The organism is Enterococcus sp. BWB1-3 (assembly GCF_016745275.1).
Classification (GTDB): domain Bacteria; phylum Bacillota; class Bacilli; order Lactobacillales; family Enterococcaceae; genus Enterococcus_L.
The window spans coordinates 11,012-106,062 of the sequence record NZ_JADOEP010000015.1; the positions used below are offsets into that span (position 1 = coordinate 11,012).

Below are 95,051 nucleotides of genomic sequence, written 5' to 3' on the forward strand. Positions count from 1 at the left end.
GAGATCGAAACGAAGTCCTTCAATTCTTAATGGCTCTGCCATTTAGAAATTGATGAGATCGAAACGAAGTCCTTCAATTCTTAATGGCTCTGCCATTTAGAAATTGATGAGATCGAAACGAAGTCCTTCAATTCTTAATGGCTCTGCCATTTAGAAATTGATGAGATCGAAACGAAGTGTAGTGTAGCGCAATGTAGTGAGACTCGTAGATACAAGGATATCCTACTATTGCAGGAACAGCAGGCAGAATGGTATGCGAAGCTCTGATGGGGATAAATTTGTTAAAATTTATTCCATGTATAAAGAGATAGCTGTATGCGTAGGCTAATAGCAAGAATTCATAAAAATTCTTACCTTTGAAGATACGATCATCTTCGGAAACGATTAAAACTATTTTTACTGAAAGGTTATTGATTGGAACCGGGGATATGCAAGGCATACTGGAATCGTAAGTCCCCACATATAATGGTTTCCAGTAATCTTTGCTTGTTGAAATCGGTCATCTATCGAAAGCTGGTGTGAAGAATTCGGTCCAAAAGTTATATTAATCCCCCTGTCTATGTTTCTTAGTTTATTATCTATGGAAGGAAGGAGACGACCCTTACTTGTGGGTGATGAATTATTGATAGGATTGTTTTTATTCCAGGGGAATTAAATTCTAAGTATTGTAAATGCTGTTTATTATTTGTTAGAGCAAATTCTGCTGTAAATATCTAACAAGATATGGATATAAGCTAATATTTTATTAGAGAGAAACAATCTGTACTTGAACCTTGGAATAGATACAACTGCTGTTTGATTTTTGTTTAAGTAATCTATAGAATACAATAGAGGTAGAGGGGATGGGAATGTATAGTGAAGAAAATAACGATAAGAGATGTTGCTAAACTAGCTGGAGTTTCAGTAAGTAGTGTCTCACATGTTTTTAATGATTATGAGGATATTAGCGAAGATACAAAGAAAAGGGTTCAAGAGGCTGCCAAACAGCTTGGCTATATCCCAAACTCTGCTGCACGCAGTTTGTCAAGCAAACAAATGAAAACAGTTGCACTTATTCTAAATGATATTAATGCTATTGCTCGAGGAGTGGCAATGCCCTTAGAAATCATTTCTGGTGTTAGTGAATATTTAGATGATACAAAGTATGAGTTTGTATTCTATTCTACGAATTTAAAGAAGCAAAATGAAAAAACACTTAAACAGTTTTGTAGCGAGCATAATATTTCAGGGGTAATTATTCAAGGTCTGCGCACAACTGATCCGTATTATGAAGAGCTGAAACAGTTTGATTTACCTGTAGTCGCTATTGATTTGTATATAGATAATACAGAAATTGGAATGGTTAGTATTGATAATGAAAAAGCAAGCTTTGAAATGACAAAGGCTCTCCTTAATAAGGGATTTCAGAATATCCTATTTATGAATGGGGATCCTAGGGCAACGGTATCTCTTGAACGTGAAGCAGGATATAAAGAGGCTGTAAAAAAGCCCCACGTAGTATTTGCTGACTATAGTGAGCAACGAGCATTTGAAATGATTTTGAAGCTATTCAAAATAAATGAGCTAGAGAAATATGATGCTATTTTTGCTGCTAGTGACCTTATGGCAATTGGTTGTTTGAAGGCATTGAAAGAGCTGGAACTAATAGATCAGATTGCTTTAGTAGGATTCGACGATATTACGTTAGCATCCTATACAACGCCAACATTAACTACTGTTCGACAAGATATTTTTAAAATTGCAAAGGTAGCTGCTGAAAACTTAATTGAACATATAGAAACAGGGCAAGCTAAACATTCTTTTGTTGATTTTGAATTGATAGAAAGACAGAGTGCAAAAATTTTTTGAAAAAAGATTGACATTGAAAGCGTTTCAAAATATAATCTGAATATAGCTAAAACGTTTTAGGAAGAGGTAGTATGAAAAATTTATTTTTTGTTCAAAGAGTTTTAGCAGCAATAATTGATTGGATTGTCATCTATTTGCCGCTGTATTTTTTAGTTAATGCAGTGTCAAGTGGTTATTTTACGCCAGAAATAGTAACTGCGGCTCTTTTTATTATTTACCATGTTGTGGCGGTTCACTCCTTTTGCGGAAAAACAATTGGAAAATCGTTCGCAAAAATCAAAGTAAAAGATACAGGTATAAGTATCATGGATGATAGCGTGCGGGAAGTGGTTAAGATTTTGTATTTTTTACCAATTTTAGGCTGGATAGTTGGATTGATTAGCATTGTTCTCTATTTCAAAACAGAGAAATTCTTGCATGATATCACAGCTAAAAGTGAGGTTGTTCTTTGTGACTGAGATGTCAACGGAGTCTCTTCTTTTAACAGTAGGAGTTACTTTTGCAGTGAGTTATTTCTTAGCTTGGTTCTATCGAAATAATTATGATCCCCAAAAAATACTAGTTGCCTATGCACTATATCTGATCCCCTTTATTATTTTAGGACTGCTGCTTCAGCTTAAATTAATTTTAATAATAGGCATTTACCTATTTGGATTAGTCGTCGTTATTTTTCGAAATAATACTTATTTTAATGAATAATTTTTTTCGCCGATTACTAAAACGTTTTAGGATAAAAATAATAAAGGAGTTCTCTGAAAAAATGTTTAGAGCAGTCTTATTTGATTTAGACGGTGTGATTACGGACACTGCAGAATACCATTACTTAGCTTGGAAAAAGCTGGCTAATGAATTGGATATCTCAATTGACAGAAAATTTAACGAGCAGTTAAAAGGAGTCTCAAGAGAAGAGTCTTTACGTCGTATCATAGCGGCCGGCGATAAGGAAAATAAATTTTCATTGGAAGAGCTTAATGCCCTGGCTGCACGAAAGAATGATAATTATGTTCAAATGATCCAAGCTGTTTCATCAAAAGATATTTATCCTGGAATTTTAGAACTATTGAAAAGCTTAAAAGAAAAGAATATTAAGATTGCTCTTGCATCTGCTTCAAAAAATGGTTCTTTTCTTTTAGAACAAATGGGGCTGACAGACTATTTTGATATGGTTGCTGACCCAGAGAAAGTTAGTGCCAGTAAACCTGCACCAGATATTTTCTTAGCTGCTGCAGAAGGTGTCGGGGTAGATATTAAGGATGCTTTAGGAATTGAAGATGCTCAAGCAGGAATACAAGCAATCAAGGCTGCCGGGGCAGTACCGATAGGAGTTGGCAGTCCAGAGATTCTGGGAACAGATATTGCAGTTGTTAAGGATACAAGTGAATTAACATGGAACAAGCTGGAAACAATTTGGAATAAACAGTAGAAAGTAGGATAAAAGTTGGCAAAAATGAATTATCTCAAAGATAAACTTTGGCAAATTGAAGAACTAGGCTTTGACAGTAAATATTTAGGTAAGACAGAAAGTATCATGGCACTGGGAAATGGCTATCTCGGCACTCGAAGTGCTGCAGAAGAACACTATACTAATGAACGCCGTAATACATTTGTTGCGGGAACATTCAACAAATTTGATGAAAATGAAGTGAGCGAACTACCAAATATTCCTGATTTGTGGTGGATGGATTTTATTATTAATGGTGAAAATTTTACCTTGGAAAAAGGAAAAGTATCTAATTATAGTAAGCGCTTAAATTTGAGAACAGGTGAACTAACACGCGAATTTGAATGGACATTTGAAACAATAAAGTTACAGTTTACCTTTCGCCGTTTTGTATCCAAAGCTCGTCGACATTATTTATCAAGTCTGGTGGAGATAAAAAATTTAGCAGAGCAGTCTGCTCGCATTCAAATTCGTTCTGGTATAGATGGTCAAGTTACAAACTCAGGAAGTCAGCATTTTACTGAAGGGGAAAAAGGCTTAATAGACGGCAGGTTCATGCAAATGATGCCGCGAACGAAAGACAGCAAAATTGATTTTGTTTTCACTGTTGCTCATGATATAAAAGCAGCCAATGTAAGTGAACGCATCGAAATGGGTCGGCGTCAAATCTTTATGAATTACTTTTTTGATCTCCCATCAAAAGAAAGCGCTTTGATAGAAAAAAGAATGAGTGTCTATACCTCTATTGATAATGATCTTTCTAATCATCAGGCAGCTGCCATTCGCCAAACGGCTATTTCTGAAATGAAAGAAATCGAAATGCATTCTTTTGATGATCTGTTAAATGAATCGTCAAGAAAATGGGAAGAGATTTGGAATAAACACCCTATCAAAATTGAATCAGAAAATTTTAAAGATCAACTAGCTATCCATTTTGCAAAATATCATTTACACATAATGACACCTGCTCATGATAATCGAATGAATATTGGTGCCAAAGGTTTGAGTGGGGAAGGCTATAAAGGACACACTTTTTGGGATACAGAAATTTTTATGCTGCCATATTTTAATTTCACACACTCTGATATCGCTAAGAGCTTAGTGACCTATCGATATTTAGGTCTCGATGGTGCTCATAAAAAAGCAAAAGCAAATGGATATGAAGGAGCCCAATATCCATGGGAAGCAGCAAATCCGACTGATGGAGAAGTAACACCAGTTTGGGGTGCTGCAGATATTGTCACAGGACAATCAACCAAAATTTGGTCAGGCTTCATTGAGCAGCATATTACAAGCGATGTAACGTTTGGAGTAAAGCAGTACATTGATGTTACCGGGGATAAAGAATTTGCAGAGGAAAAAGCTTATGAAATTCTATTTGATACTGCTAAGTTTTGGGGAAGCAGGTTGGAGTACAATACTGAAAAGGACTGCTATGAGATTAGAGATGTTATTGGACCAGATGAATATAAGGAGCATGTTAACAATAATGCCTATACAAATTATACAGCACATTGGAATGTCACTTACGCTCTAAATTTAGCTGAAGAACTCAAAGAAAATCAACCTGTCCTTTTTGAAAAGCTGAATCAAAAATTGGAATTGGAGCGTGTACTCAGTGACCTGGAACAAAAGGTCGATAAAATCTTTTTACCACAGCCTACAGAAGAGGGGATTATTCCAGAGGATGATTCATATTTAGAGAAGGAAGTCATTGATTTGTCTAACTATAAGGCAGTAGATGGAGTTGATGGATTGTTTCATGACTATAATTTAGAGCAAGTAAATGAAATGCAAATAACAAAGCAAGCAGATGTATTATTGCTCTTATACTTGTTCGAAGGATTATTCTCTCATGAACTGAAATTAAAAAACTTTGACTACTATGAACCAAAAACAACTCACGATAGTTCACTGAGTCTTTCCACACATGCCATTCTTGCTGCTGATCTTGGGAAACTAGACGAATCCTATGAATTCTTCAAAAAAGCCTGCAACATTGATATGGGTGAATACATGAAATCTTCAGATGATGGTATTCATGCTGGAAGTCTCGGAGGAATCTGGCAAATGATTGTTTTTGGCTATGGCGGTGTTCGTATGATTGAAGGGCAGCTGAGAATTGAACCTCATCTGCCAAATGCCTGGAAAGAATTAACGTATGGATTTGATTATCAAGGACAGTCTATCACTGTTAAAGTAACTAGCGATGGATTTGAATTGACAAAAGAAGCGAATGGAGCTGATATAACGTTTATTTCAAAAGGGAAAAATTACACATTAAAAGATCGATTACAACTATCTTAGGAGGATGATTATGAAAAAATGGAGAAAATTATTTATGGTTGGGATTTTAGCTGTTGCTTCAATTAGTTTGGTTGCATGTGGAAACAACAGCTCTGATAATGGAAAAGATGAGACTGATTTTAATGGTAAGACCTTGAAATTAGGTGTTTGGGGAGGAAATGAGTCAGAAGAAAAATCCTTAAAATCTTTGATAACGGATTTTGAAGAAGAGACAGGCGCAAAAGTAAGTTTAAAAACATATACAGATTATAATACGCAAATTCAAACAGATTTAATCGGTAAAACAGCACCGGATGCATTTTATGTAGATTCCTCATATTTTCCATTTTTAGTAAGTAAAAAAGCTCTTGCACCATTAGATAAAGAAGGATTTTCAGCAGATAAATACTATGAAAATTTGATAAATTCATTTAGTGATGATGGCAATCTTTATGCTATTCCTAAAGATTTTTCAACATTAGCTTTGTATAAAAATACAGGTATTTTTGAAGAGGTTGGTGTTGATCCTGACTCTGTTCCCGGCTCTTATGAAGAGTTAATCGATTGGTTGCCGGGTTTTCAAAAAAAATTAGATGAAAAGTATGGGGAGGGAAAAGTAAAAGCAATGAGCTATACTGCCGAACTTTCGCGCGCCTATCATTTGGCGGCCCGTGATGGAGCGGAGCCGATAATGGAAGATGGTATGCCTAACCTTGAAGATGAAAATGTTGTAAATAATCTGTCTATTCTTAAAGAATTGATTGGTACGGATGCTGTAGTAACCCCTCAAGAGATTGGTGCCGGGTGGAATGGAGAAGCATTTGGTACAGGGAAAATTGCAATGATGGATGAAGGAAACTGGGTGTATCAAACGTTGAAAGATGAATTTAAAGATATCAACTTTTCAGTTTCACCAATGGCGACATACAAAGGAGAAGAAGGCGGCATGATGTTCTCTGTTGGCTGGGGCAAATACGCCGGAACGAACAGCTCGGCTTTGGCAGATGCTTGGATCAAATTTGCTACTGGTAAAGAAGGTATGGCGAAATGGGTAAATGGTACTGGAACATTACCAACACGAGATGATGTAGCAGAAACAGCAGATGTTAGTAAAAATGAAGATTTGAAGATTCATCTCACTGCAGTTGATTATTCTACTGTCTGGCAAAAAGGAACCAGCCTGACTACGATTAATAATGCTTATATGAATTATTGGCCGGATGTTGCTTCTGGGAAAACAACTCTGGAAGATGCAATGAAAAAAGCTGACAAGCAAGCCATTGAAGATATTAAAAAAGCTGAATAAGCTGCGTAGGAGGTCAAGGCAAACACTCATGGGGACAAAAGTTTTCATGAGTGTTTGTCCTGAACTCACTCGGAACATTCTTTAAGCTTGTTAGAATAAAGATGGTTGGTCTTAAGGAGGAAAAAATGGAAAAAAGAGTGAAAAAATCAAAAAGAGAAATCAATAAAATAATGCAAGGTTATGCTTTTATCCTACCTGCACTTCTAGTTTTGTTGGTATTTTTTGTTATTTCAATTGTTTTTGCTATCTATTTATCATTCAATAAAGTTGATTTATTTACTGGTGAGTATACGTGGAATAACTTTGAAAACTATATAAATATATTTAAAGATACAAGGAGCTTAATCGCTTTGAAAAATACGGCAGTTTTTGCTCTGTTCGTTGTTCCTATTCAAACAATCATAGCCCTTGTAATGGCGTATGTTCTAGCAAGCCGTGATGTTAGAGGAAAGAAAGTTTTTCGGATGATATATTTTTTACCTACACTGACGAGCTCCAGCGCTTTGACAATCATCTTTATGTTCTTATTTAATATCAATGGACCCATCAATGATTTTTTAATAAATTTAGGTTTGTATAATACGCCAATCAATTTTTTGCAGGAACCAGAATATGCATTAAAGGTTATTATGGCAATGAATATCTGGTCAACTGTACCTTATTTTATGACTATCTATCTTGCATCCTTAGTGGACTTACCTTATTCTCTATATGAAGCAGCTGAAATTGATGGAGCGAATGCCTTAGAAAAGCTGCGATTTGTTACGATCCCTTATCTGCGACCAATCACAACGTACGTCATAATAACAGGAATTATAGGAACTTTTCAAATGTTTGACCAAGCGTATATCTTTAGTAACGGAAGCGGCGGGCCTAATAATTCTACTCTGACACTCAGTCTTTTAATTTACCAAAATGCATTTGGACAAATGCCAACCATGGGATTTGCCGCAGCCTTAGCTGTTGTTTTATCGATAATAATTTTTATTGTAAGCCGTATCGCTGAAAAATTAAATGGAGGAAAATAATGAAAAAGACAAAAAAACAGCAATTTTTTAAAATTTTATTGTATGTGATCTTGATTTTATATGCTTTGATAACCTTCTATCCATTTATTTGGGCGGTAGCTGCAAGCTTTAAGCCGTTAAAAGAGATTGTTTCCGGTGGAATGAATATTTTTGGCGGCGATTTTACATTGGCGAATTATCAATATATTTTAGGACGAAGTGAAAATTTTCCACGTTGGTTTATGAACTCATTGATTGTATCGATCATAGGTACAGCAGTCAATTTATTTTTGAATACAATGGCCGGATATGCTTTAGCTCGGATTACCTTTCCAGGTCGTGAGCGAATTTATTGGGGAATGCTGGCAATGATGATGGTGCCTGCTCAGGTCTTATTAATTCCCAACTACTTAATTATTTCAAGTCTTGGGATGAAGGACAGCTTTACAGCCTTGATTTTACCCGCTGCAATTAATATCGGAAATATTTTTATGATGCGGCAGTTCTTTTTGAGCTTCCCTCAAGAGGTAGAAGAAGCGGCAACAATTGATGGATTATCTCGAACAGGAACTTTCTTTAGAATTGTAATGCCTTTAGCTAAACCCAGCATTTCGACTCAAGCTGTTTTTGTCTTTATGGGTTTTTGGAACGAGTTCTTAAAACCGATGCTTTACATGACAACACCATCTAAGTATACTTTGACATTAGGACTGCAAACATTTAAATCACAAAATGCTGGTCAACGCTGGGATCAAATTATGCCGGCAAGTATTATCTCCATCATTCCAATTGTTATATTGTATGTTATTTTTAATAAATACTTTCTGCAAGGTGTTCGGATGGATGGTGAGAAATAGATTTTATCTTAGGGGGTATCTGAAAACTCAAGCGGTGAATACTATAGAACTCATTGTCATAGATACTCGCTTATGAACCATATAAGCCGTGTTTTCTTCCTTGATTTCAACTAAAGTCACTGAAAAATTCAAATCTTACTAACTTTTCAGACACGCCCCAGCATTCTTATCTGTAGATTTATTTTCTCTGTTTTTGTTGATAAACCCTTGTTAATAGTCGAATACGGTTAAATAAGAGCTGTTTGGTAAGAGAAAGAAATGATAGGATATGTGTTTGAGTCAGTGAAAAACAAAAAGATCGGACAATCAAGAATTTCCATAGTATTAAAGGAAAATCGGGAATCAGCAGCTGTCTTACAAGGATCGTTACAGCTGATTTAACTTGATTCAGCAATGGAATCGGACAACCAAATTTCGCAGCCGAGTCGCTTGCGGCTCACTGCCCGAATGTTTAACCATGACGATTCTTGCAGTTGTGTTTTACAGAAGAGTAATTTCCGGACAAGACACTAGAACACGTACTAGGCAAACTGCTGTTTAGAGAACTATTTAGGAATAAATAATCTGAGTAAAATGTTTATTTATTCTTAGATTACCTAAAAATATAATTATGAATTAGGAGTAAGAAATAGATGATTAATGATTTTATTTTAACTTTAGATGATTTAGGAAATACCTCTGTTCAAAATATTGAAACTTTATTTGCTCAAGCAAATGGTGCTATAGGTGTTCGTGCTAGTCTGCCTATGCCGATAAAGGAAAGTAATCCATGTACTTTTTTGAATGGATTTTATGAAAGTAATGAGATTAACTATGGAGAAAATGCATATGGATATGCCAAAAATCATCAAACAATGGTTAATTTATTTGACTTAAGAAGTGTGGAACTGGCTATTGACGGAGATGACAATCTTTCTTTGTGTTCTATGAATGTCGAGTTGGATATGAAACGAGGTATTCTAACAGAAATATTTATCTATAAAACAGCTGATGGAAAAAAAATTGAATATGAGCTTGAAAGCTTTACCAGCCATTTCAATCGAACTACTTATGCTCAAAAGATTAGGATTAGAGCAATCAATTTTTCCGGAAAAATACAAATTACTAAAAAGGCAATCCCTATTTCAGTGGAGGAGAGCCTTGAATTTGATCCAAGAATTAAAAAAATCAGCGTTAATTTGCTTCACGAAGGAAATAAATTTACTACACCAAATAGCTGCCTGAGTCTGCATGTCAGGTTTGATACTTTTTCTGAAGAGTTGTTAATTGATGAAGGGGAGATAACGACTTTCACACAGCTCTATCAAATTTCTCGTGAAAATAAATTTGACTCTGTTCACTATGATGAGCTTAAAGAACAACAAATCGAAATTTTCAAAAATTTTTGGGAAAGCTCAGATATTGAAATAGAAGGTGATGCTCAGCTTCAAAAAGGAATTCGTTTCAATTTATACCACCTCTTTAACTCGGCAGGACGTGATGGCTTTAGCAATTTTTGTGCTAAGGGACTAACAGGAGAAGGATACGAAGGACATTATTTTTGGGATACGGAGATTTATCTATTGCCTTTCTTTATTTATACACAACCGGAAATAGCTAAAAGCTTATTAACCTACCGTATAAATATTTTGCCCAAAGCACAAGATAGAGCCAAAGAACTGGGAATGAATGGGGCTCTTTTTGCCTGGCGTACAATCAATGGTGAAGAAACCTCTGCTTATTATCCTGCTGGAACGGCACAAGTTCATATTAATGCAGATATCACCTATGCATTTGAACTATATGAAAAAGTAACAGGGGATGCCGAGTTTATTGAGATAAATAGTGAATTAATTTTTGAAACTGCTAGATTTTGGTCAAGTTACGGCTTTTTTTCAAAGCGAGGCTTTGAAATTCATGGAGTAACTGGACCTGATGAATATACTGCGTTAGTGAATAATAATTATTATACAAATAAAATGGCACAAAATAATCTCTATTATGCAGTTCAGCTTTCAAATCGGCTGAACAAAAATAACGATGAAGCAAAGCATTGGCAGCGGTGTGCTGATCAAATGTATTTTAGCTTTGATGAGACTTTGATGATTACTAATCAGGATGATACATTTTTAAGCAAAGAGATATGGGATTTTGAAAATACGCCTGAGGAAAACTATCCATTGCTCTTACATTACCATCCAATGATTATTTATAAGTATCAAGTTTTGAAACAAGCAGATACTATTTTAGCTCATATGCTTTTCGATGTTCCTGTTGAGCAAGTCGCTCGTGACTTTGATTTTTACGAACCATTAACTACACATGATAGTTCACTTTCCAAAGCAGTGTATGGTGTCGCAGCAAGTAAGCTAGGCAGAAAAGAGCTGGCATATCAATTTTTTAAAGAAGCAGCAATAATGGATTTAGAAGATCATCAAGGAAATGCCAGTCATGGGATTCATGCGGCTAATATGGGAGGTTCTTGGCTAGGCTTAATCTATGGATTTGCTGGACTTACCTTTACTAATGGTGAAATTTCAGTTAAAAATAATTTGCCTAAAGAGATAAAATCATTGAGCTTTACACTGACTATTAAAGGCGAGAAGAAAAAAATTATTATCAAATAAAAAAATGCTTTTGTGTTAAAAAATAGAATACTTTTTCTGGTAGTGTATTGACTAAGTTATGACTCTAATCCAAGAAACGTGCATCCAGCACGGGAATAACGCAGCAGAAAATGTCGCGTTGTTCTCTCCTATTAATTGGCAGCTGCTCCAATTATGGGGTGAATGTTTCACCTTTAAAGATTGTCGTCTGTCTAGCATTCTGCTGGATCAAGGGGATGGACTCTGTTTAAAGATTGAATGCTTACACATTCAAATTTAAATAGAAGGTAGCTAACCGCAGAGACATACAAAGACTTTTAGGAGGGATCGTGATATAAGTACCCCTAAAGCCGAATAAACGGTGTTCCAGTCTTTGTATGAGTCGAGCATTCATAAGAAGTGTAGGATCAAGCTCTTATGAAGAAGCTCTGTCACAACCCTTTTTTTTTACTAGATGAAGGAGGAAACTGTATCAAAAAGTTTATCGAAGGAAGTTAATTCTTTTAGAGAGGATGCTTCCGTATTTTTTGGTTTATCTCTTAATCTGTGATTGAGCCATAAAGAATGCCAACCAGCATTATGCGCACCAACGACATCATTTTCAAAGCTGTCTCCGATATAAAGAGCAGTCTGAGGATCAAGCTGCATCTGTTTCGCAGTTAGATCAAAAATTTCTTTTTGAGGTTTTTGAAAACCGGTACTTTGAGAAATAAAGATATTGTCAGATGGAATCCATGCTTCGATTTTTAACTGTTTAATCTTTTTGTACTGGTGGTCAGTGGGGCCATTTGTAATAATCCCCAAGGGAATCTGTTTTCCCTTTAAATAGTCAAATACTCGAACGATTTCAGGATGCATCTGGATATTCCCTAATTCATCTTCATAGACCTGTTGAAAAGCGCAGCTTTCTTTTTCTGTTAACGAGGACCAGCCAAAATCTTTCAGAGATTCAGCTAATCGATAAAAGCGCATAATTGCCAATGACCATTCACCAGAAGTTGTTTTTTCAAAAACACTGTCGCTATGGTGACGGAAGCGAATATAGAATTTGGGTATCTCTTCATTAGGAAATGTAGGGAAAATCTTTTTTACAGCAGAATAAAAAGGAACCTGCTGGTCATAAACAGTATCATCAACATCAAACACAACGGACTTTAACAACAAAAACAACTCCTTTTGATTAGGGTGTGTCTGAAAACTCAAGCGGTGAATAGTTTGATGATTTTTATAGAATGCATCGTCATAAATACTCGCTTATGAACCACATAAGCTGTGTTTTCTTCCTTGATTTCAACAAAAATCACTGAAAAATTCAAATGCCACTAACTTTTCAGACACACTTTAGTTTCAGAAAAATATTTAACTCTTTCATTGTAATTGATTTATTAAAAAAAACAAAGCTGGTTTTGAATGATAGACTAAATTCAGGCTTAAATAAATATATTTTAAGCTATTTACAATAAGAAAGGGCAGATTTAAACAAATAAAACAGCTCCCCCCCTAAGTTATGAAGACAGAAGCTGTTAGGTTCGATGCATGTATTTTGACAGTACAAAAAATGGACACAGATGAGATCAGGCGACTTTGATGTATTTTCTCGATTTTCAGCAGAATAAAGAAATTTTCAGATGTTTTTACAAAATTTACCAACTTCTTTTGCATCTCAAATTTTCTTTTCGTATAATAGGAGGCGTGCATGTGAAAAGGAGGGGGACGATGACATGTTAAAACGTTTTTTTAGTTATTATAAACCATATAAGGGATTATTTTTATTGGATTTCAGCTGTGCAGTTTTGGCTGGACTTTTAGAGCTGGCTTTTCCAGTGGTTGTTAATCAGGTTTTGGACAAGCTGATGCCGAAAGGAAATTTTCGTTTAATTGCCTTGGCTTGTTTTGGTTTGTTTGTTTTCTATGTTCTCAATACAATTCTCCAATATATTGTTGTGTTCTTTGGACACAAGCTTGGAGTCAATATAGAAACTGATATGCGCAGGGAGCTGTATCAGCATTTGCAAACTCAGCCATTTGAATATTATGACAATCAGAAAACGGGGAAACTGATGAGTCGCTTAACAACAGATTTATTCGAAATTTCTGAGGTTGCCCATCATGGACCGGAGGATATTTTCATTACGATTATGACCTTATTGGGTTCATTCCTGCTGATGCTGAGCTTTCATGTCAAACTGGCGCTTGCTACATTTGTACTAATTCCGTTCATTGCAATTGCCCTGATTTTCTTTAATAAGAAAATGACAAAGGTTAATACCAGAATTTATGATAATCTGGGGGAGTTTAATGCAGGAGTGGAAGCTTCTGTAAGCGGGATTCGAGTGACACAATCCTTTGCCAACGAACCGTTCGAAAGTGAGCGTTTTGAGGGATTAAATCAAACATATAGACAGTCAAAAATCCTATTTTATAAGATTATGGGAATCAGCTCAGCTTACAATTATTTGATGATTCGTCTAATTAACTTATTTACACTGATTTTTGGCGGGTACTATATTATTAAAGGAGAGCTTACTCAGGGAGAGTTTGTTGCTTTTATTCTACTGGCCAATGTTTTCGTTCGTCCAATTGAAAAAGTAAATACGATGATTGAAAGTTATCCAAAGGGAATTGCAGGATTTAAACGCTTTGCCGAAGAAATGGATAAGAAACCGACCATTCTAGATCGTCCCAATGCTGTTGCGGTTACACATTTAACAGGGGATATTGAATATAAAGATGTTTCATTTTCATACGCAGATGCCACAAAGGTTTTAAGTCATATTAATCTTTCGATTCAAAAGGGAGAAACGGTGGCTTTCGTGGGACAGAGCGGTTCCGGTAAAACAACATTGTGTAATTTGCTGCCAAGATTCTATGATGTGACGGGCGGAGAAATTACAATTGACGGTATGGATATTCGGGAGATGACTCTTGCATCTTTAAGAAACCAAATCGGTATTGTTCAACAAGATGTTTTTCTGTTTCCTGGTTCGATTCGCGAGAATATCTCCTATGGAAATCTGGATGCCAAGGAGGAAGAAATTCAACAGGCTGTTAAGCTTGCACATCTGGAAAAAGTCATTGATTTACTTCCTGAAGGCTTGGACACAATCATTGGGGAGCGGGGAGTAAAACTTTCCGGCGGGCAGAAACAACGTGTAGCAATTGCACGGATGTTTCTCAAAAATCCACCTATTCTGATTTTAGATGAGGCAACATCAGCTCTTGATACAGAAACAGAGCAGGTTATTCAGGAATCATTGAATTCACTGGCTGCCGGCAGAACAACGCTGATTATTGCTCATCGACTGGCTACAATTAAGCATGCAACACGTATCATTGTGGTTAGTGATAAAGGAATCCTCGAAGAAGGAACCCATCAGGAGCTGATGGATAAAGGCGGACATTATCGACGTCTTCATGATGCTCAGTTTAAAAGATAAAGTGAGGTCGGGACAAAAGCGATCAGCTCCGAGAATTAAGAAGGACTATCCGAAAGTAGTTTCTCATATTTTCAGGATAGTTCGGCTTAATTCCGAAGGAGTTGCTCCTGCGGTTACTCGTCGCAAAAAGAATTTTTGCTTTTGTCCCGCCGTTTATTCGGGTTTAGATATGAAGAGAGTTTGGAACTTTAATTCTGTTCCAAACTCATTTTTTTGTCTATTTATTTATTATTTTCTTCTGACTTTTCTCCCCAACCCCACTGCGTTTTTCATTTTCTGCAATGTTTTATTTGCGACAAAACGAGCTCGTTCTGCGCCGCGGTCTAATATGTCATCTAATTCATCTGAAGCGAGAATTTCCTGATGTCTTTTCTGAATTGGAGAAAGGAGGGATACAACTGCTTCTGCAACATCTGCTTTGAATTCTCCATAGCCTTTATTTTCATAGGAAGCAACTAGTTCGTCAACAGAACGATTTGTTGCAGCGGAGTAAATACTCAGCAGGTTTGAAATTCCTGGTTTATTTTCTGGATTATATTCAATAATTCCTGTAGAATCTGTCACTGCTGATTTAATTTTTTTGCGAATTACATCTGGAGTATCCAGCATGGAAATGAAGCCTTTAGGATTACTGTCTGATTTGCTCATCTTACTTGCTGGATTTTGTAAACTCATGATTCGGCTGCCATATTTTGCAATTTGTACTTCAGGCATTGTAAGAATCTCCTGATTTGGCTGTGCATAACGTTTGTTAAAACGCTCTACGAAATCACGTGTCAATTCCAAATGCTGCTTCTGGTCCTCTCCAACAGGAACTAAGTTCGCATTGTAAAGGATGATGTCCCCAACCATCAATGGAGGATAAGTCAGAAGACCGGCGCTGACACCTGCTCTTCCATTGTTTTGAGATTTATCTTTGAACTGTGTCATCCGTTCCAGTTCACCAATTGTTGTATTGCATTGAATAATCCAGGCAGCCTCAGCATGAGCTGAAACTTCAGATTGAATAAAGATTGTTGATTTGTCAGGATTGATTCCAACCGCCAGATAAAGTGCAGCAAGACTGCGTGTCTGCTGTCTTAATTTTTGAGGGTCCTGAGGTACAGTAATTGCATGTTCATCGACAATACAAAAGTAACAGTTATATTCATTCTGTAGGTTAATGAACTGCTTTAGTGCACCGATATAGTTGCCGATTGTTGGTACTCCGCTAGGCTGAATACCTGAAAAAATTGTTTCCATAATTAACCACCCTATTTTCTTAATTGCGCTTATAAAACAGTATACAATTAATAAAATGAAAAGAACAGAAATTTTTCCAGGATGTGTCTGGAAACTATGGAGGGAATGAGTTGCCAGTCCCATTGCTGCAGGAACATCTAGTGGGATGGTATGTGTTCGACGATCCGTTGAATTTGCTAAAATTCACCCAAAGAATTGGAGGATATTTTGTCAGTTTCACTTGTGTAGAAACATCTAATGAAATTGCCAGTCTCACTAAGATAAATAAACTAGTGAGATGGTAGGCAATACTCTGATAGAGATAAATGGGTTAAAATTTAGATCCTTATCAGGAGTTTGCTCCCACGCTTTTTCGAATGCTCGTCGTATGTCTTAAGGACATACAAGACATGCTATATGCGCAAGCCTCGATAAATGTTCTTTGAATAAAGACTAGCTCATCTAGGAGCGTTAGCAGGATGACATGCACTGCTCTGCTGGGGATAAATGTGTCAAAAAGAAATAGCTGTATGCAGACGGTAAGCTTTGAATGTGTAAATATTCAATCTTTAAACGAAATCAGCCCCCTTGTTTCAGCAGAATGACAATCAGATGAATTAGCAATAATTCATTTTTGGGTTAAAAGCTTGCTCCTGCGCTTCTTCGACTGTTCGTCTCCTATCCAGCAGTCTCATATATAATACTATTGGATAGTTGTCAGCACATTTCTTGGATTAAAAGCCCAACTTAGCTTTAAATCGATCGGCATACTAGCGTTTTTAGACAGGTACTAAATCCCATATCAATTCTTTCGTCTCTGAAAAGATGATAATAGTACAGTTTTTTCAGCTGTAATAGTTGTGAAAATTATTACAGGAAGATAAGGAATGTTATAACGTTATTACTCAAAGGTATTAATTTGACTTTATTAGTAAAATAAATAGAGAGAAAATTACAAAAAACATTTTTTTTCTTCAAAATCCTCTAGTATTTCCACTTGAAATTCGGTATACTGTATTTGGAAGAGAAATCTAATATAACTTCTTTTCTAAATAAAATAACTAACTCATAAGAGGAGTGATGCGCAATGTTGACACTGTATACTTCCCCAAGTTGTACTTCATGTCGAAAGGCTCGTGCGTGGTTACAAGAACATGAAATTCTTTTTAAAGAAAGAAATATTTTTTCTGAACCGTTAGATATTTCTGAATTGAAAGCAATTTTAAGAATGACAGAAAATGGAACAGAAGAAATTATTTCTACTCGTTCTAAAGTCTTCCAAAAGTTAAACATGGATCTTGATGAACTTCCACTGCAAGATTTATTAGAATTGGTTAAAGACAATCCAGGATTGTTGCGTCGACCAATCATGATCGATGACAAGAGACTGCAGGTTGGCTTTAACGAAGATGAAATCAGACGCTTTTTGTCAAGAGACGTTCGTCAACTTGAGTTACGCCAGGCACAATTGATGGCTGGTTTATAAAACTGTAAGTTAATTATTGTGGTATTGAGAAGTTTGGACAAAGTCCCAAAATAGTTACAAATAAAATAATGCAGGATACTTACTGATTCTGTCCGTTTATTCCTGCAGGTTTTAAAGAGTTCTGTTCACATTTACTTGTTAAATTGTGTAGGACTCTTTTTTTTGTCGGCAAATACTTTTTCCAGAGTTAACAGTAACTTTATTTATTATGAAATTTATAATGTCTGGTGTTTATTTTTCAAATAAATGAACTTTTCTCTTTACTTTTGAGGTGATTGCTATACAATTAACCTAGAAGTAGTTTCCTGACTTGAGCAAAAAGCGAGGTGGAACCAGATGGAAATGGAACATATTAATGAAAATACAATTCGAGTATTGATTGGTAATGAAGACTTGGCAGATCGTGGGATTACTTTCCTGGATTTGTTGGGGAATCATAAGGAAGTAGAAAACTTTTTCTACAGTATTTTGGAAGAAGTGGATATTGAGGATGAGTTTCAGGGAAGTGAAGCTGTTACTTTTCAGGTCCTGCCTAAAAGTGATGGTTTAGAATTGTTCATCAGTAAGAACGCTTCTGTTGATGATGTTCCTAATATTGGCAGCTTCAATGACTTAAGTTCTGATGAAGCAAGTGAGATGATCAGAAAACAACTTGAAGCAAGCTATGTGGATGAGACAAAAGATCTGGTTGATGACAGTGTCCGAACTTTTGTTCTTGAATTGAGCAGTTTTGATGCAATGATTCAATTGGCTAATGAAATATATGCAAAGACAATGCTTGCCAACCTATATAAATATAAAGAAAAATATTTTTTACAGGTTATATTCTTTTTAGATGAAGTTTCTGTCCACGAGATGGAGAATGAATGGTCAAAATTACTAGAATTTGGGCAGGTAGCATCTGTTACTCCTGAAGTTCTTAATGAATACGGAAGTTGTATTATGGAACGTAATGCAATAGAATTAACGAGATACTACTTTCAATAACAAACTTGTCAGACCGAATCAGTTAATAACCGACTGATTCGGTTTTTTTGTTGTATAAAAAAATTGGAAACTGGAGATGGATACTTATTTTTTTGCGTATTATATTCAGAGGTGATTATAATGCTGACTGCAAAAACTGATACAGGAAAATTAGTCACGCTGATACAGACTGACCGGGATAAGATAAATGGCTGGAAGGCAACGGTATTTAGCTGTCCAATTTGTTATCAGCATGTTCGTTTAAAAATAGGAAAAATAAGAATTCCACATTTCGCTCATCTGTCTAATCAGTCGTGTGTATATTCCGGAGAGCAGGAGACCGAAGAACATTTATGGCTGAAACGTACGTTGGCAGAATGGTGTCTTCGATCTAAAATAGACTACCAGCTTGAAGTTTATCTGCCGGACTTAAAGCAGCGTCCTGATATACTGATTGGTCACTTGGCAGTGGAAATTCAGTGTAGTATATTAGCACCTGAAAAAATGTTGAAAAGGACACTTACTTACATAAAGCATGGCTATCAGCCGATATGGATTTGCGGGACCAAGCTGTGGAATCCAGAGAGATTAAAGGACAGTACAAAACAATTTTGCAACTATACAAAAGAACTGGGCTTCCATATATGGTCTGCAGACTGGAAAAAAGAGCAGCTGGCTTTTCACTACCACTTGGAAGAGGATTCGGAAAAACACCTTTATTATGGAAGTAGAAGCTGGTCATTTTTTTATGGAAATTTAGGTGAACTATTGCAAGGGAATTTCGGAGCGCCTTTACTTCATTATAGAAGATATCAGCTTAAACTGGAAATGAGTAAAAATTATCGGACAATTACTAGAAAGCTGATTGCAAAAGACCGGAATATTATGAATGAACAGGCATATTTCTATGAAAGGTACTTACATTTGCTGGAGCTTCATCCCTGGTTTTATTATACGATCAATCAAACATTTATTTTCAAAGCACCTGCATTTATTCTTCGTCATCGAATTTGGGAATATCTGCTGAAGGCAAAACTACAAAAAATTTCAAAACTGGATATCTATAAAGCTGTGTATGAGCTTATCATTAAACAAGATATCCTTTATGATTTTCCGCTGGTTTTTAAAGGTGACTTGATAGAGTGGTATGTTTGCTATTTGATTGAGAGTCTAATGACCTTTGACTTGCTAAAGCAGGAACCTTATTCTGCTGATTTTTTTACTGTAACAGAAAATGTAAATAGTCTGTCAGTTAAATCAAAAACACCCTTTAAAAAGCTCGGTACTGGTCGAGTGATAAAGACTGGTACTCCATTAAAAATATGATACTATAGATAATATGAATGAAGGGAGTAATGTATATGAGCGATGCAAAACAATTACCAAAAAGAGAAGAACTTGCAACTGAATTAACGTGGGACTTAACTGCTATTTTTAAAGATGACGAAGCTTTCGAAAAAGCATATAGTCAGCTCTCAGAGGAAATAACGAAAGCTGAACAAATAAAAGGAACGCTTGGAAATGGCAGCAAAGCGTTTTTGTCTGGTATTGAATATCTGCTGGATGTCTATAGAAAAATTGAAGTGATCTATGTGTACGCGCATTTAAAAAACGATCAGGATACTGCGAATTCAGAACAGCAGGCGTTATATTCAAGGGCTGCAACATTATATTCAAAAGTTGGTGAAGCTGTAGCTTGGTTTGAGCCGGAAGTACTTTCACTTACTGATAAAGAAATATGGGGTTATTTTGAAGAAATGCCTGAATTGAAATCATACAAACACTTCATTGAGAATATTTTAGATAGTCGCGCCCATGTATTGACTGAGGATAAGGAAGCTTTATTGGCTGGAGCAAGTGAAATTTTTGGAGCTTCAAGCAATACATTTTCCATTTTGAATAATGCTGATTTAAAATTCCCTGTGATTGAAAACGAAAAGGGTGAAAAAGTTCAATTAAGTCATGGAGTTTACGGTCAACTAATGGAGAGTACTTCCAGAAAGGTAAGAGAGGCAGCATTTAAAGGACTTTACAGTGTTTATGAACAGTTTAACAATACGTTTGCATCCACTTTGTCTTCGCACGTAAAAACACATAATTTTAAAGCGAAAATCAGAAATTACAGCTCTGCCAGAGAAGCAGCACTAAGCAATAATCATATACCGGAAAGTGTTTATGAAACACTTTTGGAAGTAGTCAATAAAAACCTGCCATTATTGCATCGCTATGTAAGCCTGAGAAAACGGCTGTTGAATCTTGAGGAGCTTCATATGTACGATATGTATACGCCAATATTGGGTGATGCACCTGTAAGATATTCCTATGAAGAAGCAAAAGATAAAGCTGTGACAGCATTGGCTCCATTGGGAGAAGAGTATCTAAATGTTGTAAACGAGGCCTTTGATAATCGCTGGATTGATGTAGTGGAAAATCAGGGAAAGCGCAGCGGAGCATATTCGTCAGGTGCTTATGATACGTACCCATATATCTTGTTAAACTGGCATGACAGCCTTGATCAGCTGTATACACTGGTTCACGAGATGGGACATAGTGTTCACAGCTACTTTACAAGAAATAATCAGCCTTATGTATACGGAGATTATTCGATTTTCCTTGCAGAGATTGCATCAACAACGAATGAAAATATTTTGACTGAATATCTTTTGGAAACAGAGGCAGATCCTCGGGTAAGGGCCTATGTGTTAAATCACTATTTAGATGGTTTCAAAGGAACAATTTTCCGTCAGACTCAGTTTGCTGAATTTGAACAATTTATCCATGTTGAGGATGCGAAGGGAACACCCTTGACCAGTGAATATTTAAATGAAAACTATGCAGAATTGAATCAAAAATATTATGGACCGGAAGTCGCTGAGGACAAAGAGATTGCTTCAGAGTGGTCTAGAATTCCGCATTTCTACTATAACTACTATGTTTATCAATATGCAACAGGATTTTCCGCTGCTTCTGCACTTGCAGACAAGATTATTAAGCAGGAGCCTGAAGCTTTGGAAAAATATTTGAGCTATTTAAAATCCGGAAGTAGTGATTATCCGATTGAGGTGATGAAAAAAGCAGGTGTTGATATGACAAAACCGGCTTATATAGAAGATGCGATGAAAGTATTTGAATCACGCCTGGCAGAACTGGAAGAGTTGATAGAGACATTGGAAAAGAACTAGATTTTATTCAAATGAGTAGAAAAACAGTTGACTGAAGCGAAGATAATTTGTTATTGCTGCTTCTGGATTTAAAATGAGAAGAGGGTCTGCTCGGATAAAGATTATGAACAATAAAAGAAGGAAGCAGCAATTTATTCGGCTGTTTCCTTCTTTTAAAGTAAATGTAAATGTCCTTTTGGAACGGACTGTTCGTTATTGTCTGCCAACTCAAGCGAATCATGAAAATGAAGATAATTTTTTTCGGATGTTTCACACAATCGTTCGATTTGCTGAATGGATATGTCTCCCTCCACTAATACACCATAATCTCTATCACAGGCATAATTATAAATAACTGTAGATGGATGCTGAGTAACTCCCATTTCTCTTGCAATTTGCTGATCTATTTGAAATGACTCTTTAACAAAACTGGATTTACGATCATTTTTAAACATTTCTAAATCTCCGCCTGCATCAACAATCAAGGTTTCGGCTAAATCAGGTGAATAGCCAACTCCGCTTTCAGTAATCATACTTTGAAGATTCAGGAGAATATGACGGCCTTTCTTTTTTCCCTGCAGCTGTGCAGCTTTGAAATCTAATGCAGCAGAATAGGTTGTTTCAAACAGTTGATTTCTTCCTTTAATATCACTAGGGTGTATTCCATGTACTTTAAGCAGAAAGTCAATTGTTTTCATGTTCACCAAAGGGATCAAACGTAATTGAATTTTCCTATTTTCCGCCTGAGCAAATGTAAGTATCTCTCTTTCAATATCTAGACAAATACTCCCTAATGGATTCACGAACAAATAAATTTCAATCATTCATACTTCCTCCAATTCGACACTTTGACAATCTCCGCAACATGAACTAATCCTTGTAATTTAACAAAAAAACAGAATAAAAGAAACTAATCTGCTCAATTATTTTACTACCGGAGGTGCGAAGGAGCGGAAAGCATCATTCTTTGAATTTTGTTAGGACCGCTAATTTTTTCAATAGACAGAGTGTCTAACAATTCATTAAATGCTATTTTTCCAGTAACAGCATCCTCAACCTCTAATTCAAGTTCAAAATCATGGGTATCATTGTACCAACTTTCATCGAGAGCTAACAAACCTTGGGGAAGTTTTTTCTGTGCTCTTTTTGTTTTTAATTCACCAATAACTTGCAATGGACTATCAATGTTTAGTTCTTTCAGTTTTTGAAATACTTCACTTTCTTTAGGAAGTTTAAAAGCATGGATCATTTTATTCGCCTGTTCAAAACTCAGAGAATCTGTAATCTCCAGTAAGCCAACGGTATTAGGAATTTTCAGAGTTACCTCTGCTTTATCAGGCAATGTACGAATTCTTAAACCAATAGCTCTTTCTTTCAGTTGAAAGTCGAACGTATCGAAATAGGTATTCATCTGAATAAAAAAATCTGTTTCCTTAAATTTGAAGTACTCAGCAGTTCGGAAAAAGTTTTCTTTTGAGAGCAATGTTTTGTATTCAATTTCTAAATCTTTACTCATCCGAAACTCACCTTCTTCGTACTAATTTTCACACAACTTCCATAGTTTCGTCAAGAAAAGTGATTGAACTATTTGACTTTTTAGATAATTCTTATAATAGAATAAAAAATCCTATTTTTAATTGGTCTATGGTAAAATAGGCATTGGGTCAAATTCAAGGGAATTGAGGGAGAGATATGGAGAAAGATTGGAAACTTTTTCTTGCGCCATATGAACAAGCTGTTGGAGAGATGAAAGTCAAGTTGCGTGGGATACGCAAACAATTTAATGAGCTTAACAGACATACCCCCATCGAGTTTGTGACAGGTCGAGTAAAACCTGTAGACAGTATTCTCATGAAAGCCTCCTTACGAAAGATTCCGATGGATCGTTTGGAAGAAGAGATGCAGGATATTGCCGGACTGCGGATTATGTGTCAGTTCGTTGAGGATATTTATCAGGTTGTCGAAATTATTAGGAATCGTAAAGATTTGGAAATTGTACAGGAAAGAGATTATATTACGAATAAAAAAGAGAGCGGATATCGTTCATATCATTTGGTTATAGTTTATCCTGTTCAACTTGTGACTGGAGAAAAAAGGATTTTAGCAGAAATTCAGATCCGTACGCTGGCAATGAATTTTTGGGCAACGATTGAGCATTCCTTGAATTATAAGTATCAGGGAGTCTTTCCAGAAGAATTAAATGCCCGACTGCAGCGCGCAGCAGAGGCTGCGTATCAGTTGGATGGAGAAATGTCAGATATTCGGGAAGAAATTCAGGAAGCACAACACCTATTTTCTCATGGCAGAGGAAAAAATAAAAGAAGCTATTACAAAGAAGATCAGCCATAAAAAAGAATTTATAAAAAAATTTTTCAAATACTTCTTAACTATACATAGTAGAGAATTTGAAACTGTATTAATTTAAGGAGGAAGGGGGGCAGATCATGAAAGTGGCGATCGTTCATAATAATGAAGATAAATCAAAAAAGGTTGCTGAGGAGCTTTTGGTACTTTTAAAGAGGGAAAATATTGAAGTAACGAATCAAGAACCTCAACTGGTTATTTCCATCGGAGGGGATGGTACGTTGCTCTCAGCTTTCCACCGTTTCAGTCACCTGTTGAACAGTGTGAGATTTCTTGGTGTCCATACCGGACATTTAGGATTTTATACAGACTGGCGCGATTATGAACTGGAAGAGCTTGTAGAGAGTCTGCTGATGTCTCAGGAAAAAAGTATCAGCTATCCTTTATTGGATGTAAAAATCAGCTTTAGAGATGATCAGCCTGATAAGCATTTTTTAGCACTAAATGAGTCCACCATTAAACGTTCTAATCGAACAATGGTAGCGGATATCTATATTAAGAATGATCTGTTTGAGCGATTTAGAGGCGACGGGTTATCAGTTTCTACACCTACAGGTTCGACTGCCTATAACAAGAGTGTAGGCGGAGCTGTGATTCATCCAAGTATTAATGCCTTTCAGCTGGCAGAAATTGCTTCATTAAATAATCGGGTTTTTCGTACATTGGGCTCCCCTATGGTAATTGCCAGTAAAGAATGGGTGACGATTGTTTTGAAGGAACGCGGTGATTATATGATTACTGTAGATCAGTTAGATATATATCAGGAAGAGGTGGATACCATCCAATATCGCATTGCTGATGAACGGATACATTTTGCTTCCTATAAGCATACGCATTTTTGGAATAGAGTCAAGGATGCATTTATTAGCGAGGACTAGATAATTTATGGAATTTCAATGGGTTTACAAGAAGGAAGAGTCTCGGCAAATTAAGTCTTTTTTGAAAGAGCAGGGTGTTTCAAAAGGTTTGCTGGCGAAAATAAAATTTCAAGGCGGACGAATTACTGTGAATGATCGGGTGGAAAATGTTTTATTTAAGCTTTCGTTCGGTGATCAGCTGAAGATCGTTATTCCAGACGAAGGAGAGCATGAAACAATGCTTCCTTCGGAGGGGAGACTAGATATTCTATTTGAAGATGAACATTTTTTAATAGTAAATAAACCAGCTGGAATAGCATCTATTCCTTCTCAATATCATACAAGTGAAACCATGGCAAATCAGGTGAAGGGTTATTATAAGCGGATGAAGTATTCGGATCAGATCGTTCATATTGTCACCCGTTTGGATCGGGATACTTCGGGAGTCATGTTGTTTGCCAAGCATGGTTTTGCTCATGCGCTCCTTGATCAGCAGCTGCGCAAAAAGCAAGTTATTAAGATTTATTATGCTCTTGTAGGAGGAGCTGTCCATTCTTTAGCTGAACATGAAGAGATTATTGGTCCGATCAGCAGAGATACGTCCTCTTTGTTAAAAAGGATGGTATCAGAGAATGGTAAATACGCTAAAACAGAGTACTGGCTGGCTGAAAAGCTGAAAGATTCAGCTTATGTAAAAATTCAGCTTCATACTGGAAGAACCCATCAAATCCGTGTTCATTTTGAAAGCATCGGCTGTCCGCTGCTGGGTGATGAAATGTACGGCGGTCCCATGGATTTAGGTATAAGAAGGCAGGCGCTTCATTGCAGTCAGTTGAGTTTTATTCATCCATTTACACAGGAAAAAATGAGGATTGATTCTCCAGTTGCGGAGGACATGAAAAGAATTATTGAAATAAGGTAGAACAGGAGGTTGCAGGAATGAATGAAGGACAGGAAATAGAGGAACAATTTGATAATTTGCTTACTTTCTTGGAAGAAGAGCAGATGAATGAATTTAGAGAGTTGTTTTTATCCCTTCATATCTATGAGCAGGGGCAGTTCTACCAATCTCTTGAAGCGAAGCAGCGTAAACAGCTATACAATTATCTGTCTCCAAAAGAACTGGCAGACATGTTTGATGTGATAGAAGAAGATAATGAGGACATGAAAGATTATATTGCTGAGATGCGTCCAGGTTATGCAGCAGAAATGCTTTCAGAGATGTATACGGATAATGCAGTTGACCTGCTGAACATGCTGGATAAAAGTCAGAAAGCAAAATATCTAAGTTTGATGAGTACAGAAGATGCCAGTGAAATAAAGGAACTGCTGCATTATGAAGATGATACTGCCGGCTCAATAATGACCACTGAATATGTATCAATTGTTGCCAATCAAACGGTTCGATCTGCAATGTACGTTCTGAAAACACAGGCAGATGTTGCAGAAACTATTTACTATGTTTATGTAGTGGATCAGGATAACCGTCTGGTCGGAGTAATTTCTCTACGTGATTTAATTATTAATGAAGATGATACTCTAATTAGTGAGATTTTGAATGAACGGGTAATTTCTGTTCATGTAGGAGATGACCAGGAGGATGTTGCCCAAACTATTAGGGACTATGACTTTCTGGCACTACCGGTTATTGATTATGACGATCACTTGCTTGGTATTGTCACAGTTGATGATATTATTGATGTCATTGATGATGAAGCTGCCAGCGATTATTCCGGTTTGGCTGGGGTTGACGTTGAACAAGTCAGTGAAAATCCATTTAAAGCAGCTTCAAAGAGACTGCCTTGGCTGATCACATTGCTTTTTCTTGGGATGTCCACAGCGACATTAATCAGTCATTATGAAGAGCTTGTTAGTGAAGCCAGTATTTTGGCTGTATTCATTTCATTAATCACAGGAACAGCAGGGAATGCAGGGACTCAATCTTTGGCGGTGGCAGTAAGGCGTCTGGCTGTAAATGATGAGAAAGACAGCAGCTTTGGTCGTCTAATTGTGAGTGAAGTGCTGACAGGGCTTGTCACCGGAGCGATTACTGGTTTGACAATATTCATTGTTGTTGGTGTCTGGAAACAAAACTTCCCGCTTGGTTTTGTCATTGGTATGGCGATGCTTTGTGCAATTACTGTTGCAAATCTTGCAGGAAGTCTGATTCCTATGCTGATGGACAAGCTGGGCTTCGATCCTGCTGTAGCAAGCGGACCTTTCATTACGACCTTGAGTGATTTAACCAGTGTACTGATTTATTTCAATATTGCCAGTATTTTTATGTACTATTTTATTTGAAAAGATGAGAAAAGAGGCTGTTACAAAGCTTCTCCATGCGGTGAGTAACGGCAGAGGCAACGTAAACTGAATATCAATCTTAATTCAGGGTACTCCTGTGGTTACTTGTCACAGTTGCTGTATGCATCGAGTAATTGCAGATGCAAGGCAAGACGTTCTTATGCGGCTTCCTACTTGGTGCTCTACAAATTTTCTATGATCAAGTAGATATTGTTCATCACTTATATGACTTAAACTGTGACGAGTGTCTCACGAGGAAACATCTATTTTTTAACAAAATAGTAATTCTCAACACTTTCGGCTTATTATCGAAAGTGTTGTTTTTGGAACACCGTTTATTCGATTTTAAGGGTCCGAGACATACCAATGTCTGAGACCCTTTTTTTGGAGACATGACAGATTTAAAATTCACATCAAACTATCTTTGTTCCATGTGCTTCTTTGATGTTTAGTGCGTCTGTTATCTGTTGGATATTTTGAGTGTTGATTCCGCCACCGGGTAAAATGATGATTCTGTCTCCTGCATAATCAATTAGTTCTTTCAAATGAGGAAGATTTTCTTCAATTGGGGTTCCTGTAGGTCCGCCGTGAGTTAAGATTCTTTGAACCCCATGCTCGGCCAGCCAGTCAATGGCTTTAAATTGATTTTCTTTACTTAGGGAATCAAAAGCCATATGGAAGGTAATTTGCAGCCCTTCTGATGTTTCAATGAGTAATTCAAGTGCTTCTTCATCTAACTGATTTTCAGCTGTCAGACAGCCAAATACAACGCCGTCTGTGCCGATTTTTTTTGCTTCGATTAAATCAGTATGCATAATTTTTAATTCAATGTCATTATAAACAAAATCACCGCCACGTGGTCGAATCATTGTCATGACAGGTATAGAGTGCTCTCCAGCATAATTGAGTACCTCTTCAATAACACCGGTACTTGGAGTAGTACCGCCTACAGCCAGATTGTCGCAGAGTTCTATTCTGCCGGCACCGTTTCTAATTGCTGTTGGAATATCAGTGAAGTTTTCTGCACAAAATTCTTTAATCATTTTTTATATTGCTCCTTTGCTGTTTATATTCTTTTGCTAATCAAGATGAACGAGCCCTTTTCCTAGTAGGAATACTGAGCAGGACTGGATGAGATGAAGTGTAGGAAGACTTCATTTTAATTATTTTTATCCATACGAATTGTAACACAATTTCTGCAGTTGCCAAAGCAGGATTCTCATTGTAAGATAAAGCAGGATAAACGAATGTGAAGATAAAGGAGCTGCTTATGCGGAAAAAAATTGATAAAGCAAAGGCTTTTTTGGCTGAAAACAGACAGCTGTTTCGCTGTCCGATCTGTCACAAGTCATTTGTTCAAGAGAGCTATACGTTAAAATGTGAAGAAAATCATCAGTTTGATCTTTCAAAAAAGGGCACACTCTATTTTTTGAAAAGCCATAATCAAAGTGAGTATAATCATGAAATGTTCAGTCATAGGCAAGTTATGATAAAGAGCGGTATGTACCGGAAGATGCTGGAGAAATTGATTCCTTTTGTACAGGAAAAAGAGAATATCATTGATATCGGCTGTGGAGAAGGCAGCTTTCTGACAGAATTAACCCATTTGGGGATGTCTGGTACGAAGATAGGTTTTGATCTTTCGAAGGATGGTATTTATTTGGCAAGCAATCAGCCGATCGAGGCTTTTTGGTGTGCAGCTGATTTGACCAATCTTCCATTTGCTGACCAATCTGCTGACTGTCTGCTGAATATTTTTTCTCCTTCTCATTATGCCGAGTTTCAACGGGTTTTAAAGCCCAATGGACTCGTAGTGAAAATTGTTCCGGAAACGGGTTATTTGAGAGAATTGAGAGAGGCTTTCTTTCCAAACAATCAAGCTAAGCAGTCCTATTCGAATGAAAAAGTAATTGAGAAGTTTTCACAGTCTTTGGCTGTTGTTGCCGATGAAAGAATCACTTCGGTTTTTGAGATACCTCAAAAAAAACGTCTGGATCTGTTGGAAATGTCTCCGTTGGAATGGCAGGCTGATCCAAAAATTAAAGAAGTTCTTAAACAAAATCCTCTTGAAAAAGTCACAATTGACCTTCGGATGTTAGTTGGCAGAGTTAGATAACGCTTACATTTGATTATTTTATGAAAAACTATTGCAATGCTTCTATATTGGTGTTATATTACATACAAGTTGTTTTTTCATTGGTTTTTATCAGGTTCCTGTTCTGATAAAAGTTAGTGAAAAGATTCTTCACTAACGTAACGACTCGCAGTGATTGACACCGAGCCGATACGTTTTTTTTATTTTTTAAATAACATGAAAGCAGTATTTTTTTAGATAGAAAGGAATTAGGAAATGAAAAACCATATTGTTTTATTTGAACCTCAAATTCCAGCGAATACGGGAAACATTGCCCGGACATGTGCTGCTACTAACAGTCCATTACATCTCATAGAGCCGTTAGGTTTTTCTACAGATGACAAGCACTTGAAAAGGGCTGGTTTAGATTACTGGCATGATGTCGACATCACGTATCATGCCGATCTTGAAATCTTTTTAAGTTATGTGGGAGATCAGCCGCTGCACTTGATTACGAAGTTTGCCAATCAGGTATACAGTGATAAAGATTTTGCAGATGGACAGAACCACTTCTTTATGTTTGGAAAAGAAACAACGGGTCTGCCAGAAGAGTTTATGAGAGAGAATGAGGAAAAGTGTCTGAGAATTCCTATGAATGATAAACATGTTCGCTCCTTGAATCTGTCAAATACTGCTGCATTGGTGGTCTATGAAGCGTTGCGTCAGCAGGCGTTTCCAAATTTAGAATTACAACATCATTATGAGAATGATAAGCTGGATTAAAAGTATTTATTATGAATTTGCTTTAACATCCAGAGGTAGCTGAAATGTGATAATGAGAGTGGGACAGAAATAAAGTTCCAAACGCGCTCTTCGTATCTGCCCTCCGACCTCTTTTAGCAGAAAATTTATGCCGTATCTTGATACAATAGATGCGAGACTGAAAAGGTGAATTTCGGTCTCGCATTTATTTTTTTATTCTTAATTTAGTGCATCTTTCATGCGGTCAATGTAGTCTGATAAGCTGTCACGGTAAGTTTTTAAGAAGCTGACCAGACTATCTTTACCAACTAATGTTTTAGTGCCTAAGTCATCATATTGCTTTTTCTGTTCATCAAGTGTCGCCTGGTATTCTTTTTTCATATCGGCAAAAGCTGATTCATCATATAATACAGTATCTTTAAATACTTTTTCATATTCGGAAAGATAGTTTGTGATAATATTTGAATACATATCCAAATAATCTTTGTACGTTTTTATTCCTTCAATATCACTGTCAGAAATGCCAGAAGCAGAACTGCTTGATGATTTAGCAGGGGTTTTACTTTCTTTAGTTTCAGAACTGGAGTTTTCTTTTGTCTTTTCAGTAGAACTGGAGCTTTTGGTGTCTTTACTACCATCAAAATCATGATCAGAGTACCCAACGATAATTGTACTTCCTTCATCCGCATAGTAACCATAATCATCGCCGACTTCGTCACGACCAAAATAGTCTGCGCCTGAACCATCTTCCAGCTGGTAGCAATCTCCTTTATAGATTTTCGTATTGTTTGTTGTCGCTGCACTATCAAAATTCTTTTTAACAAACTTTACTTTCAGTCCAATGGCATCAAATTCAGCTTCAACCTGTTCTTGAGTTTTGAAGTATGGATCAGGCACTTTAACTTTTCCTGCCAACACATCATCTTCATTAGTCTCAGCCGCTTCATTTGTAAGATCATCAATCCGTTTAGTTAAAGTATCAACATTTTTTTCAAGTTTTGTTAGTTTTTCTTCTAGCTTTGAAGAATTCGAATTCCCGCAACCGGTAAGAATTGTTCCGCAGGCTAAAATAGCTGCCAAAATCATTGTTTTTTTCATGGTAAACTCCATTTCTTTTTTTATTTTTCTGATAAACACTGGGGTTATTCTGGTTTAATATCTTTATTCTCTTTAAAGCTTTTTGAAACAGTTTTTGCAGTAAATAGTTCAGCTGCTTCAGCATTCTCACCGGTCATTTTAAATTCCGGATCAGTACTGACTTTGATATTTATATCCATGCTGTTATCTAATATATAGAAGGAGATGGCTGATTCAACTTTTCCGCCAGGTTTGACTGCAGAAGTACTTTTATTATAGAGCTCCTTGTATTCCTTGTAGCGATATAGTTCATTTGCCCAATCAAGATGTGTTTCTGTATTCTTATCTTCTTCTGTAACATAAAGATAATTTAACGCCTCTATGTTGGTTTCTATATTTTCTGATCCTGTATTTTCCATGGTGTAATAGACTATTACTAAACCATCTTTATCCAAGTGTGAGGATATATTTTGAATAAAATCAACTTTTGTTACTGTGAATTTGATTTTTTCGTTTTTAATGGTGTAGTCTATGATGCTGTTTTTGAGTTCCGAAACCTTTTTTGTTTCATCGCTACTTTGTTCAGTGCTTTCACTGGTAACAGCTGATTTTTTTTCTTTGGTTGAAGAAGTTGCCGTGTTACTGATATCAACGCCATTTTCACTTAATTCGTCGATTCTCTCATGTAAGTTATCAACACTTTTTGATATTTTGTCAACTTTTTCTTCTAGTTTCGAAGTATCCATGCTGCTGCATCCTGCAAGGAGCAATCCGCATAACAGAAAACTCCCTAAACATACCCAATTTTTCTTTTTCATTCTTCCTTTTCTCCTTTACTGCAACTATCTATTTACATAATTGTTAAAAATAACAAACTATATTTTAAGAGTAGCATAGGATGATAACGAAAGTAAATATCAGTTATTTTGGTTTATCAGAAAACAAATGAGAATAATAGCAGAGAGATAAAAATCATTTTGTTCGAAACATTTTTATTCCCTAGTTATAATGAAGGAAGTGATAAGAATGGAGAGAGGATTAGATATGAAGCGAGATTTTGATGTAATTATTGTTGGAAGTGGACCGGGAGGTATGGCTGCTGCATATGATTTGAAAGCAGCAGGAAAATCGGCAGCAGTTGTAGAAGCTGATAAATGGGGCGGTACTTGTCCAAACAGAGGCTGTGATCCAAAAAAGATCTTGTATCATGCAATAGAGGTTCAGGAAAATGTCAAACAACTGGCTGGTCATGGAACTCAGAAGCCTTCACCAATTATTTGGGAGGAGTTAATGGCTTTCAAAGAGGAATTTACATCAGCCGTACCGAGGGAACAAAAGGAAGGGTTAACAAATGCTGGAATCGAAGTGATTGAAGGAAAAGCTGTTTTTGAGGATCAACATACAATTGTTGTTGAGAACAGGAGGTTTACAGCGGATTATTTTATTCTTGCAGCTGGTCAGCATGCAGCAATTCTGGATATTCCCGGAAAGGTGTATCTGGAAACAAGTACAGATTTTCTGGAAATGTTTCATCTGCCTAAAACAATACTTTTTATTGGCGGCGGATATATTTCTTTTGAATTGGCTAATATTGCTCATAAGAGTGGAAGTGATGTACATATTATTCATCATAATGATCGTCCGTTGAAAGGGTTTGATAAGCAGCAGGTTTTTGAATTAACCCAGCGTATGGTGCAGGATGGGATTCATTTTCATTTTAGCGAGTCTGTGACTGAAATAAAAAAAGAAGAAGGATTATTGAGGGTGAAGCTTGAATATGGTAAAGAACTAATTGTTGAAAAAGCTATTTGTGCAACCGGAAGAATCCCAAATGTTGAAAAAATGAATTTGGAGGAGATCGGCGTAGCTTATTCTAAAAGAGGAATTGAAGTGGATGGATTTCTTCGAACAAGTGTATCGAATATTTATGCTCTTGGTGACTGTCTTGCAAAAAAACAACCCAAACTGACTCCTGTTTCAAGCTTTGAAGGGAGCTATCTGGCGTCTTTAATAAGTGGAAATGAAGAGCAGAAAATTAATTATCCCCAAATTCCTACTATTTTGTTTACTTCGCCTAAGCTGGCACAGGTTGGCAAAACTGAAGTGGAAGAGCAGGAGAAGGAAGAGTTTAAGGCTCAAAATTTGGATTTATCCGGCTGGTTTACTTATAAGCAAAGGAACGAACTGTTGGCTGAAGCAAGGATTGTTGTAAACAAAAAAACAGGATTATTGGTTGGAGCTTCACTCCTCAGTAATGAAGCAGATCAGCTGGTCAGCTTAATGACACTGCTCATTAATCAGAAAATTTCGGCAGCAGATATCAGTAAGCAAATGATGCTTTATCCCACAGTCGCCAGTGATATCAACTACTTATATTAATTAATAGTCGGGAAAAAAAGTCGTATTGACACAAGTAGTTCGATCAGTAATCTAACTATTGATAATCAGTACCGCTTTTTCCGGCTGTTTGTTTTAGTGCAGCAAAAGCAAATGAAGCCCTCTAGAGTTATTTCGCCAGATAGTATTTTGTGGTTCCCCTGAACAGTGAATCGGGCAGTTTACCCAAAACATGATAGCTGTGTTTTTCATAGAATGTCTTGGCTTGATAATCCTGAGTATGAATAGTGATAATTTCAGCATTTTGACTTTTTGCGTAGTTTTCGGCTTGAATAAGCAGGTTAGAGCCCAAACCATCCTTTCTATATTCCGTATCGACTGCTAAAAGAGAAATATGTGTAGTATTCATCCAATTATTCGCTGTGATACCACCAATGTATTTTGTACCATCATAGGCTCCTATAGAGAAATGCGTTGGGATTGCTTGCTCAACTCCTGTTGCTTCAGTTTGATGAGCATCCAAAAAAGCGATGATATTCCTTTCATTCTCTTTGAAATCTATTTCTTTAAATTCAACCATGATATTGTCTCCTTTTAATCCAATACAACAGTATAAAGAGTTTAAAATAAATAAGAAAGCCGTGGGAATAACATTTTTATTGCAGCAGTAATTTCTGATTAAAAATTGAGATGAAATAACCCTCCATAGATATTTTTCAGTGAAAATGATAAACTGGAAAAAGATTAAAAAGGGCAAATGATTGAATGTGGAGGAAGACAGGCTATGGATTTGTATTTTACCCGTCATGGGAAAACAGAATGGAATAAGGAATTGAGATTTCAAGGGATGACAGGGGATTCGCCGCTACTTCCATCGAGTTATGAAGAAATTGGCAAATTAGGAAATCATTTAAAGAAAGTAGCTTTTAAAAAAATATATTCAAGTACTTCTTTGAGAGCCCGGAAGACGGCAGAAGGTTTGAATTCCGAGCTCTTAAAACCCGCAGAAATTATTTATACAGATGAGTTGAAGGAATTAGGACTAGGCAAGCTGGAAGGACAGTCAATTCATGAAATGCGCAAGTTATATGCTAATCAAATGGACAATATGCGTTATCATTTGGATCGCTATGAACCGGAAATATTTGGAGGCGAACCGATAGAATCAGCAATTTTACGTATTTCAGGAGTGGTACAGCAGGCGATAGCAGCAGGTGAAGGGCCCTATTTATTTGTCGGTCATGGTGCTTCTCTGACTGCCGGCATTCAACATCTTGCCGGGAAAGACATGAGTGAACTGAGAAATATGGGGGGGTTAAATAACAACAGCCTGACCATTCTAAAAACAACTGAGCCTCATCATCAGGGGCCATTTAAGCTTGCATTATGGAATGATGATTCCTTTTTATAAAAAAACAAGACAGACAGGTGGTGAATCAGATGGAGCTTATTCCAGATGAAGCAGAAAAACAATTTATTGCCGGGAAAATTGAAGCAATCTTTTTTCAAAATCCAAGTAATTTTTATAAAGTTCTTTTAGTTTCCATTGCAGATACAAATACAGATTTTTTGGAAAAGGAAATTGTTGTAACTGGAAGTTTTGGTGATATTCAGGAGGAAGAACCATACCGCTTCTTTGGTCATTTTACAGATCATCCCCGATATGGTCGTCAGTTTCAAGTAGATAGTTATCGACAGGAACGTCCGACCTCTGCGAATGGGGTAGTGGCCTATCTGTCCAGTGATAAATTTCCGGGCATCGGAAAAAGAACTGCCGAAAAAATTGTTGAAACGCTGGGAGAAGAAGCAATTGACCGGATTATTGAGGAACCTGATCTGCTTCAGGAAATTCCCCAGCTTAATGAAAAAAAGCGGGCATTAATTTTGGATACCATCCGTTTAAATCATGGAATGGAGCAGGTGATTGTCGGGTTAAGCCGTTATGGTTTTGGGAGTCAGCTGGCTTTTACTATTTATCAGACGTACAAAGAAGATACACTTTCTATCATTCAGGAAAATCCATATCAGCTGGTAGAAGATATTGAGGGAATAGGGTTTAAGCGTGCGGATAATATGGCAGAGCAGCTTGGAATCCGAGCTGATTCAGATCAGCGGGTTAGAGCCGCAATCACTCATGAAGTTTTTCAGCATTCTGTTCGTACAGGTGATACATATGTTGAGGCGGAAGTGTTATTGAATAATAGTATTCAATTGTTGGAAGGCAGCCGTCCAGTAGAGATTTCTCCAGATCAGGCAGCAAATCAGATTATTCATCTGGTGGAGGAAGGAAAGATTCAACAGGAAGGTACGAAGCTGTTTGAAAACAGTCTGTATTTTTCTGAGTGGGGGATTGGAACTTCTATCCAGCGTCTTCTGTCACGAAAAAAAGAGATCCTTTATGATCCGGAGGAAGTAGAGAAAGATATACGAATCATTGAAAAGCAGCAGGGAATCCTTTATGGCGAGTCACAGCAAAATGCCATTGAAGAAGCCATCAAATCCCCTCTGTTTATTTTAACCGGGGGACCAGGAACAGGGAAAACGACTGTTATAAATGGGATTGTATCTTTGTTTGCGGAACTAAATGGAATTTCTTTAGATTTAAAGGACTATACACAGGAAATGTTTCCTATCCATTTGGCAGCGCCTACGGGTCGTGCTGCAAAGCGAATGAATGAAACAACCGGCTTGAATGCCAGTACGATTCATCGGCTTTTGGGATTGACCGGGCGAGAAAAAAATCCAACGATGAGTGCCAAAGAATTGGAAGGAGGATTGCTGATCATCGATGAAATGTCGATGGTTGATACCTGGCTTGCCAACACTCTGTTCAAAGCAATCCCAACAAATATGCAGGTTATTTTAGTCGGTGATAAGGACCAGCTCCCTTCTGTAGGACCGGGACAAGTGCTGCATGATCTGCTTCAGATCGAAGAAATACCCAGCATTGAGCTGACTGAAATTTATCGACAGGGAGATGGGTCAAGTATTGTTCCTCTTGCTCACGAGATTCGTCAGGGAAAACTGCCTTCAGATTTCACGATCAACCAGAAGGATCGCTCGTTTTTCGCCAGTGATGCGTACCACATTGAAACGTATGTAAAGCAGATTGTGACCAAAGCGAAGTTAAAAGGTTTTACTGCTCAGGATATTCAGCTGCTGGCACCTATGTATAGAGGGGTTGCCGGTATTGATGCATTGAATAAAATGATGCAGGAAATATTTAATCCAAACGATGGAACAAAAAAAGAAGTCTCATGGAATGACACTGTTTATCGAATCGGTGATAAGGTTTTGCATCTGGTCAATTCACCTGAAGTAAACGTATTTAATGGTGATATGGGAGAAGTTGTTGGAATTATTCCGGCAAAAGAGTCTGATGATAAAGTGGATGAGCTGGTTCTCCAATTTGATAATACAGAGGTCAGCTATAAGCGAAATGAATGGAATAAGATTACATTGTCCTATTGCTGCTCCATTCATAAATCTCAGGGCAGTGAGTTTAAAATGGTTATTTTGCCGATCGTTCGCCAATACAATCGAATGCTTCAGAGAAATCTTCTGTATACAGCGGTTACACGAAGTAAGGATATTTTGATTCTTTTAGGAGAAATCAATGCTTTTCAGGAGTGTGTGAATCGAGAATCAGCAAGTCGGATGACGACACTGAAACAACGTATTCTAGATGCGGGCGGAATGACCCTAACGTTAAGAACCCAACTGGAAGCATATGAAGAAGGTTTAATGAAAGAATCGCCGTTTACAGAAGTTGAGGAAAGCTCTGAGAGAGAAGCTGTTTCTTCAAAAGCGCCAGTTTTAATTGAAGAAGAGTCGGCAATATATACTGTAGAAACTGGTAAAAAGAGAGAAGAATCAAAATCTGACCAGTCAATTTCGTTGTTTGATGTTGCAGAACCGGAGAAGGAAATAGTCGAAAAAATAGAAACAGAAATTGAGTGGCTGCTGACCCCTCATCTTGCTTCAGCCCAGACTATTGATCCGATGATTGGAATGAATGGCGTAACACCAAGTGATTTTTTGACTGAATAATAAGGAATTTCCAGTATGGAATGCCGAGAAATATATAGATAATAAAAGCAAAAATAAAAAAGCTTCAGATCAGCGAGGTTATCTACTGCTCTGAAGCTTTTTCAGTTATCTGTAAACCAAAATTGGAATTCTTCCAAAGAGTAGGTGATGTCCAAGTTTCGTTTTCCTAAAATTTCGCCATCTGCATGTACATATTCCGGTACAGTGGAAATAATTCTGAATTTGCTGGACTGATAGTGATGAAGGTGCTTGGAATTCATATGCTTTTGACGAATCAGTAAAAAAATCAGCCAAAAGATTTTAAAAATGTTAATTCGTTCTACTAATACCAAATCAAGAACTGGTTTTTTGGGATCTGCAGTTGGTGCAATGGCCACTCCTCCGCCAAAATAGGGATGGTTAGTTACTGTACATAAAAAGGCTTTACTGTATTCCAGAGTTTGGCCGTTAATATCGATAAGAATCGGAAAGCCTTTTTGAGTAAATAAAACTTTTAGAATTGAAAAAAGATAGGAAAAAGATCCCATGTTAAATTTATTCAATGTTTGTTTTGTTGCAGAATCATTGGCTGCCTGAACGATTGCCGCATCAAGACCTACTCCGATATTATTTACTGCAAGTCCTTTTTCATCTTGAACTTTTTCTGAATATTTCATGACCTGAATTTTTTGCGGCTGATCAGCCCGTAATAATTGAGAGAGTGCCTTTTCTATTTGTCGGTTAATTCCTGCCCCTCTGGCAAAATCATTGCCTGAACCGCAAGGCAGATAGGCGATAGGGATGGCAGGATTGATCTCATACAATGCGTTTACAGTACAGTGAAGTGTTCCATCTCCGCCCATTACAACCAACAGGGGAAAAGGTTTATCACCACTTTCTTTCATTGACTCTTCCCATGGGATCAGAATCTTTTTGGCTAATTCCTGTACAATTATTTTTTCATGACCTGCATATTCAGTATAATAAAGGCTGTGCTTTATATTAAATAGTTTTAGTTGTTTTTTTAATTTTGCTGCAGCTTTTTGGCCGTTTCCGCTGCCTGCATGTGTGTTGATAATCAGATATAAATGCTTTTCCATAATTGCCTCCTTCCCCAAAAGTTTATTATAGCAGACTAGTGAAAGATTGAAAGCAGAAGTTGCTCAATGTTATACTGGGAAAAGCTGAAAGGAGGAGAAGAAGTGCCTGATATACAATTAATGAAAATCTCAGAAAATGATTTCTCAGACTATTATCGACTGGTTTCGGATGAAAAAGTAATGGCTCAAATTACTGAGCGGGCTATTCCAAAAACTGAAGCAATGGAGAACTTCCAAAAAGTACTTAGCCGAAATTCAAGGCTGGTAAATTTAGGTTCTTTTAAAGTAGTTCATAGTGAAACGAAGGACTTTTTAGGTTGGGTCCATGTCACTTGTGAGGAAGGAAATACAGAAAAAGCAGAAATTGGTTATATGTTTTTACCTCAATACTGGGGACAGGGATATGGGAGGGAGGCAGTGAAGCAGCTGCTGGCTTTGGTAGAGGCTTCTCCGTTAAAAGAACTGACTGCCATGATTGCTCCCGACAACCATGCCTCAAGAAAACTATTGACAAACAACGGCTTTCAATCTGTTTTTCTTGGGATGATGGACGGTCTGAATACGGAGATATTAGATAAGATAATTAAATGAGTGATAGGAATAGCAAATAAAAGGAAGAAGAAGACATCAATATTCGTAATGCAGTATGGGAAGAGCATGTAGTTGCAGGTGAACTATCAGCTGAATTCTCTCCTCTTTTTTGTGAGCACATAGTTATAAAATCAGTTTGTTGTATCAGCTGTTTTCTCCAATATCTCCTTTACAATTTCATCTGGATTTCTGTGTTCATTGATAATTTTTTCAGAGATATCGGTCTGGCAGAAAGCCTCCAGAATTTTATCAACAGCTAATTTTCCCCATTCTAAATTTGCTGGATTATCTTTTTCCCGAACTTCAAGTCGACGAATGAGCTCTTTTTTTGAGACATCCAGTTGAAAATGTTCCACTCTGATTCCGGATTTTTTCAACCCGCCAATAACTTCACTAAAATAATCTTCTCTGTACAATGTCATGGGGACAATAATATCACCATCATATTCTGTCGCCAGCTTAAGGAGCAGATGAAGATTCCACTGCCGCCACTCGGGATAATCCTGAAAATCATCCAGCTGAATTTCTCGTGGAAGATTTTTCATAAAGAAAATACCGATGTTTTCCGGATCGTAAATGCAAGATTTTTTGATTGCTTTGTTAAGCAGTTCTGCAATCGTTGTTTTTCCGGAACCGAAGGCACCGTTTATCCAAATAATCATGTGTTTTTCCTTTCTTTGTCTGATTGTTGAGTTTGTGATGACAAAGCCATCACAAAAAGTATACCACTTTACCTATAGTGCTTGATGATGGTATATCATTAACCGAAAATCCTATGTTTAAACAGAACTTTTTTCAGCCTAACTTTCTATGGCTTCTTTATATCGTTTGCATCATAGTGTATAATACAAATAGTATAAAGGAGCGAGTAACAATGGATGAACTAATGAACTATTTACCTTATTTGGCACCTTATCTGGTTGTTTCCTTAACGCTGAGTATTGTTGCTTTGATACATGTTATCAAGCATCGGAATTATCGGTTTGGGAATGTCTGGATCTGGAGTATTCTGGTATTATTTTTCCAAATTATTGGTCCGATTGCATACTTTCTGATTGGAAAAGGAGAAGAGTGATGAATATTCTGGAAGTAAAAAGTATTCAAAAGGATTTTGGTAAAGATCAGGTGTTGAAAGATGTCAGTATTCAAGTTCCTGAGCACGAAATCTATGGCTTTGTGGGAGAGAATGGGGCTGGGAAAACTACAACAATGAATATTATTTTAGGTTTGCTTCCTGCAACATCGGGAGAAGTGGTTGTTTGTGGGCAGAAAGTTGCTTATAACAATCAGGCAACTAATAGAGAAATTGGTTATTTACCGGATGTCCCAGCCTTTTACTCTTTCTATTCTGCAACAGAGTATTTAAAGCTGGTAGGTCAATTGACAGGAATAAAAAAAGAGGAGCTGGACAATCGAGTAGAGGAGCTTTTAAATCTGGTAAATTTGAACAGCGGAAAACGAAGAATCAGCAATTTTTCTCGAGGAATGAAACAACGGCTTGGTTTGGCACAGGCCTTGCTGAATCGTCCAAAACTGATTATTTGTGATGAACCCACTTCAGCTCTGGACCCGTTGGGCAGAAAAGAGGTTTTAGATCTAATGGTATCTCTAAAAAAAGAAACAACCATATTGTTTTCCAGTCATATTCTTGAAGATGTGGAAAAAGTCAGTGATCAGATTGCCATTCTTCATAAAGGCAAAATTCAATGTTCAGGAAGTTTGGAAGAGATTAAGAAGAGCTATCATACCAATGGTTTTATTATTGATTTTGAGAACAGCAGCAACAAAAAACAGTTTTATGAATCGTTTATTGACCATTTTAGAATAGAAGGAGAAGAGGTTTTAACTGTGTACACGGAAAATATCTCCGAAGCCGGCAGAATATTTATGGATTATTTTGCAGCTAATGCCATCATTCCCAAACTCTTTCAGCAGCTGGAACCTTCGCTGGAAGCAATTTTTATGGAGGTGACCAAAAGATGAGCTGCCTAATTTTAGTAAAGAAAGAAGCTGTCGATGCTTTCCGTACGTATCGGTTTTTCATTATGGGTATCATTTTTCTTCTTTTTGGATTGTTAAGCCCGGCACTCGCCAAACTGCTTCCTGAATTGATTAAATCATTGGGAACAGGAGACACAGCGCTGGTTATTGAACTGCCAACACCAACCGTGGCGGACAGCTGGCTGCAGTTTTTTAAGAATCACAGCCAGATGACGTTAATTATTTTTGTTATTACCTTTGGAAATTCTTTAGGTAAGGAACTGACTAACGGTACTTTGATTTTTTTGGTAACAAAAGGAATCAGCAGGAATGCTGCGATGCTGGCAAAGGTAATATATCAAGCCTGTCTTTGGTTTCTTGGACTGACAGTATCCTTTATGGTTAATTATGTCTATAATATCGTGCTGTTCCCGGGAGAAAATCAACCGATGTCAACGCTGCTGTTCTATTTGTTCCAGCTATGGCTGTTTGGTCTGCTGTTTATTTTGATCAGTAATTTAGGTCAGGTTTTATTGCCAAAAACATTAGGCGGCTTACTTTCAGGATTTCTTGCGCTGATTCTATTATTTGTTATGAACATTTCTTCAGAGCTGGCAAAAATTAACCCCATGCGACTGATGGATGTCAGTGCAGAAGGTATAAATGCAGGTATCCAATTCAGTCAGGTACAGGGGGCGCTTTTAGTCACATTGGCTATTTGCATTCTTGTAACAACAGCAGCGTTATTTCGCTTTAAACAGATTCCAATCTACTAAAATAGTCTGTATGAAATAATTTTATAGCACATCATTTTATAAACGGACAGTTGAAAAAAATCAACTGTCTTTTCCTTTATAAAGCTTTATTTATCAGCATGCTTGAGATTCGAGCTTGCTAATTTTAAGAATTGCAAGTAAGATTAGCTTGTTATTTATCTGTTTATTCTTTAAGTTTGAATTGAGAGGGGAACTAAGAAATGTCACTGGGAAAACAATTAAAAAGTCATCGTGAGCAGCTGGGGTTGACTCAACAGGAAGTTGCTGATCAGCTTCATGTATCAAGACAGACGATTTCTAATTGGGAGGTTGGCAGGAATTATCCGGATATTCCTACAATCATTCAAATCAGCGACTATTACGAACTTTCTTTGGATGTACTACTTAAAGGAGATGAGTACTTGATGAAAAAAATGAATGAAGATGCTGCAGCATTACAGAGATTAAAAACAAAGAAGCGATTGGATACGGTGTTGATCGGAATAATTCTGCTGCTCGTATTTCTGGGTATTCTGGATCAGCTTCATTTTTCTGCTGCGTGGATTCCGGTTATTCTTATTGGGGTGCTTTATGTTCTGACAACAGCAAGATATTTTATTGTGATTCCGAAGGACAGTTTAAACAGCGGCTGGCATTCACCTCTGGTTGTACCAAAAAGTTTGGGTGTCGGCTGGGCACTTAATCCTAGAAATCCAATAGGGCTGTTTTTGTATGCAGTAATTTTTGCTGCGATCATGTGGGCGATTATTTCCAGCTGGTCTGACAGAAGCTTTCTGCCGGGACAATAAATAAAAAAGGTTTATCCACAGAAATTGACTGGATAAATCTTTTTTTTACTCAAAATCAAAAAATAATGGATGAGAAAAATTTAGCTGTTTTTTCTGCTGATAAAAAAGTATTTTCTGCTGTTTGTTTTGTGGTATATTAATGGCATCTAAAGAGATGAGCAGGCGGGTGACAGTAATGCAGGAAGAAAAGAAAAAATTATTGGCAAAGATTGCGTATCTTTATTATGTAGAAGAAAAGACACAGAATGAAATTTCAAAGGAACTGAACATCTATCGAACAACGATTAGCCGAATGTTAAAGCTGGCTCAGACAGAAGGAATTGTAAAGATACAAATCGAAGGGATAAATTCAGAGATTTTTTCTTTGGAACAGTATGTGAAACGAAAATATCAATTAAAGCAGCTTGAGCTGGTTCCAATGGAGCAAGGAGATACGAACGAAGAAAAGGATAGACGGTTGTCTCAGGCAGCAGGCTATTTTATTAAGAGGAATATCGAAGCGAACACGATAATTGGTGTTTCCTGGGGAGCCACATTGGGGAATGCAATCAGCTGTATTGAGAACAGACGCGTTGAAAATACCACAGTTGTTCCGATTGTCGGAGGACCAAGTCATATCAATTCGCAGTTTCATGTCAATACACTTGTCTATGAGCTGGCTAGAAAATTTAACGGTAAAAGTGTTTTTGTAAATGCTACAGTTGTTCAGGAAACAAAAAAACTGAAAAATGGAATTTTTGAGTCAAAATATTTTGAAGAGTTGAAAGCCTATTGGCAGCGCTTGGACACGGCTATTGTCGGCATCGGCGGACCGCTTAGCTTAAAAAAAAGTCAGTGGAGGGATTTACTGACAGAAGAGGATATTGAAGAGTTGAAACTTAGAGAGGCGATTGGGGATTGCTGCTGCCGCTTTTTTGATCGAGATGGGAAAATTCTGACCGGAAGTCTTTATGAACGCACGATTGGTTTGGATCTAACAGAGCTTGCAAAAGTTCCAAATGCAATAGGAATTGCCAGAGGGAAAGCCAAGGCAAGGGCTATTTTGGCGATGCTAAAGAGAGGATATATTCACTCTTTGGTGACAGATCAGGAAACCATACTCGAAGTTTTGCGTTTTGATAAAGATACAACATTTTTGAGCGATTAAATGAAGTGTGTTTGAGCAGTCTAAGAACGAATACTGAAATGGAAATGAAGAATTAGCCAGAGCAACAATTTATATAAGGTAAATAAGAGTCGGGACAAAAATGAATCATTTGTTCCGCTCTTTTTTTGCTGGTTTTACCAGCTGCAGTCTTTAAGCGAAAATGTTATTTCTAAATGTTATATGCACAAATGTGCTGATTTAAATAAATATTTTTTGTGGATATAAATTCCGGTCTGATTTAGAAGTCTTCTCATTCTAAAGGTATCATTTCTACTTTGTAAATACTTGAAGCGCTTTCTTCTGGTGATTATTATTAAGCAACAATAGATCATTTTAAGAAACAGAAGGACAGCTGGCGTGTAAGAATACTGAATAAAGGGTGTAAACACAGAAGCTTTAAGCAGAAGAAGAGATGGATGAAGCAAGAAGAACTATTGCAGATTTTATTGTGAAAAAGATTGCAATATCTTTTTTTGCAGAAATGAATGTGCAACAGGATGTGTTGTAGGACAGAAAAAATCTGTGCTATATTTTGTTTAAGCTAAAACGTTTACAGGGAGGAGGAATAATGAAAGAGTTAATTGAGAGGCAGCAGAAAATGATAAATATTCTGGCTTGGGATGCAGAGTTCATATCTGTAACTGCACTTGCTGAAAAAATGAATCGTTCAGTGCGTACAACCTATGATGACTTGAATGCAATCAATGAATGGATCAAAAGCAATGAGCTGCCTGTAAAGCTTGAGAAAAAAAGATGTTTGGGTATTCGATTGACCGGCTCTATAGAGGCAATTAGAAATAGAAGCTTTTGTAGAGAAAAAAACAGTGATGGAATTGACAGAGAAAGCCCTGAAAACAGACAGTTTATGATTGCTTCAGCTATGCTCATTGATAATGAGACAATTACCTATCAGCGATTAATGGATAAATATTTTGTCAGTTCGACGTCAATTAAAAATGATTTGGAGAAAATCCAAACTCAATACTGTATAAAGTTATCCAGTACGAAACGCGGAACGAGCATCCTTGCAGAAGAAGAGGAGATTAGAAACAGTTTGTTTTTACTTGCTGAACAGCTAATGAAGAATCATAAGCTTGAATCAATGGAAGAATTTGAACGTATCGGACCAGAAATATTCGGAGAGTTGTTTGATAAAGAACTTACGAGGTATGTCTTCAGGAAAATGGCTGAATTATATGATGGAGATGAATTTTATTTTCCAGGGCATTATTTAAAATCTGCAACACTTCATGTACTGATCTACTTGTATAGAACTATACATGGGTACTTGCTGGAACGGGAAAGCAACTTCCTTTTCGAACAGATCAAATCAATAGAGACATACTATCTTTCCAATTCAATACTTGCAGAAGTTTCGTTAATCCATCCAATTAAGTATGCAAAAACGGAAATTGAAGGATTAAATCATTTACTTATTTCACAAGGCATTAAGTTAAAGGAAAAAGCGAGTAAGACAAACAGAGTAATCAATGAAAGTGTAGATAAACTAATCAGAAATATGAGTGAGATTTTCGAACTGACATTTGCTTCCGACAATGAACTGAAGGAGAGACTAATTTTTCATTTTATACCAATGATTTACCGTGTGCAGTCCGGTATCACTATTAATAATCCTCTTATGGAAGAAATAAAAAACCAGTACACTTTGACGTTTAACTCTGTTCGTTTTGCACTGACAGATATTGAAACACAACTTCAATTGACTTTTAATGATGATGAGGTTTCCTTCCTGACTGTTTATTTTCAGGTAGCGCTGGAAAAAATGGATTTTGGAAAAAGAATACTGATCGTTTGTCCTACGGGTATTGGAACCTCAGAACTGATTATTAATAAAGTCAGAAAAATGCTGCCGCAGAAAGATTCTTTGGAGGTAACAACACTTAGTCAGCTGAAAAGGAACGATCTTTCAAAAATAGATTTCATCATTTCTTCGGTAGCAATTGGGGCAGTAGGAAAACCGGTTGTTCAGGTTTCGCCGCTAATCAGTCAAACAGATTTAAAGAATATCTCCCGACTGTATTCAGAAGTATTTTTGGAAGAATCTGCAGACAATGAGATGTTTACAGAAGATTTTACGTATATGGCTGATTTGCTGGATTCTGACTATATATTTTTTAAAGAAGATATTCGAGATAAAGAAGCTTGTCTGGATTTTATCATCAATAAGTTGGAAAAATCAGGTGATGTGACAGCAGCCTTTCGAACTGATGTATTTGAAAGAGAAAAATTAGGGGCAACATCTTTGGAAACAGGTGTGGCGATTCCACATGCTTCCCCCAAGAATGTTGTGCATTCAAAAATTTGTGTTCTTGTTTTAAATGATGAAATAAGCTGGGATGCATATAAAGTGAAGGTTATTATCCTGATTTGTATTTCGGAAAAAGACCGAAAATATATTAAAGGGATACTTTCGGAAATATATCAGATTGTTATGAGCAGAGAGAAGGTTTTTGATTTTGTAAATAAATTATCCAATTGAAAGAAGGAAGACATATGGCAGAAGTGATTAATACAGAGTTAGTGGATTTATCGGTTGAGGGACTTTCAAGAAATGAAATTATCCGACATTTGGCAAATAAAATAGATTTGGATGATCGCATAAATAATTTTGAAGGATACTTTGACAGTGTGATTGAGAGGGAAGAATTAACCTCAACAGGTATCGGTTTTGGTATTGCAATTCCACATGGAAAGTGCTCGCATGTTAAAGCAACCACCGTTGCATTCGGCCGTCTAAAGAATGAAGTGGACTGGAACAGCTTGGATGGAAAAAATGTGACAATTGTTTTCCTTTTAGCCGTTCCAGAAGAATGCAAAGGAGATCAGCATTTGCGAATGATTGCCGGTTTATCCCGAAAATTAATTCATGATGAATTTAGAAATAAATTGGAAACAGCAGAAGACAAGCAGGAAATTGTTGAATTGATCAATGATAGTCTGACAAGCATAACAGTTTAGAAAATAATAAGAAGGAGTGGAAGAAGATGAAATTAGTCGCAGTGACAGCATGTCCATCAGGAGTAGCCCATACGTATTTGGCAGCAGAAAGTCTGGAGGTTGCAGCAAAGAAAAATGGTGTGGAAATTTGTGTGGAAACACAAGGGTCAATAGGAATTGAAAATGAAATTTCAGCTGAACAGGTTGCGGCAGCCTCAGCTGTTATTTTAACCAATAATATCGGAATAAAGAATGAAGAACGATTCAAAGGAAAACCGGTTGTTCGAGTGAGTGCGGGGGATTGTATAAACAAAGCAGAGTTGATAATCAAAAAGATTCAGGAAAAATTAGGATAAAAACTAGGAGGAGAGAATATGAATGAACTTATTTCTTTATTGAAAGATGCCAGAAAGCATATGATGACCGGCGTTTCTTACATGATTCCTTTTGTGGTGGCAGGAGGAATTATGCTGGCTGTCAGTGTGCTCCTCTCTGGAAATGCGGCTGTCCCAAGTGAAGGAGTTCTTGCAGATATTGCTAATATAGGGATTACTGGTCTGGGCTTAATGGTCCCTATGCTTTCCGGGTATATTGCATTTTCAATGACGGATCGTCCTGGTTTGGCGCCAGGAATTATCGGAGGGATGATCGCAAGCAATATTGGAGCAGGCTTTATCGGCGGAATTTTATCTGGGATTTTGGCAGGAATAACCGTTTCTTACTTGAAAAAAATTAAACTTTCTGCCAACCTGCGTTCACTGATGCCAATTTTTATTATTCCTTTACTTGGAACAATAATTGTCGGCGGACTGATGTATTGGGTGATCGGGCAGCCGATTGCTGCAGCGATGGAAGCAATGACTGCTTGGCTGGAAGCAATGGGAACGGGAAATCTGGTTGTACTTGGCTTAATTCTTGGTGCAATGATTGCTTCGGATATGGGTGGGCCTATTAATAAAGTGGCTTTTGGATTTGGCTCTGCTATGGTCGGAACTCTGGACCCTGTAACAGGTGTGCCAAGTGATACGGCATTGCTGATTATGGCCGGTATCGGAGTGGCGATTTGTGTTCCTCCGCTGGCTATGGGACTTGCTACACTGATTGCTCCTAAAAAGTTTACTGTTGAAGAGAAAAATTCCGGTAAAGCAGCTCTTGTTATGGGGATGGTTGGAATTTCTGAAGGAGCAATTCCTTTTGCAGCAGCTGATCCATTTCGGGTAATACCTGCCAATATTATTGGCGGAGCAATTGGTTCTGCTGCAGCAATGACTTTAGGTGCAGGAAATCCCGCACCATGGGGCGGATGGATTGTTTTACCAGTTGTTTCCAATCCGCTGATGTATGCGGCAGCAACACTTCTAGGTGCTGTGGTTACTGCAGTGATCGTTGTGGTGCTGAAAAAAGAGATAAAAGCGGAGGAAATGGAGACACATACAGGGCTGGATAAAGAGTTTGATTTAGATATTACAATTATGTAGTTTGATAAACGTGTAAATAAAATAAGGGGAGGTTGTGACAAAAGCAATCAGCTCCGAGAATTAAGAAGAAATATCCGAAAGTTGTCAAGGAACACTATTTATAGAATGAATAGCTGAGAATTGATACACTATACTCCGCTGTGCTTCGATCCCATCAATTTCTATGTATGAAACATGCGAGAGTTGACAGGCTTCACTAGGATTGCTTTAGCAGAGTAGATGAAGTCCTGTTTACCTATTCGGTGAAGGAACTGGAGCTCCTCATATTTTCAGGATCGTTCGGCTTAATTCGGAGGAGCTGCTCCTGCGGTTACTCGTCGCAAAAAGAATTTTTGCTTTTGTACTTCCGTTTATTCAGGGATAGATACGAAGAGAGTTTGGGGCTTTATTTCTGTCCCGTTCTCTCTTTTAAATTTATTTCAAACACATTACTTTGCAGGTAGTGAAGAATCAGCTGAAGGATCTAATCGTTTCTAAACAGTGATCAACTCTGTTTGTGCACTGATTCGTTCTCGATCTTTCTGAGAAATAAAATGATTGGTAATGACCAGATCAATTTCTTTCCATGAAGCAACCTGTACCAAAGAGGTTGACTCAAATTTTGTATTGTCCAGTAAAACAATTTTCTTTGCAGATTTTTTTAGAAGCCTTCTCTTTATTTCTGCATCAACCAAAGAAGACGTACAAAAGCCTTCTCTATTTTGAACGCCGCTTGAGCCAAAAAAGCATAGATCCAACTGAATATCAGGATAAAGCTCTATAGAGGTGTCGTTGTGAAAAGCCATGTCATTAAAGGCATAACGTCCTCCAAAACAGTAAATCTGATGCTGGCTGTTCACCAGTTCTAAAATTGCTGCCAAGGAGCCTGTAAAAATTTGTTTTTCAGAAAGCTTTTGGATTTTTGCTGCAAGTAAAGCCACCGTACTGCCCTGATCTAATCCGATGCTGCAGGAATGCTTGGGAATTTGTTCTGCCGCTTTTTCAGCAATCTGTCGCTTTTTATCTAGATGAATGGGGGTACGGTTGATTACTGGTGTCAGCTCGTCCTGTTGTACCAGTTCAGCTCGTCCATATTTTTTTATTAAGATCCCTTCATCTTCCAAATAGCTCAGATCTTTTCGAATGGTTTCATCTGAAACATTAAAAATAGCAACTAACTCAGTCACTTTCATCGTCTGATTTTGATAAAGCAGCTCAGAGATTCGATTTCTGCGAGCAGTGATTTCAGAAGCTTTCAAATTAAATTCCTCCAATTATCAATTATTCATTTATTTTACACTAAAATAATACATTGATCCAAGAAAAAAATGTTTAAAAATTGGTTTTTGTAAATATTTTGATGGAATTCGTTTTTGAATCCAATAAAAACATGGAATTAAGCCTTTGTATATTTTATACTGGAAATGAGAAAAAGGAAGGAGGATTAATAATGTCAAACGGAGTTATCGAGAAAGAAAAAAATATTGTAAATGTAGTAATGAATGGAAATGAGCGGATTCAGCGAATGAAAGATAATCTGTTTAAAGAAAAAAGACGGATATCATTGGAACGCGCGCTTTTCTATACCGAAAGCTATAAACAAACAGAAGGACAGCCTGTTATTATACGGCGTGCAAAAGCTGTGGAACATGTTATGAATCACGTAAAAATCAGTATTCGTGAAGGAGAACTTCTCGTTGGAAATCGAACTGTTCGTCCTCGCTCTGGAATTCTTTCTCCTGAAATGGACCCATACTGGATTGTGAAAGAAATTGATACGATTGACATCCGCCCGCAAGATCAGTTTGAATTTACTGAAGAAGATAAAAGAATCTATCGCGAACAACTGTATCCTTATTGGGAAGGCAGATCGATGAAGGATTTTATCACCAGTCAGATTACAGATGAAATCAATGATGCACTGAAAAAGGAAGTTTTCAAACTGAATCAGACGGATAAAGGACAGGGTCATATAATTATGGATTTTCCGTCTATTCTGACTTACGGTATACAGCATTATATTCAACTTTTAGAAGAAAAAATGGCTGAGCAGCCTGAAAATGATTTTTTTAAAGCCGGACATATTCTCTTTAATGCCATGAAAGATCACTTTTTGAGATACAGTGCTCTTGCAAAAAGAATGGTCCAGAATGAAACGGATGATACACGAAGAAAAGAATTACAAACGATCGCAAATATGTGTCTTAAGCTAAGTATAGAAAAACCGGACTCCTTTTATGAAGCACTCCAATTATTATGGATGACAAGTATTGTTGGTCAATATGAATCAAATGCATCTTCGCTTTCACTCGGGAGAATGGATCAATACATGTATCCATTCTATGTGAAATCTCAAAAAGCTGGTATTTCGGAAGAATTTTTATATGAAGTACTGGGAGATTTTTACATTAAAACCAATGATGTTGTTTTGCTGAGGAGTGAGAGCAGTGCCAAGTGCTTTGCAGGATTTCCCACTGGATATACGGTTGTATTGGGAGGATTAAATGAGCTGGGACAGGCTTCTGTTAATCCATTATCCTATATCATGCTTGAGCTGTATCATGAAATTTTGCTGCCGCAGCCAAATTTATCTGTAAGAATGAATGAGCTTATTCCAAGGAAATTTTTATTAAAGACTTGTGAAACTATTCGTTTGGGTACGGGCATTCCCCAACTTTTTAATGATGAAGTGTGTATACCGGGATTTTTGAGCAAAGGGGTTTCACTGGATGATGCGAGAGATTATGCAACGGTTGGTTGTGTAGAAACGAGTATTCCGGGACGAACATACGGGCTTCATGATATTGCACTGTTTAATTTGTTGAGAATTATGGAGCTTAGTATGTATAAATTGAGAAACAAGACTGATTTAACTTATGATGAATTGACGGAAGATATTAAATCCAGTATTTCTTATTATGTTGAATTAGTAGCAAAGGGCTCAGATATTGTGGATTTGGGTCATCGCCATTACGCGCCTACTCCATTTTTATCAGTATTAATTCAGGATTGTTTAATTAACGGGAAAGATGTAACAGAAGGCGGTGCACGGTATAATTTTTCCGGTGTACAGGGAATTGGAGAAGCAAATCTCAGTGATTCCATGTATGTAATCAAGAAAATGATTTTTGAAAACAAGGAAATGACTTTTTCAGAGTTGTTGAGCGGAATGGAAGCTAATTTTGAAGGAGATTATGCAATCCTTCAAAACCATGTGATTCAGGACTTTGATAAATATGGAAATGATAATGATGAGATTGATGAAATTGCTGCTAAACTGTTTCGTCACTATGCGAAGGAGCTGGAAAAATATACGAATGTCCGTGGAGGGCAGTTTATTCCCGGAGCTTATACAGTTTCTGCACATATTCCTTTAGGAGAAGCAGTCGGGGCAACACCGGACGGAAGAAAGGCCCAGGAGCAGTTGGCTGACGGCGGTCTGTCGCCAATGGTCGGACGTGATCGACTGGGACCTACAGCAGTCTTGAAATCAGTCAGTAAGCTGGATAATTATCTGACTGTTAACGGCAGCCTGCTGAACTTGAAATTTCAGCCGAATACACTTAAAGGAAGACAGGGACTGAATAAATTTGCTGATTTTCTAATGGCTTATACAAAATTGAAAATTCAGCATGTTCAGTTCAATGTTCAATCTAGAGAAACACTGCTTGCCGCACAAAAAGAACCAGAGAAGTACTCGGGGTTATTGGTACGTGTGGCTGGTTATAGTGCTTTCTTTGTTGATTTAAATAAGAAAATCCAAGACGATATTATCGCTCGTGTAGAGCATGAACTATAAAAAGAGGGATATTCATGAAGAATAAAGGCTTACTATTTAATATTCAGCGCTACTCGATTCATGATGGAGGAGGTATCCGGACAATCGTATTTCTGAAAGGCTGTCCTTTAGCCTGTCCATGGTGTTCAAATCCTGAGTCAAGGTTGGCTGTTCAACCAACTAGTTGGGTAAAAAACGGCAAAAAGGAAACCGTGGGAAAATGGTATGATGTTGAAACAGTAGTTAATGAGGTGTTGAAAGATGAAATTTTCTATCGAACTTCAGGAGGAGGCGTTACTCTTTCAGGCGGTGAGGTATTGATGCAGGCAGATTTTGCTGCAGAACTGCTGGCAGAGCTTCATGATTTGGGGATTCATACAGCTATTGAAACAACAGGATGTTTTCCAGTTGATCGTCTGGCAAAGCTTTTGCCTTATTTGGATCAGGTGTTATTTGACTTGAAATTAATGAATGCCGCAGATGCGAAGCGGGTAATTGGTCTGGATGTAAATACTATAAAAGAAAATTTTGAACTGGCAGCGGCATACCGTGATGAAATTGATCTGATACCTCGTGTTCCTTTAATTCCCGGTTATACAGCTGTCCAAAATAACTTGTTGGAGATAATTGACTATTTAAATCGCTTAGATATAAAAGAAGTGCACTTGCTTCCTTTTCACCAATATGGCAGCAGTAAATATGAATATCTGGGTTGGAATTATGAAATGAAAGACAGTGAGCCTCTTTCTAAAAAAACAATAACTGAAATTAGAGAACTGTTTGAGAATAATGGTATTCATCCAAATGTTGATGGACTGGAATAAAAGGTATTTGGAAATTTTCTGTTGATGTCTCCTTGAATAGAACAAAAGAGCTCGAATCCATTTAGTGCACAAATGTGCACGTTTTGATAAGCTGCTGAGGATAACCTCTGATTTTACTGATTTTCGCAAACTTTCGTTGTGAGGATAAGGCTTCAGAGAGTTAGAGCTGATAAACTGAGGGTGTAAAAAAGAAAAGGAGTGACGTCAATTGGAATTTATGCTTGATACAGCGAATTTAGAAGATATAAAGAAATATAAGGAGATTGTTCCGCTGGCAGGTGTTACCTCTAACCCTTCCATTGTTAAAAATGAAGGAAAAATAGTATTCTTTGAACACATGAAAAAAATTCGTACAATTATTGGTTCTGAAAATTCTCTGCATGTTCAAGTGGTCTCTCAGGATTTTGAAGGAATGCTGGCAGATGCTGATGCGATTTTGAAAAATATTGATAAAAATGTTTATATTAAAGTGCCAGTGAATGAAGAAGGTTTGAAAGTAATCAAAGCGTTGAAGGAGAAAAAAATTAATGTAACTGCCACTGCTATCTATACTAAATTTCAGGCGTACTTGGCAATTGCCGCAGGAGCAGATTATATTGCCCCATATTTTAACCGAATGGAAAATTTGAATATTGATCCGTGCAAAAGTATTGCTGAGATGGCTAAAGAAATTGAAAGGACCCGCAGTTCTACGAAAATACTGGCAGCCAGTTTTAAAAATGTTGGTCAGGTAAATAATGCTTTAGAATGCGGAGCGCAGGCCGCTACAATGGGAACAGATATTTTCAAACAGGCATTTGGCATGCCTTCCATTCAAAAGGCTGTAGACGATTTTACTGCTGACTGGGAGCAAATTTTTGGAAAAGGGATAACAATCGCTGATTTATAATGAACAGCTAAAAACTGAGTAAATAGAAGGCCAAAGCCTTTTCGAAGGAGTTGCTCCTGCAGTTACTCGTCGCAAAAAGAATTTTTGCTTTTGTACCGCCGTTTATTCGGGGGTAGATATGTAGAGAGTTTGGAACTTTGATTCTGTCCCAAACTCTTCTGAGAAGGCTTTTTCTGTTTAACTGCCCGCAGTTCAATCTAGGCTAATAGTACTTTTGATACATTTGTAAGCTAAGGAAATGTACTGGTAAATTATTGTTCTGAAAAAAATGATAAAAAACGTTTGACAGTATAAAAAAAATCCTATATGATATTAACCAACACTTAATAATTAAATTCGATGAAGAGAAGAGTAAGTTTGAGCGGTCTTTCAAGAGAGTCTCCATTTGGTGAAAGGAGATAAGACAGGATAGCTGAAGATGGTCTCAGAGGATAAGTTGTTGATAAGTAAGCAACTTCGGGCGGCACCCGATATCAATGCAGCAAGTTAGAAACTGACTTGTATTAGAGAAGAGACAGACGGATTTAAGTCACGTTTGTTTCAATGAAGGTGGTACCGCGGATTATTCGCCCTTTTACTGTATTTGCAGTAGAAGGGCTTTTTCTTTTTTTAAAATGGAATAGAGGAGTGGAAAAAGAGGAAAAGAGTTTTATCAAATAAATAATGAATGCATTGAGATGGAAAGTACAGATGGATTTTTATCAGACAGAGAGCCTGGGCAGCTGAAAACAGGTGATAAAAGACATGTGGAAAATGGCCATTGAGCAGCATCCCGAGTGGAGACTTTCTTCATAAGGCGGTGACGGCAGCACCCGATATAGTGCAGAGGTATAAGTGATGAAAATCACCGTACCTGCAGAGGAGACTGCTGTGAAGCAGTGTCGAAAAGAGGTGGTAGCACGCAGAAGGCGTCCTCAAGTGTATAAGGAGTTTGTACATTTGAGGATGCCTTTTTTCGTTGAAGAAGAGCAGCTGAAAAAAGAATTGAACGGTGGAGCTGAAAATAAGCTTCATCAGTTTTGTAAAAAATACGTGAGGTGAAATCTATGATTGAGTTGAAAAATGTGAGTGTGACATTTCAGGAAAAAAAGAAAAAAATAGAAGCGGTAAAGGAAGTTTCTCTGAAAATTGATAAGGGTGACGTGTTTGGTATTGTGGGGTATTCAGGTGCCGGAAAAAGTACTCTGGTTCGTGTTATCAATTTGCTTCAGCGCCCAAATATCGGGGAAGTGATTATCAATCAGGAAAATCTTCTGAGCTTTTCACCAAGGAGGCTGAGAGAACAGAGGAAAAAAATCGGGATGATTTTTCAGCACTTCAATTTGATGAATGAACGGTCTGTGTTTGACAATATTGATTTTTCTCTGAAGTATTCAGGGTTAAATAAACAGGAGAGAAAGAGAAAAATAAACGAACTGCTGCAGCTGGTTGGGCTGGGGGAAAAACAGGAAGCCTATCCCAGCCAGCTGTCAGGAGGACAAAAGCAACGGGTAGCGATTGCAAGAGCATTGGCAAATGATCCGGAAATCCTGCTCTGTGATGAAGCAACAAGCGCTCTTGATCCTAAAACAACGATTCAAATACTTGAATTGCTGAAAAAACTTAATCAGGAGCTGGGTCTTACCATCGTTTTAATCACTCATGAAATGCAGGTTGTCAAAGAAGTATGCAACCGTGTTGCGGTAATGGAAGATGGAAAGGTGATTGAGGAAAATGATATTGTAACAGTCTTCAGTGATCCCAAAGAAGAGTTGACGAAGGATTTTATTCGAACTGCAGCACATATTGATCAGGCACTGCAAACCATCATTGAACACCCAACATTAACTAATTTGGCTGTTAATGAAGAACTTGTAGAATTGTCTTATGTTGGAGAGCAGACGAGTGAGCCGCTGATTGCCCAGCTGTTTAGTAAATATCATGTGATCACGAACATATTATATGGCAATGTAGAAATTGTTCAGCAGGTGCCGATTGGACGCCTGATTGTCGTTTTATGCGGCGAAGAAAATCAACGTGTGAAGGCCAGAGAGTTTTTGGCAGAGCAGCAGGTGAAGGTCAGCGTACTTGAAGAGATAAATCAGAATAAAGAAAAACGGAAATTACAGGTTATATAGGAGGAGACGAGATGCAGCAATTTTTACAAAACTATTTTCCAAATGTCATTCAGCTTAAGCAGGAGTTTATCAATAGTACAATTGAGACGCTGTACATGGTATTTTGGACAGCTTTGGGAGCTGGAATTTTAGGAATTATCTTAGGGGTCATTTTAGTGACAACAGCTCCAAAAGGAATTTTTTCAAATCAGCTTGTTTACAATATTTTGGAGAAATTCATAAATGTTTGTCGTTCCATTCCCTTTATTATTATGCTGGCACTGATTCAGCCGATTACTCGTATGCTGACAGGAACGACAATCGGAACCACGGCAGCTCTGGTTCCATTAATTGTGGGAGTAACGCCATTTTTTGCCAGACAAATTGAAAATGCACTGCTGGAAGTGGATCAGGGGATCATAGAAGCAGCTGAAGCGATGGGCACCAGTCCTTTTGGCATCATTGTTCGAGTTTATTTGATTGAGGGTCTGCCCAGTATTATTCGGGTGTCAGCAGTAACAGTGATCAATTTAATCGGCTTAACGGCAATGGCTGGTGCTATAGGTGCCGGAGGATTGGGAAATCTGGCAATTACCAGAGGCTATAATCGATTTCAAACAGACGTGACTATTGCAGCAACGGTGATCATACTGATTTTGGTTTTTCTGAGTCAGTTTATCAGTAATTTATTAATAAAAAAAACATCACATTAGAAATGGGGACATAAAAATGAAAAGAACAGTTAAATTTTTAGCAGCAATTGCTTTAGCAGGAATCGTATTGGCCGGATGTTCATCAGGAAGTGCCAAGATAGACAAAAATGAGGTAGTCAAATTGGGTGTGGTTGGTGCCAACAATGAGGTCTGGGAATCGGTAAAAGACCGGTTGAAGGAAGAAAATATTGAGTTGGAAATTATTGAGTTTTCGGATTATACGCAACCAAATGCTGCTTTGGCAGAAAAAGAAATTGACTTAAATTCATTCCAGCATCAGATATTTTTGGATAACTACAATACCGAACATAAAACGGATCTTGTTTCAATTGGAAATACAGTCAACGCTCCTTTGGGTGTTTATTCTGAGAAGTTAAAAGATATTGAAGACATAGAAAACGGCGGAGAAATTGCCATCCCAAATGATACAACAAATGGCGGGAGAGCTTTGTTATTACTGCAAAGTGCAGGATTAATAAAAGTTGATCCAGGAGCACAGCAGACTCCGACAGTTAATGATATTACGGAAAATAAGCGAAATCTGAAAATTACTGAACTGGATGCCGCTCAAACTGCTCGTGTCCTTCAGGATGTGGATGCGTCAGTTATTAACAGCGGAATGGCTGTTGATGCAGGTTTTATTCCTACCGAAGATGCAATCTATCTAGAGCCGGTGGATGATACGTCAAAACCCTATGTGAATATCATTGTGGCGAGAAAAGAAGATGAAGACAATGAGCTGTATCAAAAAATCGTCGATGCTTATCAACAGGATGAGACAAAAACGGTGATTGATGAAAGTACGAAAGGCTCAAGTATTGCTGCGTGGGAAACTTTTGGACGCAAGTAAACTAATGATTGAGGAAAATGGAGGAAGGAACTATGAGTACAGCAGTGAAACAAAATATACGAGATGAAGTTCTGGCAGGAAAAGAGGAAGTAATCTCTTTACGAAGATATTTTCATCAGTATCCAGAAGCCAGCTTAAAGGAATTTCAGACGATTAAAAAAATCAAAGAAGAGTTAACAAAACTCGGAATCTCTTATGTTGAAGTAGGAGAAACAGGAGTGCTTGGAACGATAGAAGGTAAAAAAGGAGCTGGTAAAACGATTTTACTGCGTGCAGATATTGATGCATTGGAATTGGAAGATAAAACCGGGAAAGAGTATCAGTCTAAAAATCCGGGATTAAATCATGCCTGCGGACATGATGGACATGCTGCGGCTTTACTTGGAGCTGCCAAAATCTTAAAAAATCGTGAAAATGATTTTACAGGAAAAATTCTGTTGGCTTTTCAGCCGGCAGAGGAGATCGGGGCAGGAGCCTGCCAGTTTGTGGATGGCGGTTTTGTAGACGAGGTAGATCGTGTGTTTGGTATCCATCTGGATTCTAGTGTTGAAGTTGGTAAGTTAGTGGCAACAAAGGGACCGACGAATGCCTCCTGCGATATTTTTAAAATTGAAGTGGAGGGCTTCAGCAGCCATGTGGCACAGCCTGATGTCGGCAGAGATGCTGTATTGGCAGCTGCCAGCATTGTGGTTGAACTGCAGAAAATTGCAGCAAGAGAAGTTTCCCCTCTGGATACTGTTGTTGTCGGAATTGGTGTACTGAACGCCGGAACACGGTACAATATTGTTGCCAATCATGCAGAAATTGAAGGAACTGTTCGAACATTCAGCCATGAAACGAGGGCGTTTGTTTTAAAACGAGTGAAAGAAATTGCAGAGCAAATCGCAGCAGCCCATCGTACAAAAATCTCGGGATTTTCTATCTATGACGCAGCAGGACCGCTGATCAATGAAGAGGAGTCAACCCAGTTGGCTCAAAAGGTTGCAGCCGAAATTGTTGGAATCGAAAATGTAATAACTGATAATCAAAAAAGTCTTGGAGCAGATGATTTTGCAGATTTCCTGAGTAAAGCTCCCGGCGTCTATGGACGGGTGGGGACTTGTAATTTAGAAAATCCAGATACTCAGTACGGCCATCACCATGAAAAATTTGATATCGATGAAGATGGACTGGCGTATGCGACAGAGTATCATGTGACGTACGCACTAAGTTATTTAGCAGAGTAAAAGTTGTTCTCCTGACTAGAGTATTGGCCGAATTAAAACTAAGCTATGCTTCTAATTCAAGAAACGTGCAGCCAGTGCGGGAGCAACTCGGCAGAAAACGCCGAGTTCATCCCTGAATAGAGGCTCGCTCATCTAGGAGCATTAGCAGGATGGTATGCAATGCTCTGATGGGGATAAATTTGTCAAAATTTATTCCATATACAAAGAGATAGCTGTATAGGAACAGCATTCCTTTTTTAAACGGAGTTGACGCCTCCCGTAGTTACCTCTTTGAAATAGAGTTTTCAAACAAGTCCTAATTCCTCGGAGCAGTTCAGTAAATAGAAAAATCAGCAAGACTTTTCTCGAATGAGGAGAGGCTTGTTGATTTTTTTATGGAAATAATTTTTGAGAAATACGACTATTAGAAACGAACTTCCTACCTAAAAAATAAGCAAAATATTGAACAATAATTTATAAAACTGCATAATTTAAAGAGAAAAGTATCGAAAAAAATGAAAAATTATTGATAAGGGCATAGGTCTGTCTAAACAAATATGCCGATGACTTCTACAGCATCGGCATAAAATATTCAATTATTCTTTTACAACAAGCACAGTACAAGGTGCATTCTGGACAACATAGTTCGTTGTTGATCCGACAGTTGTTTCAGTCAGCCGTCCTTTCCCTGTAGCCCCTATAACGATTAAGTCAATTTTTTCCTCAGTTGGAACCGTTGTTGCGATGTAGTGTTTCGGGTTGCCGATTTCAACAATAGGGGTGACATCAAATAAATTATGTTCAGAAGCATAAGCAAGGTGTTTTGCCATTTCGCTTTCAACCAGCTCTTTTTCTTCTTCCAGAACTTTTGAAAAGGCAAAAGAGCTGTGGCTGATGGCATTTTTATCAATGATCGCCAGGACATATAGTGCAGCACCATTTTGAGCAGCAATTTCAACAGCATGTTTCAAAGCGAGTTCAGAGTTTTTGGAACCATCTACGGCGACTAGGATTCTTTCATAGTTTTTCAGCATGGTACTCATCTCCTTCTTGTTCATTTAAGTATAACATGTACAAAATTTAAAAAGAAATGGAAGGCTGCTTTATGCCAGATGAAAATGAAGAAATACATGAGCTGCTGACCAGGTGATTGGGTCAGCCTCATTCTATTAACAAAAAATAATTTGAAGCAGTTTTTGCGTACGTTTATTTATATAGTAAAATGGAAAATAAGAATAATAAGCCAAATAATTATAGTACTTATCGATTAAAAATAAATTTCAGAAAGAGCAGGACCGTAGAATGAAACTATATTTAAGACAGGCAACACTTGAAGAGCTTCAACAAATCATGACAATTATCGAAACTGCCCGTGTGGAGTTGGCGAACAGAAAAATACCGCAGTGGCAAGCAGGGACCGGACCAAATGAGGAAATGTTGAAAGCAGATATTCTTTCAGAAAATTGCTATGTCCTAATTCTGGAGAGCGAGCTTGTTGGTATTGGTGTAATTTCTGAGGAAAAAGATCCCGCGTATGAACAGATTAAAAATGGGCAATGGGAGACGAAAGCAGCAGGTTATGCATCCATTCATCGAGCAGCTGTCAGCAGTGAGCATCAGGGGAAGGGACTGGCTGTTATGATGCTTCGCTTTCTGATAAATGCTGCCGTATTAAAAGGCTTTGTAGATATTCGTATTGATACTCACCCTAAAAATGAGATCATGCAGAAGGTCATTCAACGGGCAGGATTTGAGTTTGCTGGGGAGATTGAACTTGAAGTTCCAGATGGAGAAAGATACGCATATCAGATTTCACTGAATTAGTTCAAAGGGAAAAGCAGTCTGCTTTCTATGATTAATAGCAGGAACGAAGTAAGGAAATAATGAATGATGATCTATATTGTAAACTTTTTATTAATAGCGAGCTAAGCAGACAGAGCGTAATTGAAAGGAGTACAGATTTTCTGAATATGAATTTTTCTGAAGAGCAGATTTTTAAGAATTAAATACTCTGCATCGAAAGTTGAAAAAATGAGAAATACGATGAGAATCACTTAAAAGAATTTTCTAATGATTTTCTATTCTACCCTTATTATATAGTATAGATAAATTTGACTTTACCCATTTTTCACTAAAAACTCTATTATATCAGTAGTTGTAGATGCTGTTTTCTAAACAGATGAAGTACGCTTCGCAATACGGTCAGTTCAATGCTTTTCTGTATTAATTTCAAAAATTTTGAGTAAATTCAAAGAGATAAAGAATGGAAACAACAGTATAAACAAATGCTCCAACAATTGTTGGAGTCTTTGTTGTTGTAAGGATTTCAATATGCGGTAGTGTGCTGTTTCGAAGGAAAACGTCTCTTTAATGGAGGATATAAGACCTATTAGATCAATGATTAACGAGTACTAAAAGAAAAATCGGAAAATATTTTTCCGGTTTTTTTCTTTTTTCTTGATAAAGATCAAATGCTGTATTATAATAATGTTAATTAATTTTAGGTGTGCCTAAAATCAAAGAAAGGGCGATGCTTAAATGGATAATAATCTATCAATCAATCATCTAACGATTTCCTATAAAAGAAAAATAGCTGTTCAAATTGAAAATCTGATTATTACCAAAAATCAGCTGACTGGTATTATCGGACCCAATGGTGCAGGAAAGTCAACGTTGTTAAAAGGAATGCTTGGATTGATTCCCATAAACAGAGGAGAAGTAGTCTATAAAAACCAGCCAGTAAGCCGGCAATTAAATAAATTTGCTTATGTGGAACAAAGACAGGAGATTGATTTATCCTTCCCGATAGATGTTTTTGGTGTTGTTCTACTGGGCACTTATCCGAAAATCGGTTTAATTAAAAGACCGGGTAAAAAAGAAAAGGAACTGGCGTGGAGCTGTCTGGAAAAAGTGGGTATGGCTGATTTTGCTCATAATCAGATTGGCGAGTTGTCAGGCGGACAACTACAACGGGTCTTTATTGCCCGGGCATTGGCTCAGGAAGCAGAATGGATTTTTTTGGATGAACCTTTTGTTGGAATTGATGCTACGAGTGAAAAGATTATTATTGATTTGCTTAAGCAATTAAGAGATGAAGGAAAATCTATAGTGATTGTCCATCATGATCTTCACAAGGTCAGGGATTATTTCGATCAGCTGGTTTTATTGAATAAGCAGGTCATAGCTTTTGGCTCTGTCGATCAGGTGTTTGAAGTTGATAATATGAAAAAAACGTATGGAGAAGAAATAGCTGAAATGCTGAAGCTGGGAGGGAAATAGATGATTAACAATTTTATTGACGGACTGATGAACTATCAGTTTTTGAAAAATGCTCTCTTTACTTCTGTAATGGTAGGAATCATTGCAGGTGTTATCGGATCATTCATTATTTTGCGGGGAATGTCTTTGATGGGAGATGCGATTTCTCATGCTGTCCTTCCTGGGGTAGCTGTGTCGTACATGCTCGGTACAAGCTATATTATTGGCGCTACCTTGTTTGGAATTGGATCAGCTGCCTTGATCGGATTTGTCACAAAACACAGCAGATTGAAAACAGATACGGCGATTGGTATTGTCTTTAGTTCTTTTTTTGCCTTGGGAATTGTCTTGATTTCATTTGCAAGGAGTGCCACAGATCTTTATCATATTCTATTCGGAAATGTTCTAGCAGTCAGAGATTCAGATATGTATTTAACCGCAGGTGTCGGTTTTGTAGTTATAGTCGTAGTGTTGTTGTTCTATAAAGAATTAAAAATTACTTCATTTGATCCGATAATGGCTCAGTCTTATGGATTAAATGTGAGCTTTATTAATTATCTGCTGATGTTTCTTTTGACTCTTGTGGCTGTTACTTCGCTGCAGACAGTAGGTACAATTCTGGTTATTGCCATGCTGATTACTCCGGCTGCAACTGCGTATCAATTAACAAACAGTCTTCCAAAAATGATTGGTCTTTCTGTATTGTTCGGAGTGTTAAGCTCTATCATTGGACTTTTTTTCAGCTACAGTTATAATCTGCCATCAGGAGCAACCATTGTTTTGACGGCAGCAGTGTTTTTCATTTTAGCATTTGTATTTTCGCCAACGAAAGGAATGATTTCCGAATTAAGAAAGGAGCAGCAGGATGAAGCATAAATTAATTAAAGCAGGATTGGCAGGACTTGCAGCTGTTATGTTCTTAACCGCTTGTGGAAATAAAGAGGGGAGTAGTAGCCAGGCGGAAGATCAGAATAAACTGACGGTAGTTGCTACAAATTCAATCATTGCGGATATGGCTGATGAAGTCGGGAAGGATTTGGTATCCATACACAGTATTGTCCCTGTAGGAACAGATCCTCATGAGTATGAACCTCTGCCTGTAGATATTCAAAAGGCCAGTGAAGCAGAAATCGTTTTATATAATGGACTAAACCTGGAGACAGGAAACGGCTGGTTTGAGAAGTTAATGGAAACATCTGGTAAAGAAGAAAATCAGGATTACTTTGCAGTCAGCAAAGAAGTTTCTCCAATATATTTGACCAGTGAAGGTAATACAGATCAGGAAGATCCGCATGCCTGGCTGTCAATTACAAACGGGATCGCTTATGTCAAAGAAATCGCAAGAATTTTTGAAGAAAAGGACCCGGAACATGCCTCTGTTTATAGAGAAAATGCGGAAAACTATATTGAGCAGCTGGAAGAACTGAATGAGAAAGCAAAAAATGAATTTGCTGATATTCCTGAAAGTAAAAAGCTGCTGGTTACCAGCGAAGGAGCTTTTAAGTACTTTTCGAAAGAATATGGACTGAAGGCTGCTTATATTTGGGAAATTAATACAGAAAGTCAGGGAACACCGGAGCAGATGAAGTCAATTATTGATACAGTTAAAAAATCAGATGTTCCTGTGCTGTTCGTTGAAACCTCTGTAGATGCGAGGAGTATGGAACGACTGTCCAAAGAAACAGGATTGCCGATTCATAGCAAAATATTTACTGATTCCCTTGCGGATAAAGGTAAGGATGGTGATACATATTACAGTATGATGGCATGGAATCTTGAGAAGATTCATGAAGGACTGTCGGAATAAAAGAAGGGGTAGAAACAACTGAAAAATGATCTTAGTAAGATGGCATTCATCACTAAGATCATTTTTTTTATCTGTTGCTTAATTATTGTTTTTCAACGACTGCCTGCCAGATGCCCTTAGAACCAGTTCTAAGGTAAAATGGAGGACGGTGCAGAGATTCAAGCGATTAGTAATGGCGATTTTCCAGGTTGTACAATGCTGGAAAAGGTTACAGAGTTTTCTATTTCCTTGAAGGGAAAACCTTATATGTATTTTAGAATGGCCAGTCGAAACAGATAAACAGAAATTTAGGAGGGAAAATCATGAGCTTTGATCGTTTGGCAAAAAGCTATTATTGTAAAAGTCGGCAGTGAAGAAAATATTTTTTCGATTGTTCCATTATTGCTATCTAAAAAGCTTTAAGAAATTTATCAATGTTTTTCTTTGTTTTAAGTCACTGCTGAGCCAAAAATTAAACCAGTTTGTTCATCATTGACAATCAAAGATAAGGATGATAGTATTAGTGCCGTTACAAAATATCAAGTTGTTTGAAGCAGCTTCTTACTTGTAACCTGGGTTCATCAACCATCCCCAGTAAAAAAACTAGGAGAAAGAAGGAGAAATTATGCAATCATCTGTTTCATCAGGTAAAAAACTGCGAGTAGTCACACTGAACGCAATTATTATGGCACTGTATTTGGCGTTAACATTGTTTGTTGCTCCTGTTGCTTCCGGTCCGATTCAATTCAGAATTTCAGAAAGTCTGAACCATTTGGTCGTTTTCAACAGAAAGTTGATGTGGGGCGTTTTAGGCGGCGTTATTTTTTATAATATTATTTTTGGGTACGGTGTCATTGACGCTTTATATGGCGGAGCACAGACTTTCGTTTCTTTAGGTTTGACCGCTTTACTCTATAATAAAGTAAAAAGCGAGAAAATACGACTTGTCTTAAATACTTTATTTTTTACAGTATCAATGGTATTTATTGCGGTCATGCTGGTAAATACAGGTGGAGCAGAAAACGGCGGATTCTGGACAACCTATTTGTTTTTGGCTCTTAGTGAATTTATCGTTATGGCGTTATCAGCACCATTGATGTATTTCTTAAATAAAAAGATCCATTTTGAATCACGAATCTAAACAGATGTGTGATGTCAAAGTTTGGATAGGTTTTGAATTTTTAATCAAAGGACAGGACAATTAGCAGATTGTTCTGTCCTTTGTTTTTTGTCTGACTGTCTTAAATATTTTTCTGTCAGTTTTACCTTAGTTTAATAGGCAATTAAAAAAATTTTCCAAGTCACTGTTATTTTAACAAAATCTGCAGTAAATTAGTATTACATGAAACAGTGGCTGTTCCATAAAAGTGATTGGGTCCTTTTATCCCCAAAAAAAGTTCTTTATACTGAACCTTGCATGACTTATCCAAGACCAATGTAAAGGATTTTTTTGTCATGGAATAGGTGAAGAGTTTAATGCAACAACAGTGACATTCAGTATAAAATATGAAAGGCTATTTGGTGTTGCGTCTGATTATTTCCCGCTTGCAAATAAATCACTTATTGCATATGATAGTGTATTTCGGCTCGTCAACTATTTGCTAGATATTTTTTATTATATTATTATGAAAAATACAGAAAGATTAAAGTTAAGATATTTCTAATGTTATTTTATAAGTAGTTATTATAGGTTTGCGCGCGACATTATAGTTGCTAAATATAAATATTGGAGGGGTTTAAATGAAATTCAAATTATCTTCTAAAATATTATTTTTAGGTGTTATTGGTCTATCTGGGTTAATTGTGGGTACGGTTAATGTCAACGCTGCTTCTTTTGAAGATATGAAAGAACATGTTGAAGCTGGTGAGGGTCAGGTGTATAATCCAATCTCAAATGAGATTATGGATGAAGAGAAATCGTTAGAGTATGTTCAATATATTGAAGAAGCATTGGAAGGTTCAAATAGCGAAGAAATCCCAGAAGAAATACAAATAGAAGCTTTTATAGAAACTAAATCTGAGGAATCACCGCAATCAAATGTTGACGATATGTTCCCACCAATATTAACACGAGGAACAACGCCACCGACTGGGACACCTAGAATTGTGGATGATTTCGTAAAACCATATGAATCAAATCCTTTTTCTGGTAGTGGTTGGCATTTCAGCGGATTGAGATTTACAGTGAGAAATGTAAAGCTTAACCCATATTTTGGTATAAGAGCACACTTAGATTCATTCAAATTTTTCAACGGTATGCATGATGTAGTTGCACCAGTTAGCAATAATTTTACGTATACAGTTTCAAATTTTAGAGGTACGCCATTTATCGGTTATTTTGCTACTTGGAATCCAGTAACAAATAGTCGTTATCATATCTATTAATAAATTTCTAATATTAATAAAATCAGAGTGCAGTTAAAAATTGTTCTCTGTTTTTTTTTATTTTTTCATTTGTCAAATTAAGCTAGACACTATCTCATCATCCATATAACTCAAAAATACTTCCATGGGGGTTCGATAGTTCAGTGATTTCCTTGGAATATGATTCCTTTTTGAGGCAACCGATTGGACAAATGCCTCATCAACTTCATTGAAATCCATTTGCTTAGGAAGTCCATCCTTTCTAAGCAGTCCATTTGAGTGCTCATTCAGGCCGCGTTGAGAGGGAGTTCCTAGATCCGCAAAATAGATATTGATGTCTTGCTTATTAGAAATACTCTTCTAATTCGAAAACTCTTTTCCACAATCAAACGTAATTGATTTGAAGAGATTTTTAGGAAATGTGCTAAACCATTCGTTCAAGGTTGTTTTGATATCTTTGGCTTTATGTCCATTAGGTTTGAGTGTGATGATGGCTTTTGATTGGCGTTCAACTAGCGTAATGACAGCACTTTTATGATGAGCACCCACAATCGTATCGCCTTCTAAATGGCCAAATTCTTCACAAAAATGAGGCTATTCCTGTTCTCTTTCGTCAATCGTCCGTCTAAAGGCTTGTTTTCCACGTTTTTCCTTATGACCATTAGGCTTTCGTTTTCCTTTCAACGGTAGGAAGGAACAATCAAAGAGACCTTTTCTAAACATCCGATAGAGGGTTCGAATCGAGCAGTCAATCGGAAACTCACCACGACCAATCAGAACATCTGGCGTCCACCCCTGAGTTACTTTCGTCTGAATATAGTCTTTTTGTTCATCAGGTAAAACAATGGACCGACGACCACAACGGGATTTGTGCGTCTTGTATTGTTGGTAGTATTCGAGCGCAGTATGTCCAGCTGCTAGAAAATGATACACGTTATAGATGGTTTGACGAGCACGTCCTAAGCGTTTAGCAACTTGTGCAACAGGTTGCTGGGTATTGAAATAAGCTTCTATCATCACGAGTTCATTTGGTGTAAGATGAGTATAGGTCATTTGTCTTCACTCCTTATAATTCTTTGGACGGAACTATTTTGAGTGTAGCACAAATGACTTATTTAGTTGTCTAGCTTAATTTTACTATCGGCGAATTTTGAATTACAGTCATTTTACAATTAATAAAACTTTGGTGTATAAAATGGATAATCAAATTTGTACAAAAATATTTACAAGTAATAATGAAAATGAGTTTTTAAAGATAGTATGCCAAAATATTGTATTTAAAAGTAATTTAACTGATTTAAATTAAATAATCAAAAGGTAGACAGTGATATATTTTCTCGAAGTTTTGTTGGAGTCCCGACAATAGGAAAAATCTATGATCGAGATGGCAATGTAATCAACAGTATTCCGGGATACACGAATTATTATGGCAATGTTACGACACAAAATCCAGCAAAAGATGTAGGTAAGGGCATTACATTAGGCCCACGCCCAGAGGATATGGCAGCGGGTGGGATGTATGTTGGTGTATACGAATTTAACCCTAAAGCAGGTTCTAAAATTTTTAGAAAAAATGATAGAAGTAAGAAAAATACTGGTTATGTACAGGCCGATGGTTCAGTTTGGTCTCAAGATGTTGGTGATAACCATGGTGAAAGTTCTTGGAAACGATATAGGAATAAACGAGACTTTGAAAAAGATAGACGGGAAGGGACTTATGATATAGATGGAAAGAGACTTAGATAAAGTATTACTTGAAGGAGAAATTCCCAAATTAAGACCTGTAGATGAAGATGAAATGAATTATAACAATGATCTCTGGACATTGTATGCCAAAACTGAAGACTATGATGAAATGATTGAAGTGGCAAAAAATAAATATATTAAAAGAACATTAGATACATTCAGCAAAGTTCTGACTAGTGATGATCCTAAAATGGAATTATTGGATAATGAATATTTCAAGTTGAATCAAGAAGATAAATTCTTTCGATTTATAGAGGAAGTCTTTGAGTTGAACAAACGGAAATGTTATATAGATTTGGGTGTTTTCAGTAATAAAGCAGAAGTAATAGACTTATTAACTAACCTAAAAAGGAATTTAGACCAAATTGATGGGTATATTTTGTTTAATCAGGTAGATATTCTAGAAAAGAGTCATCAATCAATTTATCTGATTGATGATGTCAATTTGCTAAAATTAATTTTCAAGTGTTTTTTGAGAGAAAAACTATGGAATGCTCTATATTTTGGAGAAATACCAATGATAATTAAAACAAATTATGATATCAATCTTCCAATAATATTTGAGAACAAAAGAGTACAGAAAATTTATGAAGAGATTGCAAATTGTAATCAATTGTTTTTGCTGTAATGAAAGAAATATTTTATCTGAATATCTGAGAATTATTACAGTTACTACCTTTCCATTTTATGTAGAAATTAACAGTATATTATCACATTTAAGCGATGCAGCAATATCTACTTCTGGTATAGGAATCTTTGTAAAAGGAGTAGGCGGTCCACTAGCTACAACGGCAACAGGATTTGTTGCAACAGGAGGCTGGCCAGTAACATTGAACTGTGGAATTACTTTTGTTGGTTTTGTCTGGTTAACAGCATCGGGTAAGGAAATTACAGTGATGGAGCCGCCGACATGGGCAATGGGCTCAACAGGTGTCACGACAATAGGAAAAGTCTATGATCGAGATGGCAATGTAATCAGCAGCATTCCGGGATACACGAATCCTTATGGCAATGTTACGACACAAAATCCAGCAAAAGATGTAGGCAATGGTATTACATTAGGCCCACGCCCAGAGGATATGGCAGCGGGTGGGATGTATACTGGTATTACTAAGAATATTTATAAGGTAGTTTCCAGAATTGATGAAAGTACTAGACTTGTCAAAGAAGCAGAAAAGATGGGAAAGAGCGAGGCTGCTCAAAAAGAGGCTGATCACTTAGTAAGTGAATTATTAAAAGGGAATACTAATCTAGGAATAGGTTATAAAAATTTATTTAAAGATGTTATTTATATTAGAGGGAGAGAGGGTGCCCGTGTTTTTTATAGAATTGTAAATGGCGAAATTGAAATATTGGGAAAAGCAAATAAAGGGAATGAAGATAAAGTTATTCGAATATTGAAAGATATGTATGGTAAATAAGGGAGGGACAAACATGTTAGTTAGAAACATTGAGTATCCAACTACATTAGATAAAATTGAAGATCTAGAAAATGATAATATTGATGTTTTTGTAACTTTGGAAGATGGTTTTGAGTATGTTACTGTAGTGTCGACAATTAAAAATATGGAGAATTTTGTAAAAAAAGAAGGTTTTTTGGAGTCTGGTACACCACTTATTATAGTTGATTATCTTGAAGACAATTTGATACGACGAGCTATTGAATTCCATGCGCAAGACAATGCATATTGGTTGAAAATGGATCGGTTATATGTATGGTTTGAAACAGAACAGCTTAATGAAAAAATAAAACAAAATGAATAAAAAGATAGTAATTATCAATGAGGCTTTAATGCTGAGAATAAAATCATGAAACAGAAGGAGAGTACAGCGATGTTAATCAAAAATATTAACTACTCAATTCCCTTGGAGAAGATAAAAGATCCAGAAGATGCTTCTATAAATGTTTTTGTTGAGTTGGAGGATGGATTGGTATGTAAAGTTCCATTTGCAACTGTAAAAAATCTAAAAATGAGAATGACTGAAGGATTTTTAGCAGAAAAAAGACCCTATATAGTTGTCAGTAAATTGGAAGAAGATATTATTAGACGAGCTATAGAATCCTATGCTTATGAAAAAGAAGATGCTCACTGGTTGAAACTAATTTCTGTATTCCCCGCATTTGATATAAAGGAGTTGGATCAAATGATTGAGAAGGTTGAAGAAATATACAAGGACTAATTTATTTTGAAGTAGCCGAGTCTGGAAGTTTCGATTTAAATAAGTTTATTAGAAAAGTTTCCTAAGGTATCTCTATCTTTGTTGGAAATTTATGCAATAAGTCTGATAACTTTTACAACGATTGAAGCACTGACATTGAACTCGAAATTAAGCTGTGATTGTACGCCTCTGGAAAGTGTTTCGATCCTTGACAGGGCGTAGGAGGTACTGGGAACAGTATACTGCCCCGGCTAAATGATGCCGCAACGACTGGTAATGGTTTTCAATGGGTTGGTTCTATATCGGTAACAGCTTCTGGTATAGGAATCTTTGTAAAAGGAGTAGGCAGCCCACTAGCTACAACGGCAACATGAGTTGTTGCAACAGTAGGCTGGCCAGTAACATTGATCTGTGGAATTACTTTTGTTGGTTTTGTCTGGCTAACAGCATCGGGTAAGGAAATTACAGTGATGCAGCCGCTGGCATGGGCAATGGGCTCAACAGGTGTCACGACAATAGGAAAAATTTATGATCAAGATGGCAATGTAATCAGCAGCATTCCGGGATACACGAATCCTTATGGCAATGTTACGACACAAAATCCAGCAAAAGATGTAGGCAATGGTATTACATTAGGCCCACGCCCAGAGGACATGGCAGCGGGTGGGATGTATACCGGCATTTATCCATCAGTTTCTGGTCACCCGTTTGGTTTATACGAAGATGCACCTTATCATACTAATGTAGGTAATTCTGTGAAAAGTAAAAAGCCAATTGATGGGCAGCATGCGTTAGACAACTCTGTTCCGATTAGCGCAAATACTGATAGAAGAGTTGCTATTTCAAATGGGGAAATTGTAATATTAGACCAAACATCAACTGGACTTGATCATGGACATGTAGAAGAGTGGACGGAGGTATACATTAACACCCAAACCCTTTTAAGAAAACTAGGGTGGGTAAATAAAAAAGGGAAAATCATTAAGAAAGAAGAAGAGAATAATGAAAAAAATGAATTTACTATAAATGACACATGTAAAATTGTTTTAGAGATCAATCCAGATAGTACAAATGACGATGAGAGTACCCCATTGTACTATTTCGATTGGTGTGATATTTACTTAGTAGCAAACAAAACCAAATATTTAGTTTTTAATGACTACCTTATCGAAGGAATCAAGTCATTCTACAATACGTTGAAACTAGTTGAGGCAAATAATTATCCTATTTTAGAGGAACACTTTGAATTGGGGGAAGGCTATTATATTAATGAAGAGTATAATTTAGAACTTGAGTTATCAACGAAATTTCCAATGTGGGGAAGTAGGGTAAATGATACTAACGAAGCATGGATTTACAACTATAAAAATGAAATATATCTAGAAATGAGTCCGATATATCCATATCATTATTTAGAAATTCCAGAAGGACATGAAACCTACAAAGAGTTTAAAAAAAATTTAAAATAGGATATAGAGTTGAATTAGCTCATTCAACTGTTGAAACTTGGGTGCAGAGAAGTAAATCTATTTTGGAAAATTTACAGGATTAATTCAATTAGGCAAGGGCATTACATTGGGACCTGGCTTAGATGATTGGTTGACTAAGGGCATTGTTATTCCAAAGATTACAGATAATGAGTCTTATCATGTTAATAATATACTTGACATAGATATACAATTTTTTGCAAAAAAACCTGATATAAAACAGATTGAAAGTATAGCAAAAAAATACAAAATAAACCCAGTACAGAGAAGGGAATTTGGAGATTATATAGAAAGTTTAAAAGATTTAGTACCGAATAACAAAAATTTTTCTTGGAAGGAACTAGAAAAATTGGCTAAAGAATTTATGGAGGACTTTTAATGAATACAGGTTATTGTAGTTTTATAGTAAAGGGACATGGTATAAATTTTAAAGAAATTGAACAAAAATTAAAAACAGAAGCTACAAAAATTTTTAAAGAAGGACAAATAACAAGTGAGGTGATTGGTAAAAATGAGTTTGATTTAATCAGGTTTGATAAAGAATTCATTAATGAAAGTAACCCAAATGAAGTATTAAAGGGACTTTTAGAACAGTTACTACCACTGAATTCTTATATTGAAGAGATAAATAATGAATCAGATGTTTATATTAAGTGTTTTTTACAATCTAATAGCGCTCAAATAAACTTTAGAATATCACCAGAAGTTATGAATAAAATAGCTATATTAGGTATTGATTTTGAAGTTTCAATTTTATCTTGGGGTGGTTCCAAATAATTTTTATTTTTAATAAAAAAACAAGATTTTCTTAAAGTATGTTCAACAGTAGCTATCGTTCATACAAAAATAACAAAGTGTCATCTGCTATAAATGCGCATGAAATTTTTCATTTTCCAATAAGATAGACACTCGTAACTTAAAATCATCCCTTTGTCATTTTGGTTTTGATCCTGTTGACTTAGTCAGTGGTGTCTAAATGGAGACCTTATGGTAATGTTACGACACAAAATCCAGCAAAAATGTAGGCAAGGGCATTACGTTAGGACCACGACCGGAGGATATGGCAGCGGGTGGGATGTATACTGGTATATATTTGTCAGTAAAAGCTGGCAGCATAAACGATTTGTCTGATAATGCTAAAAATATCTTAGGGAAATACGAAAATGGAAATTGGAGTGGGAATGTATCCGGGCAAACTCAAGGTACTGCTGCGGGAGCTAGATATTATAATACTGACGGACAACTACCAGATACAGATATGGAAGGAAATAAAGTAATTTACAAAGAATTTGATGTAAATAATAGAGTACAGGGTATGAACAGAGATGCGGAAAGGTTTGTTCGAGGAAGTGACGGCTCATTATACTATACTACAGATCACTATAAGACATTTACAAAAATAAAGTGAAATAGAAAGGATATTATATGGATTCAATAGTAGAAATTAGCAATGTACAAAAGAAAGAAATAGAGCAAGCTTTAATAAAAGATAATTATTTTATTGCGGAGATAGATGGAGAAAAAATTGAAACACTACCACAATATATGGAAGCTATAAAAAAAGCGTTTGAATTTCCAGAAGCAATGTTTGAAAACACTTCTAGTATCGATTCATATTTGGATTGGATGAGAGATTTAAGTTGGTTAGGCAATAAAGAAGGATATGTATTATTTATTATCAATAGTTCCAAGATGATGATAGGTGAAGAAGCAAAAAAAGCCATTTTATTCGAAACATTTAAGGACGCTATTATCCCTTTTTGGAAAGACGAAGTTGAACACGTTGTAGTTGATGGAGAAAAAAAAGAGTTTAAAGTATTTATAGAAAAATAGAATGATATTTTATTATTTTATTATTTGATTGGGCTCAGAAAATAAGACCTTGAATAAGAGGGGGGCGAAGTAGAATTGAAAAGGAGAGTATTTGTTAAGTAATTATTGTTAATGGTTTAAAAAATAAACTCTCCATTTTCAAGCGCTTGTGTATTCCAAAGATATTTATAAAATTTTTAAGAAATGAATACTTAGAAAATAAGTACGGAAATAATGTCTTAATAAATAGAATATGCTTAATAAAACAGACTGGGAGGCGGGGGAAGCAATGGAAACAGCATACTGCCTCAGTTAAATGATGCTGCATTAGGAATGAATCCACTTCAGCAATATGGGTATCTGGCAGTAGGAAGTTCAGGGCTGCTAATAATGGTAAAAGGTGCAGGTGGAGCAATTGTTTCTGCAGTGGGCTGGCCAGTTTTATTAGCCGGAGGAGTTGTTTTCGTTTTTTATGGACTTTCGAAAATTAATAATGGTGTTACGGTGATGGGACCGCCGGCATGGGCAATGGGCTCAACAGGGGTCACGACAATAGGCAAAGTCTATGATCGAGATGGCAATGTAATCAGCAGCATTCCGGGATACACGAATCCTTATGGCAATGTTACGACACAAAATCCAGCAAAAGATGTAGGCAATGGTATTACATTAGGCCCACGCCCAGAGGATATGGCAGCGGGTGGGATGTATACTGGTATTACTAAGAATATTTATAAGGTAGTTTCCAGAATTGATGAAAGTACTAGACTTGTCAAAGAAGCAGAAAAGATGGGAAAGAGCGAGGCTGCTCAAAAAGAGGCTGATCACTTAGTAAGTGAATTATTAAAAGGGAATACTAATCTAGGAATAGGTTATAAAAATTTATTTAAAGATGTTATTTATATTAGAGGGAGAGAGGGTGCCCGTGTTTTTTATAGAATTGTAAATGGCGAAATTGAAATATTGGGAAAAGCAAATAAAGGGAATGAAGATAAAGTTATTCGAATATTGAAAGATATGTATGGTAAATAAGGGAGGGACAAACATGTTAGTTAGAAACATTGAGTATCCAACTACATTAGATAAAATTGAAGATCTAGAAAATGATAATATTGATGTTTTTGTAACTTTAGAAGACGGGTTTAAGTATGTTACTGTAGTGTCGACAATTAAAAATATGGAGAATTTTGTAAAAAAAGAAGGTTTTTTAGAGCCTGGTACCCCACTCATTATTGTTGATTTTCTTGAGGAGAATTTAATAAGACGAGCTATTGAATTCCATGCGCAAGACAATGCATACTGGTTGAAAATGGATTGGTTATATGTATGGTTTGAAACAGAACAGCTTAATGAAAAAATAAAACAAAATGAATAAAAAGATAGTAATTATCAATGAGGCTTTAATGCTGAGAATAAAATCATGAAACAGAAGGAGAGTATAGCGATGTTAATCAAAAATATTAACTACTCAGTTCCCTTGGAGAAGATAAAAGATCCAGAAGATGCTTCTATAAATGTTTTTGTTGAGTTGGAGGATGGATTGGTATGTAAAGTTCCATTTGCAACTGTAAAAAATCTAAAAATGAGAATGACTGAAGGATTTTTAGCAGAAAAAAGACCCTATATAGTTGTCAGTAAATTGGAAGAAGATATTATTAGACAAGCTATAGAATCCTATGCTTATAAAAAAGAAGAGGCTTACTGGTTGAAACTAATTTCTGTATTTCCTACATTTGACATAAAGGAGTTGGATCAAATGATTGAGAAGGTCGAAGAAATATACAAGGACTAATTTATTTTGAAGTAGCCGAGTCTGGAAGTTTCGATTTAAATAAGTTTATTAGAAAAGTTTCCTAAGGTATCTCTATCTTTGTTGGAAATTCATGCAATAAGTCTGACAACCTTTATAAAAATTGAAGCACTGACATTGAACTCGAAGTTAAGCTGTGATTGTACGTCACCGGAAAGTATTTCGATCCTTGACAGTGGTCAGGGAGGCGGGGGAAGTAATGGAAACAGCATACTGCCTCAGTTAAATGATGCTGCATTAGGAATGAATCCACTTCAGCAATATGGGTATCTGGCAGTAGGAAGTTCAGGGCTGCTAATAATGGTAAAAGGTGCAGGTGGAGCAATTGTTTCTGCAGTGGGCTGGCCAGTTTTATTAGCAGGAGGAGTTATTTTCGTTTTTTATGGACTTTCGAAAATTAATAATGGTGTTACGGTGATGGGACCGCCGGCATGGGCAATGGGCTCAACAGGTGTCACGACAATAGGCAAAGTCTATGATCAAGATGGCAATGTAATCAGCAGCATTCCGGGATACACAGATCCTTATGGCAATGTTACGACACAAAATCCAGCAAAAGATGTAGGCAATGGTATTACATTAGGCCCACGCCCAGAGGATATGGCAGCGGGTGGGATGTATACTGGCATTTATCCATCAGTTTCTGGTCACCCGTTTGGTTTATACGAAGATGCACCTTATCATACTAATGTAGGTAATTCTGTGAAAAGTAAAAAGCCAATTGATGGGCAGCATGCGTTAGACAACTCTGTTCCGATTAGCTCAAATACTGATAGAAGAGTTGCTATTTCAAATGGAGAAATTGTAATAATAGATCAAACTTTACCTGGGCTTTACCATGGACATGTAGAAGAATGGGATGAAGTGAATGAAAAAGTGAAAGGACTTTTAAGAAAATTGGGATGGGTTAATAAAAAAGGAAAGATAATAAAAAAGGAGGACTAACATAGAGATGGAAGAATTTATTTTTTCATTAAATAAAACGAATAAAATTGTATTAAAAATTGATTCCAAAAATGAAGTTTATAGAGAAGGTATGATTCTCCACTATTTTGATCAGTGTGAGGTTTATCTAATTCTGGACAGAAAAGAGTACCTAGTTTTTAATGACTATCTTACGGAAGGAATTAAATCTTTTTGTAACACTTTGAAATTAGTATTAGCCAATGAATACCCTATTATAGAAGAACATTTTGAATTAGGAGAAGGCTATTTCACCAATGAAGATATTGACTCTGACTTTTTTTTACCTGTACTTTCTCCAATTTGGATGAGTATTGGGAAAGATATCCATGCATTGTGGTTATACAACTATAAAAATAAAATATATCTAGAATTGAGCCCAATTTATCCACATCATTCATCAGAGATTACACCTTGTAGTAAAACATATGATGAATTTAGAATGGATTATAGATTAGATTATAGAACTGAAATCGAACATTCTTTGCTTGAATGTTGGCTAGAACAAAGTCAGGGAATTCTAGACAGTCTGCAAATTTAAGTTATGTGTTCTCCTAAAGGAAAGTGAAGGGCATATTAATAATTCATGGCCTTCAAATACATTTAGAACTGATTGGGAATTAAGTTGGAAGGATGAAAAACTGCTAATCAATACAAAATGGTTTTTAGTGAATGGTGGCACAGAAAATCTTTTAGATACTAGAAGTCATCTAAGTATTGAAAACCTGGCTGAGGCAACGTCAGTTTCTTCGGGATCAGGTAGAGGAGGCAGTCCATCCTTTGTAGTAGCCGGGGCAACAGTAACATGCAAAGAAGGAAGTAAAGAGGCTCATTTGATGAATATGAGCTTTGGCAGTGTAGACATTGGCATGATGCAGGGCTTAACCAAGGATGATAAGGCAATTCAGGAAAACGATTTCGGTATTTGTAAAAAGCTGTCAGAAAAGTATGAGAAGGAAAAAGACGAGAAGAAAGAGATCCAATGCAAGCCGGAATTTTTAGAATGGAGCAATACTGAAAGTCTGACAACCTTTACAACCATTGAAACACTGACATTGAACTCGAAGTTAAGCTGTGATTGTACGTCACCGGAAAGTATTTCGATCCTTGACAGTGGTCAGGGAGGCGGGGGAAGCAATGGAAACAGCATATTACCTCAGTTAAATGATGCTGCATTAGGAATGAATCCACTTCAGCAATATGGGTATCTGGCAGTAGGAAGTTCAGGGCTGCTAATAATGGTAAAAGGTGCAGGTGGAGCAATTGTTTCTGCAGTGGGCTGGCCAGTTTTATTAGCAGGCGGAGTTATTTTCGTTTTTTATGGACTTTCGAAAATTAATAATGGTGTTACGGTGATGCAGCCGCCGGCATGGGCAATGGGCTCAACAGGGGTCACCACAATAGGCAAAGTCTATGATCAAGATGGCAATGTAATCAGCAGCATTCCGGGATACACAGATCCTTATGGCAATGTTACGACACAAAATCCAGCAAAAGATGTAGGCAATGGTATTACATTAGGCCCACGCCCAGAGGATATGGCAGCGGGTGGGATGTATACTGGGATAAGTGCTATTAGTATTATTAAACCAGGAGACAAAACTGCTAATGGACGGATTTATACAAAACATGGATCAGAGCAAGCAAATGATAGAAATTTTGATTCAACAATTGTTGATAATATAATTAATAACAATACAAAGAATCGTGTTAAAGAAATAGGTGACAAAGGAGAAGCTCAATGGAGATATCAAGATAATCGTGGTAATACAGTTATCACAGATGAATGGGTGGAAAAAATAGTAACAGTATATTCCTACCCAAAATCTGCAAATAAGGGAAAGTATATTCCCAAATAGAAAAGTTTAGGAGAGATTATATGGATGAAAATTATGGATTTTTGATGAAATTCATTAAAGAAATTGACTTAATAAATGAGCCTGGAATATCAGCTGATATAAGAGCTTTTTTCAGAGAAGATGAAAAAGTTAAAGATTACAATTTGAATATAACTCCAGAAAATATTTATGAGTTAAAAATTTCACTCATGAATCCAAATTGGTCAGAGAAAGAAGATATATTTTTTCAGTTTGTAGAAATTATGAAATATTCTGGAGTAAATATGTTTTATGTATCTCATGAGTATTTAAATGAGAATATCTTTGTGACTGCTACAAAAAATTTAGAAGGTGTTTGTTTTAAGATTTATTTTGATAATTAGACATTTATGGTGAATCGCATTCTAACGAGTAAAAATTTGCTTGGCTTGATAATGAAAGTGAATACTTGTTTAGTAAGAATTTAGATAGGTTAGAAACTAAAATTCAGTTACTAAGTAAATGAAGCTAGTATATGATGATGTTCTTCTTTTTATGAAAGTTCGAAAAAATATGAAACGTAGAATAACCGAAAGTCTGACAACCTTTACAACCATTGAAACACTGACATTGAGCTCGAAGTTAAGCTGTGATTGTACGTCACCGGAAAGTATTTCGATCCTTGACAGTGGTCAGGGAGGCGGGGGAAGTAATGGAAACAGCATACTGCCTCAGTTAAATGATGCTGCATTAGGAATGAATCCACTTCAGCAATATGGGTATCTGGCAGTAGGAAGTTCAGGGCTGCTAATAATGGTAAAAGATGCAGGTGGAGCAATTGTTTCTGCAGTGGGCTGGCCAGTTTTATTAGCAGGCGGAGTTATTTTCGTTTTTTATGGACTTTCGAAAATTAATAATGGTGTTACAGTGATGGGACCGCCGGCATGGGCAATGGGCTCAACAGGTGTCACCACAATAGGCAGAGTCTATGATCAAGATGGCAATGTAATCAGCAGCATTCCGGGATACACAGATCCTTATGGCAATGTTACGACACAAAATCCAGCAAAAGATGTAGGCAATGGCATTACATTAGGCCCACGCCCAGAGGATATGGCAGCGGGTGGGATGTATACTGGTATCTATCCATCCGTTTCTTTGAACTCTTTGGCAAATGAAGTAGCTAGTTCCCTAGGAGGAGTGGCTTCTCAATTAAAGAATGGTTATAAAGTTGAAATTCCAAATGGAAGAAAATCTATTGTTGTTCGAATTATGAATGAGGTGAGTGGTGGAAGAGGTAACCCCTATTATAGAGTTAGTATAGATGGTAAAGGTTCGTTGACGTCAGATGGGATAATTTCTAGTGATAGAGGATTAACTCATATTGATCTTAGCGAAAACTCCATGAGTGAGATCATTGATATAATAAATAATTATTCAGGAAGGAAGTAAACCAAAATGTCTGTTCAGCAACGAATGAATGAATTATTTGAATCAAAAATAGTAGCTTATTCAATGGATATTTTAGAAAATAAGTTAGTTTTGGTATTGGAATTGCTAGAAAATGAGGTAATAACGAATTATAGAGTAGAATTTTTGAATGTTAGTACATTTTACTTTATAAACAATACAACAAATGAGCGAAATGCAATATATCCACCTGAAAAAGAGGACTATTTAGAGCTCACAAGTATTAATTTATCAAATAATATAATCAATGTTTCCTTAGACTGTAAGGATGAAGCTTGGTTGAAGCAATATAATGGTTGTGGAAAAGTTATATTAGAAATTTGGAGTAAATTAGTAGTACTAGAAGCAGGTTGCGTAAAGATAAATAATGATATATATAATTTATAGTTTCAAAGAGAATATATGGATACTATAAAGATAGAAAAAAATTGGGAATATTCAAATTTATTAGAAATAAAAGTTAGTGCAAAATCTGAATACATTTCAATTTACCAATTATATTATGTCCAAACGGAAGATTTAAAAAACATTGGAAATAGCTGATAATGATGAACGCAAGCACAGGTGTTGTTTCTATGTACAAAGTGAAATCGGTCTTGTAGAACAATTTGGCAATAGATTGATCCAAATGTCAGTGCAAGATAATATAGATGAAATAAATTTGAATATTTAAAAAATAAAAAGGAAATATATAGCACTAGATGGGAATCAAGAAGGAAAGGTCCTAATACGCTCACTAATCAAGTTGTCAAAAGCTAGATGAGTGTTTTGAGTGAAGTAGAATAAGGGTTTAGATTTTTTAGCATCAAAAAAACTAGATTTTTTCAAAGAAAGGAGCAATGACTTATGTTCAACAGTAGCTGTTGCTCATACAAGAACAGTAAAGTGTTATCTACTATAAATACTCATGAGAAATGTTCATTTTCCAATAAGATAGACACTCGTAACTTACATCCTGCTCTTCGTCACTTTGGTTTTGATCCTGTTGATCTAGTCAGCGGAGCCTGCAGCTATCAGCAAACCGATTTTGAAACTGAGGGTCAAGTTCCGTTCCTATGGCAATGGATGTGGGATAGTTCAAATGCAGGAGCCGGTTCTTTAGGTAACCGAGTGTCCTTTTCTTATGATGAGCATTTAGAAACAGATATAGAAGACGGTGTTGTCTACCATATAAAGTCAACAGGTGAAATAGCTGAATATTCATGGGTTTTTGAGGGCGAAAATCTTGAGGATCTTGCTAAACGAGTAAGATTGTCTAAAAAAGAGGAAGCTTATTTTCTGTTTGACAGGGAAGAAAAAAAGACCTTTCACTTTTGTCAAAGTAGTCAAAATCCTGACTATTTTTATTTGAAGAAAATTGAAAATACGTCCGGCTTTATTCTAGAGCTCTTTTATAACGAAGTTGGACAGATTCAAGAAATAGTCGATTCAAATAAACAGTCTTTTACCGTGGACTACAATCAACAAGGATTTATTCAGTCTTTTTCAGCAAACAATACTTTGTTAAGCAAGTACGAATACTCTGAGTCTGGCGATCTAATCACTGTTATAGACAGTGAAGGGGCAGGTGTTCACTTTGCCTATAATCAAAATCATTTATTAATAGAGCGCCGTGATAAGAATGGAATGAAATTTCACTGGACATATGATGAATTTGGCAGAGTCATCCACACGTGGGGAGATGGACATGTTGAAGAAGGCTGGATCGAATATATTGAAGAACAAGGCTGTAATCTTATAAAGGATTACTATGGAAATATCACTAAATATTTTTATAATCGCTATGGATTAGTGAAAAAAATTGAATATCCGACGGGTGGAAGAAAATTGTTTGACCATGATGAGCTGTTTCGTTTAACCGCTGTTCAAATGAAAACCGGTCAGGTAATTACATATACGTACAATGAGTATGGTTGGCTAACAACAGCTTCATACAATGGACAAACAAAAGAAATCTATGAGTATAATCAGTATGGCGCATTAACCACATTTATTGATAGAGCTGGAATACACATTCAATATGAGTATGATCAGCTAGGTCGACTTAAAAAAATAGTGGAAGACAATACTGTTATTTTTGAAGGGGCTTATGAAGCTCGCACAAATCTTTTAACCTACTATATTGAAAATGGGAAAGAAGTCCAGTGTTTCTATGATGATACGGGGAAGATATCTAAACAAGAAATAAATAAAAATATGCAGCTGCTTTGGAAGTACAATTCTTATGGGAAATGCATCCTAAAAGAGGAGAAAGATTCTGATTACTATAAAATAGATAAGTATAAATATAATGCAAGACAACAATTAATCCAGATTGAAAAAAATGGTGCGATTGAAAAAGAATACACGTACAATTTTCTAGGCAATCTTATTCAATACAAAGATAAGGGGTGGGAGTGTCAGCTCCAATATAATTCCCTGAATAAAATTTCTTATTTAAAGCTGCCAAACGACATTGAGCTCAAGCTTACCTATGATTTCTCAGGAAAACTGGCAAAAATAGTAAAGAATGGAACGACTGCTTATCAGGTAGAGCGAAATGAATTGAGACAAATTTCGAAGGAACGTCTGTCTGGTTTTGGTGAGAAGCGTTTTGAATATGACTTTGTTGGTCGGACCAACAAAATAATTTATGGGGATAACAGTTGGGTCTTAGTCAACCATGATCGAGGAAATCATATTCATGAGGTTCTATATAGTGATGGAAACTGGGACAACTATGAATATGATGGCTTGGGACAGATAATAGAAGCAGAGAATGCTTTTTCAAAAATACGCCTTACTTATGATAAAAGAGGAAACATCCTTTCAGAAAGCTCCCATCTTCTGGTGAGTGAGTTTGAACCAGTATTTGTTGACTATACGTATACTTCTTCCGGAAAAATAGAATCAGTAAAAAATAGAGAATACTTTTTTGAGCGGACCTTTTATGGGAAAAATCAGAAAATGCAAAAGTTACTGTTTATGGACAATAATCTGACAATAGAAACCAGAAATTTCGGGCAAGAAGTTAGACAAATGATTGGAGAAATGGAAATTATTAAGCAGCTTGATCATCAAGGAAAACCAGAGAATTCTGAAATTACTAGCCCTAATTTTTCTGAAGTTCAAAATTACTCTATAGAATCTAAGAATATAAATCAGACAATAAAAAATCAGTTTAATTCGAATATCCCAAAAGATAGACGTGGGCACATTATTTTAAAACAAACAAATCAATCAACGAGTAGATATCAGTATTTGGCTTCTAATTTGATGCAGGTAAAAATTGATGACGGTATTCCGGAAGGATACATCTATGACTCTTTTGGACGTCTGCTTCTAACCATGTCCAATGCCGTTTCAAAAGTATTTATTTGGAATAAAAACCAGGTGAGTACAGAATTCAAGCTTGAAGATAATAGAGTCGTTGAAACAATCCAATGGATGAAGGATATGGAAACCGGTCAGAATTTTGCATTTATACATGATCACAATCAAATCAGCGAACTCTTTTATACGATACCAAGTACCAAAGGAAAAATTCAGCATATTCTAAATGATAAGTACGTTTTGCTGGATGGAGCAGAAAGCGAATGGATTCAGCAGACTATACAGGCACTGCCCTATGCAGGTGTATTGACAGATGACAAAGATTTATATTCGGATTCAATAATAAAAAGTACTCTGACCTCTTTTTGCTTTGATCGAATGACTATTTTTATGGAAAATAACTCAGAACCGTTGAATTCTTCGGCTGATGGTCACCTCAATAAATTAATTGATTATAAAAGTGTAGAATTAAGACATCAAATGGAAGGTCTCTATTCGCCTTATCCGATACTTGATTTTATTAAAGATATTGGCTGGAAGAATAGTTATAATCCTGTGGAGGGATTGGAAGAGTTTGGTATAAGGACTATTGAAGATTTAAAAGGAGTGGATGGTAAAAGGCTAGTAGAAAATTATTTGTCTGGCAGAAGGTTTCAAAAATCTGGTGTATTTGTAAAAATGCCCAAGATTCGATAATTCTCTCAGCTTAAAAGGGTTTAATTAATGGAAAAAATTCTCCAAACGAACTGATTATTTACGAATAATTGGGTTATTAAAGTGCAGCACTTCGGTAAAATATTTAATTCTAATAGATACTTTATATTTTCTATGAGAATCAAATGTTTAGTCGGGTTCAATATAGTACAAAAATGCAATGTGAACGATAAAAAAACAGCAGCTACAAAGGAGGGGGAGAGCAGATGTTTCAAACAAAATATCCTATTTTTCAAAAAGGAAGAATTTTAAAAATAGAAATGCTGGAGGCAATGCGGGAGTTGCCGTTGTCTTTTATGAAGGGATCATTTTCGGGATATGAAAATGGGATTCTCCATGGGTTTGACTGCTTGATAGACGAAGGAAAACTGATGATTCAACCGGGACTGTTAAAGGTAAATGAGCAGATTTTAATTCTGGATAAGGAAGTGGAAATTCCTTATTCTGCTTCAGATAATCAACTGATTTTAAAGATTGCCAGCCCAAAAGCAACTGAAAATCAGGATATGTTTCTTCAGGAAGCAGTGATTGAACTTACGGATCAGAAACAGCTTGGAAAAAATGAATGGGAGCTAATGCGGTTCAAATTGAAACCGGGAGCCTATCTCCGAAAAGAGTATCAGGGGTTTGATGATTTGATAACGGAATATAATACGGTCAATCCAATCTATCAAACGATTTCTTTATACGGACAAAAAGCAATTTCCCCTCCAATGATGCAGTTGTTTTGCGATTACTTGCAGGAATTCAACAGTCAACATCCGCTGGACCAAAACTTCTGTCTGCAAATACTGCAAAGTCATGGGATTGTTGGAGAAAAAGCTCTTTACTATTATCTCTATCAGCGTCTTCAGCAGGAGATCGATGTCAGCGATGCACAACATGTTCATGCGCAGTTGAACAGTATTTTGATTGAGGTAAAAAACAACAGGTATCGGAAAGCAGTGGAAGTAAGAAAAAATCGGAAACTAATTGTTGATTAAGGAGAGTACAAAATGAAAAAAATAAAAATTCTTCTGGTAATTACTTTTCTTTCTTCTCTATTCAGCTGCAGCAGTTTAAGCTATGCAGAAGAAAAAAGTGGACAGGACATTTTATTTGTTGTTGATATCAGCTATTCCATGGCTGCACATGATCCCGGAAAATATGTATTTGAAGCTGTTCAGACAATGGCGTCCATCAGTTCAAAAGAAAATGACCGGATGGGGTATATCTTGTATAACGACAGTATTGTCAAGGATCAGCAGCTGACAAAGATACAAGGAGAGGGAATGTTAGCTCAGTGGCAAAATGTGTTTGCAGGAATCACTCCTATTAAAGGGACAGATGTTGGTTTAGGATTGAAAACAGCACAACGGATAATGAAAATTTCTCAGGCGAGAAAAGATCACAGCATGATTATACTGCTTTCAGATGGAGATACGGAAGCTGACAGCGGTAATCCCAACAGGCTTCAGGAGGATATTGACAGGGATGTGAGAAATGCATTGGATGCGTTGGAATCTCCTTTATACATTATTCAGTACAGTGAACTGGAATATAGAAATAAGGAGCCGATGAATCAGTGGGCAGAGCAGACTGGCGGGCAGAGCTATACTGCACAGAATCAGCAGGAACTAAAGCAGATTGTTACAGATATTTATAATCATCAGACAACTGTATCAGCAAAAATTGATCAGGAAAATGAAAAAAAGCAGAAAGAAACCTTTACATTCATAGTGCCGGTTCCGGCTGATGAGCTTGAGAAAATTGAACAGATCACAGTCACCATGAACGCAGAAAAGGCGATCGAAAATCTGACTTACGAAGAGAACGAAAAAACGTTGGTGGAAAACAAGGAAAATCAAGTAGTTATCACACTCTACCAGCCGATTCATGATGATTATACTTTTTCCTATCAGACTGCAGCAAACAAGCCGGCGAAAATTTCCACTGACATCAAAATGGCTGAGACCGCTAAGAAATCTACAAAAACTAAGAAAAATGACATTGTATTCTATTCATTCATTGGAGGACTGATTCTACTCATTACAGGAGGGATTGCTTTCATTTTATTCAGGAGAAAAAATCAGCTGTTTGATAAAAATGCCGACTATTTTTTTGCGGATGCCTTGGAAGGCTGTTTTACAAAGACACCTAATCAGGAAGATATTCCGATTCAAAACTGGTCGGCTAATATTTTCCAGCGTCAAAAAACAGTGACACTTTATGATTTACTTTATGAAGAAACTATTCGTGAGCAGATGCCGGTCAGCAGGAAAGTTCAGTTTAAGGTTGGCAAAGAAAATACATTGAAAATGAGAATAAAAGGAAAAGTGAAAGGCATTCAGCAGGGCAGAGAGATTCCCAAAGGTGTGTGGGTTACGTTGAGTGTTAGACAAGGAGCGTACTTGATTTTTAAAGAAGATGAGCTTGAATTGGATATTCATATCCGCAAGAAAAGCTCGTAAAAGAAGGTGAAAAGATGGATGAACTGGATCGTGAAGCAGCAAAAATGGAAAAAATAATGATCGAGCGAATGAAAGAAGATGAATGGATCACGCAGTTTGACGGCAAAGAAGTGGCGAAAGAAATAAAACAGCAAGGCTGGGTAGAGCTTCAGGGTGAAGCGTATCCATTTAAGAAATTGCTCTTAGATATATTCACCATATTTATTCCGGAAGAATTTGAGTTGATGGCTTTAGAGGATATTGAAAGGAAGTATCCTTTTACACAACGAGCGGACTATATCTTTTCTGATGAAACAACATTATATTCCATTAACTTTACTAAATTAGAAGAAAAAATTGATGATGAACAATTTTTACAATTTGCCAATGGTGTGATAAGCAATTTAAGAAAGATACATCCAGATATGGATATATTAAGTGAAGATAGCGGAGAACTGGCTGAATTAGGCTATTGCTATTTTGATGCAGAAATTTCCAGTCTGGATGGTAAGTTGTATCTTTTCTTTGGTATTGTACTTGTGAAAAATGAAATGGGGCTATTTTCATTTTCCAGCCCTATCGCTAATGGTTTGAACTGGCGACAATTTTGCAAAGCCATGTTATTAACAGTTGAATATACTAGTGAGGGAGTTGAAACAAGTGAGTGATGAAAAAGAAAATTTAAAGGTTTGGAAGACACCTTCAAGTCTTGGAAGTACATTAGAGGAGCTAAGTAAAGGATCGAAGATAAACAATGAACTTCTAAGCGTAGAACCACTACAAGTGAAAGGTGAGGCATTAAGCAGAGAATCTGAGAATCCAGCAGAAAAGAAAATATATCAGGCGTTTAATCCGGCAACAAAACCGTCTCTGACACCAAGTTTTTCGGTCCCATTAGTAGAGGAAATACAGAAAATACCTGCAAGTGAAAAGAAGGCAAACCTCCAGGTAAAAGAAGAAGAAACGTATATTCCGCAGATGCGTCAGATGATTGAAAAGGAAATGAGCTATTATCGAGTAACGACTGAGGGGGAACAGATTAGAAGTGAAAATATTCAGATAAGTCCATTTCAATTTATTTCTATACTTGAACTGACTATTATTCAGAGTCAGGGAGAACACTCTCAAGCGGAATTTAAAGGGATTGTTTCAAAAGAAGAAGCGGATCGAATTCTACAGCTGCATGATATAAAAGTGCCTATCAGTATTTCAAAAAGAAATGAATCTGGGAAGAGTTTCTCATTTTATGAAGGTCTTGCCAGTTCTATTGAAATAGTGAATGAAGGAAATGTTTATTATATTCATGGGATAAGCTTTTCCTACACATATCTAATGGATATTAAGAAAAAGAGTCGTTCTTTTCAGTATAAAAATCAGAGCTATGAGCAAGTGGTAAATCAGATTGTCAGTCAATATGAAAATGGGGCTTTTCTAGATACTATTACAAATGGTCAGATAACAGGGCAGTTTTTAATACAATTTGAAGAGACAGACTGGTCCTTTATCAAGCGGCTAGCTTCACATTTTAACCGTCAGTTGATTACTGTGGATCAATACAGCAATCCAAGATTCTACTTTGGAATGCCGGATACATCTGTTGCAGGGGAAATCCATACCGTGGAGTTTCAAATTGAAAAAGATCTGGCAGGATTTCGGCAAATTCAGGAAAACCAGGAAGTTACCGCATCAGAACAGGCCTTTCTACGTTATCAGGTGCAGACAAATCAGCTGTTCATTTTGGGAGACAAAGTGAAATTTCTTGATCAGGAATGGTATATCGCTGATCTGGAGCGTTATCTGGAGCGTGGCGCATTAAAAAACAAGTATCTGTTGACACAGGTTCAAGGCATTATGATAGAAAAGGCATATAATGAACAACTGACTGGTAGTTCAATCAATGGCACTGTTGCTTCGGTGGATCAGGATAAAGTTTTATTGAGCCTGCAAATTGATAATGGGGAAGGAAAGCCTGCTTATTGGTTTCCATATTCAACGAATTATACTTCTGATGATAATGTCGGCTGGTATATGATGCCTGAAATTGGTGAACTGGTTCGTTTATACTATCCGACAAAAGATGAAAAAGACGCCGTAGCAATGTCAACGGTTCGTACTGAAGATGATTCTTCAAGTGCTCTTGATCCGAATATAAAGACACTACGAAATAAATTTGGAAAAACCATTACGTTGGAGCCTGATAAAATTACGATTGTTGGAAATGGCGTGGAGATCATCTTAAATGATAGCTCTGGAATCAATATCACGAGCAAGGGTAGTGTGAGTGTTACCGCTGAAGGCGCTTTATCGTTAAAAGGTCAGAATGTGGTAATGGATGCTTCTGACAGTGTCAATATCAGTTCTCACGGGAATACTATTTCTGTTAGTGACAAGATTGCTTTGAACGGCAGTGAAATAAAAATGAATTAGGAGAACTCAGATGATTGTTACAGAAACAATAAAGCAATTTCAACGAGAATATGTAGAACCTCTGGTTATTCGCCTAATTCATCAACTGGATCAGGAGTTTCGTAGTGAAAAGGATCAGCTAATCAAGGAGTTTGAAAAGGATCTGATTCCTATTTTTATGGAGTTACATGAAAAACAGAGAAATCAAGAAGTTTCTGCTACATCGTTTTTAGTTTTTTCATGGCTTCGGGGAGAATATTTATTTGAGGAAGCACTGAACTATGAAGTACACAGCTATGGAGAAAACTGGTATTTCAGCACAAAACAATTCAGTCAGATTATCAAATTTGACTGGCTTTCTCCGTATTTGTATCAGTTTAAGGAGCAGCTGAGGATTGGACTTGAAGAACAAAAAAATCCCGGTTTGCTGGGACAGGAAGATTACTATTTGAACAGTTATTATGAGGTGTTCCAGCAATATTTTATTGCCTTACTTCGCTGGCTTTTCAGGAAAAATGGAGAAAAACTGCTTTCTTTAATGAGTATAAATAAAAGGCTGCTGATTTATGCTGGTGAATACAAAGATGCCTGCGAACGGATTTATGAGAAAAATGAAGATGTCATAGCACAGGAGGAATTAGACTATCTGCTTGATGTCAGTCAGATGGACTTTGAAGTAAATAAGGTGTTGAAAAATAGTTCATTTAAAAACCAAGATTTCAGCAATTTGAATTTGACATGGGGAGACTATCATTCCTGTGATTTTAGAGAAACAAAATTGACTGAGGCATTACTGGTAGGCAGCCAGTTTAACTATTCAACGTTAAATGGAGCTGATTTTCGGCACAGTCGCATTCAGGATACATCATTTCGTTATGCAGAATGTCAGAATGCTGATTTTCAATTTGCCAGAGGCTCTGTTGCAAGTACGATTGAAGCAATTCCCTGTTATTTTGGAGTCGATTTTTCCCATGCGAATTTAACGAATGCTGATTTTCGAGGAGCAAAGATGAATGGTGCAGTTTTTGAGGGAGCAAAAATGACGGGAGCCCGTTTTTTTGAGTATGAGCGTACAAATTTGGTGCTGACCGATCAGCAGCAAGAGGAAATCAGGTGGGTGAGCGGATGATTTTTTATCAGTTAAAGCCAAAGGAAATACAGACAGATATTCTTACCTTTAATTATTTACCAGAAAGCTATAGGGATATTGAATTTCAGGAAGGAATTCGTGTGACTGTGGAATCATTGAATTCGGAAGTGATTACTGATTATTTTTCGAAACCTTTTCCGATTGTGTCTGATTTATTTGTGAATACAATTGGGATATATGTTGATTTTCTTCCTAAAAAATTTGTGTCCCTTTCAGATGGAAAAACAGACCAAATACTCACTTATTGGGCGCTGAAACCTAAAGTGATTGATTGTCTGTATCCAGATAGGATAAATGAGGGCAATCAAAAAAACGAAAAAATAATTCTTTCAGAAAAAATGATACAAAATGAAAAATTCTTTTCTGTTAAAGGACTGCAGGAAGAAAGCTGGATTGTCAGTCTGGATGTTATGGAAAGCTTGCTACGCAGACATTTGAATGGGTTTACAGGAGAGAAAGTCACAGTAATGTCATAACAAGTTAAGGAGAGTAAGAACTAATTCTTCCATAAATAAATCAGGAAGAGAGGAAGTTAGATGAAAAATAAAGGAATGCATTTATTTTCTTCACAGAAAAAGCCAAAAAGGATAACGGAAAAAGAGAATATGATTTCTTCTAAAAGAGTAAGAACGGATTTACTGGACAGTCACTATCGGCATTTTGATTTTGATCCGGTTGATGTGATTAGTGGTGCTTACAATTATCGACATATAGATTTTGAAACAAAGGGGCAGATTCCTTTATGTTGGAGCTGGTTGTGGGAAAGTGTAAATAATAGAGCGGGTTCACTAGGCAATCGGATTAGCTTTATTTATGATGAGCATTTGGAGATCGATGCTGAAGAAGGTGTCATATATCATATTGACCAAGAAGGAAAACAGATTGAATTTCCCTGGTTGCTTGGTGATCAAGTTTACCATGCGTTGTTTCGGAGAGTGAAATTGAAGGCGGTCAAAGGAGCCTATATCCTAACAGATTACAAGCTCAAACAAGAACTAACGTTCATTCAAAGCAAAATTAGTGGTGATTATTATCAGCTGAAAGAAGTCAAAAATTTTTTAGGATTCAAGTTGGAACTTTTTTATAACGAAACAGGGCAGCTGGAAGCAATTATTGATTCTAATCAGCAAGAATTTTCTGTCCAGTTCAATAATCAGGGATTCATTCAGTCACTCTTATACAAAGGCAAAAAGCTTGCCGAGTATGAGTATTCTGATGACGGAAATCTGCTAAGTGTATCTGATGTTGAGGGAGAACAAATTCGTTTTACCTATAATGAGAATCATTTAATGACGAAACGTCAGGATAAAAATCTAACCAGTTTTCATTGGAGATATGATCAGTTTGGGAGAGTTATCCATACATGGGGAGATGGTCATATTAAGGAAGGCTGGATTGAGTATCATGAAAATCTAGGCTATAATCTTGTAACCGATTATTATGGTGGACAAACAAAATACCAGTATAACCGACACGGACTAGTGAAAGAAATTTCCCTTCCGACTGGAGGGTACAAACGCTATTGTTATGATGAAAAACAGCAGCTTATTCGTGAACAGATGGTTGATGGAAAAATAATCTCTTATTCATATAACGAATTGGGATGGTTAGTAGAAAAAGAAAGTAGTGACGGTAGGAAAGAGAAATATAGTTATGATAAATATGGCAGTCGCCAATACTCTGATGAGAAAAAGACTCAAATAATTGAGTATAACAAATATGGTCAAATATTTATAGAAATACTTGATGCTTGTAAAAAGATAATGACGTATAATAACTTCGGCTATATAAGCAAATTGATTAGGATTAAAGGAACAAATAGAGATATTTTTTACTATAACTATGATGAGAAGAACCGCTTGATTACTATAAATCAAAATGATGATTTGATTCGAATGTATAAGTACGACAAAATGGATCATATCACACAGTTAAAAATCAAATCGGGAGAAATTGTTGAACTCAGATATGATAAAACTGGAAAAGTTAGTACTATCAATTGCAGAAAAATAAACTATAGTTTTTCTTATGACTTTAATGGAAGATTGTTGAAAGCAAAAAAAAAGAAATCAAAGTATTTTGAAGTTGAAACGTAATAAGGCTGGCCAAATCATAGAAGAAGTATGGAAAGATACCCCAACTAAAAAATTTGAATATAACTATCAGGAAAGAGTGAAGAAAATTACTTTTTCCAATAATGATTGGGTAGCTCCCAAATATGATAAAAATGGGAATATAATAAAAATTATTTATAGTGATGGAACTTGGGAAGCTTACAATTATGATGATTTTAATAATATTACGGAAGCATCCAACTTATCCAGTAGTACAAGATTTAGTTATGATCACCAAGGTAGAATAACGAGTGAAACAACATCATTGGAAGATTTCAAGCTAATCAAGTTTCCGCTTTCTTATGAATATACTGAGAATAATCAATTGGAATCAGTAAAATTAGGAAATCAAATTAGAGAAGTGTATACAGAAAATTTTTTAGAGAAGAAAATTGATGTTTTTTTATCAGAAGAAAAAGAGTTTAGTATTCAAAAATTGGAGAGTGTAGCCGATTGGAATCAATATACTTTATTAAGTGCTAAAGGAGAACGCATCACTGATGTTGAAATTAGCGAACCGCTGATAATAAATCAAAAGAAGAAAATGAGTTGCTCAATCTTTTATGGTTCAGGATTACTTTCTATAGTTCATGATGAGGAAAGACAACCATTAATTTTCCAATATGATTGTTTTGGAAGATTAATTGAAATTTATACTAAAGATAATTTTTATATATTTGCCTGGGCACAGAATAAAATTATTTTTGAGATTGTGACTTATCGCAATGGATATAGAGAAATGAATCATCTGGTCAGTTATTTTGACTCAAAGATAATAACTGTGAAAAGAAATTTCTCTGAAAAAAATATTTTTATTGAAGATAGTTTGAATGCCAGAACGCAACTTATTAAAAATAATCAAGTAATGGCATCTAATGTAAAGAAAGACACTCGATTGATGCGGTCAAATGAAATTGATCTTTCTGAATTCGGAGTGAATTACCACTATCAAAATTGTTTTAAAGAGAAGCCAAATCAGTTTAGCAATACTTCAATAAGTAATAGCAATATGATGTTATCTCATTTCTTAAGTATACGACTTTCAGAATATTTAACTGATGAAAGTGTTATGTCATCACAAGTAAATCAGGAATTTTTGAAAAATCAATGCATTTTTTTAGTGATGATAAGCAAACGATTTTTTTTTAAAGAATTTAAAGAGAGAGAATTATAATACTCAAGTAGAGAAATCTATTATCCCTGTACAGAAACTTGAAGGACTTCAAGCTTTTGGTATTCTTCGGATAGAAGATCTGTTAGAAGAAAATATTAGTAATAGAGTAAATAATTATTTTAATCAGGAAGGCTTGTAACAAGATTAATGGTTTAGTATTTGAAAAGATAGGGGGGATAAGATGGATTTATTTAGTTCTTTGCCTGGTTCGAAACCGTTGAATCAACAAAAAAAGAGTCCTTCTTTAACTGAATTATTAAGTGGAATCAATCTACCGGCATCCATGGGAGCCGAAAAAGAGTTCGTAGTGGAAAATGCACCAGCTAGCTGTAAATTTGGTACAGATATCTCTTTTATTCCTGCTTCAGGTGGTGAAGTAAAAATAGGATCACAACTCTTTTTAACAAAGGGAAATAAAAAATTTGAAGCACCTTACTTTGGAACTTGTTTAAAGCAGACAGCAGATAAGAAAAAAGAGGGAAAAGAGGAAGCGGTAGATTGCGTCCCCGATTGTGAACCTTATGAATGGACAAATCTAGAAGAAGCAACTACAGTTAGCGGAGAGGCAACTTTAACAGTGCGTTCAAAATTATCTTGTTTACATTCAGGTGTACCGGAAACAATCAATATACTTGATTCTGGACAAGGTACAGATGGCAAAGAAATGATGGAAAAATTGTTGGAGTATGATATATATGCTAAAATTGTATATGATATGGATGGCAATCCCAAAATTTTTTGGTCATTGGAACAAGATGGGCGCGGAGTCTATAATCCGGAAATGAGCAGATACTTAAAAAAAGTAGCACCGTACTTAAACTTCAATATCGTCAATTTCATCTCAAATGATGACTGGATCGAAAAAATTAATGAGGCAACAAGAAATGGTTATGACTATACAACCGGGAAAGATTATAATTGGTTTGTAAAATGGACAGGAATAGCCTCAATCTACGTGCTTGATGGTTATGAGTTTTTTACACAAACTGAATTAGGCATAGCATTAATGACTTTAGGATTCGCATATGCTGATTATAGACTGGCGTATAATCAACCGAAGAATTTTAATGGAAATAAGAAAGCCAGTGGAGCTAAAGGAATAACGCCTTCATCAGCAAAAGGAGGGAAACCAAAAGGAAAATATTCGCCTCCTAATTCACGAGGGCTTATTCGAGAAAATGAAACTGCTGATTTATTTGCATCTAAAGGATATAAAGTTGAAATGTTAGAGGAAATCAGTGGAGGGAACGGATATGGAATAAAACCTAGTTCCAATCCTGACTACTTAATCGAGGATATTGTTTTTGATTGTTATTCACCTGATAAAGGGACAGGTATTAAAGGTATTACAAAGCAAATTTATGATAAAACCAAAAAGCAGACCACCAATATAGTCGTTAATTTAGATGACTATGTAGGAAACATAGACGATTTGAAAGCTTCTTTATTAAGTAATACAAACAATGATCTTAAGTATCTAACTGAATTATATTTTGTGAAAAATAATGAGATTTTCCACATTTTTAGGAGGTAGAAAATGGATTTTGAATTATATTTTAATACACTTTTAGATTATGATGACTTTGTAGAAATCGTAACTATTACTTTTTCTAAATTTGAGATTCCGTTAAGAAAATCTAGTGATGAGGATGGAGTTTATTTAAGCTACAATTATTTCACTATTACAATATTTAAGGAAGTTTATGGTATTGATGGGATAGAAGATGAATTTGGGATGAGAGTAAATAGGAGTATTAGTATAGAACTACTCTCGAAACAAGCAAGTCAAGGTATAAAATTGTTGTTTCAAGTGATCAATACGTTGTTACAACAAATAAATGGTGATGTGATTTTTTTAGGAGATTCTTCAAAATTAATTTTTAAAAAGGAAAATGAATATATCTTTGCTTATGATAATTCAGAAGAGTATTTTTTTTCAATGCCTTTTGATGAATTAGATAAAGATTTCTCCATAGAATATAAAAAATAAAAAGGCACTTTACTATCTGATTTGCGGTCGGATAGTAAAGCCTTGACTAGTAGCATACACTCACTAATCAAGTTGCCAATAGCAAACAAAAGCAAGTTACTAAAATAAATCATATTTTTAGAGTTGAGGATTGTGTAAAACACTGAATAGTGAAAAAGTCCAATAATAACATCTTATTGTTATTGGGGTTTATTCAGTGTGCCTACAGATGAACGAATAAATTTTTTTATAGTTATTTAATGTGTGTGTTTAGTCGGAATTTTAAAGTAGAAAAAAGGGAGTAGGTGAAAGAACATGGGGTCGTCAAGCTATGAAATGCAGGCAGCGTATGCGAGCAGTCAGGCAACCAAAACCAAAGTGACAAGCACTGCACAGGAATGCAGCAATTGGATCACCGAGGCGGATATCTCAGAAGGTTGGAGGAAAGCCGGGATTAACAATTAAGGATACAGAAACAGTCCTCGGCACATTTGGTACCTGCAAGAAACAAACAAAGGATGCGGAGAAAAAAGCAAAAAACGAAGGAAAAGATGCA

At 36.5% G+C, this 95,051-nt stretch carries 91 protein-coding genes, 1 pseudogene, 1 riboswitch and 1 other annotated feature; of the genes and pseudogenes, 79 read left to right on the forward strand and 13 right to left on the reverse strand.

The window, feature by feature from the left end; genetic code table 11:
• Positions 1-855: 855 nt before the first annotated feature.
• The 9 genes from IW492_RS11010 (at position 856) to IW492_RS11050 (ending at position 11,351) form a co-directional block, all read left to right on the forward strand.
• Positions 856-1,848, forward strand: coding sequence for a LacI family DNA-binding transcriptional regulator (locus IW492_RS11010; RefSeq protein ID WP_202067681.1), 993 nt, complete (start codon positions 856-858; stop codon positions 1,846-1,848).
• 71 nt (positions 1,849-1,919) lie between these two features.
• The gene (locus tag IW492_RS11015) at positions 1,920-2,306 is read left to right on the forward strand and encodes an RDD family protein (RefSeq protein WP_202067682.1); all 387 of its coding nucleotides are present in this window, start codon (positions 1,920-1,922) and stop codon (positions 2,304-2,306) included.
• Between the two features lie 46 nt (positions 2,307-2,352).
• Positions 2,353-2,547 (forward strand): hypothetical protein, encoded by a 195-nt coding sequence (locus IW492_RS11020; RefSeq protein ID WP_202067683.1) that lies wholly within the window; start codon positions 2,353-2,355, stop codon positions 2,545-2,547.
• Positions 2,548-2,608: 61 nt separating this feature from the next.
• The gene (gene pgmB, locus IW492_RS11025; protein ID WP_202067684.1) at positions 2,609-3,271 is read left to right on the forward strand and encodes a beta-phosphoglucomutase; all 663 of its coding nucleotides are present in this window, start codon (positions 2,609-2,611) and stop codon (positions 3,269-3,271) included.
• 24 nt (positions 3,272-3,295) lie between these two features.
• Complete coding sequence (locus IW492_RS11030) at positions 3,296-5,596, forward strand: glycoside hydrolase family 65 protein (protein WP_202067767.1); 2,301 nt, start codon at positions 3,296-3,298, stop codon at positions 5,594-5,596.
• Positions 5,597-5,606: 10 nt separating this feature from the next.
• Positions 5,607-6,881, forward strand: coding sequence for an extracellular solute-binding protein (locus IW492_RS11035; RefSeq protein WP_202067685.1), 1,275 nt, complete (start codon positions 5,607-5,609; stop codon positions 6,879-6,881).
• Positions 6,882-7,006: 125 nt separating this feature from the next.
• Positions 7,007-7,909, forward strand: a complete 903-nt coding sequence (locus IW492_RS11040; RefSeq protein ID WP_202067686.1) for a carbohydrate ABC transporter permease — start codon at positions 7,007-7,009, stop codon at positions 7,907-7,909.
• A complete protein-coding gene (locus IW492_RS11045; protein WP_202067687.1) occupies positions 7,909-8,745 on the forward strand; it encodes a carbohydrate ABC transporter permease in 837 nt (278 codons plus the stop codon). The genes IW492_RS11040 and IW492_RS11045 overlap by 1 nt, the downstream gene beginning before the upstream one ends.
• Positions 8,746-9,377: 632 nt before the next feature.
• The gene (locus tag IW492_RS11050; protein ID WP_236671886.1) at positions 9,378-11,351 is read left to right on the forward strand and encodes a glycoside hydrolase family 65 protein; all 1,974 of its coding nucleotides are present in this window, start codon (positions 9,378-9,380) and stop codon (positions 11,349-11,351) included.
• A gap of 429 nt (positions 11,352-11,780) precedes the next feature.
• Here the strand turns inward: IW492_RS11050 and IW492_RS11055 are convergent, their stop codons facing one another.
• Positions 11,781-12,491, reverse strand: a complete 711-nt coding sequence (locus IW492_RS11055; protein ID WP_202067688.1) for an HAD family hydrolase — start codon at positions 12,489-12,491, stop codon at positions 11,781-11,783.
• Between the two features lie 560 nt (positions 12,492-13,051).
• Between IW492_RS11055 and IW492_RS11060 the strand changes: the two genes are divergently transcribed.
• The gene (locus tag IW492_RS11060; protein ID WP_202067689.1) at positions 13,052-14,767 is read left to right on the forward strand and encodes an ABC transporter ATP-binding protein; all 1,716 of its coding nucleotides are present in this window, start codon (positions 13,052-13,054) and stop codon (positions 14,765-14,767) included.
• Between the two features lie 228 nt (positions 14,768-14,995).
• Here the strand turns inward: IW492_RS11060 and trpS are convergent, their stop codons facing one another.
• Positions 14,996-16,009, reverse strand: a complete 1,014-nt coding sequence (gene trpS, locus IW492_RS11065; protein ID WP_202067690.1) for a tryptophan--tRNA ligase — start codon at positions 16,007-16,009, stop codon at positions 14,996-14,998.
• Positions 16,010-17,075: 1,066 nt separating this feature from the next.
• On the opposite strand from trpS, the gene spxA reads away from it, so the two are divergent.
• The 4 genes from spxA (at position 17,076) to pepF (ending at position 21,622) form a co-directional block, all read left to right on the forward strand.
• Positions 17,076-17,474, forward strand: a complete 399-nt coding sequence (spxA, locus tag IW492_RS11070) for a transcriptional regulator SpxA (RefSeq protein ID WP_202067691.1) — start codon at positions 17,076-17,078, stop codon at positions 17,472-17,474.
• Between the two features lie 336 nt (positions 17,475-17,810).
• Positions 17,811-18,461, forward strand: coding sequence for an adaptor protein MecA (locus tag IW492_RS11075; RefSeq protein WP_202067692.1), 651 nt, complete (start codon positions 17,811-17,813; stop codon positions 18,459-18,461).
• Between the two features lie 120 nt (positions 18,462-18,581).
• Positions 18,582-19,766, forward strand: coding sequence for a competence protein CoiA (locus IW492_RS11080; RefSeq protein ID WP_202067693.1), 1,185 nt, complete (start codon positions 18,582-18,584; stop codon positions 19,764-19,766).
• 35 nt (positions 19,767-19,801) lie between these two features.
• The gene (gene pepF, locus IW492_RS11085) at positions 19,802-21,622 is read left to right on the forward strand and encodes an oligoendopeptidase F (protein ID WP_202067694.1); all 1,821 of its coding nucleotides are present in this window, start codon (positions 19,802-19,804) and stop codon (positions 21,620-21,622) included.
• 152 nt (positions 21,623-21,774) lie between these two features.
• Here pepF and IW492_RS11090 read toward each other — a convergent pair whose 3' ends face one another.
• A complete protein-coding gene (locus tag IW492_RS11090; protein ID WP_202067695.1) occupies positions 21,775-22,425 on the reverse strand; it encodes a DsbA family protein in 651 nt (216 codons plus the stop codon).
• A 107-nt stretch (positions 22,426-22,532) separates the two neighbouring features.
• On the reverse strand, positions 22,533-23,117 hold the full coding sequence (locus IW492_RS11095) for a CYTH domain-containing protein (RefSeq protein ID WP_202067696.1): 585 nt from the start codon (positions 23,115-23,117) through the stop codon (positions 22,533-22,535).
• Between the two features lie 176 nt (positions 23,118-23,293).
• Here IW492_RS11095 and IW492_RS11100 point away from each other — a divergent pair, with 176 nt between their 5' ends.
• The 4 genes from IW492_RS11100 to mgtE all read left to right on the forward strand — a co-directional run bounded on the left by IW492_RS11100 (position 23,294) and on the right by mgtE (position 27,123).
• The gene (locus IW492_RS11100; protein WP_202067697.1) at positions 23,294-23,950 is read left to right on the forward strand and encodes a GTP pyrophosphokinase; all 657 of its coding nucleotides are present in this window, start codon (positions 23,294-23,296) and stop codon (positions 23,948-23,950) included.
• A gap of 95 nt (positions 23,951-24,045) precedes the next feature.
• Positions 24,046-24,843: an NAD kinase gene (locus IW492_RS11105; RefSeq protein WP_202067698.1), complete on the forward strand. Its 798-nt coding sequence runs from the start codon at positions 24,046-24,048 to the stop codon at positions 24,841-24,843.
• Positions 24,844-24,850: 7 nt separating this feature from the next.
• Entirely contained in the window at positions 24,851-25,744 is an 894-nt protein-coding gene (locus IW492_RS11110) for an RluA family pseudouridine synthase (RefSeq protein ID WP_202067699.1), read from the forward strand.
• Positions 25,745-25,761: 17 nt separating this feature from the next.
• Complete coding sequence (gene mgtE / locus IW492_RS11115; protein ID WP_202067700.1) at positions 25,762-27,123, forward strand: magnesium transporter; 1,362 nt, start codon at positions 25,762-25,764, stop codon at positions 27,121-27,123.
• 413 nt (positions 27,124-27,536) lie between these two features.
• On the opposite strand, the gene IW492_RS11120 is transcribed toward mgtE, so the two are convergent.
• The gene (locus IW492_RS11120; protein ID WP_202067701.1) at positions 27,537-28,166 is read right to left on the reverse strand and encodes a copper homeostasis protein CutC; all 630 of its coding nucleotides are present in this window, start codon (positions 28,164-28,166) and stop codon (positions 27,537-27,539) included.
• 227 nt (positions 28,167-28,393) lie between these two features.
• Here IW492_RS11120 and IW492_RS11125 point away from each other — a divergent pair, with 227 nt between their 5' ends.
• Both IW492_RS11125 and trmL read left to right on the forward strand, forming a co-directional pair.
• Positions 28,394-29,239 carry a methyltransferase domain-containing protein gene (locus tag IW492_RS11125; protein WP_202067702.1) on the forward strand — a complete coding sequence of 282 codons (846 nt, stop codon included), beginning with the start codon at positions 28,394-28,396 and terminating at the stop codon, positions 29,237-29,239.
• 234 nt (positions 29,240-29,473) lie between these two features.
• Positions 29,474-29,980 (forward strand): tRNA (uridine(34)/cytosine(34)/5-carboxymethylaminomethyluridine(34)-2'-O)-methyltransferase TrmL, encoded by a 507-nt coding sequence (trmL, locus tag IW492_RS11130; protein ID WP_202067703.1) that lies wholly within the window; start codon positions 29,474-29,476, stop codon positions 29,978-29,980.
• Between the two features lie 198 nt (positions 29,981-30,178).
• Here trmL and IW492_RS11135 read toward each other — a convergent pair whose 3' ends face one another.
• Positions 30,179-31,057 (reverse strand): hypothetical protein, encoded by an 879-nt coding sequence (locus tag IW492_RS11135; protein WP_202067704.1) that lies wholly within the window; start codon positions 31,055-31,057, stop codon positions 30,179-30,181.
• A 44-nt stretch (positions 31,058-31,101) separates the two neighbouring features.
• Entirely contained in the window at positions 31,102-31,854 is a 753-nt protein-coding gene (locus tag IW492_RS11140; protein WP_202067705.1) for a DUF5067 domain-containing protein, read from the reverse strand.
• A 226-nt stretch (positions 31,855-32,080) separates the two neighbouring features.
• Here IW492_RS11140 and IW492_RS11145 point away from each other — a divergent pair, with 226 nt between their 5' ends.
• Complete coding sequence (locus tag IW492_RS11145) at positions 32,081-33,415, forward strand: dihydrolipoyl dehydrogenase family protein (RefSeq protein WP_202067706.1); 1,335 nt, start codon at positions 32,081-32,083, stop codon at positions 33,413-33,415.
• Positions 33,416-33,542: 127 nt separating this feature from the next.
• Here the strand turns inward: IW492_RS11145 and IW492_RS11150 are convergent, their stop codons facing one another.
• A complete protein-coding gene (locus IW492_RS11150) occupies positions 33,543-33,953 on the reverse strand; it encodes a GNAT family N-acetyltransferase (RefSeq protein WP_202067707.1) in 411 nt (136 codons plus the stop codon).
• A 204-nt stretch (positions 33,954-34,157) separates the two neighbouring features.
• On the opposite strand from IW492_RS11150, the gene IW492_RS11155 reads away from it, so the two are divergent.
• Together IW492_RS11155 and recD2 are read left to right on the forward strand one after the other, a co-directional pair.
• On the forward strand, positions 34,158-34,784 hold the full coding sequence (locus IW492_RS11155; RefSeq protein ID WP_202067708.1) for a histidine phosphatase family protein: 627 nt from the start codon (positions 34,158-34,160) through the stop codon (positions 34,782-34,784).
• A 29-nt stretch (positions 34,785-34,813) separates the two neighbouring features.
• Positions 34,814-37,423 carry an SF1B family DNA helicase RecD2 gene (gene recD2, locus IW492_RS11160; RefSeq protein ID WP_202067709.1) on the forward strand — a complete coding sequence of 870 codons (2,610 nt, stop codon included), beginning with the start codon at positions 34,814-34,816 and terminating at the stop codon, positions 37,421-37,423.
• A gap of 101 nt (positions 37,424-37,524) precedes the next feature.
• Here recD2 and IW492_RS11165 read toward each other — a convergent pair whose 3' ends face one another.
• A complete protein-coding gene (locus IW492_RS11165; protein ID WP_202067710.1) occupies positions 37,525-38,502 on the reverse strand; it encodes a diacylglycerol/lipid kinase family protein in 978 nt (325 codons plus the stop codon).
• Positions 38,503-38,604: 102 nt separating this feature from the next.
• Here IW492_RS11165 and IW492_RS11170 point away from each other — a divergent pair, with 102 nt between their 5' ends.
• Complete coding sequence (locus tag IW492_RS11170) at positions 38,605-39,093, forward strand: GNAT family N-acetyltransferase (RefSeq protein WP_202067711.1); 489 nt, start codon at positions 38,605-38,607, stop codon at positions 39,091-39,093.
• Between the two features lie 131 nt (positions 39,094-39,224).
• Here IW492_RS11170 and IW492_RS11175 read toward each other — a convergent pair whose 3' ends face one another.
• Positions 39,225-39,794 carry an AAA family ATPase gene (locus IW492_RS11175; RefSeq protein WP_330927931.1) on the reverse strand — a complete coding sequence of 190 codons (570 nt, stop codon included), beginning with the start codon at positions 39,792-39,794 and terminating at the stop codon, positions 39,225-39,227.
• A 173-nt stretch (positions 39,795-39,967) separates the two neighbouring features.
• Here IW492_RS11175 and IW492_RS11180 point away from each other — a divergent pair, with 173 nt between their 5' ends.
• From IW492_RS11180 to IW492_RS11220, 9 genes are all read left to right on the forward strand, one after another.
• Entirely contained in the window at positions 39,968-40,168 is a 201-nt protein-coding gene (locus tag IW492_RS11180) for a PLDc N-terminal domain-containing protein (RefSeq protein WP_202067713.1), read from the forward strand.
• Positions 40,168-41,076, forward strand: coding sequence for an ABC transporter ATP-binding protein (locus tag IW492_RS11185; RefSeq protein ID WP_202067714.1), 909 nt, complete (start codon positions 40,168-40,170; stop codon positions 41,074-41,076). Before IW492_RS11180 ends, IW492_RS11185 begins: the two co-directional genes overlap by 1 nt.
• Positions 41,073-41,849: a hypothetical protein gene (locus tag IW492_RS11190; protein ID WP_202067715.1), complete on the forward strand. Its 777-nt coding sequence runs from the start codon at positions 41,073-41,075 to the stop codon at positions 41,847-41,849. Before IW492_RS11185 ends, IW492_RS11190 begins: the two co-directional genes overlap by 4 nt.
• Positions 41,850-42,049: 200 nt before the next feature.
• Positions 42,050-42,637, forward strand: a complete 588-nt coding sequence (locus IW492_RS11195; protein ID WP_202067716.1) for a helix-turn-helix transcriptional regulator — start codon at positions 42,050-42,052, stop codon at positions 42,635-42,637.
• A 139-nt stretch (positions 42,638-42,776) separates the two neighbouring features.
• Complete coding sequence (locus tag IW492_RS11200; protein WP_330927911.1) at positions 42,777-43,784, forward strand: sugar-binding transcriptional regulator; 1,008 nt, start codon at positions 42,777-42,779, stop codon at positions 43,782-43,784.
• A 568-nt stretch (positions 43,785-44,352) separates the two neighbouring features.
• A complete protein-coding gene (locus tag IW492_RS11205; RefSeq protein WP_202067717.1) occupies positions 44,353-46,284 on the forward strand; it encodes a BglG family transcription antiterminator in 1,932 nt (643 codons plus the stop codon).
• A gap of 14 nt (positions 46,285-46,298) precedes the next feature.
• On the forward strand, positions 46,299-46,763 hold the full coding sequence (locus IW492_RS11210; RefSeq protein WP_202067718.1) for a PTS sugar transporter subunit IIA: 465 nt from the start codon (positions 46,299-46,301) through the stop codon (positions 46,761-46,763).
• Between the two features lie 26 nt (positions 46,764-46,789).
• Complete coding sequence (locus IW492_RS11215; protein ID WP_202067719.1) at positions 46,790-47,098, forward strand: PTS fructose-like transporter subunit IIB; 309 nt, start codon at positions 46,790-46,792, stop codon at positions 47,096-47,098.
• 18 nt (positions 47,099-47,116) lie between these two features.
• Positions 47,117-48,220 (forward strand): PTS fructose transporter subunit EIIC, encoded by a 1,104-nt coding sequence (locus IW492_RS11220; RefSeq protein WP_202067720.1) that lies wholly within the window; start codon positions 47,117-47,119, stop codon positions 48,218-48,220.
• Positions 48,221-48,693: 473 nt separating this feature from the next.
• Here IW492_RS11220 and IW492_RS11225 read toward each other — a convergent pair whose 3' ends face one another.
• On the reverse strand, positions 48,694-49,458 hold the full coding sequence (locus IW492_RS11225; protein WP_202067721.1) for a DeoR/GlpR family DNA-binding transcription regulator: 765 nt from the start codon (positions 49,456-49,458) through the stop codon (positions 48,694-48,696).
• A gap of 191 nt (positions 49,459-49,649) precedes the next feature.
• On the opposite strand from IW492_RS11225, the gene IW492_RS11230 reads away from it, so the two are divergent.
• The 8 genes from IW492_RS11230 (at position 49,650) to IW492_RS11260 (ending at position 58,575) form a co-directional block, all read left to right on the forward strand.
• Positions 49,650-51,998, forward strand: a complete 2,349-nt coding sequence (locus IW492_RS11230; RefSeq protein ID WP_202067722.1) for a formate C-acetyltransferase — start codon at positions 49,650-49,652, stop codon at positions 51,996-51,998.
• A 14-nt stretch (positions 51,999-52,012) separates the two neighbouring features.
• On the forward strand, positions 52,013-52,801 hold the full coding sequence (locus IW492_RS11235; protein WP_202067723.1) for a glycyl-radical enzyme activating protein: 789 nt from the start codon (positions 52,013-52,015) through the stop codon (positions 52,799-52,801).
• Positions 52,802-53,009: 208 nt separating this feature from the next.
• A complete protein-coding gene (locus IW492_RS11240; RefSeq protein WP_202067724.1) occupies positions 53,010-53,690 on the forward strand; it encodes a fructose-6-phosphate aldolase in 681 nt (226 codons plus the stop codon).
• A 330-nt stretch (positions 53,691-54,020) separates the two neighbouring features.
• Positions 54,021-54,267 (forward strand) — a binding site (T-box leader).
• 260 nt (positions 54,268-54,527) lie between these two features.
• Entirely contained in the window at positions 54,528-54,731 is a 204-nt protein-coding gene (locus tag IW492_RS18690) for a hypothetical protein (protein WP_442896333.1), read from the forward strand.
• Between the two features lie 5 nt (positions 54,732-54,736).
• Positions 54,737-55,807, forward strand: a complete 1,071-nt coding sequence (locus IW492_RS11245; protein WP_202067725.1) for a methionine ABC transporter ATP-binding protein — start codon at positions 54,737-54,739, stop codon at positions 55,805-55,807.
• An 11-nt stretch (positions 55,808-55,818) separates the two neighbouring features.
• Positions 55,819-56,499, forward strand: a complete 681-nt coding sequence (locus IW492_RS11250; RefSeq protein ID WP_202067726.1) for a methionine ABC transporter permease — start codon at positions 55,819-55,821, stop codon at positions 56,497-56,499.
• A gap of 16 nt (positions 56,500-56,515) precedes the next feature.
• Positions 56,516-57,349, forward strand: coding sequence for a MetQ/NlpA family ABC transporter substrate-binding protein (locus tag IW492_RS11255; RefSeq protein WP_202067727.1), 834 nt, complete (start codon positions 56,516-56,518; stop codon positions 57,347-57,349).
• 32 nt (positions 57,350-57,381) lie between these two features.
• Positions 57,382-58,575 carry an amidohydrolase gene (locus IW492_RS11260; RefSeq protein ID WP_202067728.1) on the forward strand — a complete coding sequence of 398 codons (1,194 nt, stop codon included), beginning with the start codon at positions 57,382-57,384 and terminating at the stop codon, positions 58,573-58,575.
• 575 nt (positions 58,576-59,150) lie between these two features.
• Here IW492_RS11260 and IW492_RS11265 read toward each other — a convergent pair.
• The gene (locus IW492_RS11265; RefSeq protein ID WP_202067729.1) at positions 59,151-59,588 is read right to left on the reverse strand and encodes a universal stress protein; all 438 of its coding nucleotides are present in this window, start codon (positions 59,586-59,588) and stop codon (positions 59,151-59,153) included.
• A gap of 268 nt (positions 59,589-59,856) precedes the next feature.
• On the opposite strand from IW492_RS11265, the gene IW492_RS11270 reads away from it, so the two are divergent.
• From IW492_RS11270 to IW492_RS11295, 7 genes are all read left to right on the forward strand, one after another.
• The gene (locus IW492_RS11270) at positions 59,857-60,378 is read left to right on the forward strand and encodes a GNAT family N-acetyltransferase (protein ID WP_202067730.1); all 522 of its coding nucleotides are present in this window, start codon (positions 59,857-59,859) and stop codon (positions 60,376-60,378) included.
• 714 nt (positions 60,379-61,092) lie between these two features.
• On the forward strand, positions 61,093-61,833 hold the full coding sequence (locus IW492_RS11275) for a metal ABC transporter ATP-binding protein (RefSeq protein WP_202067731.1): 741 nt from the start codon (positions 61,093-61,095) through the stop codon (positions 61,831-61,833).
• Complete coding sequence (locus tag IW492_RS11280; RefSeq protein ID WP_202067732.1) at positions 61,834-62,688, forward strand: metal ABC transporter permease; 855 nt, start codon at positions 61,834-61,836, stop codon at positions 62,686-62,688.
• On the forward strand, positions 62,678-63,619 hold the full coding sequence (locus IW492_RS11285; RefSeq protein ID WP_202067733.1) for a metal ABC transporter substrate-binding protein: 942 nt from the start codon (positions 62,678-62,680) through the stop codon (positions 63,617-63,619). The genes IW492_RS11280 and IW492_RS11285 overlap by 11 nt, the downstream gene beginning before the upstream one ends.
• Before the next feature lie 138 nt (positions 63,620-63,757).
• Positions 63,758-63,898, forward strand: coding sequence for a DUF7916 family protein (locus IW492_RS18695; RefSeq protein WP_442896335.1), 141 nt, complete (start codon positions 63,758-63,760; stop codon positions 63,896-63,898).
• Positions 63,899-64,165: 267 nt separating this feature from the next.
• Positions 64,166-64,211: riboswitch (PreQ1 riboswitch) on the forward strand.
• 12 nt (positions 64,212-64,223) lie between these two features.
• Positions 64,224-64,739 carry a QueT transporter family protein gene (locus IW492_RS11290; RefSeq protein WP_202067734.1) on the forward strand — a complete coding sequence of 172 codons (516 nt, stop codon included), beginning with the start codon at positions 64,224-64,226 and terminating at the stop codon, positions 64,737-64,739.
• A gap of 599 nt (positions 64,740-65,338) precedes the next feature.
• The gene (locus IW492_RS11295; RefSeq protein WP_202067735.1) at positions 65,339-65,983 is read left to right on the forward strand and encodes a hypothetical protein; all 645 of its coding nucleotides are present in this window, start codon (positions 65,339-65,341) and stop codon (positions 65,981-65,983) included.
• Positions 65,984-66,055: 72 nt separating this feature from the next.
• Here IW492_RS11295 and IW492_RS11300 read toward each other — a convergent pair.
• Positions 66,056-67,015, reverse strand: a pseudogene (locus tag IW492_RS11300) (IS30 family transposase).
• Between the two features lie 462 nt (positions 67,016-67,477).
• Between IW492_RS11300 and IW492_RS11305 the strand changes: the two are divergent.
• The 31 genes from IW492_RS11305 (at position 67,478) to IW492_RS11455 (ending at position 94,960) form a co-directional block, all read left to right on the forward strand.
• Entirely contained in the window at positions 67,478-67,708 is a 231-nt protein-coding gene (locus tag IW492_RS11305; protein ID WP_236671887.1) for a hypothetical protein, read from the forward strand.
• On the forward strand, positions 67,689-68,336 hold the full coding sequence (locus tag IW492_RS11310; protein WP_202067737.1) for a hypothetical protein: 648 nt from the start codon (positions 67,689-67,691) through the stop codon (positions 68,334-68,336). The genes IW492_RS11305 and IW492_RS11310 overlap by 20 nt, the downstream gene beginning before the upstream one ends.
• Positions 68,296-69,129 carry a hypothetical protein gene (locus tag IW492_RS11315; protein ID WP_202067738.1) on the forward strand — a complete coding sequence of 278 codons (834 nt, stop codon included), beginning with the start codon at positions 68,296-68,298 and terminating at the stop codon, positions 69,127-69,129. Before IW492_RS11310 ends, IW492_RS11315 begins: the two co-directional genes overlap by 41 nt.
• 13 nt (positions 69,130-69,142) lie before the next feature.
• Positions 69,143-69,472 carry a hypothetical protein gene (locus IW492_RS11320; RefSeq protein ID WP_202067739.1) on the forward strand — a complete coding sequence of 110 codons (330 nt, stop codon included), beginning with the start codon at positions 69,143-69,145 and terminating at the stop codon, positions 69,470-69,472.
• A gap of 69 nt (positions 69,473-69,541) precedes the next feature.
• Positions 69,542-69,889: a hypothetical protein gene (locus IW492_RS11325; protein WP_202067740.1), complete on the forward strand. Its 348-nt coding sequence runs from the start codon at positions 69,542-69,544 to the stop codon at positions 69,887-69,889.
• Positions 69,890-70,272: 383 nt separating this feature from the next.
• Positions 70,273-71,337: a hypothetical protein gene (locus IW492_RS11330; protein ID WP_202067741.1), complete on the forward strand. Its 1,065-nt coding sequence runs from the start codon at positions 70,273-70,275 to the stop codon at positions 71,335-71,337.
• A 106-nt stretch (positions 71,338-71,443) separates the two neighbouring features.
• The gene (locus tag IW492_RS11335) at positions 71,444-71,734 is read left to right on the forward strand and encodes a hypothetical protein (RefSeq protein WP_202067742.1); all 291 of its coding nucleotides are present in this window, start codon (positions 71,444-71,446) and stop codon (positions 71,732-71,734) included.
• Positions 71,734-72,132: a DUF4279 domain-containing protein gene (locus IW492_RS11340; protein ID WP_202067743.1), complete on the forward strand. Its 399-nt coding sequence runs from the start codon at positions 71,734-71,736 to the stop codon at positions 72,130-72,132. Before IW492_RS11335 ends, IW492_RS11340 begins: the two co-directional genes overlap by 1 nt.
• 283 nt (positions 72,133-72,415) lie before the next feature.
• Positions 72,416-72,763: a ribonuclease domain-containing protein gene (locus tag IW492_RS11345; RefSeq protein WP_202067744.1), complete on the forward strand. Its 348-nt coding sequence runs from the start codon at positions 72,416-72,418 to the stop codon at positions 72,761-72,763.
• A gap of 17 nt (positions 72,764-72,780) precedes the next feature.
• Positions 72,781-73,188, forward strand: a complete 408-nt coding sequence (locus IW492_RS11350) for a barstar family protein (RefSeq protein ID WP_202067745.1) — start codon at positions 72,781-72,783, stop codon at positions 73,186-73,188.
• A 312-nt stretch (positions 73,189-73,500) separates the two neighbouring features.
• Positions 73,501-74,199 carry a hypothetical protein gene (locus IW492_RS11355; RefSeq protein ID WP_202067746.1) on the forward strand — a complete coding sequence of 233 codons (699 nt, stop codon included), beginning with the start codon at positions 73,501-73,503 and terminating at the stop codon, positions 74,197-74,199.
• A gap of 13 nt (positions 74,200-74,212) precedes the next feature.
• Complete coding sequence (locus tag IW492_RS11360; RefSeq protein WP_202067747.1) at positions 74,213-74,542, forward strand: hypothetical protein; 330 nt, start codon at positions 74,213-74,215, stop codon at positions 74,540-74,542.
• 69 nt (positions 74,543-74,611) lie between these two features.
• Positions 74,612-74,959: a hypothetical protein gene (locus IW492_RS11365; RefSeq protein ID WP_202067748.1), complete on the forward strand. Its 348-nt coding sequence runs from the start codon at positions 74,612-74,614 to the stop codon at positions 74,957-74,959.
• Positions 74,960-75,037: 78 nt separating this feature from the next.
• On the forward strand, positions 75,038-75,922 hold the full coding sequence (locus IW492_RS11370; protein WP_202067749.1) for a hypothetical protein: 885 nt from the start codon (positions 75,038-75,040) through the stop codon (positions 75,920-75,922).
• A 7-nt stretch (positions 75,923-75,929) separates the two neighbouring features.
• Positions 75,930-76,481: a hypothetical protein gene (locus IW492_RS11375; RefSeq protein ID WP_202067750.1), complete on the forward strand. Its 552-nt coding sequence runs from the start codon at positions 75,930-75,932 to the stop codon at positions 76,479-76,481.
• A 127-nt stretch (positions 76,482-76,608) separates the two neighbouring features.
• Positions 76,609-77,799, forward strand: a complete 1,191-nt coding sequence (locus IW492_RS11380; RefSeq protein ID WP_202067751.1) for a PAAR-like protein — start codon at positions 76,609-76,611, stop codon at positions 77,797-77,799.
• Between the two features lie 20 nt (positions 77,800-77,819).
• A complete protein-coding gene (locus IW492_RS11385; protein WP_202067752.1) occupies positions 77,820-78,161 on the forward strand; it encodes a hypothetical protein in 342 nt (113 codons plus the stop codon).
• Positions 78,162-78,330: 169 nt separating this feature from the next.
• Positions 78,331-79,209 carry a hypothetical protein gene (locus tag IW492_RS11390; protein WP_202067753.1) on the forward strand — a complete coding sequence of 293 codons (879 nt, stop codon included), beginning with the start codon at positions 78,331-78,333 and terminating at the stop codon, positions 79,207-79,209.
• 6 nt (positions 79,210-79,215) lie between these two features.
• Positions 79,216-79,614 carry a YxiG family protein gene (locus IW492_RS11395; protein WP_202067754.1) on the forward strand — a complete coding sequence of 133 codons (399 nt, stop codon included), beginning with the start codon at positions 79,216-79,218 and terminating at the stop codon, positions 79,612-79,614.
• A gap of 459 nt (positions 79,615-80,073) precedes the next feature.
• A complete protein-coding gene (locus IW492_RS11400) occupies positions 80,074-83,235 on the forward strand; it encodes a DUF6531 domain-containing protein (RefSeq protein WP_202067755.1) in 3,162 nt (1,053 codons plus the stop codon).
• A gap of 224 nt (positions 83,236-83,459) precedes the next feature.
• The gene (locus IW492_RS11405; RefSeq protein WP_202067756.1) at positions 83,460-84,236 is read left to right on the forward strand and encodes a hypothetical protein; all 777 of its coding nucleotides are present in this window, start codon (positions 83,460-83,462) and stop codon (positions 84,234-84,236) included.
• A gap of 12 nt (positions 84,237-84,248) precedes the next feature.
• Positions 84,249-85,703: a vWA domain-containing protein gene (locus IW492_RS11410; RefSeq protein WP_202067757.1), complete on the forward strand. Its 1,455-nt coding sequence runs from the start codon at positions 84,249-84,251 to the stop codon at positions 85,701-85,703.
• Between the two features lie 14 nt (positions 85,704-85,717).
• Positions 85,718-86,350, forward strand: a complete 633-nt coding sequence (locus IW492_RS11415) for a hypothetical protein (RefSeq protein ID WP_202067758.1) — start codon at positions 85,718-85,720, stop codon at positions 86,348-86,350.
• The gene (locus IW492_RS11420; RefSeq protein WP_202067759.1) at positions 86,343-88,109 is read left to right on the forward strand and encodes a hypothetical protein; all 1,767 of its coding nucleotides are present in this window, start codon (positions 86,343-86,345) and stop codon (positions 88,107-88,109) included. The genes IW492_RS11415 and IW492_RS11420 overlap by 8 nt, the downstream gene beginning before the upstream one ends.
• Before the next feature lie 10 nt (positions 88,110-88,119).
• Positions 88,120-89,217 (forward strand): pentapeptide repeat-containing protein, encoded by a 1,098-nt coding sequence (locus IW492_RS11425; RefSeq protein ID WP_202067760.1) that lies wholly within the window; start codon positions 88,120-88,122, stop codon positions 89,215-89,217.
• A complete protein-coding gene (locus IW492_RS11430) occupies positions 89,214-89,714 on the forward strand; it encodes a hypothetical protein (protein ID WP_202067761.1) in 501 nt (166 codons plus the stop codon). Before IW492_RS11425 ends, IW492_RS11430 begins: the two co-directional genes overlap by 4 nt.
• 60 nt (positions 89,715-89,774) lie before the next feature.
• The gene (locus IW492_RS11435) at positions 89,775-91,334 is read left to right on the forward strand and encodes a DUF6531 domain-containing protein (protein ID WP_202067762.1); all 1,560 of its coding nucleotides are present in this window, start codon (positions 89,775-89,777) and stop codon (positions 91,332-91,334) included.
• A complete protein-coding gene (locus IW492_RS11440; protein WP_202067763.1) occupies positions 91,324-92,526 on the forward strand; it encodes an RHS repeat domain-containing protein in 1,203 nt (400 codons plus the stop codon). The genes IW492_RS11435 and IW492_RS11440 overlap by 11 nt, the downstream gene beginning before the upstream one ends.
• A 181-nt stretch (positions 92,527-92,707) precedes the next feature.
• Positions 92,708-94,060 carry a PAAR-like protein gene (locus IW492_RS11445; protein ID WP_202067764.1) on the forward strand — a complete coding sequence of 451 codons (1,353 nt, stop codon included), beginning with the start codon at positions 92,708-92,710 and terminating at the stop codon, positions 94,058-94,060.
• A gap of 3 nt (positions 94,061-94,063) precedes the next feature.
• The gene (locus IW492_RS11450; protein WP_202067765.1) at positions 94,064-94,516 is read left to right on the forward strand and encodes a hypothetical protein; all 453 of its coding nucleotides are present in this window, start codon (positions 94,064-94,066) and stop codon (positions 94,514-94,516) included.
• A 294-nt stretch (positions 94,517-94,810) separates the two neighbouring features.
• Complete coding sequence (locus IW492_RS11455) at positions 94,811-94,960, forward strand: hypothetical protein (protein WP_202067766.1); 150 nt, start codon at positions 94,811-94,813, stop codon at positions 94,958-94,960.
• Positions 94,961-95,051: the final 91 nt, after the last annotated feature.

Bases quoted from the DNA above. Each gene is read 5' to 3' on its own strand.
- IW492_RS11015 (WP_202067682.1), top strand. From the start codon at position 1,920: ATGAAAAATTTATTTTTTGTTCAAAGAGTTTTAGCAGCAATAATTGAT.
- pgmB (WP_202067684.1), top strand. From the start codon at position 2,609: ATGTTTAGAGCAGTCTTATTTGATTTAGACGGTGTGATTACGGACACT.
- IW492_RS11030 (WP_202067767.1), top strand. From the start codon at position 3,296: ATGAATTATCTCAAAGATAAACTTTGGCAAATTGAAGAACTAGGCTTT.
- IW492_RS11035 (WP_202067685.1), top strand. From the start codon at position 5,607: ATGAAAAAATGGAGAAAATTATTTATGGTTGGGATTTTAGCTGTTGCT.
- IW492_RS11040 (WP_202067686.1), top strand. From the start codon at position 7,007: ATGGAAAAAAGAGTGAAAAAATCAAAAAGAGAAATCAATAAAATAATG.
- IW492_RS11045 (WP_202067687.1), top strand. From the start codon at position 7,909: ATGAAAAAGACAAAAAAACAGCAATTTTTTAAAATTTTATTGTATGTG.
- IW492_RS11050 (WP_236671886.1), top strand. From the start codon at position 9,378: ATGATTAATGATTTTATTTTAACTTTAGATGATTTAGGAAATACCTCT.
- IW492_RS11060 (WP_202067689.1), top strand. From the start codon at position 13,052: ATGTTAAAACGTTTTTTTAGTTATTATAAACCATATAAGGGATTATTT.
- trpS (WP_202067690.1), bottom strand. From the start codon at position 16,009: ATGGAAACAATTTTTTCAGGTATTCAGCCTAGCGGAGTACCAACAATC.
- spxA (WP_202067691.1), top strand. From the start codon at position 17,076: ATGTTGACACTGTATACTTCCCCAAGTTGTACTTCATGTCGAAAGGCT.
- IW492_RS11075 (WP_202067692.1), top strand. From the start codon at position 17,811: ATGGAAATGGAACATATTAATGAAAATACAATTCGAGTATTGATTGGT.
- IW492_RS11080 (WP_202067693.1), top strand. From the start codon at position 18,582: ATGCTGACTGCAAAAACTGATACAGGAAAATTAGTCACGCTGATACAG.
- pepF (WP_202067694.1), top strand. From the start codon at position 19,802: ATGAGCGATGCAAAACAATTACCAAAAAGAGAAGAACTTGCAACTGAA.
- IW492_RS11090 (WP_202067695.1), bottom strand. From the start codon at position 22,425: ATGATTGAAATTTATTTGTTCGTGAATCCATTAGGGAGTATTTGTCTA.
- IW492_RS11095 (WP_202067696.1), bottom strand. From the start codon at position 23,117: ATGAGTAAAGATTTAGAAATTGAATACAAAACATTGCTCTCAAAAGAA.
- IW492_RS11100 (WP_202067697.1), top strand. From the start codon at position 23,294: ATGGAGAAAGATTGGAAACTTTTTCTTGCGCCATATGAACAAGCTGTT.
- IW492_RS11105 (WP_202067698.1), top strand. From the start codon at position 24,046: ATGAAAGTGGCGATCGTTCATAATAATGAAGATAAATCAAAAAAGGTT.
- IW492_RS11110 (WP_202067699.1), top strand. From the start codon at position 24,851: ATGGAATTTCAATGGGTTTACAAGAAGGAAGAGTCTCGGCAAATTAAG.
- mgtE (WP_202067700.1), top strand. From the start codon at position 25,762: ATGAATGAAGGACAGGAAATAGAGGAACAATTTGATAATTTGCTTACT.
- IW492_RS11120 (WP_202067701.1), bottom strand. From the start codon at position 28,166: ATGATTAAAGAATTTTGTGCAGAAAACTTCACTGATATTCCAACAGCA.
- IW492_RS11125 (WP_202067702.1), top strand. From the start codon at position 28,394: ATGCGGAAAAAAATTGATAAAGCAAAGGCTTTTTTGGCTGAAAACAGA.
- trmL (WP_202067703.1), top strand. From the start codon at position 29,474: ATGAAAAACCATATTGTTTTATTTGAACCTCAAATTCCAGCGAATACG.
- IW492_RS11135 (WP_202067704.1), bottom strand. From the start codon at position 31,057: ATGAAAAAAACAATGATTTTGGCAGCTATTTTAGCCTGCGGAACAATT.
- IW492_RS11140 (WP_202067705.1), bottom strand. From the start codon at position 31,854: ATGAAAAAGAAAAATTGGGTATGTTTAGGGAGTTTTCTGTTATGCGGA.
- IW492_RS11145 (WP_202067706.1), top strand. From the start codon at position 32,081: ATGAAGCGAGATTTTGATGTAATTATTGTTGGAAGTGGACCGGGAGGT.
- IW492_RS11150 (WP_202067707.1), bottom strand. From the start codon at position 33,953: ATGGTTGAATTTAAAGAAATAGATTTCAAAGAGAATGAAAGGAATATC.
- IW492_RS11155 (WP_202067708.1), top strand. From the start codon at position 34,158: ATGGATTTGTATTTTACCCGTCATGGGAAAACAGAATGGAATAAGGAA.
- recD2 (WP_202067709.1), top strand. From the start codon at position 34,814: ATGGAGCTTATTCCAGATGAAGCAGAAAAACAATTTATTGCCGGGAAA.
- IW492_RS11165 (WP_202067710.1), bottom strand. From the start codon at position 38,502: ATGGAAAAGCATTTATATCTGATTATCAACACACATGCAGGCAGCGGA.
- IW492_RS11180 (WP_202067713.1), top strand. From the start codon at position 39,968: ATGGATGAACTAATGAACTATTTACCTTATTTGGCACCTTATCTGGTT.
- IW492_RS11185 (WP_202067714.1), top strand. From the start codon at position 40,168: ATGAATATTCTGGAAGTAAAAAGTATTCAAAAGGATTTTGGTAAAGAT.
- IW492_RS11190 (WP_202067715.1), top strand. From the start codon at position 41,073: ATGAGCTGCCTAATTTTAGTAAAGAAAGAAGCTGTCGATGCTTTCCGT.
- IW492_RS11195 (WP_202067716.1), top strand. From the start codon at position 42,050: ATGTCACTGGGAAAACAATTAAAAAGTCATCGTGAGCAGCTGGGGTTG.
- IW492_RS11200 (WP_330927911.1), top strand. From the start codon at position 42,777: ATGGCATCTAAAGAGATGAGCAGGCGGGTGACAGTAATGCAGGAAGAA.
- IW492_RS11205 (WP_202067717.1), top strand. From the start codon at position 44,353: ATGAAAGAGTTAATTGAGAGGCAGCAGAAAATGATAAATATTCTGGCT.
- IW492_RS11210 (WP_202067718.1), top strand. From the start codon at position 46,299: ATGGCAGAAGTGATTAATACAGAGTTAGTGGATTTATCGGTTGAGGGA.
- IW492_RS11215 (WP_202067719.1), top strand. From the start codon at position 46,790: ATGAAATTAGTCGCAGTGACAGCATGTCCATCAGGAGTAGCCCATACG.
- IW492_RS11220 (WP_202067720.1), top strand. From the start codon at position 47,117: ATGAATGAACTTATTTCTTTATTGAAAGATGCCAGAAAGCATATGATG.
- IW492_RS11230 (WP_202067722.1), top strand. From the start codon at position 49,650: ATGTCAAACGGAGTTATCGAGAAAGAAAAAAATATTGTAAATGTAGTA.
- IW492_RS11235 (WP_202067723.1), top strand. From the start codon at position 52,013: ATGAAGAATAAAGGCTTACTATTTAATATTCAGCGCTACTCGATTCAT.
- IW492_RS18690 (WP_442896333.1), top strand. From the start codon at position 54,528: ATGAAAATCACCGTACCTGCAGAGGAGACTGCTGTGAAGCAGTGTCGA.
- IW492_RS11245 (WP_202067725.1), top strand. From the start codon at position 54,737: ATGATTGAGTTGAAAAATGTGAGTGTGACATTTCAGGAAAAAAAGAAA.
- IW492_RS11250 (WP_202067726.1), top strand. From the start codon at position 55,819: ATGCAGCAATTTTTACAAAACTATTTTCCAAATGTCATTCAGCTTAAG.
- IW492_RS11255 (WP_202067727.1), top strand. From the start codon at position 56,516: ATGAAAAGAACAGTTAAATTTTTAGCAGCAATTGCTTTAGCAGGAATC.
- IW492_RS11260 (WP_202067728.1), top strand. From the start codon at position 57,382: ATGAGTACAGCAGTGAAACAAAATATACGAGATGAAGTTCTGGCAGGA.
- IW492_RS11265 (WP_202067729.1), bottom strand. From the start codon at position 59,588: ATGCTGAAAAACTATGAAAGAATCCTAGTCGCCGTAGATGGTTCCAAA.
- IW492_RS11270 (WP_202067730.1), top strand. From the start codon at position 59,857: ATGAAACTATATTTAAGACAGGCAACACTTGAAGAGCTTCAACAAATC.
- IW492_RS11275 (WP_202067731.1), top strand. From the start codon at position 61,093: ATGGATAATAATCTATCAATCAATCATCTAACGATTTCCTATAAAAGA.
- IW492_RS11280 (WP_202067732.1), top strand. From the start codon at position 61,834: ATGATTAACAATTTTATTGACGGACTGATGAACTATCAGTTTTTGAAA.
- IW492_RS11285 (WP_202067733.1), top strand. From the start codon at position 62,678: ATGAAGCATAAATTAATTAAAGCAGGATTGGCAGGACTTGCAGCTGTT.
- IW492_RS18695 (WP_442896335.1), top strand. From the start codon at position 63,758: ATGGAGGACGGTGCAGAGATTCAAGCGATTAGTAATGGCGATTTTCCA.
- IW492_RS11290 (WP_202067734.1), top strand. From the start codon at position 64,224: ATGCAATCATCTGTTTCATCAGGTAAAAAACTGCGAGTAGTCACACTG.
- IW492_RS11295 (WP_202067735.1), top strand. From the start codon at position 65,339: ATGAAATTCAAATTATCTTCTAAAATATTATTTTTAGGTGTTATTGGT.
- IW492_RS11305 (WP_236671887.1), top strand. From the start codon at position 67,478: ATGTATGTTGGTGTATACGAATTTAACCCTAAAGCAGGTTCTAAAATT.
- IW492_RS11310 (WP_202067737.1), top strand. From the start codon at position 67,689: ATGGAAAGAGACTTAGATAAAGTATTACTTGAAGGAGAAATTCCCAAA.
- IW492_RS11315 (WP_202067738.1), top strand. From the start codon at position 68,296: ATGAAGAGATTGCAAATTGTAATCAATTGTTTTTGCTGTAATGAAAGA.
- IW492_RS11320 (WP_202067739.1), top strand. From the start codon at position 69,143: ATGTTAGTTAGAAACATTGAGTATCCAACTACATTAGATAAAATTGAA.
- IW492_RS11325 (WP_202067740.1), top strand. From the start codon at position 69,542: ATGTTAATCAAAAATATTAACTACTCAATTCCCTTGGAGAAGATAAAA.
- IW492_RS11340 (WP_202067743.1), top strand. From the start codon at position 71,734: ATGAATACAGGTTATTGTAGTTTTATAGTAAAGGGACATGGTATAAAT.
- IW492_RS11345 (WP_202067744.1), top strand. From the start codon at position 72,416: ATGGCAGCGGGTGGGATGTATACTGGTATATATTTGTCAGTAAAAGCT.
- IW492_RS11350 (WP_202067745.1), top strand. From the start codon at position 72,781: ATGGATTCAATAGTAGAAATTAGCAATGTACAAAAGAAAGAAATAGAG.
- IW492_RS11355 (WP_202067746.1), top strand. From the start codon at position 73,501: ATGAATCCACTTCAGCAATATGGGTATCTGGCAGTAGGAAGTTCAGGG.
- IW492_RS11360 (WP_202067747.1), top strand. From the start codon at position 74,213: ATGTTAGTTAGAAACATTGAGTATCCAACTACATTAGATAAAATTGAA.
- IW492_RS11365 (WP_202067748.1), top strand. From the start codon at position 74,612: ATGTTAATCAAAAATATTAACTACTCAGTTCCCTTGGAGAAGATAAAA.
- IW492_RS11375 (WP_202067750.1), top strand. From the start codon at position 75,930: ATGGAAGAATTTATTTTTTCATTAAATAAAACGAATAAAATTGTATTA.
- IW492_RS11385 (WP_202067752.1), top strand. From the start codon at position 77,820: ATGGATGAAAATTATGGATTTTTGATGAAATTCATTAAAGAAATTGAC.
- IW492_RS11390 (WP_202067753.1), top strand. From the start codon at position 78,331: ATGAAACGTAGAATAACCGAAAGTCTGACAACCTTTACAACCATTGAA.
- IW492_RS11395 (WP_202067754.1), top strand. From the start codon at position 79,216: ATGTCTGTTCAGCAACGAATGAATGAATTATTTGAATCAAAAATAGTA.
- IW492_RS11400 (WP_202067755.1), top strand. From the start codon at position 80,074: ATGTTCAACAGTAGCTGTTGCTCATACAAGAACAGTAAAGTGTTATCT.
- IW492_RS11405 (WP_202067756.1), top strand. From the start codon at position 83,460: ATGTTTCAAACAAAATATCCTATTTTTCAAAAAGGAAGAATTTTAAAA.
- IW492_RS11410 (WP_202067757.1), top strand. From the start codon at position 84,249: ATGAAAAAAATAAAAATTCTTCTGGTAATTACTTTTCTTTCTTCTCTA.
- IW492_RS11415 (WP_202067758.1), top strand. From the start codon at position 85,718: ATGGATGAACTGGATCGTGAAGCAGCAAAAATGGAAAAAATAATGATC.
- IW492_RS11425 (WP_202067760.1), top strand. From the start codon at position 88,120: ATGATTGTTACAGAAACAATAAAGCAATTTCAACGAGAATATGTAGAA.
- IW492_RS11430 (WP_202067761.1), top strand. From the start codon at position 89,214: ATGATTTTTTATCAGTTAAAGCCAAAGGAAATACAGACAGATATTCTT.
- IW492_RS11435 (WP_202067762.1), top strand. From the start codon at position 89,775: ATGAAAAATAAAGGAATGCATTTATTTTCTTCACAGAAAAAGCCAAAA.
- IW492_RS11445 (WP_202067764.1), top strand. From the start codon at position 92,708: ATGGATTTATTTAGTTCTTTGCCTGGTTCGAAACCGTTGAATCAACAA.
- IW492_RS11450 (WP_202067765.1), top strand. From the start codon at position 94,064: ATGGATTTTGAATTATATTTTAATACACTTTTAGATTATGATGACTTT.
- IW492_RS11455 (WP_202067766.1), top strand. From the start codon at position 94,811: ATGGGGTCGTCAAGCTATGAAATGCAGGCAGCGTATGCGAGCAGTCAG.